76 protein-coding genes, 1 rRNA gene and 1 pseudogene (1 of these 78 cut by a window edge) are annotated in these 83,343 nt (G+C 55.0%); 19 read left to right on the plus strand and 59 right to left on the minus strand.

Features of this window, described 5'->3' with window-relative positions:
- Positions 1 to 177 carry the 3' portion of a YjcB family protein gene (locus tag JGF26_RS20030; RefSeq protein ID WP_028017927.1) on the plus strand. Its footprint begins 105 nt before the window's first position, so 177 of the gene's 282 nt are visible here — the last part of the coding sequence; its start codon lies off the left edge, out of view; the stop codon is at positions 175 to 177.
- A gap of 60 nt (positions 178 to 237) precedes the next feature.
- On the opposite strand, the gene ssb1 is transcribed toward JGF26_RS20030, so the two are convergent.
- A complete protein-coding gene (gene ssb1, locus JGF26_RS20035) occupies positions 238 to 762 on the minus strand; it encodes a single-stranded DNA-binding protein SSB1 (protein ID WP_008503384.1) in 525 nt (174 codons plus the stop codon).
- Positions 763 to 1,013: 251 nt separating this feature from the next.
- Between ssb1 and uvrA the strand changes: the two genes are divergently transcribed.
- Positions 1,014 to 3,836 (plus strand): excinuclease ABC subunit UvrA, encoded by a 2,823-nt coding sequence (gene uvrA, locus JGF26_RS20040; RefSeq protein ID WP_028017928.1) that lies wholly within the window; start codon positions 1,014 to 1,016, stop codon positions 3,834 to 3,836.
- A gap of 3 nt (positions 3,837 to 3,839) precedes the next feature.
- Here uvrA and JGF26_RS20045 read toward each other — a convergent pair whose 3' ends face one another.
- From JGF26_RS20045 to dnaB, 5 genes are all read right to left on the minus strand, one after another.
- The gene (locus tag JGF26_RS20045) at positions 3,840 to 4,193 is read right to left on the minus strand and encodes an MmcQ/YjbR family DNA-binding protein (RefSeq protein WP_028017929.1); all 354 of its coding nucleotides are present in this window, start codon (positions 4,191 to 4,193) and stop codon (positions 3,840 to 3,842) included.
- Between the two features lie 116 nt (positions 4,194 to 4,309).
- Positions 4,310 to 5,023, minus strand: coding sequence for an acid phosphatase AphA (gene aphA, locus JGF26_RS20050; RefSeq protein WP_028017930.1), 714 nt, complete (start codon positions 5,021 to 5,023; stop codon positions 4,310 to 4,312).
- Positions 5,024 to 5,197: 174 nt separating this feature from the next.
- Positions 5,198 to 6,391, minus strand: coding sequence for an aromatic amino acid transaminase (gene tyrB, locus JGF26_RS20055; protein ID WP_028017931.1), 1,194 nt, complete (start codon positions 6,389 to 6,391; stop codon positions 5,198 to 5,200).
- Between the two features lie 119 nt (positions 6,392 to 6,510).
- Positions 6,511 to 7,590, minus strand: coding sequence for an alanine racemase (alr, locus tag JGF26_RS20060; RefSeq protein WP_028017932.1), 1,080 nt, complete (start codon positions 7,588 to 7,590; stop codon positions 6,511 to 6,513).
- Between the two features lie 16 nt (positions 7,591 to 7,606).
- Positions 7,607 to 9,019 carry a replicative DNA helicase gene (gene dnaB, locus JGF26_RS20065; protein WP_025757838.1) on the minus strand — a complete coding sequence of 471 codons (1,413 nt, stop codon included), beginning with the start codon at positions 9,017 to 9,019 and terminating at the stop codon, positions 7,607 to 7,609.
- 66 nt (positions 9,020 to 9,085) lie between these two features.
- Here dnaB and JGF26_RS20070 point away from each other — a divergent pair, with 66 nt between their 5' ends.
- The gene (locus JGF26_RS20070) at positions 9,086 to 10,069 is read left to right on the plus strand and encodes a quinone oxidoreductase (protein WP_108089407.1); all 984 of its coding nucleotides are present in this window, start codon (positions 9,086 to 9,088) and stop codon (positions 10,067 to 10,069) included.
- A 184-nt stretch (positions 10,070 to 10,253) separates the two neighbouring features.
- Here JGF26_RS20070 and pspG read toward each other — a convergent pair whose 3' ends face one another.
- From pspG to JGF26_RS20090, 4 genes are all read right to left on the minus strand, one after another.
- A complete protein-coding gene (pspG, locus tag JGF26_RS20075; RefSeq protein ID WP_028017934.1) occupies positions 10,254 to 10,496 on the minus strand; it encodes an envelope stress response protein PspG in 243 nt (80 codons plus the stop codon).
- A 136-nt stretch (positions 10,497 to 10,632) separates the two neighbouring features.
- Positions 10,633 to 11,628, minus strand: a complete 996-nt coding sequence (gene dusA, locus JGF26_RS20080; protein WP_028017935.1) for a tRNA dihydrouridine(20/20a) synthase DusA — start codon at positions 11,626 to 11,628, stop codon at positions 10,633 to 10,635.
- A gap of 81 nt (positions 11,629 to 11,709) precedes the next feature.
- Positions 11,710 to 12,957, minus strand: coding sequence for a conjugal transfer protein TraF (locus JGF26_RS20085; protein WP_049007734.1), 1,248 nt, complete (start codon positions 12,955 to 12,957; stop codon positions 11,710 to 11,712).
- Between the two features lie 170 nt (positions 12,958 to 13,127).
- Complete coding sequence (locus JGF26_RS20090) at positions 13,128 to 13,616, minus strand: cupin domain-containing protein (RefSeq protein ID WP_049007735.1); 489 nt, start codon at positions 13,614 to 13,616, stop codon at positions 13,128 to 13,130.
- Positions 13,617 to 13,731: 115 nt separating this feature from the next.
- On the opposite strand from JGF26_RS20090, the gene zur reads away from it, so the two are divergent.
- Positions 13,732 to 14,244 (plus strand): zinc uptake transcriptional repressor Zur, encoded by a 513-nt coding sequence (gene zur, locus JGF26_RS20095; RefSeq protein ID WP_028017938.1) that lies wholly within the window; start codon positions 13,732 to 13,734, stop codon positions 14,242 to 14,244.
- 66 nt (positions 14,245 to 14,310) lie between these two features.
- Here the strand turns inward: zur and JGF26_RS20100 are convergent, their stop codons facing one another.
- The 5 genes and pseudogenes from JGF26_RS20100 to JGF26_RS20115 form a co-directional block, all read right to left on the minus strand.
- On the minus strand, positions 14,311 to 14,520 hold the full coding sequence (locus JGF26_RS20100) for a CsbD family protein (RefSeq protein WP_028017939.1): 210 nt from the start codon (positions 14,518 to 14,520) through the stop codon (positions 14,311 to 14,313).
- 48 nt (positions 14,521 to 14,568) lie between these two features.
- Positions 14,569 to 14,643 (minus strand): annotated as a pseudogene (locus tag JGF26_RS22590) (hypothetical protein); the annotation flags it as partial.
- Positions 14,640 to 15,977, minus strand: a complete 1,338-nt coding sequence (gene dinF, locus JGF26_RS20105) for an MATE family efflux transporter DinF (protein ID WP_108089403.1) — start codon at positions 15,975 to 15,977, stop codon at positions 14,640 to 14,642. The gene dinF and the pseudogene JGF26_RS22590, both read right to left, overlap by 4 nt.
- A gap of 63 nt (positions 15,978 to 16,040) precedes the next feature.
- Positions 16,041 to 16,649, minus strand: coding sequence for a transcriptional repressor LexA (lexA, locus tag JGF26_RS20110; protein ID WP_025757830.1), 609 nt, complete (start codon positions 16,647 to 16,649; stop codon positions 16,041 to 16,043).
- A gap of 108 nt (positions 16,650 to 16,757) precedes the next feature.
- Positions 16,758 to 17,126 carry a diacylglycerol kinase gene (locus tag JGF26_RS20115; RefSeq protein WP_028017941.1) on the minus strand — a complete coding sequence of 123 codons (369 nt, stop codon included), beginning with the start codon at positions 17,124 to 17,126 and terminating at the stop codon, positions 16,758 to 16,760.
- Between the two features lie 154 nt (positions 17,127 to 17,280).
- On the opposite strand from JGF26_RS20115, the gene plsB reads away from it, so the two are divergent.
- Positions 17,281 to 19,701: a glycerol-3-phosphate 1-O-acyltransferase PlsB gene (gene plsB / locus JGF26_RS20120; protein ID WP_108089402.1), complete on the plus strand. Its 2,421-nt coding sequence runs from the start codon at positions 17,281 to 17,283 to the stop codon at positions 19,699 to 19,701.
- A 117-nt stretch (positions 19,702 to 19,818) separates the two neighbouring features.
- Here plsB and gntU read toward each other — a convergent pair whose 3' ends face one another.
- The 5 genes from gntU to JGF26_RS20145 all read right to left on the minus strand — a co-directional run bounded on the left by gntU (position 19,819) and on the right by JGF26_RS20145 (position 24,770).
- A complete protein-coding gene (gene gntU / locus JGF26_RS20125; RefSeq protein ID WP_134708608.1) occupies positions 19,819 to 21,159 on the minus strand; it encodes a gluconate transporter in 1,341 nt (446 codons plus the stop codon).
- A gap of 3 nt (positions 21,160 to 21,162) precedes the next feature.
- Complete coding sequence (gntK, locus tag JGF26_RS20130; RefSeq protein ID WP_008503362.1) at positions 21,163 to 21,690, minus strand: gluconokinase; 528 nt, start codon at positions 21,688 to 21,690, stop codon at positions 21,163 to 21,165.
- A gap of 126 nt (positions 21,691 to 21,816) precedes the next feature.
- A complete protein-coding gene (gene gntR / locus JGF26_RS20135) occupies positions 21,817 to 22,812 on the minus strand; it encodes a gluconate operon transcriptional repressor GntR (protein ID WP_028017944.1) in 996 nt (331 codons plus the stop codon).
- A gap of 101 nt (positions 22,813 to 22,913) precedes the next feature.
- The gene (locus tag JGF26_RS20140) at positions 22,914 to 23,609 is read right to left on the minus strand and encodes a pirin family protein (protein ID WP_028017945.1); all 696 of its coding nucleotides are present in this window, start codon (positions 23,607 to 23,609) and stop codon (positions 22,914 to 22,916) included.
- A 123-nt stretch (positions 23,610 to 23,732) separates the two neighbouring features.
- Positions 23,733 to 24,770, minus strand: coding sequence for an oxidoreductase (locus JGF26_RS20145; RefSeq protein ID WP_134708607.1), 1,038 nt, complete (start codon positions 24,768 to 24,770; stop codon positions 23,733 to 23,735).
- Positions 24,771 to 25,024: 254 nt separating this feature from the next.
- Between JGF26_RS20145 and yhhY the strand changes: the two genes are divergently transcribed.
- The gene (gene yhhY / locus JGF26_RS20150; RefSeq protein ID WP_128348327.1) at positions 25,025 to 25,513 is read left to right on the plus strand and encodes an N-acetyltransferase; all 489 of its coding nucleotides are present in this window, start codon (positions 25,025 to 25,027) and stop codon (positions 25,511 to 25,513) included.
- Between the two features lie 60 nt (positions 25,514 to 25,573).
- Here the strand turns inward: yhhY and ggt are convergent, their stop codons facing one another.
- Positions 25,574 to 27,316 (minus strand): gamma-glutamyltransferase, encoded by a 1,743-nt coding sequence (gene ggt / locus JGF26_RS20155; protein ID WP_134708637.1) that lies wholly within the window; start codon positions 27,314 to 27,316, stop codon positions 25,574 to 25,576.
- A gap of 126 nt (positions 27,317 to 27,442) precedes the next feature.
- On the opposite strand from ggt, the gene JGF26_RS20160 reads away from it, so the two are divergent.
- Positions 27,443 to 27,820: a DUF2756 family protein gene (locus JGF26_RS20160; protein ID WP_108089399.1), complete on the plus strand. Its 378-nt coding sequence runs from the start codon at positions 27,443 to 27,445 to the stop codon at positions 27,818 to 27,820.
- Here JGF26_RS20160 and ugpQ read toward each other — a convergent pair.
- From ugpQ to livK, 10 genes are all read right to left on the minus strand, one after another.
- Positions 27,804 to 28,550, minus strand: coding sequence for a glycerophosphodiester phosphodiesterase (gene ugpQ, locus JGF26_RS20165; RefSeq protein ID WP_128348328.1), 747 nt, complete (start codon positions 28,548 to 28,550; stop codon positions 27,804 to 27,806). The genes JGF26_RS20160 and ugpQ overlap by 17 nt on opposite strands.
- Positions 28,547 to 29,617: a sn-glycerol-3-phosphate import ATP-binding protein UgpC gene (locus JGF26_RS20170; RefSeq protein WP_028017951.1), complete on the minus strand. Its 1,071-nt coding sequence runs from the start codon at positions 29,615 to 29,617 to the stop codon at positions 28,547 to 28,549. The genes ugpQ and JGF26_RS20170 overlap by 4 nt, the downstream gene beginning before the upstream one ends.
- 1 nt (position 29,618) lies before the next feature.
- Positions 29,619 to 30,464 (minus strand): sn-glycerol-3-phosphate ABC transporter permease UgpE, encoded by an 846-nt coding sequence (gene ugpE / locus JGF26_RS20175; protein WP_028017952.1) that lies wholly within the window; start codon positions 30,462 to 30,464, stop codon positions 29,619 to 29,621.
- Positions 30,461 to 31,348 (minus strand): sn-glycerol-3-phosphate ABC transporter permease UgpA, encoded by an 888-nt coding sequence (gene ugpA / locus JGF26_RS20180; protein WP_023618241.1) that lies wholly within the window; start codon positions 31,346 to 31,348, stop codon positions 30,461 to 30,463. The genes ugpE and ugpA overlap by 4 nt, the downstream gene beginning before the upstream one ends.
- A gap of 102 nt (positions 31,349 to 31,450) precedes the next feature.
- A complete protein-coding gene (gene ugpB, locus JGF26_RS20185; protein ID WP_134708606.1) occupies positions 31,451 to 32,767 on the minus strand; it encodes a sn-glycerol-3-phosphate ABC transporter substrate-binding protein UgpB in 1,317 nt (438 codons plus the stop codon).
- Between the two features lie 248 nt (positions 32,768 to 33,015).
- Positions 33,016 to 33,729 (minus strand): high-affinity branched-chain amino acid ABC transporter ATP-binding protein LivF, encoded by a 714-nt coding sequence (gene livF, locus JGF26_RS20190; RefSeq protein ID WP_022651964.1) that lies wholly within the window; start codon positions 33,727 to 33,729, stop codon positions 33,016 to 33,018.
- A 17-nt stretch (positions 33,730 to 33,746) separates the two neighbouring features.
- A complete protein-coding gene (gene livG / locus JGF26_RS20195) occupies positions 33,747 to 34,514 on the minus strand; it encodes a high-affinity branched-chain amino acid ABC transporter ATP-binding protein LivG (protein WP_134708605.1) in 768 nt (255 codons plus the stop codon).
- The gene (gene livM / locus JGF26_RS20200) at positions 34,511 to 35,788 is read right to left on the minus strand and encodes a branched chain amino acid ABC transporter permease LivM (RefSeq protein WP_013099130.1); all 1,278 of its coding nucleotides are present in this window, start codon (positions 35,786 to 35,788) and stop codon (positions 34,511 to 34,513) included. The genes livG and livM overlap by 4 nt, the downstream gene beginning before the upstream one ends.
- Positions 35,785 to 36,711, minus strand: coding sequence for a high-affinity branched-chain amino acid ABC transporter permease LivH (livH, locus tag JGF26_RS20205; RefSeq protein WP_028017954.1), 927 nt, complete (start codon positions 36,709 to 36,711; stop codon positions 35,785 to 35,787). Before livH ends, livM begins: the two co-directional genes overlap by 4 nt.
- A gap of 46 nt (positions 36,712 to 36,757) precedes the next feature.
- Positions 36,758 to 37,867 carry a high-affinity branched-chain amino acid ABC transporter substrate-binding protein LivK gene (gene livK / locus JGF26_RS20210; protein WP_028017955.1) on the minus strand — a complete coding sequence of 370 codons (1,110 nt, stop codon included), beginning with the start codon at positions 37,865 to 37,867 and terminating at the stop codon, positions 36,758 to 36,760.
- A gap of 424 nt (positions 37,868 to 38,291) precedes the next feature.
- On the opposite strand from livK, the gene panM reads away from it, so the two are divergent.
- Positions 38,292 to 38,681 carry an aspartate 1-decarboxylase autocleavage activator PanM gene (panM, locus tag JGF26_RS20215; protein WP_134708604.1) on the plus strand — a complete coding sequence of 130 codons (390 nt, stop codon included), beginning with the start codon at positions 38,292 to 38,294 and terminating at the stop codon, positions 38,679 to 38,681.
- A 217-nt stretch (positions 38,682 to 38,898) separates the two neighbouring features.
- Here the strand turns inward: panM and livJ are convergent, their stop codons facing one another.
- From livJ to ftsY, 6 genes are all read right to left on the minus strand, one after another.
- On the minus strand, positions 38,899 to 39,999 hold the full coding sequence (livJ, locus tag JGF26_RS20220) for a branched chain amino acid ABC transporter substrate-binding protein LivJ (protein ID WP_152546598.1): 1,101 nt from the start codon (positions 39,997 to 39,999) through the stop codon (positions 38,899 to 38,901).
- Between the two features lie 197 nt (positions 40,000 to 40,196).
- Positions 40,197 to 41,462 (minus strand): 4-aminobutyrate--2-oxoglutarate transaminase, encoded by a 1,266-nt coding sequence (locus tag JGF26_RS20225; RefSeq protein ID WP_028017958.1) that lies wholly within the window; start codon positions 41,460 to 41,462, stop codon positions 40,197 to 40,199.
- 136 nt (positions 41,463 to 41,598) lie between these two features.
- Positions 41,599 to 42,456 carry an RNA polymerase sigma factor RpoH gene (gene rpoH / locus JGF26_RS20230; RefSeq protein WP_028017959.1) on the minus strand — a complete coding sequence of 286 codons (858 nt, stop codon included), beginning with the start codon at positions 42,454 to 42,456 and terminating at the stop codon, positions 41,599 to 41,601.
- A gap of 251 nt (positions 42,457 to 42,707) precedes the next feature.
- Complete coding sequence (gene ftsX, locus JGF26_RS20235) at positions 42,708 to 43,763, minus strand: permease-like cell division protein FtsX (protein WP_134708636.1); 1,056 nt, start codon at positions 43,761 to 43,763, stop codon at positions 42,708 to 42,710.
- Positions 43,756 to 44,421 carry a cell division ATP-binding protein FtsE gene (ftsE, locus tag JGF26_RS20240; protein WP_025758973.1) on the minus strand — a complete coding sequence of 222 codons (666 nt, stop codon included), beginning with the start codon at positions 44,419 to 44,421 and terminating at the stop codon, positions 43,756 to 43,758. Before ftsE ends, ftsX begins: the two co-directional genes overlap by 8 nt.
- Positions 44,422 to 44,423: 2 nt before the next feature.
- Complete coding sequence (ftsY, locus tag JGF26_RS20245) at positions 44,424 to 45,884, minus strand: signal recognition particle-docking protein FtsY (protein WP_128348331.1); 1,461 nt, start codon at positions 45,882 to 45,884, stop codon at positions 44,424 to 44,426.
- Positions 45,885 to 46,011: 127 nt separating this feature from the next.
- Between ftsY and rsmD the strand changes: the two genes are divergently transcribed.
- Together rsmD and JGF26_RS20255 are read left to right on the plus strand one after the other, a co-directional pair.
- Entirely contained in the window at positions 46,012 to 46,614 is a 603-nt protein-coding gene (rsmD, locus tag JGF26_RS20250) for a 16S rRNA (guanine(966)-N(2))-methyltransferase (RefSeq protein ID WP_129324858.1), read from the plus strand.
- A complete protein-coding gene (locus JGF26_RS20255; RefSeq protein ID WP_049007747.1) occupies positions 46,598 to 46,879 on the plus strand; it encodes a DUF1145 family protein in 282 nt (93 codons plus the stop codon). The genes rsmD and JGF26_RS20255 overlap by 17 nt, the downstream gene beginning before the upstream one ends.
- 54 nt (positions 46,880 to 46,933) lie before the next feature.
- On the opposite strand, the gene JGF26_RS20260 is transcribed toward JGF26_RS20255, so the two are convergent.
- Positions 46,934 to 47,290: a DUF2500 domain-containing protein gene (locus tag JGF26_RS20260; protein WP_049007748.1), complete on the minus strand. Its 357-nt coding sequence runs from the start codon at positions 47,288 to 47,290 to the stop codon at positions 46,934 to 46,936.
- A gap of 129 nt (positions 47,291 to 47,419) precedes the next feature.
- Here JGF26_RS20260 and JGF26_RS20265 point away from each other — a divergent pair, with 129 nt between their 5' ends.
- Complete coding sequence (locus JGF26_RS20265) at positions 47,420 to 48,046, plus strand: lysoplasmalogenase (RefSeq protein WP_114979566.1); 627 nt, start codon at positions 47,420 to 47,422, stop codon at positions 48,044 to 48,046.
- Positions 48,047 to 48,122: 76 nt separating this feature from the next.
- Positions 48,123 to 50,294, plus strand: a complete 2,172-nt coding sequence (gene zntA / locus JGF26_RS20270; protein ID WP_134708603.1) for a Zn(II)/Cd(II)/Pb(II) translocating P-type ATPase ZntA — start codon at positions 48,123 to 48,125, stop codon at positions 50,292 to 50,294.
- Between the two features lie 87 nt (positions 50,295 to 50,381).
- Here zntA and ubiA read toward each other — a convergent pair whose 3' ends face one another.
- The 5 genes from ubiA to malK all read right to left on the minus strand — a co-directional run bounded on the left by ubiA (position 50,382) and on the right by malK (position 55,506).
- Positions 50,382 to 51,251, minus strand: coding sequence for a 4-hydroxybenzoate octaprenyltransferase (gene ubiA, locus JGF26_RS20275; protein ID WP_134708602.1), 870 nt, complete (start codon positions 51,249 to 51,251; stop codon positions 50,382 to 50,384).
- Between the two features lie 12 nt (positions 51,252 to 51,263).
- Positions 51,264 to 51,761, minus strand: coding sequence for a chorismate lyase (gene ubiC, locus JGF26_RS20280; RefSeq protein ID WP_028017968.1), 498 nt, complete (start codon positions 51,759 to 51,761; stop codon positions 51,264 to 51,266).
- Between the two features lie 180 nt (positions 51,762 to 51,941).
- Positions 51,942 to 52,898 (minus strand): maltose operon protein MalM, encoded by a 957-nt coding sequence (gene malM, locus JGF26_RS20285; RefSeq protein ID WP_134708601.1) that lies wholly within the window; start codon positions 52,896 to 52,898, stop codon positions 51,942 to 51,944.
- A 113-nt stretch (positions 52,899 to 53,011) separates the two neighbouring features.
- Positions 53,012 to 54,325 (minus strand): maltoporin, encoded by a 1,314-nt coding sequence (locus JGF26_RS20290; RefSeq protein WP_128348333.1) that lies wholly within the window; start codon positions 54,323 to 54,325, stop codon positions 53,012 to 53,014.
- Positions 54,326 to 54,396: 71 nt separating this feature from the next.
- Positions 54,397 to 55,506, minus strand: a complete 1,110-nt coding sequence (gene malK, locus JGF26_RS20295) for a maltose/maltodextrin ABC transporter ATP-binding protein MalK (RefSeq protein ID WP_028017971.1) — start codon at positions 55,504 to 55,506, stop codon at positions 54,397 to 54,399.
- 372 nt (positions 55,507 to 55,878) lie between these two features.
- Between malK and malE the strand changes: the two genes are divergently transcribed.
- The 3 genes from malE to malG all read left to right on the plus strand — a co-directional run bounded on the left by malE (position 55,879) and on the right by malG (position 59,640).
- The gene (gene malE, locus JGF26_RS20300) at positions 55,879 to 57,069 is read left to right on the plus strand and encodes a maltose/maltodextrin ABC transporter substrate-binding protein MalE (protein WP_032666867.1); all 1,191 of its coding nucleotides are present in this window, start codon (positions 55,879 to 55,881) and stop codon (positions 57,067 to 57,069) included.
- Between the two features lie 121 nt (positions 57,070 to 57,190).
- Entirely contained in the window at positions 57,191 to 58,735 is a 1,545-nt protein-coding gene (gene malF / locus JGF26_RS20305) for a maltose ABC transporter permease MalF (RefSeq protein ID WP_028017973.1), read from the plus strand.
- A gap of 14 nt (positions 58,736 to 58,749) precedes the next feature.
- Positions 58,750 to 59,640 (plus strand): maltose ABC transporter permease MalG, encoded by an 891-nt coding sequence (malG, locus tag JGF26_RS20310; RefSeq protein ID WP_014830272.1) that lies wholly within the window; start codon positions 58,750 to 58,752, stop codon positions 59,638 to 59,640.
- Positions 59,641 to 59,737: 97 nt separating this feature from the next.
- Here the strand turns inward: malG and psiE are convergent, their stop codons facing one another.
- From psiE to pgi, 6 genes are all read right to left on the minus strand, one after another.
- The gene (gene psiE / locus JGF26_RS20315) at positions 59,738 to 60,148 is read right to left on the minus strand and encodes a phosphate-starvation-inducible protein PsiE (RefSeq protein WP_000202963.1); all 411 of its coding nucleotides are present in this window, start codon (positions 60,146 to 60,148) and stop codon (positions 59,738 to 59,740) included.
- Between the two features lie 122 nt (positions 60,149 to 60,270).
- Positions 60,271 to 62,367: a YjbH domain-containing protein gene (locus tag JGF26_RS20320; protein WP_049007752.1), complete on the minus strand. Its 2,097-nt coding sequence runs from the start codon at positions 62,365 to 62,367 to the stop codon at positions 60,271 to 60,273.
- A complete protein-coding gene (locus tag JGF26_RS20325) occupies positions 62,367 to 63,104 on the minus strand; it encodes a capsule biosynthesis GfcC D2 domain-containing protein (protein ID WP_129324851.1) in 738 nt (245 codons plus the stop codon). The genes JGF26_RS20320 and JGF26_RS20325 overlap by 1 nt, the downstream gene beginning before the upstream one ends.
- Positions 63,101 to 63,739, minus strand: coding sequence for a YjbF family lipoprotein (locus tag JGF26_RS20330; protein WP_134708600.1), 639 nt, complete (start codon positions 63,737 to 63,739; stop codon positions 63,101 to 63,103). The genes JGF26_RS20325 and JGF26_RS20330 overlap by 4 nt, the downstream gene beginning before the upstream one ends.
- A gap of 62 nt (positions 63,740 to 63,801) precedes the next feature.
- A complete protein-coding gene (gene yjbE, locus JGF26_RS20335; RefSeq protein ID WP_028017977.1) occupies positions 63,802 to 64,044 on the minus strand; it encodes an exopolysaccharide production protein YjbE in 243 nt (80 codons plus the stop codon).
- A 366-nt stretch (positions 64,045 to 64,410) separates the two neighbouring features.
- On the minus strand, positions 64,411 to 66,060 hold the full coding sequence (pgi, locus tag JGF26_RS20340) for a glucose-6-phosphate isomerase (RefSeq protein ID WP_134708599.1): 1,650 nt from the start codon (positions 66,058 to 66,060) through the stop codon (positions 64,411 to 64,413).
- A gap of 375 nt (positions 66,061 to 66,435) precedes the next feature.
- On the opposite strand from pgi, the gene lysC reads away from it, so the two are divergent.
- From lysC to JGF26_RS20355, 3 genes are all read left to right on the plus strand, one after another.
- Positions 66,436 to 67,785: a lysine-sensitive aspartokinase 3 gene (gene lysC / locus JGF26_RS20345; protein ID WP_134708598.1), complete on the plus strand. Its 1,350-nt coding sequence runs from the start codon at positions 66,436 to 66,438 to the stop codon at positions 67,783 to 67,785.
- A 90-nt stretch (positions 67,786 to 67,875) separates the two neighbouring features.
- A complete protein-coding gene (gene panS, locus JGF26_RS20350) occupies positions 67,876 to 68,820 on the plus strand; it encodes a ketopantoate/pantoate/pantothenate transporter PanS (protein WP_028017980.1) in 945 nt (314 codons plus the stop codon).
- A 50-nt stretch (positions 68,821 to 68,870) separates the two neighbouring features.
- Positions 68,871 to 69,143 carry a DUF3811 domain-containing protein gene (locus tag JGF26_RS20355; protein ID WP_028017981.1) on the plus strand — a complete coding sequence of 91 codons (273 nt, stop codon included), beginning with the start codon at positions 68,871 to 68,873 and terminating at the stop codon, positions 69,141 to 69,143.
- Here JGF26_RS20355 and rluF read toward each other — a convergent pair whose 3' ends face one another.
- The 5 genes from rluF to metH form a co-directional block, all read right to left on the minus strand.
- Entirely contained in the window at positions 69,144 to 70,016 is an 873-nt protein-coding gene (rluF, locus tag JGF26_RS20360) for a 23S rRNA pseudouridine(2604) synthase RluF (RefSeq protein ID WP_049007759.1), read from the minus strand. It lies immediately after the preceding gene.
- 54 nt (positions 70,017 to 70,070) lie between these two features.
- A complete protein-coding gene (locus tag JGF26_RS20365) occupies positions 70,071 to 70,319 on the minus strand; it encodes a CcdB family protein (protein ID WP_240739595.1) in 249 nt (82 codons plus the stop codon).
- Positions 70,297 to 70,590, minus strand: coding sequence for a type II toxin-antitoxin system CcdA family antitoxin (locus JGF26_RS20370; RefSeq protein ID WP_134708597.1), 294 nt, complete (start codon positions 70,588 to 70,590; stop codon positions 70,297 to 70,299). The genes JGF26_RS20365 and JGF26_RS20370 overlap by 23 nt, the downstream gene beginning before the upstream one ends.
- 95 nt (positions 70,591 to 70,685) lie before the next feature.
- Positions 70,686 to 72,317 carry a Na/Pi cotransporter family protein gene (locus JGF26_RS20375; protein ID WP_129325463.1) on the minus strand — a complete coding sequence of 544 codons (1,632 nt, stop codon included), beginning with the start codon at positions 72,315 to 72,317 and terminating at the stop codon, positions 70,686 to 70,688.
- A 116-nt stretch (positions 72,318 to 72,433) separates the two neighbouring features.
- Positions 72,434 to 76,117, minus strand: a complete 3,684-nt coding sequence (metH, locus tag JGF26_RS20380) for a methionine synthase (RefSeq protein WP_028017985.1) — start codon at positions 76,115 to 76,117, stop codon at positions 72,434 to 72,436.
- A gap of 193 nt (positions 76,118 to 76,310) precedes the next feature.
- On the opposite strand from metH, the gene iclR reads away from it, so the two are divergent.
- A complete protein-coding gene (gene iclR / locus JGF26_RS20385) occupies positions 76,311 to 77,138 on the plus strand; it encodes a glyoxylate bypass operon transcriptional repressor IclR (RefSeq protein ID WP_075204663.1) in 828 nt (275 codons plus the stop codon).
- Here iclR and aceK read toward each other — a convergent pair.
- The 5 genes from aceK to rrf all read right to left on the minus strand — a co-directional run bounded on the left by aceK (position 77,092) and on the right by rrf (position 83,339).
- A complete protein-coding gene (aceK, locus tag JGF26_RS20390) occupies positions 77,092 to 78,855 on the minus strand; it encodes a bifunctional isocitrate dehydrogenase kinase/phosphatase (RefSeq protein ID WP_134708596.1) in 1,764 nt (587 codons plus the stop codon). The two genes, iclR and aceK, sit on opposite strands and share 47 nt — an antisense overlap.
- Positions 78,856 to 78,906: 51 nt before the next feature.
- A complete protein-coding gene (gene aceA, locus JGF26_RS20395; RefSeq protein WP_028017988.1) occupies positions 78,907 to 80,211 on the minus strand; it encodes an isocitrate lyase in 1,305 nt (434 codons plus the stop codon).
- Positions 80,212 to 80,242: 31 nt separating this feature from the next.
- Positions 80,243 to 81,844: a malate synthase A gene (gene aceB / locus JGF26_RS20400; protein ID WP_134708595.1), complete on the minus strand. Its 1,602-nt coding sequence runs from the start codon at positions 81,842 to 81,844 to the stop codon at positions 80,243 to 80,245.
- Positions 81,845 to 82,114: 270 nt separating this feature from the next.
- Entirely contained in the window at positions 82,115 to 83,044 is a 930-nt protein-coding gene (gene metA, locus JGF26_RS20405) for a homoserine O-succinyltransferase (RefSeq protein ID WP_028017990.1), read from the minus strand.
- A gap of 179 nt (positions 83,045 to 83,223) precedes the next feature.
- Positions 83,224 to 83,339, minus strand: a 5S ribosomal RNA gene (gene rrf, locus JGF26_RS20410).
- Positions 83,340 to 83,343: the final 4 nt, after the last annotated feature.

An 83,343-nucleotide genomic window follows, 5' to 3' on the forward strand; every position in this document is an offset into this window, starting at 1 on the left:
TACGCTGGCCTTGCTATCATCAGCACCCTGCTTGGGCTGGGTGCTGCCTGCTGGTTTGCAACGGGCCTGCTTGGCATCACCCTGCTGGATATCGCTGCCGTCTGGGAAAATATTAAAGTGGTGATGGTTGAAGCGATGAGCCACACGCCACCAGACTGGCCGATGGTGATTACCTGATCCCTTACGGAATAAAAAACCCAGACTATTGTCTGGGTTTTTTGTTGGGATATCAGAGGATCAGAACGGAATATCGTCGTCGAAATCCATTGGTGGCTCGTTAGACGGCGCAGGAGCAGACTGCTGCTGCGGGCGAGACTGTGCGCCACCGCTAAACTGGTTGCCACCCTGCGGCTGCTGAGGCTGACCCCAACCGCCCTGCTGCTGGCCGCCACCTGCTGGTGCGCCACCGCCCTGACGGCCACCCAGCATCTGCATGGTGCCGCCAACGTTTACCACCACTTCAGTAGTGTATTTCTCAGCGCCGGACTGATCGGTCCATTTGCGGGTACGCAGCTGGCCTTCGATATAAACCTGAGAACCTTTACGCAGATACTCACCGGCCACTTCTGCCAGTTTGCCAAACAGCACAACACGGTGCCATTCAGTCTGCTCTTTCATCTCACCGGTCGCTTTATCACGCCAGGATTCGGAAGTAGCCAGCGTAATGTTGGCAACTGCGCCACCACTCGGCATGTAGCGTACTTCCGGGTCCTGGCCCAGATTACCGACGAGAATCACCTTGTTTACGCCTCTGCTGGCCATGTTCGTGTCTCCTGAATACGTTTCTTAATAGTGTAAACGCGCGAGTGTACCATTTCCAGACGCCACTTTGATAGTTGCGTAGCATCTTCCAGAGTTCGCACGCGAACTGAGTATTGTTACACAGCGAACCAGAAAATGCATTCCAATACTGTATATTCAAACAGGTTAAATTGTGTCATAATTAGCCGTTTCTGACAGCCGTTTGTCCTTCAAACAAACCAGGCAATCCGTGTTCCAACCGGGAAAGGTGAATGGATAAGATCGAAGTTCGGGGCGCCCGCACCCACAATCTCAAGAATATCAACCTCATAATCCCTCGCGACAAGCTGATTGTCGTGACCGGGCTTTCGGGGTCTGGCAAATCCTCACTGGCTTTCGACACTTTATATGCCGAAGGACAGCGTCGTTACGTTGAATCACTCTCTGCGTACGCGCGTCAGTTCCTGTCGTTGATGGAAAAACCGGATGTCGACCACATTGAAGGGTTGTCTCCTGCTATCTCTATTGAGCAGAAGTCCACCTCGCACAACCCGCGTTCAACGGTCGGTACCATTACCGAAATTCACGATTACCTGCGTCTGCTGTATGCCCGTGTGGGTGAGCCGCGCTGCCCGGACCACGACGTCCCGCTGGCGGCCCAGACCGTGAGCCAGATGGTGGATAACGTGCTGTCGCAGCCGGAAGGCAAACGCCTGATGCTGCTGGCACCCATCATTAAAGAGCGTAAAGGCGAACACACCAAAACGCTGGAAAACCTCGCAAGCCAGGGTTATATCCGCGCCCGTATCGACGGCGAAGTGTGTGACCTGTCAGATCCACCCAAGCTGGAGCTGCAGAAAAAGCACACCATCGAAGTGGTGATTGACCGCTTCAAAGTGCGTGACGATCTCGCGACACGTCTGGCGGAATCCTTTGAAACGGCGCTGGAACTCTCCGGCGGCACGGCCGTGGTCTCCGACATGGACGATCCGAAAGCAGAAGAGCTGCTCTTCTCCGCCAACTTTGCCTGCCCGATTTGCGGCTACAGCATGCGCGAGCTGGAACCGCGCCTGTTCTCCTTCAACAACCCGGCGGGCGCGTGCCCGACGTGTGACGGCCTGGGCGTTCAGCAGTATTTCGACCCGGATCGTGTGATCCAGAACCCGGAACTCTCCCTGGCAGGCGGGGCCATTCGCGGCTGGGACAAGCGTAACTTCTACTACTTCCAGATGCTGAAATCGCTGGCAGAGCACTATAAGTTCGATGTTGAAGCCCCGTGGGCCAGCCTGAGCCCGAGTGTGCACAAAGTGATCCTGTTCGGTTCCGGCAAAGAGAACATCGAGTTCAAGTACATGAACGATCGCGGTGATACCTCTGTGCGTCGCCACCCGTTTGAAGGTGTGCTGCACAACATGGAGCGCCGCTACAAAGAGACCGAATCCAGCGCGGTACGCGAAGAACTGGCGAAATTCATCAGCAACCGCTCGTGCGCCACCTGTGACGGCACGCGTCTGCGTCGCGAAGCGCGCCACGTCTTTGTCGAAAATACGGCGCTGCCGACCATCTCAGACATGAGCATCGGCCACGCGATGGACTTCTTCAACAACCTGAAGCTCTCCGGCCAGCGCGCGAAAATCGCCGAGAAAGTGCTGAAAGAGATCGGCGATCGTTTGAAATTCCTGGTGAACGTCGGCCTGAACTACCTGACGCTTTCACGCTCCGCTGAAACGCTCTCCGGCGGTGAAGCCCAGCGTATCCGTCTTGCCAGCCAGATCGGCGCAGGTTTAGTCGGCGTGATGTACGTCCTGGATGAGCCGTCTATCGGCCTGCACCAGCGTGATAACGAACGTCTGCTCGGCACGCTGATCCACCTGCGTAACCTCGGTAACACGGTAATTGTGGTTGAGCACGACGAAGACGCGATCCGCGCCGCTGACCACGTTATCGACATTGGCCCGGGCGCAGGCGTGCATGGCGGCCAGGTGGTCGCGGAAGGGACGCTGAAAGATATCATGGCGGTACCTGAATCGTTGACCGGCCAGTACATGAGCGGCAAGCGCAAGATCGACGTGCCGAAACAGCGCGTGGCAGCAAACCCGGAAAAAGTCCTGAAGCTGACCGGTGCACGCGGCAACAACCTGAAAGACGTCACCCTGACGCTGCCTGTCGGGCTGTTTACCTGTATTACTGGCGTGTCCGGTTCCGGCAAATCAACGCTTATCAACGATACGCTATTCCCGATTGCACAGACGGCACTGAACGGCGCAACGCTTGCCGAGCCAGCACCGTACCGCGATATTCAGGGCCTGGAGCATTTCGACAAGGTTATCGACATCGACCAGAGCCCGATTGGCCGTACCCCACGTTCTAACCCGGCGACCTATACTGGCGTCTTTACGCCTGTACGTGAACTCTTTGCTGGCGTACCAGAATCTCGTTCACGCGGCTATACACCAGGACGTTTCAGCTTCAACGTGCGTGGTGGGCGCTGTGAAGCGTGCCAGGGCGACGGAGTGATCAAAGTTGAGATGCACTTCCTGCCGGATATCTACGTGCCGTGCGACCAGTGCAAAGGCAAACGCTATAACCGCGAAACGCTGGAAATTAAGTACAAAGGCAAGACTATCCATGAAGTGCTGGATATGACCATTGAAGAAGCACGCGAGTTCTTCGATGCCGTCCCGGCGCTGGCGCGTAAGCTGCAAACGTTAATGGATGTGGGGCTGACCTATATCCGTCTCGGACAGTCAGCAACGACGCTCTCGGGTGGTGAAGCGCAGCGCGTGAAGCTGGCGCGTGAGCTGTCGAAACGCGGCACCGGTCAGACGCTCTACATTCTGGATGAGCCAACCACCGGCCTGCACTTTGCCGATATCCAGCAGTTGCTGGACGTTCTGCATCAGCTCAGAGACCAGGGCAACACCATTGTGGTCATTGAACACAACCTGGACGTGATTAAAACCGCGGACTGGATTGTCGATCTTGGCCCGGAAGGCGGTAGCGGTGGCGGTGAAATCCTCGTCTCCGGTACGCCAGAGACCGTTGCAGAGTGCGAAGCCTCGCACACCGCACGCTTCCTTAAACCGTTGCTGTAATTGTCACACGGAAAGCTGCTGTCGGGTCGTTTCCGGCAGCAGTTCAACCGCCTGCTTGTACGATGCATCCACCAGATAGTAAATTTGCGAGCCCGGCAGAGAACCGTCGAGGTAGACAGTGCTCCAGTGAGCCTTGTTGAGATGCTGGCTCGGTCGGACGTCATGGTGCTGCTGGCGTAATAAATCAGCCAGTTCCGGGCTGGTTTTCAGTGCAGCCGCCGGACGGCCTTCAACCTCTTTCACCATCGCAAACAGCACGTCACCCACTTTGATCTGCGTGGCTTTCCAGTCGCTGTGGACGCTTTGTTCCGCGCCGGGCTTACTCATGCAGTACTGGAGTATCTCCGAAATTGTCATCTTAGCTCCCCTCTAAATGGGTTGGACACGGCCTGAGTTCCTGCCTCTTTAAGTGTGCAGCAAGACGACAAAAGGTAAACCCGGCAGGCGTGATTTGTACAAAAAACCAGCATACCTCAGTATTCAGAATTAACAATCACCTCTTCACCAAATTTCCCGGCCATCGGCAGTGGTCGATAGGTCGAATTAGAGGCGCGTAACACCCTGATCCCTCTTGCCCCTACATCATGCGCAGCGGTGATATCGTTATCAGAATCGCCATAAAACACTTTGATATTTTTCTGCTCCAGCCACTGCGTTTTGCTGTTCTGACCGGGTTTATCTCCCGCAAAAATGACCGGATTCATGTTAGCGGCAGGGATCAGAAAATCATCCTGCAAGGTTTTAGATACTGTTTCGGTTTTGGTCTGGCTGCGTCCGGTAACAAAGTAAATGCTGTCGCCGCGCTTAACATGCATGGCAATAAGCGATCGGGCGACCTCTTTCGGGATACTGAACTCATCCCAGCCGTTGTTCATTTTTTCCCAGAACTCCGGGTTTTTCAGATAGTCTTCGCTGTCCGGTGAATATGTTTTCTTACCGCGCCAGAAACCAGGGCTTGAGAACAGGACGGTATCGTCAATATCGAAGCCCACGGCCATTGGCGGACGCCCCATCAGACTATTTTCGATTTGTGCCACAGAGACCCAGTGAACAGGCGCCTGCTCGGCAAGGATGGCGGCGGTGGTTCCGGTGTAAAGCGGCGTCGGTGCGGAAGCTCGCGCAACGACTGCGCTATTAAGCGAGAACAATAAGCAGGCGGCGCTGAGCGCCAGTGTGATCTTGCGCATGTTTTCCCCTGAATATTCAGTTTGTTATCGTTTTATTTTGAGCGAATGGTCAAAAAACTATCCGACCATAACCCCAGCGGGAAGCGAAGGAAAGGAGTTTTTGCTTATGGATCAGCGAAAAAGAAGAAAGATCACATTCTCTCTTCTGAAAGAACAGAGAATGTGATCACTTACTTACATTACAGCGGCAAAGGCCTGCGCCACGCGCTGAACATTGCTGGCATTCAGCCCCGCCACGCACATACGGCCGCTGGCAATCAGATAGACGCCGAACTCTTCGCGCAGACGATCGACCTGAGCGGCACTCAGGCCGGTATAGCTGAACATCCCGCGCTGCTTGAGCAGATAGTCGAAGTTATGGCCCGGCACGGCCTCTTTCAGGACGTTAACCAGCTCCTGACGCATCGCCAGAATGCGCGTACGCATTGATTCCACTTCAGCAAGCCAGGATGCTTTCAGTTGCGCATCACCAAGAACCGTGGCGACGACCTGCGCACCAAAGTTTGGCGGGCTGGAGTAAATGCGGCGCACCGTCGCCTTCAGCTGACCCAGCACGCGGCTGGCGGCTTCGGCATCTTCACACACCACGGACAGACCGCCGACGCGTTCGCCGTACAGAGAGAAGATTTTAGAGAAAGAGTTACTCACCAGCGCCGGCAGACCTGCGCTGGCAACGGCGCGAATGGCGTAAGCATCTTCTTCCATGCCTGCGCCAAAGCCCTGATAGGCAATGTCGAGGAACGGGATCAGATTACGCGCTTTCAGTACCTCAATTACTGCATCCCACTGGTCATTAGTGAGGTCCGCGCCGGTCGGGTTATGGCAACATGGATGCAGCAGCACAATACTGCGCTCCGGCAAGGTGTGCAGTTTTTCCAGTAATGCCTCTACACGCACACCGTTGGTTTCGCTGTCGAACCATGGATAAGTCGCGACCTTAAAACCTGCGCCTTCAAAGATAGCCACGTGGTTTTCCCACGTAGGATCACTGACCCACACCCCGGAATCCGGGAAGTATTTTTTCAGGAAGTCTGCGCCGACTTTTAGCGCACCCGATCCGCCAAGCGTCTGGATGGTGGCGACACGTTTTTGCGCGAGCACCGGATGATTGGCACCAAACAGCAGCGGCGCGATAGTGTTACGGTAAGTATTTAACCCTTCCATCGGCAGATAAAGCGATGCGCCATGTGGTACAGCGTTAAGGCGTGCTTCAGCTTCGGCAACGGCTTTTAATTGAGGAATAATGCCATCCTCGTTGTAATACAGACCGATGCTGAGGTTCACTTTGTCGCTGCGAGGATCTTCTTTGAAACGCTCCATTAAGGAGAGAATGGGGTCGCCGGCATAGGCGTCAACTTTCTGAAACACGCGATGATTCTCCGGAATTCGATGAGGCAGGGATTTCAACAATAAACCGGATATGGCAGAAGATCGAGGGGATGTTAATAAACGTGGAGTGAGAGTAACACTCTCACTCCAGCTATAAGTTAATCTATGTACTTCATCGCCACCCGCGACGTCAGGCGTGTAATAAGTTCGTAAGCACTCACTTTCGTGATTTCAGCAATGCGTTCAACGGGCAAGCCTTCACCCCACATCACCACTGCGTCACCCGCTTTCTCCTGCGCTTCCGGCCCCAGATCGACGCAAATCATGTCCATCGCCACGCGACCAACAATCTTCACTTCACGGCCATTGACCAACACTGGCGTACCCGACGGTGCGGCACGTGGATAGCCGTCACCATAACCCATCGCCACAACGCCCAACCGGGTATCACGCTCGCTGATCCAGGTTCCACCGTAGCCTACGGGTTCACCCGCTTTGTGCTCACGCACGGCAATCAGGTTAGACACCAATGACATCACCGGCTGGAAGCCAAAATCCGGTCCCCAGGGTTTGTTCTCCAGCGGCGATACGCCGTAAAGAATAATGCCCGGACGCGCCCAGTCGAAGTGGGATTGTGGCCACAGCAAAATACCGCCAGACGCGGCAATAGAGCGCATTCCCGGCTTACCTTCGCAGAAGGTATTAAAGATATCGAGCTGTTGTTCGGTCGCACCACATTCAGGCTCGTCGGCACGAGCAAAGTGACTGACGATGTTCACTGGCTGGCGCACATTTTTGCACTGGCATAAACGCTGATAAAACGCTTGTGCGTTTTCCGGACGGACGCCCAGTCGGTGCATGCCCGTATCGAGCTTCATCCACACGGTTACCGGCTCGCTTAACTCGGCGGTTTCCAGCGCAGCCAGCTGTTCTTCGTTGTGAACGGCGGTGTGCAGGTGCTGATCGGCAATAGTAGGCAAATCAGTGGCTTCGAAAAAGCCTTCCAGCAGCAAAATGGGTTGTGTGATCCCACCCGCACGCAGTCGGATGGCTTCTTCAAGACGGGCGACGCCAAAGGCGTCGGCATCGGGGAGCGTTCGCGCGGTCTCAAGAAGACCGTGTCCGTAAGCGTTCGCTTTCACGACTGCAACGAGCTTACTGGCGGGAGCCAGTTCACGCAGACGTTGCAGGTTGTGTCGCAGAGCGCGGCGGTTAATGACTACTGTTGCCGCTTGCATTTGAATTCCTTAGAAATTACTCATCATCATATTGAGGACCGGCATAGTTGTCGAAACGCGACCACTGTCCGTTAAAGGTCAAACGTACCGTACCGATTGGGCCGTTACGTTGCTTACCTATAATAATTTCGGCGATCCCTTTCAGGTCGCTGTTCTCGTGATAAACCTCATCACGGTAAATAAACATGATTAAGTCAGCATCCTGCTCGATGGAGCCAGACTCACGCAGGTCGGAGTTGACCGGGCGTTTGTCGGCGCGTTGTTCCAGGGAGCGGTTAAGCTGTGAGAGTGCCACCACGGGCACGTGCAGCTCTTTGGCTAACGCCTTGAGTGAGCGGGAAATCTCTGCAATTTCCAGCGTACGGTTGTCGGAGAGCGACGGGACGCGCATCAGCTGAAGGTAGTCGATCATGATAAGGCCGATACCGCCGTGTTCACGGGCGATACGACGCGCACGGGAGCGGACTTCCGTCGGCGTCAGGCCGGAGGAGTCATCAATATAGATATTCCGTTTTTCCAGCAGAATGCCCATGGTGCCGGAGATCCGCGCCCAGTCTTCGTCGTCCAACTGACCGGTACGAATGCGGGTCTGATCCACGCGCGAGAGTGACGCCAGGGAACGCATCATAATCTGCTCGGAGGGCATCTCAAGACTGAAAATCAGCACCGGCTTATCCTGCAACATCGCCGCATTTTCGACGAGGTTCATCGCAAATGTCGTTTTACCCATCGACGGACGCGCCGCGACGATAATCAGATCCGACGGCTGCAGGCCAGCAGTTTTCTTATTGAGATCGTCATAACCGGTGTTCACACCGGTCACACCGTCATGTGGCTGCTGGAACAGTTGTTCGATACGGGCGACGGTGGCGTCGAGCACATCAGCAATGTTTTTCGGGCCTTCATCTTTATTTGCGCGGCTTTCCGCGATTTTAAAGACCCGGGATTCGGCGAGATCGAGCAGATCTTCACTGGTGCGACCCTGCGGATCAAAACCGGCCTCGGCGATCTCATTCGCCACCGAGATCATCTCACGAACTACAGCACGTTCACGCACGATATCCGCGTAAGCACTGATATTCGCCGCACTTGGCGTGTTTTTCGATAATTCAGCCAGGTAGGCAAACCCACCGACGCTGTCCAGTTGTCCCTGTCGCTCCAGCGATTCCGCAAGTGTGATCAGGTCAATCGGGCTACCCGACTCCTGCAGACGCGCCATTTCGGTAAAGATATGACGATGCGGTCGGGTGTAGAAATCCTCAGACACCACGCGCTCAGCGACGTCGTCCCAGCGTTCGTTATCCAGCATTAAACCGCCCAACACCGACTGTTCCGCTTCAATCGAGTGCGGCGGGACTTTTAAGCCTGCGACCTGGTAATCACGCTCGCGAGGTTCAGTCTGTTTGTTGAAGGGTTTGTTTCCTGCCATAGTGAATGGAGTTACCGAGATAAAGAGTGGGTCGAAAGATTACCATATTTTTCTTACGGAGGGAGCATGGCAACGCGCATTGAATTCCAGAAACACGGTGGGCCAGAAGTGCTGAAAGCGGTGGAATTTACCCCAGTAGCACCAGGCGAAAACGAAGTTCAGGTTGAAAACAAGGCCATAGGTATCAACTACATTGATACCTATATTCGCGGAGGCCTCTACCCGCCTCCATCACTGCCGAGTGGCCTGGGTACCGAAGCGGCAGGAGTGGTTATCAAAACTGGCCGCGCCGTTAAGCACCTTAAAGAGGGCGATCGCGTGGTGTACGCCCAATCTGCTCTGGGGGCATACAGTTCCGTCCACAACGTCCCGGCGGATAAAGCCGCCCTGCTGCCCAACGCCATCTCCTTTGAGCAAGCTGCAGCCTCATTTCTGAAAGGGCTTACGGTCTATTACCTGCTGCGTAAAACCTACGAAATTAAACCTGACGAGCAGTTCCTGTTCCATGCTGCTGCGGGTGGTGTGGGGCTGATCGCGTGTCAGTGGGCAAAAGCGCTGGGGGCGAAACTGATCGGTACCGTGGGCAACGCGCAAAAAGCGCAGCGCGCATTGCAGGCGGGAGCCTGGCAGGTAATTAACTATCGTGAAGAGAACATCGTCGAGCGGCTGAAAGAAATCACCAACGGCAAAAAAGTGCGGGTGGTGTATGACTCGGTGGGGAAAGACACCTGGGAAGCGTCTCTCGATTGCCTGCAGCGCCGCGGGCTAATGGTGAGTTTCGGGAATGCGTCAGGCGCTGTGACCGGGGTTAACCTTGGTATTCTGAACCAGAAAGGCTCACTGTATGTGACTCGCCCTTCGCTGCAAGGTTACATCACTAACCGGGAAGAGCTTGAGGAAGCCAGTAACGAGCTGTTCTCGCTGATCGCCAGTGGGGTGATTAAAGTGGATGTGACAGATGCACAGAAATATCCGCTTGCCGATGCACAGCGCGCGCATGAGGTACTTGAGAGCAGGGTGACGGAGGGTTCAAGTCTGTTAATTCCCTGAATCCAGAAAAGAAATTGGGCTTCCCTGAGGAAGCCCTTTCTTTTTTTAGTTCGGCTGTATGTAGGGTACAGCTCGATGAATTCTTTAGCGGCAGTCATAGTGACAGATTCGATAAGTAAATCCTATTCTGTTCTAAGCAATGCCACCAGAAAAGTTACAAGTATGTGACGAACCCCTCAATACCTTAGTAACGAAAGCGGTTATTGCGCTGATAAGTGGACACTTTTGGCGTTTTAATCGCCCGTATCACCCACACCACCACAATAGCCAGCAGTAGCCACGGCAACAGCTTGATCGTCAGGGCAAATAATCCGCCGATAAACATCACCACCGTGGCGACAACGATAGCGGCCAGAATGCCGAGCAGCGAAACGCCTGTGGCTAATAGCATGACGAAAAAGCCAATCACAAAAAGTAGTTCCAGCATGTTTTTCTCCCACACGCTCCTGAGTAATGCAGTAACCATTACAAAAAGCATGCCAAAACTAACTCATTGTTCTTAAAGCAAAACGCCCCGCAAAGATTTGCAGGGCGTGGTGAATTTGACCATCTTTTAGCGAAATTTATCGCTTATCAGCCACCAGTCTCAGCGCATGTTCCAGCACCTCGATGTCGGCACCGGCTTTATGCGCGTTCTCGCTCAGGTAACGTCGCCACTGACGCGCTCCCGGAATACCCTGGAAAAGGCCAAGCATGTGGCGGGTGATATGGCCAAGATATGTGCCGTTGCTCAGCTCGCGTTCGATGTACGGATACATGGCACGAACCACCGCAACCGGATCGGTATCTGCGCCTTCTACACCGTAGATTTCGCGATCGACCGTCGCCAGAATGCCCGGGTTCTGATACGCCTCGCGCCCGACCATCACGCCATCCATATGTTCCAGATGCGCTTTGGCCTCTTCCAGCGACTTGATGCCACCGTTGATTGACATCGTCAGGTGCGGGAAGTCACGCTTCAGCTGATACACGCGCGGGTAGTCCAGCGGCGGGATCTCACGGTTCTCTTTCGGGCTGAGGCCAGAGAGCCAGGCTTTTCGCGCGTGGATGATAAACATCTCGCACTCACCCTTCCCGGATACCGTATTGATAAAGTCGCACAGGAATTCGTAGCTGTCCTGGTCGTCAATGCCGATACGGGTTTTGACCGTGACCGGAATGGAGACGACATCGCGCATCGCCTTAATGCAGTCCGCCACCAGCTGTGCGTTCCCCATCAGGCACGCGCCAAACATACCGTTTTGCACGCGGTCAGACGGGCAGCCAACGTTGAGGTTGATCTCGTCGTAGCCACGCGCTTCTGCAAGCTTCGCACACTGCGCCAGCGCGGCCGGATCGCTACCACCAAGCTGCAGGGCAACCGGGTGCTCCTCTTCGCTGTAAGCCAGATAGTCTCCTTTACCGTGAATAATCGCACCGGTGGTCACCATTTCGGTGTACAGCAGCGTATGGCGGGAGAGCTGACGCAGGAAGTAGCGGCAGTGTCTGTCCGTCCAGTCGAGCATTGGCGCAATGGAGAAACGGTGTGCAGGGAAAGCAGTCTGTAATTCTGACGACATGGCGAAGTTTTAAGCATCTGGTGAAAAGGGGCGCTACTATAGCACAAAGAAAAGCCGGAGGCGCAGCGCCTCCGGTGGACTTTAGAACGTCATGCTCAGTTGCGCCCCCGCGCCCCAGGTTTCGTCTTCACCATACAGACCCATCAGGTCGATATGAACCGTGTTAAGCGGTGCAAACCCCACACCTGCGGTAAAGACATTGCTGTCATTGTCTTTCACATCAGCACGATAACCTGCACGAACCGCCAGCCAGCTCAATGGCGTCACTTCCGCACCCACGCCAACATATTGGGAGTTCTCTTCGCTTTTAAAACCTTTGGTTTCGGTCAGGTCACCATCCGCCGTCAGCGTCAGGAGATCGGTATGCCAGGCCGCACCCGCCGTAACGACAGGGCTGATTTGGTAAGTATCGCGCACGCCATCCACCTCTTTGGTGTCGATATCACGCGAGAACAGGTTTTTACCGGTCAAACCCACCGTCCAGTTTTCACCGAAATCAGCAGCAAGGCCGGCATCAACGTTAAACCCAGTATCGTCGTTGCGATAGCGACTGCTGTTGATATCGCCACTGTCAAAGTTGTAGATCGAGACCGTATAGTTGTAGAGCCAGGTCTGTTGCAGCTTAGGAGTGATACCCACGGAAACAGGCACGCCGCTGATATCAAACTGACGCGCCACTGCAACGCCATAGTCTGAAACGATTGCCGCACGACCAAAACCCTTTGATTTCAAATCATTCGGGTCAACCCCAAATACGGCCGCCGGAACAGCTTCCACCGCGCGCAATTTGTCGATATCGCCCTGATCGATGTAAGAACTCACGCGAGCACGCGCATTGGCTTTGGCCACGAAAGCCACTGAGAGCACGTCATTAGGAATACTTACAGCGATCCCACCTCCCGCTTTACCGCTGGCGGTTTTCCCTTTCAGTGAATCCAGTTGATCGGCAAGGTCGCCTGCGGCGGCAGAGACCTGCCGCGATGCAGCACTGGAAGGATTAAGGAGATCGATAAGATTGATATTATCCAGGGTACTGCGATAGGCGCTGACATCATCACTGATGTCATCAATCTTATCGCGCAGGTTGTCTTTATCTGAAATTTGCGCACCGATAGAGGGCAGGATCACCGTGATACCATCGTCAGGTTTCGCCTTTGCAAGCAACGCCGGGTTGATTAACACCCCGCTGCCATAGCTCCCAGCCGCGACCCCAGTTCCTCCCATCGCATCGCTACGTGCTTCTGTCCAGGTATTGGCTGCTCCGGCCTGATTTGCCATAAACATGGAGACGGCGATGCTAACCACCGAAAATTTAAAATGTTTTTTCACAGTATGCTCGTCTTATAGTCTGTTATGAAATAACCCCTGTCTGTTATCACCCAAACAGGTACGAACTATTGCTGTGAATAAGTACAAAAAGACCCGCTATTTCCCTAAGTTAAATTCTAACCAGACCTGTTGTAATTTGTGACGGTCCTCAATATTTATAGAAGAGGAAATTATTTTTTCCCAGGTTTTCCATCATGTGGCCCAAAAAACTGGGGCGGGTGATCGACCCAGCGATCTTCTCGCGTGGCGGCATACACTGGGTTGAGCGGATAGTAGATGCGGTTGTGCTTCTTGTTGGCTTCGCCAACTACCAGGAGTCGAACCTCTTCGTCCGTGTTGTTGATAAAGGTGTGGCAGACGCCGGTTCCGGCGGGAAACCCTACGCTATCGCCGGGTTCAAGTTTCCACAAATAGCCATTAATCCAGGCTTCAGGATACCCTTCAAGCACGTAAATGAACTCTTCTTCGTCGCTTTCCGCATGAGGATAGGATGTCCGACGTCCGGGGGGTAAACGCTCATGATGGATACCAATACGCCCTAGCCCGAGCTTGCGAGCCAGCGGCGCACCGATGGAAAAACGCTCGTCGCTGTCGGGATAGGTTGAGTTATCAGCGCCTTCCACGTCGCGCCAGTGTCGAATACAGTCAGGTCTTTTCATTGTTCGTTTCCCGGTTTGCAATGCGTCAGGTATAGCACAGACAGGCGGATCTCGGTGTTTTTACCAGAACATGATAAAGTGAGGGTTTTCCGTCCTATAACATCCGGGGTGCTAAATGGATAAGTCCACAAAAGAGCTGTTAGCGCAGGCCGAAAAGCTCTGCGCGCAACGCAATGTGCGCCTGACTCCGCAGCGCCTTGAGGTATTACGCCTGATGAGCCTGCAACAGGGAGCCATCAGCGCGTACGATCTGCTCGACCTGCTCCGCGAAAGCGAGCCGCAGGCCAAACCGCCTACGGTGTATCGCGCGCTCGATTTTCTGCTGGAACAAGGGTTCGTGCATAAGGTTGAATCCACAAACAGCTATGTGCTGTGCCACCTGTTTGACCAGCCAACCCATACATCAGCCATGTTTATCTGCGACCGCTGCGGCGTGGTAAAAGAAGAAGGGGCTGAAGGTGTTGAAGACATTATGCATACGCTGGCGGCCAAAATGGGCTTTGCCTTGCGTCATAATGTTATTGAAGCACATGGGCTGTGCTCTGCCTGTGTCGAGGTGGAATCATGCAGCCATCACGATAAGTGCCAGCACGACCACACAATCGTTGTGAAGAAAAAACCTCGCTAGCAATGAAAAAGGCGGCTCATGGCCGCCCTAAAGGTGTACTTCCTTGTACTTTCGGGTATAACCCGGTTACCAGCGGTAGTCGTTGCGTTTTTCCCAGTCGCCAACTTCCTTTTCCGCCTGGTCTTTTGCGTAGCCGTAGCGTTCCTGGATTTTACCGACAAGCTGATCGCGTTTACCTTCAATGACGGTCATATCGTCATCTGTCAGCTTCCCCCACTGCTCTTTCGCTTTACCTTTGAACTGCTTCCAGTTGCCGCTGATTTCGTCTTTATTCATCATCGTGTCCTCTTGTTAAGCGTCGGGTCGTAACGTCCGTTACGTTCTTTTCTGCTGGACGTGATAATAATTGTAGTTAAGGATTCTGCATCTATTTTGATATTCGGAATCTTTAACCGTCACGATATATCGTGATGGGAAGGAAACCAGGTATTATTTCGCCAGTGACGGCGCCAGATAAAGGCCAGAGACAGGCCCCGCAACGAGAGGAAAACGGCCAACGCCAGCCACAAACCGTGATTGCCAAGCCAGGGGAGCGTCAGCAGCGTCAGACCAAACCCTGCTGCTGCCACCGCCATACTGTTACGCATTTCGGCTCCGCGCGTAGCCCCAATGAACATGCCGTCCAGCAGATAACACCAGACACCGACCACCGGTAAGATCACCTGCCAGATGAGATAGTGGCTCGCCAGTTCACGCAGTGTGGGAAGTGAGGTGAGTAATGCAATGATCTGCTCGCCAAAAACGGCATAAACCAGCGCAAATGCCAGTGCCACCAGCCCTGACTGACGACAGGCTGCCCGCCAGACATCCTGAAGCTGCCCGCTTTCGCGCGCGCCGTACGCCTGCCCGGAATGTGCTTCCACAGCATAGGCAAAACCGTCCAGCGCGTAGGCGGTAAAGGTCAGCAGCGTCATCAATACGGCATTGACCGCGACGATGTCTGGCCCCAGCCGAGCCCCGAAAACCGTCAGCGCGCCAAAACAGAGCTGAAGGAGAAGTGAGCGCAGCATGATGTCACGGTTGAGTGCCAGCAGCTTACGGATATTGCCGCGCCATGCGGTTTTGAGTAGCGCAAGAGAGATCCCGCGCATCGCCAGCACGCGCCAGACCATCCACAGACCGATGATAAAAGTCCCGTATTCGGCAATTGCCGTCGCCAGTGCAGCCCCCTGCACGTTCATATGCAGACCCATTACCAGCCAGACATCAAGCACAATGTTGAGAAGGTTTCCCACCACCAGCAAAATGACGGGCGCGCGGGCATACTGCACGCCCAGTAACCATCCCAGCAGAACCAGGTTAGCCAGCGATGCCGGCGCACTGAGCCAGCGGATTTCAAGGAAACGTCTCGCCTGCTCCAGCACCGCCTCGTTACCGCCAACGATGTGAAGCGCGAGGTCAATCAGGGGCGAGCGCAATACAACGATTAATGCCCCCGCACCAAGCGCCAGAATGAGCGGCTGCACCAGCGCGCGGGCCAGACGCAGAGGATCTCTGGCACCATACGCCTGTGCCGTGAGCCCGGTAGTACTCATGCGCAAAAAGAGCAGCAGCATAAACAGGAAGCTGGTTGCCGTCGCGCCAATCGCCACGCCGCCAAGATAAACAGGTGAATCCAGATGACCAATAACAGCAGTATCGACCAGACCCAGCAAGGGCACGGTAATATTGGAGAAAATCATCGGCAGTGCAAGACGCCACAATGCCTTATCTGATGCCGTCAGCAGTGACATGAAAAATACCGGGAGAGGTAAAGGAAGCAGGCTACAGCAACGCCGTAGCCTGTCAGGAAGAGATTACAGCCATTCGCCGTTGCGAATCACCCCTACTGCCAGCCCTTCGATAGAGAAGTTCTGTTCGCGAAGATCCACCACAATCGGGGAGAATTCGCTGTTTTCAGGCAGCAGCTGTACGGTATTACCCTGTTTTTTCAGACGCTTAACGGTCACTTCGTCATCAATACGCGCGACCACAACCTGGCCGTTTCGCACATCCTGCGTTTTGTGAACCGCAAGCAGATCACCGTCAAGAATACCGATGTCTTTCATCGACATGCCGCTTACGCGCAGCAGGAAATCAGCGCTCGGTTTAAACATCCCCGGATCGACCTGGTAGTGGCCTTCAATATGCTGCTGTGCCAGTAAAGGCTCACCGGCAGCAACACGCCCCACCAGCGGAATGCCCGTCTCTTCTTCCACCAGCAGGCGGATACCGCGTGACGCGCCCGAAACAATCTCAATCACGCCCTTACGCGCCAGCGCTTTCAGGTGTTCTTCGGCAGCATTCGGAGAACGGAAGCCCAGACGCTGAGCGATTTCCGCACGCGTGGGTGGCATACCCGTCTGGCCGATATGATCCCGGATGAGATCAAACACCTCTTGCTGCCTGGTCGTTAACGCTTTCATTCCGCCCCCTGGGTGTATATACAGTTATGCTGTGAGTATATACAGTCAAAGGTGATTTTGGAACCAAAAACTGCACAAAAAACCAGGGACTTAATTATTCCTCGAGGCTCATCGGAAATGTGACCAAAGCAGCGTGACCCAGGTAATGACCGCAGTAATAATCGCCAGCAACACGGCAGCGGAACCCATGTCTTTTGCCCGGCCAGAGAGCTCGTGGAAATCTGAGCCAATCCGGTCAACAACAGCCTCAATAGCGCTATTGAGAATTTCCACTATCATCACCAACAGTACGGAGCCGATCAGAAGAACGCGTGTTATTGCATCAATATCAAGGAAGCAGGCGATAATCACCGCGATGATAGCGGCGACGCCCTCCTGGCGAAAGGCGGCTTCATTGATCCACGCGGCACGGAAACCTTTCCAGGAATAGCCGGCGGCTTTGATGATTCGGGTTAACCCAGTGGTATTATTGGCCATTAAAAGAACCTTTTATTGGAAATAGCGTCAGTAACTAGAGTGGCAGCGCGTTTCGCTGCCGCCTGAAGTATGACGGGTAACAACAGAAATTTTGCGCGCTTTCTGTTATCCTTGCGCCGCAATTGCATTATTAACCAGAGGCTTTACATCGTTTATGTCCGGCTGGCCACGAATTTACTACAAATTACTTAATTTACCATTAAGCATCCTGGTAAAAAGCAAGTCTATCCCAGCAGAACCCGCGCTGGAATTGGGGCTCGATACGTCGCGCCCCATTATGTACGTTTTGCCTTATAACTCGAAGGCAGACTTACTGACGCTTCGCGCCCAGTGCCTGGCGCATGACTTACCTGACCCGCTTGAACCGTTAGAAGTTGACGGTACTCTGCTGCCGCGCTACGTGTTCATTCACGGTGGACCGCGCGTGTTTACCTATTACACGCCAAAAGAAGAGTCCATCAAGCTGTTCCATGACTATCTCGACCTGCACCGCAGCAATCCTGATCTGGATGTGCAGATGGTGCCAGTATCGGTGATGTTTGGTCGTCGCCCGGGTCGTGAAAAAGGTGAAGAGAATCCACCGCTGCGCATGCTTAACGGCATCCAGAAGTTCTTCGCGGTCTCCTGGCTGGGACGCGACAGCTTTGTGCGTTTCTCCCCTTCCGTTTCGCTGCGTCGAATGGCGGACGAGCATGGCACCGATAAGATCATCGCGCAAAAACTGGCGCGCGTAGCGCGTATGCACTTCGCCCGTCAGCGCCTCGCTGCCGTTGGGCCGCGTCTACCGGCGCGTCAGGATCTGTTCAACAAGCTGTTGGCCTCCAAAGCGATTGCCCGTGCCGTCGAAGACGAAGCACGCAGCAAGAAGATTTCACATGAGAAAGCCCAGCAGAACGCCATTGCACTGATGGAAGAGATTGCAGCGAACTTCTCTTACGAGATGATTCGTCTGTCCGATCGTATTCTCAGCTTTACCTGGAACCGTCTCTATCAGGGCATCAACGTCCATAACGCTGAGCGTGTACGCCAACTGGCGCATGATGGCCATGAAATTGTCTATGTCCCCTGCCACCGCAGCCACATGGACTACCTGCTTCTCTCCTATGTGCTTTATCACCAGGGGCTGGTACCGCCGCATATCGCGGCCGGTATTAACCTGAATTTCTGGCCAGCTGGCCCGATTTTCCGTCGACTGGGCGCCTTCTTTATTCGCCGTACCTTCAAGGGCAATAAGCTCTACTCCACGGTGTTCCGCGAGTATCTGGGTGAGTTGTTCAGCCGCGGATATTCCGTTGAGTACTTTGTGGAAGGTGGTCGCTCCCGTACCGGCCGTCTGCTCGATCCGAAGACCGGCACGCTGTCCATGACCATTCAGGCCATGCTGCGCGGAGGAACTCGTCCAATCACGCTGGTGCCAATCTACATCGGCTACGAGCACGTAATGGAGGTGGGGACTTACGCTAAAGAGCTGCGTGGCGCGACTAAAGAGAAAGAGAGCCTGCCGCAAATGCTGCGCGGTTTGAGCAAGCTACGTAATCTCGGACAGGGCTACGTGAACTTTGGCGAGCCGATGCCGCTGATGACGTATCTGAACCATCACGTTCCGGAGTGGCGCGAGTCTATCGACCCTATCGAAGCGGTTCGTCCGGCCTGGCTGACGCCAACGGTCAACGGCATCGCGTCTGAACTGATGGTGCGCATTAACAATGCTGGTGCGGCTAACGCTATGAACCTGTGTTGTACGGCGCTTCTGGCGTCTCGCCAGCGCTCACTGACTCGCGAACAGCTGACAGAGCAGCTCGATTGTTATCTCGATATGATGCGCAACGTCCCGTACTCGGTTGATTCGACGGTACCTTCTGCGAGCGCCAGTGAGCTTATCGATCACGCTTTGCAGATGAACAAGTTCGAAGTCGAAAAGGACACGATCGGCGACATCATCATTCTGCCGCGCGAGCAGGCCGTACTGATGACGTACTATCGCAACAATATCGCCCATATGCTGATGCTGCCGTCACTCATGGCAGCTATCATCACCCAGCATCGTCGCATTTCACGCCAGGAGCTATTGCGTCACGTTGACACGCTCTACCCGATGCTGAAAGCGGAGCTGTTCCTGCGCTGGAGCAAGGATGAACTGGCTGGCGAGCTGGATAAACTGACGGAAGAACTGCGTCGTCAGGGGCTGATCACTGTTGTGAACGACGAGCTGCATATCAATCCGTCACGTTCCCGTACCCTGCAACTGCTGGCGGCCGGTGCGCGTGAAACGCTGCAGCGTTATGCCATTACATTCTGGTTGCTCAGTGCGAACCCGTCTATCAACCGTGGAACGCTGGAGAAAGAGAGCCGGACGCTGGCACAGCGCCTGTCCGTTCTGCACGGTATTAACGCTCCTGAATTCTTCGACAAAGCGGTCTTCAGTTCACTGGTTCTGACGCTGCGTGATGAAGGCTTTATCAGTGATACGGGCGATGCCGAACCGGAAGAGACGCTGAAGGTCTACCAGATGCTGGCTGAACTGATTACGTCTGATGTGCGTCTGACGATTGAGAGTTCAACGCAGGGCGAGTGATAATAAAAAGCCGGGCGGAGTTTTCACTCTTCCCGGCCTGTCATTCGCAGAATGATGAAGGCCCGGTAAGCGCTAACGCTACCGGGCCTTATTTTTAGCCTTGCCAAATCACCGCATTTAACTCAGCAGCGTAAAGGCAATCATCCCGACAATTGCGCCTGTCGTACCGAGGATGGTTTCCATCAGCGTCCAGGTTTTCAGCGTCTGCGCCTCGGTGGCACCGGTAAATTTACCGAACAGCCAGAAGCCTGCGTCATTCACGTGAGAAACCACGATAGACCCACCTGCAATACAGATAGACAGCGCAGCCATTTGCGCGCCTGAGTAATGCAGCTGTTCAATCACTGGCATCACCAGACCCACGGTGGTTAAACACGCGACGGTCGCAGAACCCTGAATGATACGCACTGCAGCCGCCAGCACGAAGCAGGTCACGGCTATCGGCAAGCCCATTCCGGTCAGCGCTTCACCCAGAGCGGGACCCACGCCGGAATCCACCAGTACCTGCTTGAACACCCCACCCGCACCGATCACCAGCAGAATAATGCCCGCAGGTTGCAGCGCATGACCGCAGATTTCCATTACTTTGTCTTTCGGCATCCCCTGACGCATCGCCAGGCCATAAATCGCCACCAGACACGCCACCAGGATCGCCGTGAACGGATGGCCAATAAACTCAAACCATTCGTACGCGCTGGAACCTACCGGCACAAAGCGCGCGGCAATGGTTTTCAGCCCAACGAGCACCAGCGGGAGCAGGATCAGTGACAGACTGAAGCCGAAGGATGGCATTTTACCTTCGCCGAGGTGCGGCTCGGTGATGTCATCCGGAATGTGCAGTTCAACGTAACGGCTGATGAAGTTGCCCCACAGCGGACCGGCAATAATCATCCCCGGGATCGCCGCACACAGACCAATCAGGATCATCCAGCCGAAATCAGCGTGCATCTGAGATGCCAGCAGCATCGGCGCTGGCCCGGGCAGCAGGAACGCCGCTGCCGCTGCCACGCCCGCAAACAGTGGGATAACCAGCTTCACGAGGTTAGTCCCGGTGTGACGCGCCATAGAGAACGCCACGCTAATCAGCAACACAACCGCCACTTCAAAGAACAGCGGCAGGGCACAAATCAGACCGGCCAGGCCAATCGCATAATGCGCACGGTTATGTCCGAAGGATTTCAGCATCTTGACGGCTATCTGATCAACAGCGCCTGTCTCATGTAAAATCTTGCCAAACATCGCCCCAAGCGCGACGACAATCGCCAGGAAGCCCAGCGTACCGCCCATCCCTTTTTCCATGGTCGCTGCGATTTTGTCGAGCGGCATCCCGGAAAAGAGACCTGCACCAATAGAAACCACCATCAAAGCAACGAAAGCGTGCATACGCGCCTTCATCACTAAAAACAGCAGCAGCAACACGGAACCCACTGCTGTCAAAACAAGCGTTAATGTACTCAAAACTTACTGCCTTTTATTAATGACCTCGATGGTGCTGGCAACAACACCTTCCAGTGACTGATCGATATCAACCACTAAGACATCTTTCTCATCTTCACCCGGTTCCTGCAGCGCTTCGAACTGCGTCACCAGCATCTGAGTCTTGAAGAAGTGACCTTTGCGCGCCTTCAGACGGCTTTCAATCACCTCAAAATCCCCTTTCAGGTAGATGAAAGAGAGGTTCGGGTTGCCGTCACGCAGCAGGTCACGGTAGGTTTTCTTCAGCGCGGAGCAAACGATAAGGGAAACTTTGTTGGTGCGCTGCATCGCGAACGCGGCGTCATTCAGCGCCTGCAACCACGGTTTGCGGTCGTCGTCGTTCAGCGGCTCGCCGGAGGCCATTTTCATGATATTGCTGCGCGGATGGAGGAAGTCACCATCAAGAAACGCAGCCTGGAGTTGATGCGCCACTTCGCTGGCCACGGCTGATTTCCCGCTACCGGAAACGCCCATCAGGACGTAGACGTGGTGATCATGATTAGTCGTGCTCAAAGGGTGTCCCTCAGTCAATTGTTACGGGTAACAGTTATCGGTAACATTGTCCTGCCAGGGCAAAAGAGAAGCAATATCCAAACGTGCGAGAAGTGAATAAGTGTGAGCTAGCTCAAATTTGTCAGCTCAAATAGATCCACCCGGTGACAAGGTGAAACCTAAATCTAACATTTTAGGGGTAACCGTCTCGCCACGAATGCGCGCCAGCAGGCGTTCTGCGCCAATACGCCCCATACGTTCACGCGGTGTCAGAACGCTCGCCAGACGAGGCTCCATGACCTGGCCGATATCGTGGCCGTGGAAACCGGCAATCGCCATATCACGCGGGATGGAAAGTCCCAGACGCTGACATTCGAACGCTGCACCGACAGCAAGGTCATCGTTGGTACAGAAAATACCGTCCAGTTGCGGATACTCACGCCGCGCCTGACGCATCAGCTCAATACCCGACGTATAGGAAGAGGACTGCTCCACCATCACGCTGTACGGGATTAAGTTCGCGTCGAGCATCGCCTGCTCGTATCCCTTCTGTTTGATGATAGTACGTTCATCAAGACGCGCTCCCAGATAGGCGATGTGACGATGACCGCGCGCGATAATCGCCGCCGTCATCTGACGTGCCGCTTCGAAGTTATCAAAACCCACGGCGATATCGAGGCATGGGGACTGGCTGTCCATCAGCTCCACCACCGGAATGCCCGCCACTTCGATCATCTTCAGCGTGCGCGGCGTGTGGGTACGTTCCGTTAAGATCAGGCCGTCGATGTTCCAGGAAAGCATGGACTCAAGACGTTCCTCTTCCAGCTCCGGCTTGTACCCGTAGTGCGCAAGCATGGTCTGATAACCAAACGCATCGGTCACACTTTCAATTCCGCGCAGCACTTCGGCGAAAACCTGGTTGGTTAAAGAGGGAAGCAGGACGCCCACCGCACGACTGGTCGCATTGGAGAGAATATCGGGTGCGCGGTTAGGGATATAACCCAGTTCATCAAGAGCCGCGGCAATCTTGCCACGCAGCGCCACGGAAACCTGCTCCGGGTTACGTAAAAAGCGGCTGACCGTCATTTTGGTCACACCAACGCGGTCGGCGACATCCTGAAGTACGGGGCGTTTCTTTTTCATCGTCCTGAGAAATCTTGAAGTGAGAGATTTGCTCAGTTTATCACGGACAAAGCCCAACCTTCCCCTGTCAGAGGGAAGGTTGGGCATTTATTTATGATTTATTACACCGGAGGCAGGTCAAACAGCAGAATTTCACTCTCGCTGTCAGCGTGTACGGAGATCGCCTGCTCGTCCCAGATGGCCAGGCCATCAGCCGTTGTTGCTTTAGTACCGTTGATGGTGACTTCACCTTTCACCACCTGGATCCAGATGCGGCGGTTAGCCGCAATCTGATGAACAGACTGTTCGTCTTTCGCCAGCGCCCAGCGATACAGTTCCATATCCTGATGCACTTTCAGGGAGCCTTCTCGCGCATCCGGGGACAGCACCAGCTGTTTACCCTGTTTCGCGTCGAAGCGGCGCTGCTCATAGCGTGGCGTGATGCCGGTTTCTTCTGGAATAATCCAGATTTGATACAGGTGCAGTTTTTCCGTTTTGCTCGGGTTGTACTCAGAGTGACGCACCCCGGTACCCGCGCTCATAATCTGGAATTCGCCCGCAGGAACCTGCTCTTTGTTGCCCATGCTGTCCTGGTGTTCAACCGCGCCTTCCAGTACATAGGTCAGAATTTCCATGTCTTTGTGCGGGTGAGTGCCGAAGCCCTGTCCTGCATCAATCACGTCGTCGTTAATCACGCGCAGTGCGGAGAAGCCCATGAAGTTCGGGTCGTAGTAGTCGGCAAACGAGAATGAATGCCATGAGTCCAGCCAGCCATGATTCGCGTGACCACGTTCGTTTGCTTTGCGTAAGTAGATCATTGTTTTCACCCTCAGTTCGTTTCGATGGAGTAAGTGTGGACGCAAATAGCCTGGGATCATAGAGGGTGAAAATTGACTCCTCTGTTCAAAAATTACGAACAAGTGCAGAGGAGCCATTTTTGCTTATTTCGCGAGGGTTACCGTGGCAGGAGAAGCCTGTTCAAAGCCCCGTTCAAGGATTTCAAGGTTAGTCAGAACGTCAGATTCCTTGACGTAATTCGCCGCGCCGCTATTGATAGTCGCAAACAGTGCATCGTACACGCGGCCATAATCACCCACCTCGGGCTTCAGCTCTTCTCTGGCTGTCGTGCCATCCGCCTTCACATATTCCAGCACGCCAACCGAATCATCCGCCGCAAAGCCCGGTTCACCTGGCATGATATTGGCCTTCAGGCTGGTCTCCTGCTGGTCAATACCGTATTTGATAAACGAGCCTTTCGTACCGTGAACGATAAATTTCGGATAGTCGATTTTCACCAGATGGCTGGTTTTGACAATGGCTTTCAGGTCGCCGTAGAACAGCTGCGCTTCAAACGTGTCGTCCGGGTTGGCTTTGTTACGCAAGCTGCGGATGTCATATGCCACGTGGTCCGGACGGCCAAACAGGGAGATGACCTGATCCAAGGTGTGTACGCCCAGCCCATAGAACGCGCCATCCTGAGGCAGACCAGGTTGGGTTTCTGCCACCGGGCGATAGTAGTCAAAATGACTTTCAATCTCGACGATGTCACCGAGCTTACCGCTCTCAATCGCTTTTTTCGCCGTCAGGAAACAGCTGTCAAAGCGACGGTTTTGATATGGCGTAACGGTCAGCCCTTTGCTTTTCGCCAGTGCGAACAACGCCTTCGCTTCGGCGATGGTCGGCGTAAACGGTTTTTCCACCAGCACGTTTTTGCCTGCTTCCAGGGCGCGTTTCGCGTAGTCAAAATGGCTGTCAGCATGAGTACAGACAACGACCAGTTTCACCTGCGGATCGTTAAGGATTTCGTCCAGATCGCTGGTGAAATGGATGTGGGAATACTGCGGAGACTGCTCCTCTGGCTTCGCGCGGCGGCGGTAGATATGGGCCACATGCCAGGAATCTTTACGGTGAAGGACATACGGAAGGTGATAGCGGGTCGTACTTTTACCAAATCCAATAAATGCGCAATGTAGTGTCATGGCTCAGTCCTTTTGGAAGGTTACTGAGATCTACCATAACAAAAAAAAGCCAGCTAAAAGCTGGCTAAAGTAATACTGGAAGCAATGTGAGCAATGTCGTGCTTTCAGGTTCCCGTAGCGGTCTTCCTGAACGCAGGACAATAATAATCATTCTCATTCGCAGTTGTCCAATACTTTTTGCAAAAAATAGCGGTTGACTCAAATTTTAAAGTCACTGATGTTAAAGAGGACATTAACCCACAGAGGACGAAGGAATGAGTGAGATAGTGATACGCCACGCTGAACCGAAAGATTATGACGCCATTCGTCAGATTCACGCCCAGCCGGAGGTGTACCACAACACGCTACAAGTCCCTCATCCTTCTATGGAAATGTGGCAGATGCGGCTAAGCGATCAGCCCGGGATTAAGCAGTTAGTTGCCTGCATTGATGATATTGTCGTCGGGCATCTCACGATTGATGTCGCACAGCGGCCGCGCCGCAGCCACGTCGCTGATTTCGGTATTTGTGTAGGGGCGCAGTGGCACAACCGCGGCGTTGCCAGCGCGCTGCTTCGCACCATGATTGATATGTGCGACAACTGGCTGCGGGTTGATCGTATTGAGCTGACGGTGTTTGTCGACAACGAACCGGCCATTGCGGTCTACAAGAAGCACGGGTTCGAAATTGAAGGCACCGGCAAACGTTACGGGCTGCGCAACGGTGAGTATGTCGATGCATATTATATGGCGAGAATGAAGTAGTTTGTTGCCCTCACCCCGGCCCTCTCCCCTATGAGTAGAGGGTTAGGGTGAGGGGAACAATCAATACCCCGCCGTTAAATCATCCACCGAACGCGGGTCCGATGCCCCAAACAGTGCGCCATCCGGCCCGACCATAATGCTCTGGGTGCTCCCCATCGCCTCTTTCACCGCCACCTTCTGTCCGCGCTGCTCCAGCAGTTTGATCGTATCCGGGCTAAAGCCCTTCTCGACACGCAGCTCATCCGGCAGCCACTGATGGTGGAAACGCGGGGCATTGGTCGCTTCGGCAACGTTCATCCCAAAGTCGATACTGTTCACGACCATTTGCAGCACAGTAGTGATAATACGGCTACCACCAGGACTACCGGTCACCAGCCAGGTTTTACCGTCTTTCACCACGATGGTAGGCGACATCGACGACAATGGACGCTTCTTCGGCCCCACCGCATTCGCATCACCACCGACCAGCCCGTAGACGTTCGGCACGCCCGGTTTGGCAGAGAAATCATCCATCTCGTTATTCAGCAGAATGCCGCTATTGCCCGCCACAATCCCGGTGCCGAAGGTGGTATTCAGCGTATAGGTCACCGCCACCGCGTTACCGTCTTTATCCACCACCGAGAAATGGGTGGTCTGGTTGCTTTCGTACGGTGCCAGCTTGCCGGGGCGGATCTCACTCGACGGCTTAGCCTTGTTGATGTCGATCTGTTCTGCAATCGATTTGGCATAAGCCTTATTGGTCAGCGCCTGCCACGGCACCTTCACGAAGTCCGGATCGCCGAGATATTCCGAACGGTCAGCGTAGGCATGCTTTTCCGCCTCGGCCATCACCTGCATGGCATCGGCACTGCCGAAGCCGAATTTGTGCATATCGAAGTTTTCAAGAATGTTGAGGATCTGCACGATGTGAATGCCACCAGAGGACGGTGGTGGCATGGAGAAGACTTCGTAGCCGCGATAGGTTCCACTGATCGGCGCACGCTCCACCGCCTTGTATTCTGCCAGATCCGCTTTGGTGATGAGCCCGCCGTTCTTTTGCATCTCTTCAGCAATCTGGTCTGCAATCGCGCCTTTGTAGAAGGCGTCCGGGCCGTGCTCCGCAATCAGCTCCAGGCTTTTGGCAAGGTTCTTCTGCACCAGCTTATCGCCCTTCTTCAGCGGCTCACCGTCTTTCCAGAAGATCGCCTTGCTGTTTTCATGGTTCGGAATGACTTCACTACCGTAGGTTTTGAGATCGTCGGCCAGGGCGTCATTCACAATAAAGCCATCCCGCGCCAGCTTGATGGCAGGCTGCACGACTTTGTTCAGCGGCAGAGTGCCGTATTTTTCCAGCGCCAGAGAGAAGCCCGCCACAGTGCCCGGCGTGCCGGACGCGAGATGCGAGGTCAGCGATTTTTTGCTGTCCGGATTGCCCTGATCGTCAAGGAACATATCACGGGAAGCCTTGCCGGGAGCCATTTCACGGAAGTCGATAGCCGTGGTTTTCCCGTCTTTGGTGCGCAGCATCATAAAGCCCCCGCCCCCCAGGTTACCCGCCTGCGGATGAGTCACCGCCAGCGCGTACCCGACGGCAACAGCCGCATCCACCGCGTTACCGCCCTGCTTGAGAATATCGACGCCCACTTTTGTTGCCAGCGCATCCACCGAAGCCACCATGCCATGTGTCGCCCGCACGGGATGGAAAACATCTTCCTCTACGCCGTAAGAGACTGGCGGTGCCGCTGGCGAGTTGGCCGCCACGCTAAATGTGCCGCCTGCCATCAGCGCGGCGATCGCTACCCAGCGTAAAAATGTTGGTTTCATCATTATTGTTCTCCAGGTGAAGGGATCCATATTCCCCGCTTAAGCCTGGTTCACAACTCCTAAAAAATCATCGTCATGGTGAAATCAGGGTAAACTTAAGAGAGGCCTCAAAAGGAGGAAATGACAATGAAACGCTTACTGATTCTTACCGCGCTGTTACCGTTTACCGCGCTCGCACAGCCACTGAATACCATGAACAATCCGAACCAGCAGGGTTATGTCATTCCGAGCCAGCAGCGTATGCAGACGGAGATGATGAGCCAACAGCAGCAGCAAAAAGGGATGCTTAACCAGCAGTTGAAAACGCAGACCCAGATGCAACAGCAGAGCCTGCAAAATCAGATGAACGCCAACACTCAGCGCGTGCAGCAGGGCCAGGTGCGGGAACAGCCGCTGCCCAACCATAACGGTGGCATGTTAGGCAACGGAACAATGCAGAGCAGCGGACAGCAGCATATGCTGCCGCAACAGTCGAACGGCAGTATGCTTAATCCGCAGAACTAAAGTCCGGGCCGATCAGGTCAATCGCATCGGTACAGACACTGTCCACACCCCAGCGCAGCAGCTCGGCCGCGCGCTGGGGCTTGTTGACCGTATAAACCAGAATATGCAGACCCGCCGCTTTCAACATCTTCACCCGCGCCTCATCCAGCAGCCTGTGGTTGAGATGAATAGAGACACACGCTAAACGGGTAGTCAGCTCGCGCCAGTCTTCGCGCCACTCGTCCAGCAATAGCCCGCGCGGCAGTTCCGGCACGGCCGCCTGCGCCGCCTCCAGGGCGTCAATTTCAAACGAGGAGAGCAACGGCGCGGTCATTCCTTCCCACAACTCACGCGCTGCCAGCGCGATGACCTTGCCCGTTAGCGGCCCGGTGCCGGTTGTCGGTTTGATTTCAATATTGGCCATCATCCCGTGCTGACGGCAGCGGTCCGCCACTTCCGCCAGCAGCGGCAGCGGCTCGCCTTTGAATTCACCGCTGTACCAGCTTCCGGCATCCACTTTCAGCAGATCGCGCCACGGCAATTCACCCGCCACACCCCAGCCGTTGCTGGTGCGTTCGAGGTTATCGTCATGCAGCAGGAAAATTTCGCCGTCTTTCGACAGCTTGGCGTCGAACTCGATCATCGTGTGGCCGTAACGCGCGCCAACATCAATTGCCGCCAGGGTGTTTTCCGGCGCCAGTTTACCGCCGCCACGGTGGGCGACAATATGGGGATAAGGCCAGTTGCTCATACTCGTTGTCCTGTTTCACCGTCAAATAAGTGCAGGTGATTTTCCGGCAGATGCAGCCATAGCGTGCTGCCTGCTTTAGGGCGTTCCTGATGCGCCAGACGCACCACCATTTTTTGCTCGCCCCAACGTCCGTGCGCCAGGTTATCAGCGCCCAGCATCTCCAGCGTATCCATCACCAGCGGTACGCCGCCTTCCGCCTGAGAGGTTAAACCAATATGCTCCGGGCGGATACCGAGCGTCATTTTACGCCCGGCGTAGCCACGATAGTACCAGTTGATCGGCAATGCCATCCCGCTTTCCAGCTCAAAATGAGTTCCCGCGCTGCTGATACGCCCTTCCAGAAGGTTCATTGCCGGGCTGCCGATAAAGCTCGCCACAAAGCGAGTGGCCGGTTTTTCATACACTTCAACCGGGGTGCCGATCTGCTCAGCTATCCCCTTGTTCATCACCATCACGCGCTGGGCGAGCGTCATCGCTTCGACCTGATCGTGGGTCACGTACAAAGAGGTGGTTTTCAGGCGGCGATGCAGCTGCTGTAGCTCCAGGCGCATCTGCACACGCAGCTTGGCGTCGAGGTTGGAGAGCGGTTCATCAAACAGGAACACCGCTGGGTCACGCACAATCGCGCGCCCCATCGCCACACGCTGACGCTGACCGCCGGAAAGCTCACGCGGTCGGCGCTTCAGCAGGCCATCCAGCTCCAGAATGCGGGCCGCTTCTCTCACGCGCTCCTCAATATGCCCTTTGCCCATTCCGCGGATTTTCAGCCCCCAGGCCATGTTCTCTTCCACACTCATGTGCGGATAGAGCGCGTAGTTCTGGAACACCATCGCGATGCCTCTGTCTTTCGGCTCCATTTCGGTGACGCGCTGACGGTCAATCCAGATATCCCCGGAGGTCACGCGCTCAAGCCCCGCCACCATGCGCAACAAGGTTGATTTACCGCAGCCGGACGGCCCGACCATCACGATAAATTCGCCGTCCGCCACGTCGAGCGTTAACGGCTGAATAACCTGGGTTTTGCCATCCCAGCTTTTAGTCACTGCCTGAAGTTTTAAACCTGCCATCTTATTTCTCACTGTCCACTAAACCACGCACAAACGCACGCTGCATGGCTAAAACGATAACGACCGGGGGGATAAGGGTGAGCAGCATCGCCGCCATCACCTGGTTCCAGAGGGTGGTGCCTTCACCAGTGGCGATCATGCCTTTGATGCCCGCCACGGCAGTGCCGAGGTTGACATCCTGAATAATCAGCAGCGGCCACAGGTACTGGTTCCAGCCGTAAATAAAGGTGATCACAAACAGCGCCGCGAGGTTGGTTTTCGACAGCGGCAGCACGATGTCGCGGAAGAAGCGCATCGGTGAAGCGCCGTCGATACGCGCGGCTTCAATCAGCTCGTCCGGCAGGGTCATAAAGAACTGGCGGAACAGGAAAGTGGCGGTCGCCGAGGCCATCAACGGCAGGGTTAAGCCCGCATAGCTGTCGAGCATCCCAAGATTGGCGATGACCTCCACCGTCGGGAAGATACGCACCTCCACCGGCAACATCAGGGTGATGAAGATCATCCAGAAGAACAGGTTGCGCAGCGGAAAGCGGAACCAGACGATGGCAAAGGCCGAGAGCATCGACACCGTAATTTTGCCCACCGTGATACCGAACGCCATGATGAAGCTGTTGAGCATCATCAACCAGAACGGCGCGCTGTTAACGCCCACGCCCTGCGTCCAGATGGTCGACATATTCTCGAAAAGATGACCGCCCGGGATCAGCGTCATCGGCGTATCAAACACCGCTTTGGTGTCCAGCGTGGCGGCGACAAAGGCCACGTACAGCGGGAACAGGATGACAATAATCCCTAAAATCAGCATGGTATGGCTGAAAATCGTCAGCCCGCGACGGTTCTCAATCATTGGTAGCGCACCTTACTTTCAACATAACGGAACTGCACCACCGTGAGGATGATGACAAGGAACATCAGCACGACGGATTGCGCTGCGGAGGCAGAGAGATCCAGGCCAGCAAAACCTTCGCGGTAGATCTTATAGATAAGCGTCGTTGTCGCCTGCACCGGGCCGCCTGCGGTCGCTGCGTCGATCACCGGGAAGGTATCGAAGAAGGCGTACACGAGGTTAACCACCAGCAGGAAGAAACTCACCGGGGCGATCAGCGGCAGCGACAGCCTGAAGAAACGACGAATAGGCCCTGCGCCGTCAATTGCCGCAGCTTCCACCAGCGAGCGCGGAATGGACTGCAGCGCGGCAAAGAAGAACAGGAAGTTGTAGCTGATCTGCTTCCACACCGAGGCGAATACCACCAGGAACATCGCCTGGCCGCTGTTCTGCGCGTGGTTCCAGTCGTAGCCGAACTCTGCCAGGAAGTGGGTAATCAGCCCGCGCCCAGGGTTAAACAGGAAGATCCACAGCACGGCAGCGACGGCGGGCGCAACGGCGTAAGGCAGCAGCATCAGGGTCTGATACAGACGGCTGCCGCGCACCACGTAATCCACCAGCGCGGCGAAAAACAGCGAGGCAACAAGGCCGCTGACGGTGACCAGCGCGCTGAACTTCATCGTCGTCCAGAAGGAGTCCAGGTAGTAGCTGTCATGGAACAGCGCGGTGAAGTTGTCCAGGCCAACAAACTGGCTGGAAAGCCCGAACGGATCGACGCTTTGCACCGAATACCACAGCGCTTCGCCCGCAGGCCAGATAAAGAAGATAACGGTGATGACCAGCTGTGGCGCGACCAGCAGATAGGGCAGCCAGCGGGACCGGAACACCGGACGGGATGATGACATTGAGATTTGGTTCCTGAACAATGCCGGGTGGCGGCTACGCCTTACCCGGCCTACATGGGGCACGTCGTAGGCCCGGTAAGCGCAGCGCCACCGGGCATTTTTTTACGATTTGGTCGACTGCTCAAAGCGGCGCAGCAGCTGATTTCCGCGCTCTACCGCTGAATCCAGCGCCTGTTGTGGCGTTTTCTTCCCGGTCCACACGCTTTCCAGCTCTTCATCGACGATGGTGCGGATCTGCGGCATATTGCCCAGACGCAGGCCTTTGGTGAACGGCAACGGCGGCTTGTTCAGCATCTGGCGCGTCGCGATGTCCGCGCCCGGGTTCTTGCTGTAGAAGCCCTGCTCGCGGGTCAGGTCATAGGCGGCTTTGGTGATTGGCAGGTAACCGGTTTTCTGGTGCCATTCGGCGGCATTTTCTGGTTTTGCCAGGAAGTCGAGGAACTCGGCTACGCCTTTGTAGGTCCCTTTGTCTTTGCCCTGCATCACCCACAGGCTTGCCCCGCCGATGATGGCGTTCTGCGGTGCGCCTTTCACGTCAGCGTCGTAAGGCATCATGCCCACGCCGTAGTTGAATTTGGCGTAATGACGGATGTCTGCCAGCGAGCCGGAAGAAGCGGTAGTAATAGCGCAATCGCCGTTGTAGAACTTCTCGGTGGATTCGTCTTTACGGCCGTAGTAGCTGAAATCGCCCTTCTTGTTGAGTTCTTCCAGCAGCGCAATGTGTTTCACCTGCTCTGGCTTATTGAACTCCAGGACCGCGTCAGTGCCGTCGAAACCGTTGTTTTTGGTCGCCACCGGCAGGCCATGCCAGGCGCTGAAGTTTTCAATCTGGATCCAGCCCTGCCAGCCGCTCGCATAACCGCACTTCATCCCTGCCGCTTTCAGCTTCGCGGTGTACTCCGCCAGATCCTGCCAGGTTTTTGGCGGCTGCTCTGGATCTAAACCGGCTTTTTTGAAGGCGTCTTTGTTGTAGTACAGCACAGGGGTGGAGCTGTTAAACGGCTGTGACAGCAGGTGGCCAGTTTTAGAATCGGTGTAGTAACCGGAAACGGTCGGTACGAACTGGGATTCGTCGAAGTTAATACCCGCGTCTTTAAAGACCTCGTACACCGGTTTGATGGCTTTAGAGGCCATCATGGTGGCGGTACCCACTTCATAAACCTGTAACAGCGCAGGCGCGTTACCGGTACGGAAAGCAGCAATACCTGCGCTCAGGCTCTGCTCGTAGTTACCTTTATACACCGGCACAATTTTGTAATCCGGATGGGTGTCGTTGAAACGCTGCGCCAGGGAGTCAACTTCTTTACCCAACTCCCCTTCCATGGAATGCCAGAACGGAATGGTGGTGACAGCCATTGCGTTCGTCGCAAAAGCCAGACCAATTGCCAGACCCAAAGCTGTGTGTCGTAACGATGTCATTGTCATCTCTCTTATTGTGCCGGATGCGCGATATCACGCGTTTTATGCTCGCGAGGTAACATGACATGCTCGAATGACAGAAAAATAACTGTTTGTTTACAGATAAGTGACAGCCAGGCGTCAGGGGGATGATGGTTGTGTGAAGGGGGTTGGGGGTGAAAAAAAGCCGGGTGGCGGCTACGCCTTACCCGGCCTACTCGATCCTGTAGGCCCGGTAAGCGTAAGCGCCACCGGGCGATGAAGACGGCTCAGCCGCCTAAATAAGCGCTCCGCACCGCCTCGTTCGCGAGCAGCGCGTCTCCGGTATCAGAAAGCACCACGCGGCCGTTCTCCAGCACGTAGCCACGGTCTGCAAGCTTCAGCGCCTGGTTAGCATTCTGCTCGACGAGGAAGATGGTCATCCCCTCTTTACGCAACTGTTCGATGGTGTCGAAAATCTGCTGGATGATGATTGGCGCAAGCCCCAGCGACGGTTCATCGAGTAGCAACAATCGCGGCTGGCTCATCAGCGCACGGCCAATCGCCAGCATCTGCTGTTCACCACCGGACATAGTACCCGCACGCTGAATACGGCGTTCCCACAGGCGCGGGAAGAGTTCATACACCCACTTGATACGGGTCTGGTATTCATCGCGGTGGGCGAAAAACCCGCCCATCGCCAGGTTCTCTTCCACCGTCATGCGGGAAAACACGCGGCGCCCTTCCGGCACAATCGCCACGGCTTCACGCATGATTCTGGCGGTCTGCCAGTCGGTAATGTCTTTACCATCGAACACAATTCGCCCGCTGGTCGCGCGCGGGTCACCGCACAGGGTGCCGAGCAGTGTGGTTTTGCCCGCGCCGTTGGCCCCAATCAGGGTGACGATTTCACCCTGATTGATATGAAGGCTGACATCGTGCAGCGCCTGAATCTTGCCGTAGTGCGCATTGACCTTGTCGAACGTTAACATCGCTTTTTCCATCTTATGGCTCGCCCCCATTATGCTTCGCCTAAATAGGCGCGGATCACGTCCGGATTGTTGCGGATCTCTTCCGGCGTGCCGTTTGCCAGCAGCGTGCCCTGGTTTACCACGTAGATACGGTCAGAAATGCCCATCACCAGCTTCATATCGTGCTCAATCAGCAGGATGGTGGTGTCGTGATGATCGCGCAGCTCGGCAATCAGCTCGTCCAGCTCTTTGGTCTCTTTCGGGTTGAGGCCAGCAGCAGGTTCGTCGAGCATCAGGATTTCCGGCTGCGTCACCATGCAACGCACAATCTCCAGACGGCGTTGGTCGCCGTAAGCCAGGTTGCTAGCCTGACGGTTAGCGTGCTGCAACAGACCGATGCGGTCGAGCCAGGTGGCAGCGCGATCCAGCGCTTCATCCTGCGCGCGACGGAAGGCCGGGGTTTTCAGCAGGCCAGAGAAAAGCCCGGTTTTCAGCTGCTGATGTTGCGCCACCAGCAGGTTCTCAATGACCGTCATCTCGCGGAACAGACGTACGTGCTGGAAAGTACGCACCACGCCCATACGGGCGATCTGTTGCCCGGGCAGGCCTTCAAGGTGCTGGTCGCGCAGCATAATGGTGCCGCCCGTCGGCTTGTAGAAACCGGTCAAACAGTTGAAGACCGTCGTTTTCCCCGCGCCGTTCGGGCCAATCAGGGAGACAATCTCTTTCTTATGCAGATCCAGATTCACGTTGTTGACCGCCAGCAGGCCGCCAAAACGCATCATCAGACCGTTAACGGATAATAATGGCTGACTCATGCCTGCTCTCCTTTCGCTTGCCCGTTCTTCAGCTTCAGCTGTGGACGGGTCATCGGCAGCAAGCCCTGCGGACGCCAGATCATCATCAGCACCATTAAACCACCCAGCATCAGCATGCTGTATTCGTTAAAGTCGCGCATCAGCTCACGTGAGACCACCAGCAGGATGGCCGCCAGGATAACGGCGAACTGCGAACCCATCCCGCCGAGCACCACAATCGCCAGCACAAAGGCAGATTCGGCAAAAGTGAAGGATTCCGGGCTGACAAAGCCCTGGCGCGCGGCAAACAGCGTTCCGGCAAAACCGGCAAACGCGGCACTGATGGTGAACGCGGTCAGCTTGATGCGGGTCGGGTTCAGGCCCAGGGAGCGGCAGGCGATCTCATCTTCACGCAGTGCTTCCCACGCGCGGCCCAGCGGCATGCGCAGCAGACGGTTGATCACGAACAGGGTAATCACCACCAGCAGCAGCGCCACCAGGTAGAGCCAGATGACACGGTCAGACGGGTCGTATTTCACGCCAAAGAAGTTGCTGAAGGTATCCCAGCCGCCTTCACGAGCGGTACGGCTGAATTCCAGACCAAAGAAGGTCGGTTTCGGGATCTGGCTGATACCGTTCGGGCCACCGGTCACTTCGGTGTTGTTGAGCAGCAGGATACGGACGATTTCACCAAAGCCTAAGGTCACGATCGCCAGGTAGTCACCGCGCAGGCGCAGCACCGGGAAGCCCAGCAGGAAGCCCGCAGCCGCAGAAACCAACCCCGCCAGCGGCAGACACGTCCAGAAGCCGAGGCCGTAATAGTGGTTCAACAGCGCAAAAGTGTAGGCGCCGATGGCGTAGAAGCCGCCGTAGCCCAGCACCAGCAGGCCTGACAAACCCACGACCACGTTCAGACCGAGACCGAGGATCACGTAGATCATGGTCAGAGTGGCAATGTCTACCGTCCCGCGCGACACCACGAACGGCCACGCCACCGCCGCCACCAGCAGGGCGACGAGGAACAGCTTCTGTTTAACAGTTGAACCATCAATCGCAGGCAGCACGAATTTCGGGCCAGAAACGCCTTTCAGCGTCTTCTGGAACAGCGGACGCAGCAGCTGGAACAGGAACACCACGGCCGTGCCGATAAACACCCACTGCCAGCGGATATCTGCTGCGGTGTCCACCACCAGCTTAGTACCGTTCAGCTCTAACTGAACGCCCATAAAGACGCCCGCCAGCACGAAGAACATGGCGGCAGAGAGCAGCGCCATTGCAAAATGCATCGGTTTCATACTTTCTCTACCTCCGGACGACCCAGAATACCGGTAGGCATTACCAGCAGAACCAGAATCAGCAGGGCAAACGACACCACATCTTTATATTCCGTACTCAGATACGCCGAGGAGAGCGCTTCGGCCACGCCGAGGATAAGACCGCCAATCATCGCGCCCGGAATGCTGCCGATACCACCCAGCACCGCTGCGGTGAAGGCTTTCATCCCGGCCATAAAGCCGATGTACGGGTTAATCACACCGTAGAACTGACCAAGCAGCACACCTGCGACGGCAGCCATTGCCGCACCAATCACGAAGGTAAGTGCAATCACACGGTCCGTGTTAATGCCAAGCAGGCTCGCCATCTTCAGGTCTTCCGCGCAGGCACGACAGGCGCGCCCCATGCGGGAATAACGAATGAACAAGGTCAGCGCCAGCATCGCAATGAAGGTCACGATCCAGATAACCAACTGCATGGTGGTAATAGACGCAGAGAAGTTATCACTCGCCCCGACAACCCACTGGCCATTAAACAAGCTTGGCAACGCCACGTCGCGCGAGCCTTCGGTCAGGCTGACGTAGTTTTGCAGGAAGATTGACATACCGATGGCGGAGATCAGGGCAATCAGGCGCTTGGAGCTGCGCACCGGCCTGTAGGCCACGCGTTCGATGCTCCAGCCGTAGGCACTGGCAATCACGATCGCGCCGACAAACCCGGCAGCGACCAGCAGCCAGCTGCTGTCAATACCCATCATCATCAGCGCGGCGATGATCATAAAGGAGACATAACTACCGATCATGTACACCTCGCCGTGGGCGAAGTTAATCATGCCGATAATACCGTAAACCATCGTATAGCCGATGGCGATCAGCGCGTAGGTGCTTCCCAGCGTGACGCCGTTAAACATCTGCTGCAGGAAATAGAGAAACTGCTCGGACATATGCAAACCTTTTTATACCCGCCCGTCAGTCCGGGCGGTGGGATAATTATTTGGCGGCCGAGGATGAACCGTCGGCGTGCCACTTAAAGACACCAAACTCAAATCCCTTCAGATCGCCTTTCTCATCCCAGTTCAGCGGCCCAATCACGGTGTTCGCCCCGTGTGCTTTTAAATCTTTCACCAGATCCAGCGGTTCTTTGCTGCCGGAGCGATCCAGTGCGGTTGCCAGAGACTGCACAGCCGCGTAGGTAATCCAGACGTACGGACCACTCGGATCCTTCTTCTGCGCCTTGAGCGCATCAACGATAGCCTTGTTGGCCGGATCCTGGTCATAGCGTTTTGGCATCGTTACCAGCATGCCTTCGGCAGCATCACCCGCGATGTTTGACAGGGAGGCGTTACCCACGCCTTCCGGCCCCATAAACTGGGTTTTCAGCCCTACCGAACGCGCCTGGCGCAGCATCTGGCCCATTTCCGGGTAGTAGCCGCCGTAATAAACGAAATCAATATTCTCTTTTTGCAGACGGGCAATCAGCGCGGAGAAGTCTTTCTCACCGGCGGTAATTCCATCGAAGAAGACGACATTCGCGCCGCCTTTTTTCAGGCCGTCCTGAACGGAACGCGCCAGGCCTTCACCGTACTGCTGTTTGTCATGAATAATGGCAATGCGCTGTGGCTTAACGGTGTCGAGGATGTATTTGGCGGCGGTTGGGCCCTGAGAGGAGTCCAGACCCGCGGTACGCATAATGTGCTGATAGCCGCGTTGGGTCAGCTCCGGGTTGGTCGCACCCGGGGTGATCATCAGAATGCCTTCGTCTTCGTAGATATCAGACGCAGGCTGGGTAGAGGATGAGCACAGGTGGCCGATCACATACTGAATACCGTCGTTGACGATTTTGTTGGCGACCGCAACGGCCTGTTTAGGATCGCAAGCATCGTCGTATTCCACACCGACCAGTTTGTCGCCTTTGATACCGCCTTTGGCGTTGATGTCTTTGATGGCCTGGCGCGCACCGTTGAACTCCATATCCCCCCACTGGGCAACAGGACCGGACATCGCACCGACTACAGCAACTTTAATCTCTTCCGCCATGGCCGCATGCGAAATCGACAATGCAACCATCCCCGCGAGTAACGTTTTCGCGTTCCTTCTCATCTCTGAATCCCCATTCGTGATGTCGTGTTTATATTTTGTTTTATTCTGGTTAAAAAGCATTCTGTACTTTTAATGCACAACGCTATTTTTACCAGTGCCTTTAATGGTTTAGCGCAGGTTTTTGTCAAAAACCAGACTAAAATCTCTATTTTTCAGGCTATTAAGCAAAGATAATATTCTGAAATCAGGCAGAGATAAACAAATAAAAGTGCAGTTTGCAGCATAAAATAACGGTACAAAGCGCCGAATAAATCACTACCATTCAGGTTAAAATTCTGCTTATTTTTCGATCCATGTGTTTTCAAACTGCCCATCGCGCTGCCAAAAAACTAATCACCTGGTTAATGAGAATAAAAAGAGGAAGCCGCTGAGTGAATAAATTGAGTACACTGCCCCTACTCAATTTGATTTGGACAACAAGCTAATGAAACTGACAATCGTTCGTCTGGTGACCTTTAGCGACCAGGATCATATCGACCTGGGCAAGATCTGGCCGGAATATTCCCCTTCGTCACTGCGCGTTGACGAGACCCACCGCATTTATGCCGCGCGATTTAATGAGCGCCTGCTGGCAGCGGTTCGCGTGACTCTGAGCGGCACCGAAGGGGCGCTGGACTCACTGCGCGTGCGTGACGTCACCCGTCGTCGTGGTGTAGGGCAGTATTTGATTGAAGAAGTGATCCGCGAAAACCCGAGCGTGACCTCCTGGTGGATGGCCGACGTGGGCGTGGAAGACCGCGGCGTGATGGCGGCATTTATGCAGGCGTTAGGGTTTACGGCGCAGGAGAATGGGTGGGAGAAGCGCCAGGGATGATCTGTGCGGCCTGATGCCCTCACCCCGGCCCTCTCCCACAGGGAGAGGGAGAAAACATTAAAAAAGGCAACTTACGTTGCCTTTTTGCGGTTTTTCCCAAGAATTTCGTGTTGCAGGAAGGCGGCAAGTTATGAAATCCCCGGGAGCTTACATAAGTAAGTGACCGGGGTTGAATAACGCAGCCAACGCACCTGCGGCGCGAAAGGCGACGGGAAAATTATTTGGCGTCTGTCGCCGTGCCGTTAGCATGCCAGTCAAACACGCCGAACTCGAAGCCCTTCAGGTCGCCCTTCTCATCCCAGGAAAGTGGCCCCATCACGGTCTCAACAGTATTCGCTTTCAGCCAGGTGGCAATCTCTGCCGGATCGGCTGACTGGTTCAGGCCCGCCTGCAGCGACTGCAGCGCAGCGTAGGTGGTCCACACGAACGCACCGCTTGGATCCTGTTTCTTCGCCTTGATGGCATCTACGATGGGTTTGTTCGCCGGAACCTGGTCGTAGTTCTTCGGTTTGGTCACCAGCAGGCCTTCAGCGGATTCGCCCGCGATGTTAGACAGGGAAACGTTCGCCACGCCTTCCGGACCCATGAACTGGGTTTTCAGGCCTGCAGCACGCGCCTGGCGCAGGATCTGGCCCATTTCCGGGTGGTAACCACCGTAGTACACAAAATCAATATTCTCTTTCTTCAGACGCGCCACCAGGGTAGAGAAGTCTTTCTCACCGGCAGTAATACCGTCGAAGAACACTACGTCGGCATTCGCTTTCTTGAGGTTGTCCTGCACGGAACGCGCCAGACCTTCACCGTACTGCTGCTTGTCATGAACGATGGCAATGCGCTTCGGCTTCACTTTTTCAACGATGTATTTCGCTGCAGTTGGGCCCTGGTCAGAGTCCAGGCCGGTGGTGCGCAGGGTCAGCTTGTAGCCGCGCGAGGTCAGTTCCGGTGCGGTTGCAGCCGGGGTGATCATCAGAATGCCTTCGTCTTCGTAGATGTCAGACGCTGGCTGAGTTGAGGAAGAGCACAGGTGACCGATAACGTATTTGATCCCGTCGTTCACCACTTTGTTCGCGACCGCGACCGCTTGTTTCGGGTCACAGGCATCATCATATTTTACGATCTGCAGTTTTTCGCCCTTAATACCGCCCTTGGCATTAATGTCTGCAACCGCCTGTTCTGCGCCAGTAAATTCCTGGTCACCATACTGTGCTACCGGACCGGACATCGCTCCTACGACAGCCACTTTAATATCTGCCTGTGCCATCGTGCTAAATGCCAACGCGATACATCCTGCCAGTAACGCTTTACCCTTCATGTTCATCCTGAGATTCCCCATTATTATGGTTATTACGATTATTGTGATGTCGTTGTGTAGCGCTTTATTTCAGTTATAGGTATGCCACTCGCGCTTTTTCAGCATACTCTGCTAAAACATACCCCATTTTTATGATTTTGGAATAGCTAATTTGAAATGAATATATGATAAGCCCGGCAGAGATTTCCGCCGGGCATATGGCTTTAACGTGTCAGCGACGCGGAGATAATGTCCAGCGCTTTACGGAACTGCACTTCAGGGATAGTCAGCGGGTACAGGAAACGAATAACGTTGCCGTAGACGCCGCAGCTCAGAAGAAGTAGCCCTTCCTGCAACGCGCGTTCTTGTACCTGACGGGTGAATTCCGGCGACGGGAGCCCTGATTGCGGGTCGTTAAACTCCACCGCCACCATCGAGCCTTGCGCACGAATGTCAGCGATATACGGGCAATGTTCCTTCGCTTTGCTCAGCACTTCCACCAGGTGATGACCAAGGTGCGCCGAGCGCGTGCAGAGATCCTCTTCATCAATCACGTCCAGCACGGCATGCGCCGCCGCAATCGCCAGCGGGTTACCGGCGTAGGTTCCGCCCAACCCACCAGGTGCAGGTGCGTCCATCACCTCCGCACGGCCAGAAACCGCCGAGAGCGGCATCCCGCCCGCCAGGCTTTTCGCCATAGTGATCAGATCGGGCTTCACGCAGTGGTGTTCCATCGAAAACAGCTTGCCGGTACGGGCGAAGCCGCTTTGCACCTCGTCGGCAATCAGCAAAATGCCGTGGGTATCGCACAGGGCGCGCAGGGCCTGCATAAAATCAGCAGGCGCAATGTTGAAACCACCTTCCCCCTGAACCGGCTCGAGAATAATAGCCGCGACCTGGTCGGGTGCGATATCCGCTTTAAAGATGCGTTCCAGGCTTTTTAACGCTTCCGCCGTGCTGACGCCGTGCAGTTCATTTGGATATTGCGCGTGGTAAACCGAGCCGGGGAACGGGCCAAAACCCAGTTTGTAGGGTGCCACTTTCCCCGTTAAAGCCATCGTCATAAAGGTGCGGCCGTGGAATGCACCACCGAAGGTGATAAGGCCAGGACGCCTGGTATACGCGCGGGCAATTTTTACGGCGTTTTCGACAGCCTCAGCCCCCGTGGAGAAGAACGCCGTTTTAGCCGGGCCCTCAACGGGCACGCGTTCGTTGAGACGTTCGGCAAGCGCCACGTAGCCTTCGTACGGCACAATCTGGTAGGCCGTGTGGGTAAAGGCATGGAGTTGCTTTTCGATGGCGGCAATGACTTTTGGATGGCGATGGCCGGTATTCAGTACCGCGATCCCCGCAGCGAAGTCGATGTACTCATTACCCTCCACGTCCCACACCGTGGCGTTTTCAGCTTTATCGGCATAAAAATTACACATCACGCCGATGCCGCGCGGCGTCGCCTGTAAACGCCGGTCGTTCAGTTCGTTATTTTTCACCCTGTCCCCCTGAGAAAGTCGCCTGCTTAGCGCATCAGTAAGTGTTTGCCAGGGGGAAGGAATTCGCCAGAGCGGGCGCTAAAAAAACAAAACCCCCGAATTTGCATTCGAGGGTTCTCGGTGTACTTCGCTTATCTTACGCTTCGATAGCGGCGCGAAGTTTTTTCATGGCGTTCTTCTCAAGCTGACGAACACGTTCAGCGGAAACGCCGTAGCGGTCAGCCAGTTCCTGCAGTGTGGACTTGTTGTCTTCGTCCAGCCAGCGGGCGCGGATAATATCCTGGCTACGTTCGTCGAGGCCTTCCATCGCATGGGTCAGCTTGTTCGCGGCCTGATCTTCCCAGTTATCCTCTTCAATGCCGTCAGCAAAGTTAGAGGTTTTATCCTGCAGATACAGTACCGGTGCCATCGGCTGGCTGTCGGATGCGTCGTCGTCGGAGGACATATCAAAGGTCATGTCCTGCGCGGCCATACGGGATTCCATCTCACGCACATCTTTGCTGGATACGCCCAGCTCACGCGCCACCATTTCAACTTCATCCTGATTGAACCAGCCCAGACGCTGCTTGGTTTTACGCAGGTTAAAGAACAGTTTGCGTTGCGCTTTTGTCGTGGCGACTTTCACAATACGCCAGTTACGCAGAACGTATTCGTGAATCTCTGCTTTGATCCAGTGCACGGCGAAGGAGACCAGTCGCACACCCACTTCCGGGTTGAAGCGACGCACAGCCTTCATCAGACCGATGTTACCTTCCTGAATCAAGTCCGCCTGCGGCAGGCCGTAGCCCGCATAATTACGAGCAACGTGAACAACAAAGCGCAGGTGAGACAGGATCAGCGTCTTAGCTGCTTCCAGATCGCCCTGGTAATGCAGCTTTTCAGCAAGCTCCTTTTCTTCCTCGGCCGTTAACATCGGCCAGGTGTTCGCAGCCCGGATGTAAGACTCCAGGTTACCAACAGGGGCTAAAGCTAAAGTTTGCATTTCTTTGGTCATTCATTCCTCTCAATGTTTCTTCTGGTCCAGGTTATCCCCATCAGGCAACAACCATGCCAAAGCGTTTGAGCAACGAGATTAGCATTCACTCTTGTATCAGACAGTGATTTTATCCACAAGTTCCAGGTGCAACGGTGAATAAATTACGCACAAAATGTGACATGAAGATGATAACAGGGGAAGAGACAACAGGGACACTTTCCCTGCAGAGCGAACATCTCGGTGCAGGGAAAGATTATATCACGCTTTTATTAATCGGGAGTAAAGTGACGTAAATGTTGAACGGTTGCCAGCCAGGCTGCCACCCACCCAATCATCGAACACACCAGCAGCAGCAACAGGCACTCATCGAACCCTAAGCCGCTGATATCAAACTTCGTTCCGAAAACCTGCGCCACTTCTGTGACTGCCGACGATAGACGCATCACCAAAATTTCTGACAATATCAGTGAAAGAAATGCGCCGGAAAAACCGAGCAGTGCGCCGCCATAGAGGAACGGACGCAGGATGAAACCATCCGTCGCACCAATCAGTTTCTGCACGTTGATGGTATCGCGACGGGCGAAGATGCTCAGGCGCACGCTGTTACCGATGACGAGGAAGACCGCCGCCACCATCAGCACGCCAATCATCGCCGCCACGCGGCCTACCAGCCCGGTCAGGGCAGAGAGACGCGCAAACCAGCTGTCATCCATGCGCACTTCATCAATGCCCTTAATGCGCGTGATGCGATCGCGCAGGGTGTTAAGCGAATCGGTCCCCTGGAAATCCAGCTTCGGGATCACCACCGCCACGGCAGGCAGCGGGTTCTCTTCAAGCATGTCCAGCGCGCCGCCAAAGCCTGACCAGTTGCGGAACTCGCCCAGCGCTTCTTCACGCGAGAGATAGTTAACCTTCTCCACACCCTGCTCGGCCTGAATTTGCCCGACCACCTGCGCTGCGGCGTTATCGTCGAGCGCTTTATCCAGATAGACCGTGATCTGCGGGGACGGATAGTATTGTGAGGCCGCCTGGTTGACGTTTTTATAGACCATATAGCAGACGCTTGGCAGCGTCAGGGAAATGGCAATCACCATCACCGTCAGGAACGTCGCCAGCGGTTTGCTTTTCAGGTCCTGCAGTGCGCCGTGGAAGGCATAACGCACCTGCTCGTTAAACACGTTGGTTTTGCGGGAGGCAGGCTTTGGCGCGGCTTTCTGGCGCTTTGGCGCATTACGATTGCCATCACCACCGCCCTGCGACTTACGGAAACGATCAAACCGGTTCCCGAACTGTCGAATCTGGTTTATTGCATCACGCTTATTCACCATGGCCTCCGTGCAAATGACCGTCGCTCAGGGTCAGCATGCGGTACGAACGACGGGAAATAAGCCCGATATCGTGCGTCGCCATCAAAACCGTCACCCCTACGCGGTTGAACTCCTCAAACAGACGCAAAATCCCTTCTGACAGGGCGTCGTCCAGGTTACCGGTCGGCTCATCCGCCAGCAGCACCGCAGGTTTGTTCACCACCGCACGGGCAATGCCCACGCGCTGCTGTTCACCGCCGGAGAGCTGGATCGGGAAATTCTTCGCTTTGTCCAGCAGCCCGACCTTATCCAGCGCCGCAGAGACGCGACGGCGGATATCATCATAGCTGGCACCGGCAATAATCAGCGGAATAGCCACGTTATCGAAAACGGTGCGATCCATCAGCAGGTGGTGGTCCTGGAAAATCATGCCGATCTGCCGACGCAGAAACGGCACTTCGCGATTTTTCAGACGGCTTATCTCATGACCGCCGAAAAAGATTTTCCCGGCACTTGGCCGTTCGATCCCACAGATAAGCTTGAGCAGGGTACTTTTCCCCGCGCCGGAATGGCCGGTCAGGAATGCCATCTCGCCCGGTTGCAGGTGGAATGTCACCCCCTGCAACGCTTGTCTCCCACCGAGATAGGCCTTGCTGACGTGTTCAAAGCGAATCATTGTTAGTCCTCTCGGGCAAATAGTGCCTCAATAAAGTCGTCCGACTTAAACGGACGTAAATCTTCAATACGCTCGCCCACACCGATGTAACGGATAGGAATGCCGAACTGATCGGCCACGGAGAAGATCACCCCGCCTTTGGCGGTGCCGTCCAGTTTGGTCAGCGTGATCCCCGTCAGTCCTACCGCTTCATGGAACAGTTTTGCCTGACTAATGGCATTCTGTCCGGTGCTGGCATCAATGGTCAGCATAATTTCATGCGGTGCTTCTTCGTCCAATTTTTTCATCACACGGACGATTTTCTTCAACTCTTCCATCAGGTGCGATTTGTTCTGCAAACGCCCTGCGGTATCGGCAATCAGTACATCCACGTTGCGCGCCTTCGCCGCCTGGATGGCGTCAAAGATAACGGATGCGGAATCCGCGCCGGTATGCTGGGCAATCACCGGGATGTTATTGCGCTGGCCCCACACCTGCAGCTGCTCAACCGCTGCTGCACGGAAGGTATCACCTGCCGCCAGCATCACCGATTTGCCCTGCTGTTCGAACTGGCGCGCCAGCTTGCCGATGGTGGTGGTTTTACCCACACCGTTCACGCCAACCATCAGAATAACAAATGGCGTTTTGCCTTCAATATTAAGCGGTTCGTCAACTTTTGCGAGAATTTCACCCATCTCGTCTTTCAGCAGACCGTACAGCGCTTCGGCGTCACGCAGCTGTTTGCGGCTCGCCCCTTCGGTCAGGTTGGTGATGATCTTACGGGTGGTTTCCACACCGACGTCGGCGATCAGCAGTTGCTCTTCCAGCTCTTCAAACAGATCGTCGTCGATCTTCTTGCCGCGGAAAAGACTGATAAATCCGGAACCTAAGTTTTCTTTGGTTTTAAGCAGGCTGCGTTTCAGGCGGGCGAAGAAACCTTCTTTGGTCGGTTTTTCCTGTTCCTGAACGATCTCCTCTTCGGCCTGCTCTTCCACTGGCACCACGATAACCGCTTCTTCAGCCGCTTCTGCTGCCAGCGCCTGCGCTTCCAGCTCTTCGTCGGTTAGTTCAGGTTCGTTTTCGGCTTCTTCTTCCACCGCCTCAACAATTTCAACGGTTTCCGCTTCGGCCTGCCACTCTTCGGCAGAAACGGCTTCGATTTTCACCTCTTCCGGCAGCGGCAGTTCTTCGTGTTCGATGACGGCCTGTGGCGCTTCGGGAATCTCTTCGGCGACAACCGGTTCTGGCTTCTCGCTTTCCTGAACCTGTTCAGTGACCTCAACCACCTCTTCAGCGAAAGATTCAATCTCTTCTTTGCTGTGTGCCGTCTCTTCCGCTTCGACAACCGCGGCGGTTTCTACAGGCGTTTCAGGCTGCGACTGCTCTTCAACGGCATGTTGCTCTTCGGTTTTCTGTTCTGTTTCTTGCTCTTTTTCACCGAAGCCCAGCCAGGAAAAGAAGCCACGTTTTTTTTGTTTTGCCATCTGCGACTACACTCCTCGCGGCGCTATATACATGGAAGCTAAAAAAATGATGAAATAGTCTAACACTTTACTTAATTGACATCACCGCCCGCAATCGCAGGCCAATTGTTAACAGAGCTTTCCTGAGATGAAGAAACCCAACCGCGCCCCGGCCGGTCAAATTCGTATTATCGGCGGTCAGTGGCGAGGCCGGAAACTACCGGTGCCGGACAGCCCCGGTTTACGCCCTACTACCGACCGCGTACGCGAGACGCTGTTTAACTGGCTGGCCCCGTCAATGGTAGACGCCCACTGTCTCGACTGTTTCGCCGGAAGCGGCGCACTCGGACTGGAAGCGCTGTCACGCTATGCCGCCAGCGCCACGCTGCTGGAGATGGAACGCGGCGTGTCGCAGACGCTACAGCAAAATCTGGCGACGCTAAAGGCAACCAACGCTAAAGTCGTGAACACCAACACGTTGAGTTTCCTCGCGCAGAAAGGTACGCCACATAACGTGGTGTTTGTCGACCCACCGTTCCGTAAGGGGCTGCTGGAAGAGACGTTATCCCTGCTGGAGCAAAATGGCTGGCTGGCAGATGACGCATTAATTTACGTGGAAAGTGAAGTGGAAAACGGTTTACCGCCAGTTCCCGCTCACTGGGATCTGCACCGTGAAAAAGTGGCAGGTCAGGTCGCTTATCGTCTGTATCACCGTCAGGCTCAAGGAGAATCCGATGCCGGTACTGATTAATCTGGGACGTTTGTTGATGCTGGGCGTCTGGGCGTTTTTAATTCTCAACCTGGTGCACCCGTTCCCGCGACCGATGAATATTTTTGTTAACGTCGCGCTGGTTTTCACATCGTTTATGCACGCCCTGCAGATGGTAATGCTGAAAAATGGTCTGCCAAAAGATGGCCCGCAGATGACCGGCTGGCAGCAGCTGCGCGTCTTTATTTTCGGCGTGTTTGAACTGCTGGTGTGGATGAAGAAATTTAAGGCGCAGGTGAAGAAGTAAGGTGCGGCCTGATGCTCTCACCCTCTCCCACAGGGAGAGGGAACCGATCGAGCATTATTCAGGCGTAAAACCTTCGAATCGGGACCCTTTATAACTCAGCGTCCCTTTCTCCCCCACCGTCAACTGATGGTACTGCTGCGCCTCCAGGCGGAAGGTCATCTCGAGCCCGCCGGTTTCCGGCTTAAAGCTCGCTTCATAGCGCATTGTCGTGCCTGCTGGCGTCACCTGCTGCTGGCGTGAACGGCGGTCGTTAAGCGGTTTTTCGCGTTTGTTCGTCACTACCACGCGCTTTTGCAGTAGCGGTGCAGCATCGTTATCCGCCTTTTCGCGGCGCTGCTGTACGAAACGGAACGAGGCGGCAATGACGATAATCGCCACCACGATAATGAAAAACAGCGGCATCTTGCTCATTCTAAAATCCCATCAGATTATGCGGAATTCAGGATACCCTGCCTTCCCTGCCATTGCCAAACGCCCGTCCGCATCACTACACTGGATCAGAAACTGATTATTCAGCCTTAACAGATACAGGGAGTTAATATGCTTTGGTCATTTATCGCTGTCTGTTTTTCCGCATGGCTTTATGTCGATGCGTCGTACCGCGGTCCCACCTGGCAGCGCTGGTTGTTTAAACCGGTCACGCTGTTGCTCCTGCTGCTGCTGGCCTGGCAAGCGCCGATGTTTAACGCCATAAGCTATCTGGTCCTCGCCGGGCTGTGTGCTTCCCTGATTGGCGATGCCTTAACCCTGCTGCCACGTCAGCGCCTGCTGTACGCCGTTGGGGCGTTCTTCCTCTCCCATCTGCTGTATACCATCTACTTTGCCAGCCAGATGACGCTTTCATTCTTCTGGCCGCTGCCGCTGGTACTGCTGGTGATTGGCGCACTGCTTATCGCGGTGATCTGGTCGCGTCTGGAAGAGATGCGTTTGCCGGTCTGCACCTTTATCGCCATGACGCTGGTGATGGTATGGCTGGCAGGCGAACTCTGGTTCTTCCGTCCAACGGCGCCGGCGATGTCGGCGTTCTTCGGTGCAGCACTGTTGTTACTCGGGAATATCGTGTGGCTGGGCAGCCACTATCGCCGTCGTTTCCGGGCGGATAACGCGATTGCCGCCGCCTGCTACTTTGCCGGACACTTCCTGATCGTACGCTCGCTGTATATTTAAATAAGCCTTGACTCTGGAGTCGACTCCAGAGTGTATGCTGCGGTTAATGAGAAAATTATCATTGCCGGAGACTGCCATGTCGACTCCAGAAACACCAAAAAAAGTCCCACAATTCTCAGCACTTAAGCTCAGTCCGGTTCCGCCGAAGGACGACTGCTGCTGCGAAGGTGTGTGCGAAACACAAACCGAAATACTCCCTGAAAACGGCAACCGCTACAGTTGGGTCGTCAACGGTATGGACTGCGCCGCCTGCGCCCGTAAAGTTGAAAACGCGGTAAAACAGGTGCCGGGAGTGAGTCATGTCCAGGTTCTGTTTGCCACTGAAAAGCTGCTGGTCAGCGCGGATAACGACGTTATCCAACAGGTTGAAGCTGCCGTAAGTCAGGCGGGTTACAGTCTGCGTAGCGAAAATGCGCCTGCAGAAAAAACCTCTTCCCTGCGAGAAAATCTACCGCTTATTACCCTCATCATCATGATGGCCCTGAGCTGGGGACTGGAACAGATTAACCATCCGTTCGGCAATCTGGCATTCATCGCCACCACGCTGGTTGGGCTGTTCCCAATTGCCCGTCAGGCATTGCGGCTGATGAAAAGCGGAAGCTGGTTTGCCATCGAAACGCTGATGAGCGTGGCCGCTATTGGCGCGCTGTTTATTGGTGCGACAGCAGAAGCGGCAATGGTGCTGCTGCTGTTCTTAATCGGTGAACGTCTTGAGGGCTGGGCCGCCAGCCGCGCGCGTAAAGGAGTCAGCGCGCTAATGGCCCTGAAACCTGAAACCGCCACACGCGTGATCAACGACAACCGGGAAACCGTCGCCATCAACACGCTGCGCCCGGGCGATGTGATTGAAGTCGCCGCAGGCGGGCGTCTGCCTGCAGACGGTGAGTTGCTCACCGCAACAGCAAGCTTCGACGAAAGTGCCCTCACCGGAGAATCGATTCCGGTTGAACGTACAACCGGTGAAAAAGTGCCTGCGGGTGCCACCAGTGTTGATCGTCTGGTGCAACTGACGGTGCTTTCCGAACCCGGTGACAGCGCCATCGACCGTATTCTGAAGCTGATTGAGGAAGCCGAAGAGCGTCGCGCGCCAGTTGAGCGGTTTATCGATCGCTTCAGCAGGATTTACACCCCCGCCATCATGCTGGTTGCCCTGCTGGTCACTGTCGTTCCACCCCTGTTTTTCGGCGCACCGTGGGAAGGCTGGATTTATAAAGGTCTGACGCTGTTGTTGATTGGCTGTCCGTGTGCGCTGGTGATCTCCACCCCGGCGGCCATCACATCCGGGCTTGCGGCGGCGGCACGTCGCGGAGCGCTGATCAAAGGCGGAGCCGCCCTGGAACAGCTAAGCCAGGTTCAGCACATTGCCTTCGATAAAACCGGTACGCTGACCGTAGGTAAGCCGCAGGTGACCGGTGTTTATCCGCAGGAAATCAGTGAAAACGAACTGCTGACATTGGCAGCTGCCGTAGAGCAAGGTTCAACCCACCCGCTGGCGCAGGCGATTGTGCGTGAAGCGAAGGCGCGTGAACTCACCATCCCTGCGGCAACTTCCCAGCGGGCACTGATGGGCTCAGGCATTGAGGCCGTCGTCGACGGTAAAAAGGTGCTGATTGTCGCGGCTGGCAAGTCTTCTACTCCAGAGGTTGAGGCGTTAGAACAGGCCGGGCAAACGGTCGTAGTCGTCATGCAGGACGGCGTGGCGAGGGGAATGCTGGCATTGCGCGATACCCTGCGTGATGATGCAAAAGAAGCCGTGGCGGCGCTACATCAACTGGGCGTACAGGGCGTTATTCTTACAGGCGATAACCCTCGTGCGGCAGCCGCAATTGCCGATGAACTGGGGCTGGAATTTAAAGCCGGATTGTTGCCTGCAGATAAGGTCAGCGCAGTCACAGAGTTGAACGCTCATGCCCCGCTGGCGATGGTTGGTGACGGGATTAACGATGCCCCGGCGATGAAAGCGTCCACCATTGGTATTGCGATGGGCAGCGGTACCGACGTGGCGCTGGAAACGGCCGACGCGGCGCTGACCCACAACCGCCTGACCGGGCTGGCGCAGATGATCGATCTTGCGCGAGCGACGCGTGCCAATATCCGTCAGAACATCGGTATTGCGCTCGGGCTGAAAGGGATATTCCTGGTGACCACCCTGCTCGGCATGACCGGGCTGTGGCTGGCGGTGCTGGCGGATACCGGGGCAACGGTGCTGGTGACGGCGAACGCGCTTCGGCTGCTACGTCGCCGGTAAAAAAAGCCCGGTGGCGCTAACGCTTACCGGGCCTACATGTTCTGCTAACTCGTAGGTCGGGTAAGGCGAAGTCGCCACCCGACTTTTTTATAAGAAATAGCTCATCGCCAGGCCTAAAAATAGCACCAGACCGACGTAGTTATTATTCATAAACGCCTTAAAACAGGCTTCACGCTCGCGCTTCGCAATCAGCTTTTGCTGGTACGCAAACAGCAAGCCCGCCACCAGCACGGACCAGTAAAACTCCCAGTTCAGCCCGTTCAGGCGACCAATCGCGACCATCAGTGCCAGTACCGCGACCTGCAGGATACCGATAATCAGCTTGTCCTGACGACCAAAGAGGATAGCGGTTGATTTGATGCCAATTTTCAGGTCATCGTCGCGGTCTACCATCGCGTATTGCGTGTCATATGCCACGGCCCAGAGAATATTCGCCAGGAACATCAGCCAGCAGCTGAGTGGTAAGGACTCACTAACAGCCGCAAATGCCATCGGAATCGACCAGCCAAATGCCGCCCCCAGCACCACCTGAGGCAGATGGGTATAGCGTTTCATAAACGGATAAACCCAGGCCAGGGCCAGCGCCGCAACGGAAAGCAGAATGGTCATGGTGTTAAGGGTTAACACCAGCAGGAAAGAGAGCAGCACCAGAACAATGAACAGCACGCGGGCTTCTTTCCCGGTGACTTGCCCGCTGGGTAACGGACGACCGGCAGTACGTTTTACGTGCCCGTCGAATTTACGATCGGCATAGTCATTGACCACACAGCCTGCCGCGCGCATCAGCCAGACGCCGGCAACGAATACGCCCAGGATCCACAGCGGCGGCACGCCCGGCGTCGCGACCCACAGCGCCCATAAGGTCGGCCACAGCAACAGTAACGCGCCAATCGGTTTATCGGTACGCATTAAGCGGTGATAGGCCAACAGCTTATTCTGCGTCAGGCTCCACTCCATTTTTTCTTCCTCTTAGTACAACGGCGATGCCGGTAAAAAAAGCTCCGTCAGTATTAACGGTTTACCGCTCAGGCGAAGGCGGGAACGACGCCCCCACAGTTCGGCATCACGACCAATCTCAATAAAATCTCGGGTAAGCTCAGACGAGGTGAAAAGATAACGCCCCAGAGGCGTTTTCCCCAGCCGTTGCAGCGCCAGCTCGGGCCCGGAAAGGGTGGATTCGGGCACCACCGTCCGCCCGGCAAGCCATGGCTCGCCATCAGCGCAGAGTAAAATTTCACGCAGCCAGTAACGTGGCTCTTGCGGCAATAGCGGCAGCTCGGCAGCAATCTCATCGCCAGAGACAAACCCTTCCTGAATCAGGGTCACCGTGACCGTTTTACCCTGCTGCTCAAAACGTTTCGTCATGGAATCTTCCAGCAGCAACCAGTCCAGTTGCTGCGGATCAAGCGCAGGTATTTGGTCGAAATAGCGCAGCGCACGCAGTTGCGTTAGCGCAGGGTGTGACATGCCAGACTCTCCGATACATAACGTGATGGCATTGTATCGCAGAAAAGCAGATTGAGGGCGGCCAAACGTTATTTAACGATCACTATCGCAACAAGAGCGCAACAGCCCGGAGAATACCAAAAAAAGTGCGCCCACTCAGGCGCACCAAACTACTAACAAATCAGCACTGTGGGGAAACGGTTACCCCTTGCCTTTTACACTGCTGATAAAGGTGGAACGGGCAGTGGTTGAACCTAAACGTTCGGCTTCATCAAGCAGTTTCAGCGCTTTATCGACATCGCCGCGCTTCACCGCCTGCTTAATGGCGTTGTTGAAGTACTCTTCGGTGTCGTTCAGAACCGGTTCAGCTTTCTTCGATGGGGCGGGTGCAGCGGCGGCTACCGGTGCGGCAGCGGCTGCGGCGGCTGGAGCGGCATACACAGGCGCGGCTGTATTGCCTACTGTGACAGGGCCAGTACCGGAAGAGCCAAACAGTGGGCCAACCAGCACGCTGGATGCATTGTTTGTTGAGACTTTCAGCTTAAGCAAACCGTCGGTGACGTGACGCGCTAATGGATCCGGAATATCCGGAACCGAGTTGCCGGTGCCTTTCGCATAGGCTTTTGCCGGATCGATAAGCTTAGTGGTCTGCTGCAGATCTTTTTCGGTCGTGAAAACCAGAACATAAATCTTCTGCTGACCCAGGGCAGGCGTCAGGCGCATTTTACCTTCCAGACGGTCAGCGCTCATCACGCCTGGTTCCTGGTAACTAAAATATTCGCTTGGGAAGAAAGCAGATGGCGTCAGGTTCTGATCCAGAATCAGTACGTTAGGTGCGAAGACGCTGGTTTGCTTGTTCACTTCGCTGGTCAGCGTCAGGGTTAGCTCACCAATGTTGGCCGGCACGCTGTAGGCGGCAACCGGCCCGGTGATCCCTGGCACGTTCAGTTGCTGGCCGCCCGTAGAAAGCTGTGTCGACTGCGTTTTGGATTGATCAACTGGCGTCCAGGTCAGTTGCTGGAGCGCCGCCGCCGGGATAGCCGGCGCAGCACTGGTATTTTGTGGTACGAAATTCACGTCTGCAAAGGAGACCGCCGGAACACAGGCCATCAGCCCCGCAGAGAGGCACAGCGCGACGAGACTTTTCTTCATTTTCATTGTTATTACCTCTGATAGCGTGAGCACTGCGGTGGCCAGGCAATAGCGCGCAGCACCCTAAGGATAGAGGGGCTTGCGCCCCTCTTTTAGGTCATTACGTCAGGTCTAACGAATTACCACCAGATTTCCATCTGGGCACCGAAGGTCCACTCATCAGAGTCGCCGCGGCTGAAGGTTTTTGCGGACGTGTCGCTGTACGCAATACCAGAGTCGTAGCCTGCACCGGAGTCGCCGTTCGCGTAGCCCCATTTTTCATCCCACTTCGCGTAAGTTGCGAAGACACGGATAGCTGGACGGGACCAGATGCTGTCGCCTGCCTGCCATTGTTGTGCCAGGGTGATTTTGTACTGACTGTTGGTGTCGTCGGTTTTCTGAGACTTAACGTTGTCGTAGCCCACTTCTAACAGGGTGCTCATGATTGGCGTCCATTTGTACATAGGACGCACACCGACGGTCCACCATTTGGTGCCGTTGTTGTTATCCAGGTTGATGTCCTGGTACATACCTACGTACATCAGATCCCAGGAGTCGCCCAGAGAGATCGCACCGTGGTCCAGAACACGCCACATGTCGCCGTTGTTGTTGATGCTACCACCTTCCGGACGGCCCTTGCCGTTGGAGGTCATAGAGTCAGTTGCGTACTGCAGCACAAACTTGTTGAAGCCCTTCAGCATGCTCTGGGTATGTTCAGCAGTGAACATCCAACCGTCTTTAGATGCGCCAGGCTGCAGGTAGTAGTCATCTGGAATATTGGTGTGACCATAATCAACACCGAACTCCAGCGTACCGCCTTCATTGACCTGCATCTGTGCTAAACGGACGTCGAAGACATCGTTCGGTACCAGGTTGTCATAAATACGGTTACCCAGCGCGTCACGATCGGCAAAGGTCGCTGAGCCGCCCGCTTCAGAAGAACGAGTTGCAGCCAGAGAGAGCTTACCGAAGCCCAGGTCGATGTTTTCGATACCCGCACCAGGACCAGAAATATCCCAGTAGTAGAAGTCGATCATGTGAACGTCATGACGCTGATAGAAGCGCTTACCGGCCCAGATGGTGGAACCTGGCAGTGCGTCAATCAGGTTTTTACCCTGCACGTTAGCTTCACGGAAGGCCGGGCTGGTAGATTCCCAGTCGTTCTGCTGAGAGACGGAATACGCAACGTTGGTGTCGAAATAGAAGCTCTTATCGCCTTCTTTCCACACTTCCTGGCCCAGTTTCAATTCCGCATAGGTTTCACATTCGTTACCGAGACGGTATTTACTTTGTGCACCGGTTGCCTGGAAACACTGTTGCTCACCGCCACTCCCTGTCCAGCCAATGCCGGAACGAGCATAACCTTTAAAGTCCACAGCACCCGCCTGGGCAGACAGGATGCCTGCCGCAATGGCGATTGCCAGAGGGACTTGTTTGCGCAGAGTAATCATCATTCTATCTCCTGAGATCATTGCTTTTCTTTGAACACTTCACCTGTCGGTTTCGTGTCTTCTATTGGGATTGCTTAAACGCCTGGCTCTTTGTGCAACCGACGACATGCAGTGCCATCCTCACGGAACAGATGGCAACGCTCTGGCGGCAAGCCGATAGCGAATGTGGCACCCTCTTCTACCAACACCACGTCATTCTGGCGGTAGACCAGGTTCTGACGGATGGCGGGGATCTGGATATGAATCTGTGTTTCGTGACCAAGCTGTTCGACAACCTGAACTTCACCTTCCAGCGTCACATCGGCGATGTGGCTCGGCAGCAGGTGCTCAGGACGAATACCGAGGGACATGTTTGCCCCTACCTGTACGTTGGCGCTGTCGACCGGCAGCCAGACCTGCTGGCGGTTTGGCAGCTCCACCTGTACCTGTTCGATCGCAGTTGCCGTCACTTTGACGGGCAGGAAGTTCATCTTTGGTGAGCCAATGAAGCCCGCAACAAAGCGGTCTGCCGGGTAGTGATAAAGCTCCAGCGGTTTGCCCACCTGCGCCACGCGACCGGCGTCCAGCACCACAATTTTGTCGGCCAGCGTCATCGCTTCGACCTGATCGTGGGTGACGTAAATCATCGTGCGGCCAAGACGTTTGTGCAGACGGGAGATTTCAATACGCATCTGGACACGCAGAGCGGCATCCAGGTTAGAAAGGGGTTCATCGAGCAGGAACACGCGCGGTTCCGCCACCAGCGTACGGCCAATCGCCACACGCTGACGCTGACCACCGGAAAGCGCTTTCGGTTTACGCTCAAGCAGGTGCGCCAGCTGTAACACTTCCGCCACCTGCGTGACGCGCTGGTTAATCACGTCTTTCTTCGCACCCGCCAGCTTCAGGCCAAAGGACATGTTTTCGGCAACGGACAGATGGGGATAAAGCGCATAAGACTGGAACACCATGCCTACGCCACGTTCGGCAGGCGGGATGTCGTTCATACGGGTGTCACCAATAAACAAATCGCCACTGGTGATAGTTTCAAGACCGGCAATCATACGCAGCAGAGTAGATTTACCGCAGCCTGATGGGCCGACAAATACCACGAACTCACCTTCGTGGATGTCCAGATTGATGTCTTTCGACACCACAACGTCACCCCAGGCTTTCGTTACATTACGCAGCTGTACGCTCGCCATGCCCTTCTCCCTTCGTTACAACCTGTCGCCGACAGAAACATTCAAGATAAGTTCACTATGGGGTATCCATTACTTTCCCGAATCCTCCACCCCCCGGCTTTTTTATGGGGGAGGAGGCGGGAGGATGAGGGAGCAGGCTCTGCGACCGCGGCTGGAGGGATGAGGCAAAATTCGTGAAGCCACCTGCAAAATTCAGTGTGTTTTTATGTGCGCCAGCACTCATAACTTAAATTTATGCAACGAAGATCACACAAACCGGGGGTGGGGCGTAGGGGTTGGGAGGATGGAAAGAGGATGTCAAATAAGGAGACTGAGTCACGTTGAACCACCTCATTGTATCCACGAGCACATCACCAAAAAAGGATGGCAGATATGAAGATCAAGACTGGCGCACGTGTTTTCGCATTGTCCGCCCTTGCAGCAATGATGATTTCCGCACCGGCTCTCGCCAAAATTGAAGAAGGTAAGCTGGTAATCTGGATTAACGGCGATAAAGGCTATAACGGCCTGGCCGAAGTGGGTAAAAAATTCGAGAAAGACACCGGGATCAAAGTGACCGTAGAACACCCGGATAAACTGGAAGAGAAATTCCCACAGGTTGCAGCAACTGGTGACGGCCCGGACATCATCTTCTGGGCGCATGACCGTTTCGGTGGTTACGCGCAGTCGGGTCTGCTGGCAGAAGTCACGCCGGACAAAGCCTTCCAGGACAAACTGTTCCCGTTCACCTGGGACGCCGTTCGCTATAACGGCAAGCTGATTGCTTACCCAATCGCGGTTGAAGCCCTTTCTCTGATTTACAACAAAGACCTGGTACCTAACCCACCGAAAACCTGGGAAGAGATCCCGAAACTGGATAAAGAGCTGAAAGCGAAAGGTAAGAGCGCGCTGATGTTCAACCTGCAAGAACCGTACTTCACCTGGCCGCTGATTGCTGCGGACGGTGGTTACGCGTTCAAGTTTGAAAACGGCAAGTATGATGTGAAAGACGTGGGCGTGGATAACGCTGGCGCGAAAGCGGGTCTGACCTTCCTGGTTGACCTCATCAAGAACAAACATATGAACGCGGATACCGATTACTCCATCGCGGAAGCGGCGTTCAACAAAGGCGAAACCGCGATGACCATCAACGGTCCGTGGGCCTGGACCAACATCGACAAGAGCAAAATCAACTACGGCGTGACGCTGCTGCCAACTTTCAAAGGCAAGCCGTCTAAACCGTTCGTTGGTGTGCTGAGCGCGGGTATCAACGCGGCAAGCCCGAACAAAGAGCTGGCGAAAGAGTTCCTGGAAAACTACCTGCTGACCGATCAGGGTCTGGATGAAGTGAACAAGGACAAACCGCTGGGTGCCGTTGCGCTGAAATCCTTCCAGGATCATCTGGCAAAAGACCCACGTATTGCGGCCACCATGGATAACGCTCAGAAAGGCGAAATTATGCCGAACATCCCGCAAATGGCAGCGTTCTGGTACGCCACCCGTACTGCGGTCATCAATGCGGCAAGCGGTCGTCAGACTGTTGATGCCGCGCTGAAAGATGCGCAGGGTCGTATTACTAAGTAAGTCTGAAAAACGGCGGGTGGCGCATGCGCTTACCCGCCCTACGACTACGGCACGATCCGTAGGTCAGGTAAGCGCAGCGCCACCTGACGATAAGTTTCCACCGTTGTAGAGGAAGAACCCCATGGATGTCATTAAAAAGAAACGCTGGTGGCAAAGCGACGCGCTGAAATGGTCAGTGATGGGTCTGCTGTGTCTGCTGGTGGGTTACCTTGTTGTTTTAATGTACGTACAAGGGGAATATCTGTTTGCCATCATGACGCTGATTTTAAGCTCTGCTGGCCTGTATATTTTCGCCAACCGTAAAGCCTATGCCTGGCGTTATGTTTATCCAGGCGTCGCCGGGATGGGGCTGTTTGTTCTCTTCCCGCTGATTTGTACTATTGCCATTGCGTTCACCAACTACAGCAGCACCAACCAGCTGGCGCAAGAACGCGCAACGCAGGTGCTTCTGGATCGCTCCTATCAGGCAGGCAAGACCTTTAATTTCGGCCTGTATCCTGCGGGGAACGAGTGGAAGTTAGCGCTTACTGACGAAGCAAGCAGCAAATACTATGTCTCCGACGCGTTCAAATTTGGCGGCGAGCAGAAGCTGGCCTTAAAAGAGGCCGCAGCGCTGCCGGAAGGTGAACGTGCCAACCTGCGCGTCATTACCCAGAACCGTCAGGCGCTGACCCAGCTCACCGCCGTACTGCCAGACGAAAGCAAAGTGACCATGAGCTCACTGCGCCAGTTCTCCGGCACGCAGCCACTCTACACGCTGGCGGATGACGGCACGCTGACCAACAACCAGAGCGGCGTGAAATATCGTCCGAACAACGACATTGGTTTCTATCAGTCCATTACTGCCGATGGCAAATGGGGTGATGACAAGCTCAGCCCGGGCTATACCGTCACCATCGGCTGGGACAACTTTACCCGCGTGTTTACCGACGAAGGTATTCAGAAACCGTTCTTCGCCATCTTCGTCTGGACGGTGGTCTTCTCGGTTCTGACCGTGATCCTGACCGTGGCTGTGGGCATGGTTCTGGCCTGTCTCGTGCAGTGGGAAGCCCTGAAAGGCAAAGCGATTTATCGCGTACTGCTGATTCTGCCGTATGCCGTACCGTCGTTTATTTCGATTCTGATTTTCAAAGGGCTGTTTAACCAGAGCTTCGGTGAAATCAACATGATGCTGAGCGCGCTGTTTGGTATCAAACCGGCCTGGTTCAGCGACCCGACGACTGCCCGTTCGATGATTATCATCGTCAATACCTGGCTGGGTTATCCGTACATGATGATCCTGTGCATGGGGCTGCTGAAAGCGATCCCGGACGATCTGTACGAAGCCTCGGCGATGGACGGCGCGGGTCCGTTCCAGAACTTCTTTAAGATTACGCTGCCGCTGCTCATTAAGCCGCTGACGCCGCTGATGATTGCCAGCTTCGCCTTCAACTTTAACAACTTCGTGCTGATTCAACTGTTGACCAACGGCGGCCCTGACCGTCTTGGCACTACCACGCCGGCAGGCTATACCGACCTGCTCGTGAGCTACACCTACCGTATTGCTTTCGAAGGCGGCGGTGGTCAGGACTTCGGTCTGGCGGCGGCGATTGCCACCCTGATCTTCCTGCTGGTTGGCGCTCTGGCGATTGTGAACCTGAAAGCCACACGAATGAAATTTGACTAAGGAGGGCATCGATCATGGCTATGGTACAACCCAAATCTCAGAAACTGCGCCTCCTGGCGACGCATTTAGGCCTGCTGATTTTCATCGCGGCGATCATGTTCCCGCTACTGATGGTCATCGCCATCTCCCTGCGTTCGGGTAACTTCGCCACCGGGAGCCTGATCCCGGATGAAATCTCCTGGGAGCACTGGAAGCTCGCGCTGGGCTTCAGCGTAGAGCACGCGGATGGTCGCGTCACACCGCCGCCGTTCCCGGTGCTGTTATGGCTATGGAACTCGGTGAAAATCGCCGGGATCACCGCGATAGGTATCGTGACGCTCTCCACCACGTGTGCGTACGCTTTCGCCCGTATGAAGTTCCCGGGCAAGGCCTCACTGCTGAAAGGGATGCTGATTTTCCAGATGTTCCCGGCGGTACTGTCGCTGGTCGCGTTGTATGCCTTGTTTGACCGTCTGGGCCAGTACGTGCCGTTTATCGGCCTGAACACCCACGGTGGCGTAATCTTCGCCTATCTTGGCGGTATCGCACTGCATGTGTGGACCATCAAAGGCTATTTCGAAACCATCGACGGCTCGCTGGAAGAAGCTGCGGCACTGGATGGTGCAACCCCGTGGCAGGCGTTCCGTCTGGTGCTGCTGCCGCTGTCGGTGCCTATCCTGGCGGTGGTGTTTATCCTGTCGTTTATCGCCGCCATCACCGAAGTGCCCGTCGCTTCTCTGTTACTGCGTGATGTGAATAGCTACACCCTGGCCGTCGGTATGCAGCAATACCTCAACCCGCAAAACTACCTGTGGGGCGACTTTGCCGCGGCGGCCGTGCTCTCCGCCATCCCGATTACCGTGGTATTCCTGCTGGCGCAGCGCTGGCTGGTGAATGGCCTGACGGCGGGCGGTGTGAAAGGTTAAGTTTCATTTTGTTATGCCACTGCAACCCTCAACTTTAGACGTATTGTATTGACCCAACTTGTGACTGTTATTAGGCGGCCTCCGGGCCGCCATTTTTTTATTCGCGTTTCAGCCGCTTCGAGTTACACAGCCAGAGGGTGATTACCAGCAGCAGGATCGCCGCCGAGTAGATCAGCACGTCGAGCGGGGATTTATGATCGACGATGATCAGCCGCACTATCGCGGTGATCCCAATGTAGACGAAATAACGCAGCGGGAAGTGAAAGCCGGACTGAAAGTACTTCACAATCAGGGCGATAAATTCAAAGTAGAGAAAGTAGACCACCAGTCCTTCCACCAGCGCATATTTGCTGGTTTGTTCAGGGGCAAACAGCACATCCGCCAGATGCACCGTCTCTTTTCCCAAAAAGACGACCAGTATCAGTCCAAGGCTCAACAGACCGAGGTTCAGCACGGTCTGGAGGATAGTTGAGATAAACTCAACGCGCGGGCGAGTCAGGGATGTCATACAGCACCTCATTCTCCGGGGCGAGGTTCCTGTATAACGCAAAAATGTGACGGAGATCTATATTTTTTGTTTATATTTCGCGCGATCGCCCGGTGGTGAAGTACCACCGGGCTGGTCAGGCATCAGCGGAAGTTAATGTTTTTATCGCTGGTCATATCATACAGCTGGAACTTACGACCCAACTGCTGACCCCCGTCGCGCGTCAGCGGCGTCCAGCCAATCGCCGCACGGCTGCGGGTTGGGCCTGACGAGAACAGATCCAGCGGAATCGACACGTAAACCCCTTTGGTAAAGTCCCCTTCCCCGTACTCGTCCGGCGAGACGTTGGTGATGGTCGCATAGCCGCCCACCACGACGCCGCTGTCGAAGTGTTTGGAGATATCCAGCGTGCCGCCCTTATCGCCCGCCAGGTACTGGCCGACGCTGGCTTTCACCAGCACGTCAGGGGCAAACGACGGCGTCCAGTAGGCGGTCAGGTGGCCGGTTTTGACGCTGTAGTCAGTGAACTTCATCATGTCCTGGGCGCTGCGCCAGTCACGCTGTTTGACGTAGTTGGCATCAATCCCGAACGCCCAGTTGCTGTCGACAGGACGATAAAGCACTTCTGCCCCAGCGCCGCCGAACATGGTTTCCAGATATCCGCCGTACACCTGGCCGTAGAAGCCGTTGCCGAAGTACTGGAAGTAGTTGGCCTGCAGGTTGTTCACATAGACATTATTCTGCACGTACTCACGCACGCGGGTGCGCACGCGCGGCAGCGTCGAGTCATTTGGCGGATTGGTGTAGTTGAACTTGTCGTAGTTGTTAGCAATGTTGCCAAACAGGCTACCGGTGGTCAGCAGGTGGTCGGTGAGCCACAGATCCGCTGTCGCCATCGCGCCCAGCTGATACATGTAGAAGTTCTCTGGCCCGCCGACGGACTGATTCAGCACCGGATCGATATGGAAATCGAAGCGCGACTTGTCGATATACCAGCCCTGCTCGGTGGTATCTGGCACGATCGGCTCTACGCGTTTTTGCACCAGCTCGGTTTCATGCCCGAGCGGTTCACCTTCCAGATGGCGCTTGAGGCTGGCGACGTCCGTTTCCGTCGTCACCTGCGGCAGGTTGAGACGGTTCTCCGTCACGCGGATCGTGCGGATCCCATCCGGGAGATCGTTCATGACGATCCGGTTGGCGCGCTCGATCCCTTCACGTGAGTCGCGGTATTTCACCTGCTCGCCGGTAACGTACAGCGTATCGCCTTTTACCTGAATTTTCGGATCCGCCAGACCCGCATTATATTTCAGCAACGTCAGCTGGTTTGCCACCACCGAGTGCTGCAGGATGGCGTCCTGCGGCTCCGGCTGGTATGCAGGCCGTGCGTTATCGTTGTAGTGCGGGCGCATGTCGTTGAAGTTAGTGCGCAGCGTGAAGCCAAACATGAAGGTATTGCCACGCTCGTAGCTGAGGTTAACGTCGGCCCAATCGGTGACGCGATAAATGGCGCCGACGTTAAACTTGCTCTTCTGTTCAATCTTGCCAGCGAAATCCTGCGAGTAGTCATTCCCTTCATACTCCAGCTTCAGGCGCAGCGGCTGCCAGGGTGTCTGGTATTCGACGCCACCAAACAGCGACGCCGGTCCGTGGAACATCTGGTCGCCGTTGATCGAACCCGCTTTCTGGTAACTATTATCGCGGTAGCAATATTTATCGCTGTAGGAGCAAAACGGGTTTTTGACGTTGCCGCTGGTACCGAGATAACCCCAGCCCAGACCGAGTGAGAAATCAAATGGTCCCCAGGCTTTACTGGCAACGATGTATTCCGCATCAAACAGACCGGTACCGCCGATATCTTTTGCGCCGACGGAGACCTGCGGCATCCAGTAACTCTCTTCCCACAGACGTACTTTGAGGTCGAAGGCTTTATCTTTGTAGGTCTGATCGCCGGAGAACGCCTCTACGCTGCTGTACTGTTTCGTACGCACGTCGGTATAGCGCAGCGTGGTTTCAAGCCACGGAAACAGTTGCACCGACGCGGAGTAGTAGCGGTATTGATCGTTATCGCGATAGTTAAGGCTCAACTCACCCTCACGCGCCATACGTGCGGTGGGCGTTTGCAGTAAACCGACGCCACCGAAGTCTGACTGGGACGGGCCAATAGGTGCCGGATACGTTTCTGCATGGCAGGCGGCACTCACACAAAGTGCCAGCATGCTGTAGAGATAGGTTCTTTTCATTATTCCGGAATCCGCTGTATCAGGGAGCGAAGGATATCGGCGTTAAGTCCGTCATACGCCTTCGTCCAGAAATGGTCGGCAAAACCGACAAAAATGATGCTGCCAGGCATAGGTTCGATATGGCGTTTGTTCCAGTAGGCCACTGGCGCTTTTTGTGTGTGCCCGTCAGGGTAAACCACCCAGGCATAGCTGTTATCCGCACCGCTTAACAGGCTCTGCTCGTCGAGATAGCTCACCACGTCACGACCGGGCGTAAAGGGCTTTTTCCCGGGGTGGCTGATAAGACCAAAAACGGTGATGGTTGAGGGTTGTGCAGGCAGCCAGAGCGTATATTCCCCTTCCAGAGCCGGGTTACCGTTCTCCGACACGCGCACGTCATCCGGATCGAGGTTCACTGGTAGCCGACCGGTGATTTTCAGGGCCTGAACCTGCTGGCGAACGCTGTTAATCGCCGCCGCATCGTCACCCTCTTCCTGCTCCGCTAACCCCGTCAGCCTGGCGAGGAGCGCCTTGTACTGTTGTTCCGCTTCAGCGGTTTTCTGGCGTTCAGCGATCACCGCGCCAGGCCACCAGCTGTTCGCCAGTCTGGGCTGGCCGACGAGATCGATCAGATGCCCGGCGTTGGTCAGTGTTTTGGGCTGCGTGCTGTCCGGGATATAGACCTTCACCGTTCCGGCAGACCAGGCAAGCGGCGCGGCAAAACTGGCGATCAGCGCCACGCGAATAAGTGTTTTCATGATTTCGCGGCCTTGATAAGCGTAGTTTTGACCGGGAAGAATCCCGCACCGAGATACTGCAGGGACTGACGGATTTGTCCGTCATCGTCGACCCAGAAACGGTTATGCCACGTGGCCTGGTCGGTGATCACTTCTTCATCGAGCACGCGAACCTGGGTTGTGTCACTTGCCACGCTGACACTGTCCGTCCCCTCCCAACGGAAGGTAGAGCGTGCGGTGGCGTAACGCACCTGTTTATGCTCGGTCCAGCCCATCGTGCGCGTCCAGCTTGCGCCGTCGGTGATCTGGTTGGGTTTGATAAGCGGGTCAGCAGCGATATTGTTCACCTCAAGCAGGTTGTCTCCGCCCAACAGGGTTTTCACGAGACGTCCATGCTGCGTCACGATGGTGGCCTGATCCTGCGTCACCCATTTCTGCTGCCCGTTTTCATCGAAAGCGAGCACCACAAACAGTTGCGGGCCATCGTTTAACTGCATGTACTGGCTGGCATACGGCATGTTCTGAAGTTCATCATCGGTCAGATGTACACCCGGTGTGCCGAACACGCTGTCCCACAGTGAGTTCCCCAGCCCTTTGGTGGTGGCTGAGCACGCCTGCAAGAGCAGGCAAATCATGATGATTGCAGGTCGCTTCACGACTCTTCTCCGAAGGGCGAAATAACCACACCGAAGTGTGGTTATGATTAAAACACCCGGAATTATCGGGTGCTGGTCGTTGTGGTGGTCGTGGTTCCGGTATTGGAGCCATCACCGCCACCGGTTGCCGCCAGCGCGACACCCACGGCTGAACTTACGGTGCTGGCGCTGGCTGCGGTAGAACTTCCCGCAGACGCAGACGTCGCAGCCGACCCTGCCGCTTCCCCGACCTGAACCGGAGCTGCATAGACAGATGTCGCCGCAAGCGCAGATATGGCAAAAATGCCATACAGTACTTTCTTCATAACAATTTCCCTTCAATGAATGAATGGAGATTTGCCCGATAAGAATTTCAGGCGGAATCGAGTATACACAACTACTGCCGTGGGATTGCCGTAAGGGGAAATAGGGGTAGGGTTTTCGGAATAATGGTTAAAATGGAAATAGAATAAAAATAAAATAAATATATAATCAATGAAAATCAATAATTTATAATATATACATATTAACAGCTTAGTGCGTATTTTCTTAAAATAAACCGCAGCAATTAACGGGTTAAGCGTCTTTTTCGGATTAAACTCAGATCCAGAATTTGAGTTAACTAACAGACATCAGGAATTATCCGATAAAAAAATGCCGGCATATCGCCGGCATTTTTCATGACATTTTAATTACGCACGCCATGCTTTATAACGGTTGATCAAACCATTTGTCGAGCTGTCATGGCTGGCAATCGATTTATCGTCACCCAGCTCTGGCAGGATACGGTTTGCCAGCTGTTTGCCCAGCTCAACGCCCCACTGGTCAAAGGTGAAGATGTTCAGGATCGCGCCCTGCGTGAAGATTTTGTGCTCGTACAGGGCAATCAGCGCCCCCAGGCTGAACGGCGTGATTTCGCGCAGCAGGATGGAGTTGGTTGGACGGTTGCCTTCGAACACTTTGAACGGCACAACGTGATCCAGGGTTGCCGGATCTTTACCCTGGTCACGGTATTCCTGCTCTACCACCTCGCGGGATTTACCAAATGCCAGCGCTTCAGTCTGGGCGAAGAAGTTAGACAGCAACTTCGGATGGTGGTCGGACAGTGGGTTATGGGTGATAGCCGGGGCGATGAAATCGCACGGTACCATTTTGGTGCCCTGGTGAATCAGCTGGTAGAACGCGTGCTGACCGTTCGTGCCCGGCTCACCCCAGATGATTGGACCGGTCTGGTAATCCACGGCGTTTCCGTTACGGTCAACGTATTTACCGTTAGATTCCATGTTACCCTGCTGGAAGTAGGCCGCGAAACGGTGCATGTACTGATCGTATGGCAGGATCGCTTCGGTTTCAGCGCCGAAGAAGTTGTTGTACCAGATACCAATCAGCGCCAGCAGCACAGGCAGGTTTTTCTCTGGTGCGGTGCTGGAGAAGTGTTTATCCATCGCGTGCGCGCCTGAGAGCAGCTCAACGAAGTTGTCGAAGCCGACAGACAGGATGATGGACAGACCGATTGCAGACCACAGAGAGTAACGGCCGCCCACCCAGTCCCAGAACTCAAACATGTTCGCGGTATCAATCCCGAACTCGCCAACTGCCTTGCCGTTGGTGGACAGCGCCGCGAAGTGTTTCGCCACGTGCTTGTTGTCGCCTGCAGTCTTCAGGAACCAGTCGCGCGCGCTGTGGGCGTTGGTCATGGTTTCCTGAGTGGTGAAGGTTTTAGATGCGACCAGGAACAGAGTGGTTTCCGGGTTCACGTTCTTTAGCACTTCGGCGATGTGGGTACCATCGACGTTAGAGACAAAGTGCATGTTGAGGTGGTTTTTATATGGACGCAGCGCTTCGGTCACCATGAATGGACCGAGATCAGAACCGCCGATACCGATGTTAACCACGTCGGTGATGGCTTTGCCGGTGTAGCCTTTCCAGCTACCAGAGATGATCGCTTCGGAGAAGGCTTTCATCTTTTCCAGCACCGCGTTCACTTCCGGCATTACATCTTTGCCGTCAACGATGATTGGCGTATTGCTACGGTTACGCAGCGCCACGTGCAGCACGGCACGGTCTTCGGTGCGGTTGATCTTCTCACCGGAGAACATGGATTTGATGGCGTCAGCAAGCTGCGTCTCTTTTGCCAGATCCTGCAGTTTCGCCAGCGTCTCTTCGGTAACGCGGTTTTTGGAGAAATCCACCAGCATCAGGTCATCAAAGGTCGCGGAGAATTTGTTGAAACGATCGGCATCTTTCGCGAACAGCTCCGCGATAGTGACGTCTTTCATTTCATCAAAATGTTTTTGTAGTGCCTGCCAGGCAGCGGTCTGCGTTGGGTTGATGTTTTTCATTAGCAATACTCTTCTGATTTGAGAATTGTGACTGCGGTCGATTGTAGCGCCTGCAAATAAAAATTGTGATGGTTTTTATGCCATTGCCCTGGCCTGCATCAAACGCAGGTGAAAAGACCCGAAAAGTATAGCTGCTGGAGAGCGCTCCTGCGGCGGCGAAATGTCGGTCAAAACCGGGTAAAATGAAGCATAAAATATGGCCCTGTTATAAGTCCTGTTTCTCAGGGGTACCCCCCCATGAAAAATCCGCATAATCCCGGCATTGACAGGACCTCCCCCGCATTTTATTTATAGGGCCGTATTTTGCGCCTGCACCTGTTTTCGTTTCATTCTTGTGCCAAGGTCGCTTTATTCATTCCCTGACACGAGGTTGTTATGACGAGTTTTGTGGTCGCCAAATTTGGCGGCACCAGTGTGGCCGATTACGATGCCATGAACCGCAGCGCCGATGTGGTGCTAGCCGATCCGAATACCCGCCTGGTGGTGCTTTCTGCCTCTGCTGGCGTGACGAACCTGCTGGTTTCTCTGTCTGAAGGACTGGAAGCGACCGAGCGTTTCGTTAAGCTGGATGCACTGCGCAAAATTCAGTTCGACATCCTTGAACGTCTGCAGAACCCGAATGTCATCCGCGAAGAAGTGGAACGCCTGCTGGAAAATATCACCACGCTGGCAGAAGCGGCTTCTCTGGCCACCTCCACCGCCCTGACCGACGAGCTGGTCAGCCACGGCGAGCTGATGTCCACCCTGCTGTTTGTGGAAATCATGCGCGAGCGTAACATTCAGGCGCAGTGGTTTGACGTGCGCAAAGTGATGCGTACCAGCGATCGCTTTGGCCGCGCCGAGCCGGACGTTGAAGCGCTGGCGGAGCTGACCAACCAGCAGCTGGCTCCCCGTCTGGCAGATGGTATTGTGATCACCCAGGGCTTTATCGGCAGCGAATCTAAAGGCCGTACCACCACGCTTGGCCGTGGCGGCAGCGACTACACCGCCGCACTGTTGGGCGAAGCCCTGCATGCAACGCGCGTGGATATCTGGACTGACGTTCCGGGCATTTACACCACCGACCCGCGCGTTGTTTCTGCGGCGAAACGTATTGATGTGATCGCCTTTGAAGAAGCGGCTGAAATGGCCACCTTCGGTGCGAAAGTGCTGCATCCGGCAACCCTTTTGCCAGCCGTACGTAGCGATATTCCGGTCTTCGTCGGCTCCAGTAAAGATCCGAAAGCGGGCGGGACGCTGGTCTGCAAGAAAACGGAAAATCCACCACTGTTCCGCGCGTTAGCCCTGCGCCGTCGCCAGACGCTGGTCACCCTGCACAGCCACAATATGCTGCACTCCCGTGGCTTCCTGGCGGAAGTGTTTGGCATTCTGGCGCGCCATAACATCTCTGTAGACTTGATCACCACCTCCGAAGTGAGCATCGCGCTGACGCTGGACACCACCGGTTCCACCTCCACTGGTGACACCCTGCTGACGCAGTCACTGCTGATTGAGCTTTCTGAACTGTGCCGCGTGGAAGTAGAAGAAAATCTGGCGCTGGTTGCCATCATTGGCAACAAGCTGTCGCGTGCCTGCGGCGTAGGGAAAGAGGTCTTCGGCGTACTCGACCCGTTCAACATCCGTATGATTTGTTACGGTGCATCCAGCTATAACCTCTGCTTCCTGGTCCCTGCCGATCAGGCGGAGCAGGTGGTGCAGAAACTTCATCAGAATTTGTTTGAATAAAATTCGTTAGCACGATAAACAATACCTATAAGCCGGGCACAGACCCGGCTTTTTCATAACTAAACACAACACAATCGCAAGGAAATACCTATGTTATCCGCCATCACACGGCTGTTCCCGTTATGGGCGCTGCTGCTCTCCGTAGTCGCGTATTACACGCCCACCTCGTTCACCGGTATTGGTCCATGGGTCACCACCCTGCTGATGCTGATCATGCTCGGTATGGGCGTGCATCTGAAAATCGACGATTTTAAACGCGTGCTGTCGCGCCCGGCCCCCGTCGCTGCAGGCATATTCCTGCACTACCTGGTGATGCCGCTCGCCGCGTGGCTTCTGGCGATGGCCTTTAAGATGCCGCCCGATCTCTCCGCCGGGATGGTGCTGGTGGGCAGCGTGGCCAGCGGTACAGCATCCAACGTGATGATCTACCTTGCGAAAGGCGATGTGGCACTCTCCGTCACTATCTCTTCCGTTTCCACGCTGGTTGGCGTGATTGCTACCCCACTTTTAACGCGCTTATATGTGGACGCACATATTCAGGTGGACGTCATGGGCATGTTGCTCAGCATCCTGCAAATCGTGGTGATCCCGATTGCGCTGGGACTGGTCATTCACCATCTTTTCCCGCGCGTGGTGAAAACGGTTGAACCGTATCTGCCGGCGTTCTCGATGGTCTGCATTCTGGCGATCATCAGCGCCGTGGTCGCGGGTTCCGCCTCACACATTGCTTCTGTAGGCTTTGTGGTGATCGTCGCGGTAGTGCTGCATAACACCATTGGATTACTCGGTGGTTACTGGGGCGGGAAGCTGTTTGGCTTTGACGAGTCCACCTGCCGCACGCTGGCAATCGAGGTGGGAATGCAGAACTCCGGTCTGGCGGCAGCACTCGGTAAGATTTACTTCTCACCACTGGCGGCCCTACCTGGCGCGCTGTTCTCCGTCTGGCATAACCTCTCCGGTTCGCTGCTGGCGGGTTACTGGTCAGGTAAGCCGATTGATGAACAACCCAAAAAAGATGCGGTGAAGCAGAGTTAATTTACGCGGCTTGCTTTACACTGAAGCCTCCCCATCAGGAGGCTTCAGCAATGGCTACACCACGACTGACCCAGAAAGACATGACGGAAGCCGAGCAGCGCGAACTGAAAACGCTTCTCGACCGCGCCCGTATCGCCCATGGCCGCACGCTGACGAACGCCGAAACGAACCAGGTTAAAAAAGAGTACATCGACAAATTGATGACACAGCGTGAGGCTGAGGCGAAAAAAGCCCGCAAACTGAAAAAGCAGCAGGCTTATAAACCCGATGCGGAGGCGACCTTCTCGTGGTCTGCCAACACATCGACTCGTGGAAGGCGCTGATTAGCGCCCTTTCTTTTTACGGCCAGGCTGGGTAAAGCGTTTCCCGTTGGCCGGTTTGCCGCGTCCTTTCTCTTCCGCCTGCGGCGCCTTCACCACCGGGCGCTTAATCGCCTGGGTTTTAGGTTTGGCTTTGGCCTTCGGCTTTGCTTCGGATGAAGAATTCTCAATAAGCTTGAACAGCTCGATCAGCTCGTCATCCGTTAAATCACGCCATTCACCCAGCGGGATCCCGGACAAACTGACGTTCATGATGCGCGTGCGTTCCAGCTTCGTCACTTCATAACCGAAGTGCTCACACATACGGCGGATCTGGCGGTTTAAACCCTGGACCAGCGTAATACGAAACGCGAACGGTGCTTCTTTCTTCACCTTACACTTCTTCGTAACGGTGCCCAGAATTGGCACGCCCGCCCCCATCCCACGGATAAACTCATCCGTCACAGGCTTATTCACCGTGACGATGTACTCTTTCTCATGGTCGTTTCCGGCGCGCAGAATTTTGTTCACCAGATCGCCGTGGTTGGTGAGAAAAATCAGCCCCTGGGAGTCTTTATCCAGTCGACCAATCGGGAAGACACGGCTGCTGTGATTAACGAAATCAACGATGTTGTCTCGCTCGCCATCTTCCGTGGTACTGACGATACCAACCGGTTTATTCAACGCGATAAACACCAGGTCTTCGGCATCGCGGGGTTCGATGACCTGACCATTCACTTTAACCACATCGCCAGGGACGACCTGGTCGCCAATGGTGGCGCGTTTGCCGTTCAGGAACACGTTACCCTGTTCAATGTAACGGTCAGCCTCGCGACGTGAGCAGATCCCGCTCTCGCTAATGTATTTGTTTAATCGGGTTGATTGAGTTGGCAGCATAGTTTCTCCTGTGAAGGGCGAAATATACCTTACCTTGCGGCTGACAAAAAAGTGTTAGTAACCGTTGATCAAAAAATCGAGTGCATCCCGCAATGAAGCCCGGTTTTGCGTAAGATCGGCGACACGCTCGCCTAACTCTTTTGGCGATATGCCTGCCATCATGTGCATCATGACCACGCAGGGCTTACCCGCTATCTCAACGACAGGGCACACTTTCGCAGGCGGTTGAATGCCTCCCAGGTGGCTAAGCTCAACTGCGGGGGCGACCAGGACTGCTTCATCAGAACGACCTCTGAAAGTCACTAAAAGAGCCGTTTTCATCAACCCACTGGTTAATGACCTCAATAGAAGCTTTATTTTCTGCTAACCACTCGGCGCGCTGATGCGCACGAAACTGCTCCTGCAGCGCAGCCGTGAGTACAGCGGATAGATTAAGTTTAAGCCGTCGCGCCTCTTCAAGAATTTCTGGTGCTAACGACACATTAACTGATTTTTTAATGCCTTGAGTAGTGCGCATGAGAACCCCCATCGGAATGCGCATGAATTGGCGAAGAGTAGCGTAATAAACGAGCATTTTCTATTCCCTTAAAAATGTAAGGTCTGAAGAGTAAATGGCGCTTTATAAGGTGTCACGCCTCGCAAAACGGTTTTGCGAGGCGCTTTCAGAGATTAATATTCATCCCGCTCGTCGTCTTCATCCGGCTGTTCCATCACGCTGTACGCCACCGCGCAGAACAACGAGTTGAGACGTTTCATATCCCCCAGCAGCCCCAGGTGCAGCGAACTCGTTTCGATACTCTGCACGTTCTGCTGATGCAGACGCTCAACGTGGGCGTGCGAGTAGCGGCGGTTCAGAATACGGAAACGATGCTTGTTGCGGCGCAGGCGGCGCGCACTCGGCACGTCGCTGGAGAAGAACACCGACATCGCCAGCTTGAGGTTGCTGACCAGCTGTTCGTGCAGCGCCTCCAGCTCCTTCAGGCCTTCACCTGAAAATGCGCGACGCGCGGCAAGGGATTTGTCGGCAATCTCGCTGCCCATGCGCTCAACGATATCCGAGGCCTGCTCCAGGTTAAGCGACATCTCGATAATTTCCGCCCAGCGGCGGGACTCTTCCTCCGCCAGTTCATCCTGCGGAATACGCGCAAGATAGAGCTTGATGGCGGTATAGAGCACGTTGATGTCGTCCGCCAGTCTGCGCAGCTCTTTCTCTTCACGCGGCTCGCCGTGCATCACCTTTTGCAGCCCTTCGAGCATGGTTTCCATCGCATCGCCTATGCGCAGCGTCTCACGGGCAGCATTCGCCAGCGCCAGTGCAGGGGTGTCCAGCGCAGACGTATCCAGATGCTTAGGTTTCAGACGCGCATCCAGCTCCGGTTCATCCTGAATAAGTCGTTCACAGAAACGGGCCATCGGCTCAGCAAAAGGTACCATCGCCAGGCAGCGCACCAGGTTATAGAAAACGTGAAAATAGATCACCAGCTCCGCTTTTGGCAGCGGGAGGTTATCCATCAGGTTCGCCAGCGGATGGATAAAGGGCAGGATAATCAGGCTCCCCACCAGCTTAAACAGCAGGCTGCCAAGCGCCACTCGACGGGCGGCAGCATTGGCGGCGCTGTTGTTGAGCATCGCCAGCAGGCCAGAGCCGAGGTTAGCCCCGATCACCAGACATAACGCGACCGGGAAGGAGATTACCCCTGCAGCGGTGAGTGTTGCCGTCAGCAATACTGCGGCCAGGCTCGAGTAACTGACGATGGCAAACACTGCACCGATCAGCGCGTCCAGCATGATGTCGCCGGTCAGCGAAGCGAAGATGACCTGAACACCATTAGCCTCGGTAATGGGAGTAACCGCCTGCACAATCAGTTCCAGCGCCAGCAGGATAAGCCCCAGGCCAATCCCCACGCGGCCAAGCTGTCCGGCCCGCGTTTGTTTGCGGCCAAGGAAGAAGATGACGCCAATGAAAATCAGCAACGGCGACAGCCAGGAGAGATCAAAGGTCAGGATACGCGCCATCAACGCGGTACCCACATCAGCACCCAGTACAATTACCAGCGCCGGGGCCAGCGCCACCAGATCCTGCGCCACAAACGAGGTGACAAGCAGAGTCGTGGCGTTGCTGCTCTGAACCAGTGCCGTTACGCCAATACCCGCGCAGAAGGCGAGCGGTTTCTTCTCAACGCTGCTGCTGAGAACGGTGCGTAAACGAGCACCAAATACGCGCATCACGCCGGTCCGGACAATATGGGTGCCCCATACCAGCAGTGCGACTGCGGAGAGCAGATGTAACAGAGTCAGCACGGAAGATGTACCTCCTTATCGTTATTCGTTTTCCCTTGGTTCAGTATAAGGGTTTAAACGTAATAAAGAGACAGGGCGCCCAATGAGCGCCCTGTTTGTTGTAAGGAAAAGTGACGTCAGTCCGCGTCGTAGCCTAAATTCGGCGCTAGCCAACGCTCCACTTCAGAGACACTCATACCTTTGCGCAGGGCGTAATCTTCGATTTGATCGCGTTGCAGCTGTGCCACGGCGAAGTACTTGCTGTCAGGGTGGCTGAAATACCAGCCGGAAACGGACGCCCCTGGCCACATGGCGAACGACTCGGTGAGTTTCATCCCTGTATGTGCTTCTACATCCAGCAGCTTCCAGATAGTGCCCTTTTCGGTGTGTTCCGGACAGGCCGGGTAGCCCGGCGCCGGACGAATACCCTGATAGTTTTCGCGGATCAGCTCCTCGTTGCTGAGGTTCTCATTGGCCGCGTAGCCCCAGAGTACCTTACGTACGCGCTCGTGCAGGTACTCGGCGAAGGCTTCCGCCAGGCGGTCGGCAATCGCTTTGACCATGATTTTGTTGTAATCATCGTGCTGCGCTTCGAACGCATCCGCCAGGGCATCTTCTTCCAGACCACCGGTTACGGCAAATGCGCCGATGTAATCGGCTTTACCAGAAAGCTTCGGCGCAACGAAATCGGCCAGACAGTAGTTCGCGAAACCCACTTTCTCGGTTTGCTGACGCAGATGGTGACTCACCGCCAGCACGTGAGTGCGGGTTTCATCGCGATAGATTTCAACATCGTCGCCCACGCGGTTCGCCGGAAACAGCCCCACCACGCCACGCGGGTTGAGGGTTTTCTCCACACTCAGTTTGTCGAGCATCTCGTTCGCATCTTTAAACAGGCGCTGTGCTTCTTCACCGACTACTTCATCTTCAAGGATGCGCGGATATTTGCCCGCCAGCGACCAGGTCATAAAGAACGGCGTCCAGTCGATGTAGTTGCGCAGCGTCTCGATGCTGGCAGTCACATCCTGCACGCCCAGACGATGCGCGACCGGCGGCGTATAGCTCGACCAGTCAAACGCCAGATCGTTATCGCGTGCCGCCTGCAACGTAACAGGCGGTGTGCGCGGTTTCTTGCGACCGTGCTGAATACGGACGGTTTCGTACTCTTTGCGGGTGCGCGTAACAAACTCGTCGCGCTGGGTGTCAGAGAGCAGCGCGGACACCACGCCTACCGTTCGCGAGGCATTTTGCACGTAGACCGTCGGGCCACTGTAGTTCTGCTCGATTTTCACCGCCGTGTGCGCTTTTGAGGTGGTCGCCCCGCCAATCAGCAGCGGAATGGTAAAGCCCTGACGCTCCATCTCTTTCGCCACGTTGACCATCTCATCAAGCGACGGGGTGATCAGCCCGGAGAGGCCAATCAGGTCGGCATTCACTTCACGTGCGGTTTTGAGGATTTTGTCCGCGGGTACCATCACGCCAAGATCGATAATCTCGTAGTTATTACACTGCAGCACCACGCCGACGATATTCTTGCCGATGTCGTGAACATCGCCCTTCACGGTGGCGATCACCATTTTCCCGTTGCTGGAGCCTTTCTCTTTGCTGGCTTCGATAAACGGTTCAAGGTAGGCCACCGCCTGCTTCATCACGCGGGCGGATTTCACTACCTGCGGCAGGAACATTTTGCCCTCACCGAACAGATCGCCAACCACGTTCATGCCGTCCATCAGTGGCCCTTCGATCACTTCAATCGGACGTGCGGACTGAAGACGCGCTTCTTCGGTATCCAGTTCGATAAACTCGGTAATACCTTTCACCAGCGAATATTCCAGACGCTTTTTCACATCCCAGGAGCGCCACTCGGCCTGCTGAACGTTGGCTGCTTCATCCGATTTACTGCCACGGTATTTCTCCGCCAGATCCAGCATCCGCTCGGTGGCATCGTCACGACGGTTCAGGATCACGTCTTCTACCGCGTCGCGCAGTTCTGCCGGCAGGTCGTCGTAAATCGCGAGCTGTCCGGCGTTAACGATCCCCATATCCATCCCGTTACGGATGGCGTAGTAGAGGAACACGGCGTGAATAGCTTCACGCACCGGATCGTTACCGCGGAACGAGAACGATACGTTCGACACGCCGCCGGAGATCAGCGCATGCGGCAGCTCGCGCTTAATGTCTTCACACGCGCCGATAAAGTCCTGGGCGTAGTTGTTGTGCTCTTCAATCCCGGTCGCCACAGCGAAAATGTTCGGGTCAAAGATGATGTCTTCCGGCGGGAAGCCTACCTCTTCGGTCAAAATTTTGTACGCGCGGCGGCAAATCTCAATCTTGCGCTCGCGGGTGTCTGCCTGGCCCACTTCATCAAAGGCCATAACCACCACGGCCGCACCGTAACGGCGTACCAGCTTCGCGTGATGGATAAAGATATCAACGCCTTCTTTCATCGAGATGGAGTTAACGATGCCTTTACCCTGAATGCATTTCAGCCCTTTCTCGATGACTTCCCACTTAGAGGAGTCAATCATGATCGGCACGCGGGCGATGTCCGGTTCACCGGCAATCAGGTTGAGGAAACGCACCATCGCCGCTTCGGCATCGAGCATCCCCTCATCCATGTTGATATCAATAATCTGAGCGCCGCTTTCCACCTGCTGGCGGGCGACGTCCAGCGCTTCGCTGTACTTCTCTTCTTTAATCAGACGTTTGAACTTTGCTGAACCGGTGACGTTAGTACGCTCACCCACGTTCACAAACAGGCTGTCGTCGCCGATGGTCAACGGCTCAAGGCCGGAGAGACGACAGGCAACAGGCAGCTCAGGTAATTTTCGTGGCGGCAACCCGGCCACCGCATTGCTCATGGCAGCGATATGCTCAGGCGTCGTGCCGCAGCAGCCACCGACGATGTTCAGGAAGCCAGACTCGGCCCACTCGCGGATTTGCGCCGCCATGGTGTTGGCATCGAGATCGTATTCACCAAACGCGTTCGGCAGACCGGCGTTCGGGTGCGCGGTGACGTAACATTCCGCAATGCGCGACAGTTCCTGTACGTACTGGCGGAGTTCATCTGGCCCCAGTGCGCAGTTCAGGCCGAAGGAGAGCGCTTCAGCGTGGCGCAGAGAGTTATAAAAGGCTTCGGTTGTCTGGCCGGATAAGGTACGGCCGGAGGCGTCAGTAATGGTGCCGGAAATCATGATCGGCAGGTCAACGCCCAGCGCCTCGAACTCCTCTTTCACCGCGTAAATCGCGGCTTTGGCGTTGAGGGTATCGAATACGGTTTCGATCAGGATCAGATCGGAACCCCCTTCCACCAGCGCTTTGGTCGATTCGCGGTAGGCGGCAACCAGCTGGTCAAAGGTGATATTACGAAACGCCGGGTCGTTCACGTCCGGTGAAATCGACGCGGTGCGGTTGGTAGGGCCAAGCACCCCGGCAACGTAGCGCGGCTTGTCCGGCGTGCGGGCCGTCCACTCGTCGGCGCAGGCGCGCGCCAGCTTCGCGGCTTCAAAGTTGATTTCCGCCGACAGGGATTCCATCTGGTAATCCGCCATGGCGATGGTTGTCGAGTTAAAGGTGTTGGTTTCAATGATATCCGCACCCGCTTCAAAGTAGGCGTTGTGGATATCTTTAATAACCGACGGCTTGCTGAGCACCAGCAGGTCGTTATTACCCTTCAGGTCACATGGCCAGTCGGCAAAACGCTCGCCGCGGAAATCGTCTTCACTCAGACGATAGCCCTGGATCATGGTGCCCATGCCGCCGTCCAGCACCAGAATTCGTTCATTTAACTGCGCACGCAGTTGCTCTACTTTGCTGCTCACACTTGCTCCCGACAACGCTCAACAAGGCCAAAAGGCTGCATTCCATACTGGCATAATCTCGCAGGGTGGAAAAGTCACACAGGAGTAACATGAGACATGTTCACTATCACTCCTCCGATCAGTCAGGATAACGGTTGCAAATTCACCAAATAAAACGAAAATGATTTCCACGATACAGAAAAAGGAGATCGTCATGGTCGCGACCGTTCCCGCTAAACGCGGCAGAAAACCTGCTGCTACCACCGCCGCACAACAGGGCGGACAGGTTCAATCGCTCACGCGCGGTTTGAAGCTGCTGGAGTGGATAGCCGAGTCGCACAATAGCGTGGCCCTGACGGAGCTGGCCCAGCAGGCTGGCCTGCCGAACTCCACAACGCATCGACTGCTGACCACCATGCAGCAGCTGGGCTTTGTCCGTCAGGTCGGTGAGCTGGGACACTGGGCTGTAGGCGCGCATGCGTTTATCGTCGGCAGCAGCTTCCTGCAAAGCCGTAATCTGCTGGCGATTGTGCACCCGATCCTGCGCAAGCTGATGGAAGATTCCGGCGAGACGGTAAACCTGGCGGTACTCGACCAGAGCGACCATCAGGCGATCATCATCGACCAGGTACAGTGTACGCAGCTGATGCGTATGTCGGCCCCCATTGGCGGCAAGCTCCCTATGCACGCCTCCGGGGCGGGGAAAGCGTTTCTGTCGCAACTGAGCGAAGAGCAGGTGACGGGGTTATTGCACCGTAAAGGGTTGCACGCCTACACCCACGCAACGCTGGTTTCGCCGGTGCATCTTAAAGAGGATCTGGCCCTGACCCGCAAACGCGGCTATTCGTTTGATGACGAGGAACATGCTCTGGGCCTGCGTTGCATTGCAGCCTGTATCTTTGACGAACACCGCGAGCCGTTTGCCGCCATCTCCATCTCCGGGCCGATTTCACGCATGACGGATGATCGCGTGACTGAGCTGGGCGCGCTGGTGATTAAGGCAGCGAAAGAGGTGACGCTGGCGTATGGTGGGATTCGTTAAACCGCACGCAAAACCGCTGCTTACGTCGATAGGCATACACATCTCCCACATGCCCATTCTTAATTCGCGTTTGCAATCCACGCCAGTAGCTGGCGTGGAACAGATCGTCGTGCATCTCTGCGAATAATGGCCCAATTCGCGGGTCAGCGCACAGCCAGTGGCGGAACTCCTCAGGAAATACATCACCCGGCGAGACGCTGTACCATGGCTCACCGGAGAGTTCATCTTCCGGATAGCGGGGCTGCGGGATGTCGCGGAAATTCACCTCAGTCATGTAACAAATTTCATCGTAATCGTAGAACACGACGCGCCCGTGGCGGGTGACGCCGAAGTTTTTAAACAGCATATCCCCCGGGAAGATATTGGCGGCAGCAAGCTGGCGAATCGCATTGCCATACTCTTCAATGGCATCGCGAAGCGCCTGACCTTCGGACTGCTCCAGCCAGATGTTCAGGGGCACCATACGGCGTTCAATGTAGAGATGGCTAATCACGATTTTGTCACCAATATCGGTGATTTTGCCGGGTACTTCCTGCATTAAAAGCGCCATGAGTGCTGGATCGATCTGCTGCTTATCCAGCACAAAGTTTTCGAATTCCTGGGTATCGGCCATGCGTCCAACACGGTCGTGCTCTTTAACCAGCTGGTAGCAGGCGCGGACATGTGCAGCCGTCATCTCTTTCTGCGGTGCGAATTTATCTTTAATCACCTTAAAGACGCGGTCAAAACCCGGCAGGGTGAAGACCAGCATCACCATACCGCGAATGCCCGGTGCTTCGATAAACTGTTCATCCGCCGTGGTGACATAGCGCAAATACTCCCGATAGCTTTCCGTTTTGGCGTGTTTCTGACAGCCAATCGCCATATACAGCTCGGCGGTGGTTTTGCCCGGCAGGATCTCGCGCAACCATTCCACGAGCGCGGCAGGTAACGGCGCGTAGACCATAAAGTAGGAACGGGCGAAGCCAAACACAATGCTGGCTTCGGCGCTGGTGGTCAGACAGGTATCGACAAACAGTTCGCCGTCGTCGGTGCGGTGGATCGGTAACAGAAACGGCACGATGGCTGCCGGCGTAACCAGTTTGCCTACCAACCAGGCGGCTTTATTGCGATAGAACAGTTCATTGGCGACCTGCAAATGGCTGTGCCCAAGAACGTCCTCGCCGAAGGTTTCAGTGAGATGCGCGTGGATATAGCCGATATCCCGGGTTTTATTCTCCCAGGGTAAACGCAGCGGCAAGTCTGTTAACACGCGGTGCAGGAGCTTTTCCCACCCGCGATCGGGAAAGAAATCTTTCGCCAGCGGACGAGGAATAGTACGAAAACGCCGCTCGGGCTGGGAGCTGAAAATAAATAACCGCTCAGGAGATAATGAGCGGTGGTCAAATAACCGACAATAGACGGAGTTAAAGAAGCTCTCCGCAATCTCGAAGCGCGGGTAATCGGGTAACAAACGGGTGTAGTGCTCTTTCACGCGCAGTAAAAATTCCGCGTCTGGACTTTTACCGTCGGTGATACAGCGTAGCTGCTCCACCACCAGACCCACATGGTGGTCGTAGAGATGGATACGCTGCTTCATGGCCTGCTGAACCGCATGCCAGTCTGCATGTTCGAAGCGCTGCTGCGCGCCGGAGGTCACTTCCAGAAAACGGCCATACTGGGCATCGAAGCCCTGCAGAATAGTTTGGGCAATCAGTAATTCCAGACCACGCGACATATATCCCCCTCACCCCCAACCCTCTCCCCGAGGGGGGAGAGGGGGAAAAGATTAGAACTGTGCTTCTTCGGTTGAGCCCGTTAAGGCGGTGACGGAGGAGGTGCCGCCCTGAATAATCGTGGTCACATTATCAAAGTAGCCAGTTCCCACCTCCTGCTGGTGAGACACGAAGGTGTAGCCATCTTTACCCGCGGCAAATTCCGGCTGCTGCACCTTCTCAACGTAGTGCTTCATGCCCTCACCCTGCGCATAGGCGTGCGCCAGGTCGAACATGTTGAACCACATGCTGTGGATGCCTGCCAAAGTAATGAACTGGTATTTGTAGCCCATGTCGGACAGCTGCTGCTGGAAGCTGGCGATTGTCTTGTCGTCCAGTTTTTTCTGCCAGTTGAAGGACGGTGAGCAGTTGTAGGCCAGCAGTTTGCCCGGGTACTTCGCATGAATGGCATCGGCAAAGCGTTTTGCCAGAGCCAGATCCGGCGTGGAGGTTTCGCACCAGACCAGGTCCGCATACGGGGCATACGCCAGGCCACGGCTTATCGCCTGCTCAATACCCGCATGGGTACGATAGAACCCTTCGCTGGTACGTTCACCGGTAATGAACTCGCTGTCGTACGGGTCGCAATCTGAAGTAATCAGGTCAGCTGCATCCGCATCCGTACGGGCAATGACCAATGTCGGCACGCCGAGCACGTCAGCAGCCAGACGCGCCGCAACCAGTTTCTGAATCGCCTCCTGGGTCGGGACCAGCACTTTGCCGCCCATATGTCCGCATTTCTTCACTGACGCCAGCTGGTCTTCGAAGTGAACGGCCGCTGCACCGGCCTCAATCATCGATTTCATCAGCTCGAAGGCGTTCAGCACGCCACCGAAACCCGCTTCCGCATCCGCAACTATCGGCAGGAAGTAATCAATAAAGCGCGGATCGTTTGGCTCAATGCCTGCCGCCCACTGGATCTGATCCGCACGGCGGAAGGTGTTGTTGATCCGATCCACGACCGACGGTACGGAGTTAGCCGGATAGAGCGACTGATCCGGGTACATGCTGGAGGCCAGGTTAGCGTCCGCCGCGACCTGCCAGCCGGACAGGTAAATGGCTTCTATCCCCGCCTTTGCCTGCTGCAGTGCCTGACCGCCCGTCAGCGCGCCAAGGCTGTTGATGTAACCTTTTTTGGAACCACCGTGCAGCAGCTTCCACATTTTCGCCGCGCCATTTTGCGCCAGCGTGCATTCCGGATTGACCGAGCCGCGTAATTTCACCACTTCCTCCGCGCTGTACGGACGGCGGATGCCTTCCCAGCGAGGTTGTGTCCACTCTTTCTTTAATTCTTCGATTTGTTGGGTACGGGTTTTCATGTGCAGATGCTCCATATTGTTATGTGGTGAGTTACGCCAGGAAGCGGTAGCCCGGCAGGGTCAGGAAGTCGATTAAGTCATCTGATGTGGTGATTTGCTCCATCAGGCGCGCAGCGTCGTCAAAACGTCCGCTGCTGAAGCGGTGTTCGCCCAGCTCGTCCTGGATCACCCGCATCTCTTCGGCCAGCATCTGGCGGAACAGGGATTTGGTTACCGGCTTACCGTTGCTGAGCGTTTTTTGATGGTGGATCCACTGCCAGATGGAGGTCCGTGAGATCTCTGCCGTCGCGGCATCTTCCATCAGGCCGTAGATCGGCACACAGCCGTTGCCGGAGATCCACGCTTCGATGTATTGCACGGCGACGCGAATATTGGCACGCATGCCCTCTTCGGTGCGTTCACCCGCACACGGTGCCAGCAGTTGCTCTTCGGCTGTTGGCGCATCCTCTTCGCGGGTGACAAACAGCTGGTTTTTATTGTCGCCAAGCACGCGGTTGAATACCTCCATCGCGGTATCGGCCAGGCCCGGGTGTGCAATCCACGTCCCGTCATGACCATTACGTGCTTCAAGTTCTTTATCGGCTTTCACCTTGTTGAGTACCTGGCTATTACGCTCCGCATCTTTGCTTGGAATAAACGCGGCCATGCCGCCCATCGCAAAGGCACCACGCTTGTGGCAGGTTTTGATCAGCAGACGCGAGTAGGCGCTCAGGAACGGTTTATCCATGGTGACAACCTGACGATCCGGCAGTACGCGATCGGGATAATTCTTCAGGGTCTTGATGTAGCTGAAAATGTAGTCCCAGCGCCCGCAGTTCAGGCCGACAATGTGATCGCGCAGGGCATGCAGAATTTCATTCATCTGGAACACGGCAGGCAGCGTTTCAATCAGCAGCGTGGCTTTGATGGTGCCGCGCGGCAGGTTGAATCGATCTTCCGCATAACTAAACACCTCACTCCACCAGGCCGCTTCCTGCCAGGATTGGGTTTTCGGCAGATAGAAGTAAGGGCCGCTACCTTTTGCCAGCAGGTTTTTGTGGTTGTGGAAGAAATAGAGCGCGAAATCAAACAGGCTGCCCGGAATGGCTTCCCCACGGCAGGTGACGTGTTTTTCAGGCAGGTGCAGCCCGCGTACACGACAGATCAGAACCGCCGGGTTCGGTTTGAGCTGGTAAATTTTGCCGGCTTCGTTGGTATAGCTGATGGTGCCGTTCACGGCGTCGCGCAGATTGATCTGCCCGTCGATAACTTTGTTCCAGTCTGGCGCCAGTGAGTCCTCAAAATCAGCCATAAAGACTTTAACGTTCGCGTTCATGGCGTTGATCACCATTTTGCGCTCTACCGGCCCCGTGATCTCAACCCGGCGATCCTGCAAATCTTCAGGGATGCCGCGGATTTTCCACTCGCCACGGCGAATGGAAGCGGTTTCCGAAATAAAACCAGGCAACTTGCCATCGTCAATTTCCTGCTGCTGATGAATGCGCGCTGCCAGCAGCTTATTACGCTGTGGCGTAAAGCGTGTTACCAGTTCAGTCAGGAATTCTACCGCTTCCGCCGTCAAAACTTGCTGTTCTTGCTCGCCATACGGCTGGGTAAAGGCCAGTTCATCGACCGTCGTTGCCTGTTGAGTCATCACTCTGCTCCTCATCAAAGATCCAAATTCACATCCCCAATGCGAACGAAAGATCGTTGTGTAGTTTTCGCTCAGCAGAATTAAGACTATCTATATTTTTTCCAAAATCAAAAACAATTTCCATTTTAATTTAATTTAATATTCAATTTATTGATTTAATTGAAATTAAAGTTTTATTGAGTGGTGAGTGGCATTTCGGAAATAAAAAAGGCACCCGAAGGTGCCTGATCTGAATAGCTGAAACGCTTTAGGATCGTTTAGTGCAGAAGATTACTCCAGCGTCGGATTCATGTGACGCAGATCGTATGGTGTGATTTGGTAGACGTAATAGTTGAGCCAGTTCGTAAACAGCAAATTCCCGTGGCTGCGCCAGGTTGCTCTCGGTTTGTTTTGCGGATCGTTTTTCGGGAAATAGTTGTACGGAACATCCGGATTCAGACCCGCTTCGACGTCACGGAAAAACTCAGCCGCGAGGGTGTTTGGGTCATACTCGGGATGCCCGGTGACAAAAGCAATACGCTTATCTTTGCTGGCAAACAGGTAGGCATCACCGTCTTCCGTTTCAGCCAGGATCTCCAGATCGGTGTAATCGCGGATCAGTTGTGCCGGGAAATCGGCATAGCGAGAGTGTGGGGCAAGGAAAGTGTCATCAAATCCGCGCGTCAGTAATGCGTGTGGATGCAGAATATGGTGTTCATATACGCCAGAGAGCTTTTCAGTGCGGGTTTGCTTTGGAATGCCATACAGGATATTCAGTGCCGCCTGTACCGCCCAACAGACAAAGAGCGTGGAGGTGACGTGATCTTTTGCCCACTCCAGCACCTGTTTTATCTGCGGCCAGTAGGCAACATCATTGAATTCAACCAGGCCCAGTGGTGCTCCCGTTACAATCAGTCCATCGAAGTTTTCATCGCGGATGTCATCGAAGTTACAGTAGAAATTGTTCAGATGCTCAGAAGGTGTATTTCGCGACTCACGGGCATCAATTCGTAGCAGCTGGATATCAACCTGAAGCGGGGAGTTCGAAAGCAGACGAAGAAACTGGTTTTCTGTTTCGATCTTTTTTGGCATCAGATTGAGAATAAGCACCTTCAGCGGGCGAATTTCCTGACCTGTAGCGCGTGAAGCCGTCATGACAAAGACATTTTCTTCACGTAAGAAATTGACGGCTGGTAGCTCGTCCTGCACCCGAATCGGCATAACCTTATATCCTCACAGCATACGTATAAACGTTTAGACATCCAGACAGCTAACGATAACCAGAAATGATCTGAATGTCGAGTCTGCAAGTGAAAGGTGAGAAAGTTTCAAGGAGGGAATGTGTAAGATCCAAAGCAAAAAACCCCGTACCTTACGGTACGGGGTTTTTCTCGATTGATGCCTGGCAGTTCCCTACTCTCACATGGGGAGACCCCACACTACCATCGGCGCTACGGCGTTTCACTTCTGAGTTCGGCATGGGGTCAGGTGGGACCACCGCGCTAAAGCCGCCAGGCAAA

The organism is Enterobacter sp. E1, assembly GCF_016809815.1.
Classification (GTDB): domain Bacteria; phylum Pseudomonadota; class Gammaproteobacteria; order Enterobacterales; family Enterobacteriaceae; genus Enterobacter; species Enterobacter adelaidei.

Excerpts from the sequence above, each read along its gene's own strand:
- malK (WP_028017971.1), bottom strand. The coding sequence starts at position 55,506 with ATGGCGAGCGTACAGCTGCGTAATGTAACGAAAGCCTGGGGTGACGTT.
- JGF26_RS20100 (WP_028017939.1), bottom strand. The coding sequence starts at position 14,520 with ATGAATAAAGACGAAATCAGCGGCAACTGGAAGCAGTTCAAAGGTAAA.
- lysC (WP_134708598.1), top strand. The coding sequence starts at position 66,436 with ATGACGAGTTTTGTGGTCGCCAAATTTGGCGGCACCAGTGTGGCCGAT.
- livH (WP_028017954.1), bottom strand. The coding sequence starts at position 36,711 with ATGTCCGAGCAGTTTCTCTATTTCCTGCAGCAGATGTTTAACGGCGTC.
- panS (WP_028017980.1), top strand. The coding sequence starts at position 67,876 with ATGTTATCCGCCATCACACGGCTGTTCCCGTTATGGGCGCTGCTGCTC.
- livJ (WP_152546598.1), bottom strand. The coding sequence starts at position 39,999 with ATGAACATGAAGGGTAAAGCGTTACTGGCAGGATGTATCGCGTTGGCA.
- JGF26_RS20140 (WP_028017945.1), bottom strand. The coding sequence starts at position 23,609 with ATGATCTACTTACGCAAAGCAAACGAACGTGGTCACGCGAATCATGGC.
- malF (WP_028017973.1), top strand. The coding sequence starts at position 57,191 with ATGGATGTCATTAAAAAGAAACGCTGGTGGCAAAGCGACGCGCTGAAA.
- malG (WP_014830272.1), top strand. The coding sequence starts at position 58,750 with ATGGCTATGGTACAACCCAAATCTCAGAAACTGCGCCTCCTGGCGACG.
- JGF26_RS20090 (WP_049007735.1), bottom strand. The coding sequence starts at position 13,616 with ATGAAAAGACCTGACTGTATTCGACACTGGCGCGACGTGGAAGGCGCT.
- aceA (WP_028017988.1), bottom strand. The coding sequence starts at position 80,211 with ATGAAAACCCGTACCCAACAAATCGAAGAATTAAAGAAAGAGTGGACA.
- livG (WP_134708605.1), bottom strand. The coding sequence starts at position 34,514 with ATGAGTCAGCCATTATTATCCGTTAACGGTCTGATGATGCGTTTTGGC.
- pgi (WP_134708599.1), bottom strand. The coding sequence starts at position 66,060 with ATGAAAAACATCAACCCAACGCAGACCGCTGCCTGGCAGGCACTACAA.
- JGF26_RS20070 (WP_108089407.1), top strand. The coding sequence starts at position 9,086 with ATGGCAACGCGCATTGAATTCCAGAAACACGGTGGGCCAGAAGTGCTG.
- aphA (WP_028017930.1), bottom strand. The coding sequence starts at position 5,023 with ATGCGCAAGATCACACTGGCGCTCAGCGCCGCCTGCTTATTGTTCTCG.
- gntR (WP_028017944.1), bottom strand. The coding sequence starts at position 22,812 with ATGAAAAAGAAACGCCCCGTACTTCAGGATGTCGCCGACCGCGTTGGT.
- yhhY (WP_128348327.1), top strand. The coding sequence starts at position 25,025 with ATGAGTGAGATAGTGATACGCCACGCTGAACCGAAAGATTATGACGCC.
- aceB (WP_134708595.1), bottom strand. The coding sequence starts at position 81,844 with ATGACTCAACAGGCAACGACGGTCGATGAACTGGCCTTTACCCAGCCG.
- rpoH (WP_028017959.1), bottom strand. The coding sequence starts at position 42,456 with ATGACCAAAGAAATGCAAACTTTAGCTTTAGCCCCTGTTGGTAACCTG.
- JGF26_RS20170 (WP_028017951.1), bottom strand. The coding sequence starts at position 29,617 with ATGGCAGGTTTAAAACTTCAGGCAGTGACTAAAAGCTGGGATGGCAAA.
- JGF26_RS20370 (WP_134708597.1), bottom strand. The coding sequence starts at position 70,590 with ATGCTCGTTTATTACGCTACTCTTCGCCAATTCATGCGCATTCCGATG.
- JGF26_RS20320 (WP_049007752.1), bottom strand. The coding sequence starts at position 62,367 with ATGAAAAGAACCTATCTCTACAGCATGCTGGCACTTTGTGTGAGTGCC.
- ggt (WP_134708637.1), bottom strand. The coding sequence starts at position 27,316 with ATGAAACCAACATTTTTACGCTGGGTAGCGATCGCCGCGCTGATGGCA.
- JGF26_RS20325 (WP_129324851.1), bottom strand. The coding sequence starts at position 63,104 with ATGAAAACACTTATTCGCGTGGCGCTGATCGCCAGTTTTGCCGCGCCG.
- JGF26_RS20045 (WP_028017929.1), bottom strand. The coding sequence starts at position 4,193 with ATGACAATTTCGGAGATACTCCAGTACTGCATGAGTAAGCCCGGCGCG.
- ugpB (WP_134708606.1), bottom strand. The coding sequence starts at position 32,767 with ATGACATCGTTACGACACACAGCTTTGGGTCTGGCAATTGGTCTGGCT.
- malE (WP_032666867.1), top strand. The coding sequence starts at position 55,879 with ATGAAGATCAAGACTGGCGCACGTGTTTTCGCATTGTCCGCCCTTGCA.
- metA (WP_028017990.1), bottom strand. The coding sequence starts at position 83,044 with ATGCCGATTCGGGTGCAGGACGAGCTACCAGCCGTCAATTTCTTACGT.
- pspG (WP_028017934.1), bottom strand. The coding sequence starts at position 10,496 with ATGCTGGAACTACTTTTTGTGATTGGCTTTTTCGTCATGCTATTAGCC.
- zntA (WP_134708603.1), top strand. The coding sequence starts at position 48,123 with ATGTCGACTCCAGAAACACCAAAAAAAGTCCCACAATTCTCAGCACTT.
- JGF26_RS20355 (WP_028017981.1), top strand. The coding sequence starts at position 68,871 with ATGGCTACACCACGACTGACCCAGAAAGACATGACGGAAGCCGAGCAG.
- yjbE (WP_028017977.1), bottom strand. The coding sequence starts at position 64,044 with ATGAAGAAAGTACTGTATGGCATTTTTGCCATATCTGCGCTTGCGGCG.
- ubiC (WP_028017968.1), bottom strand. The coding sequence starts at position 51,761 with ATGTCACACCCTGCGCTAACGCAACTGCGTGCGCTGCGCTATTTCGAC.
- uvrA (WP_028017928.1), top strand. The coding sequence starts at position 1,014 with ATGGATAAGATCGAAGTTCGGGGCGCCCGCACCCACAATCTCAAGAAT.
- ubiA (WP_134708602.1), bottom strand. The coding sequence starts at position 51,251 with ATGGAGTGGAGCCTGACGCAGAATAAGCTGTTGGCCTATCACCGCTTA.
- rluF (WP_049007759.1), bottom strand. The coding sequence starts at position 70,016 with ATGCTGCCAACTCAATCAACCCGATTAAACAAATACATTAGCGAGAGC.
- psiE (WP_000202963.1), bottom strand. The coding sequence starts at position 60,148 with ATGACATCCCTGACTCGCCCGCGCGTTGAGTTTATCTCAACTATCCTC.
- rsmD (WP_129324858.1), top strand. The coding sequence starts at position 46,012 with ATGAAGAAACCCAACCGCGCCCCGGCCGGTCAAATTCGTATTATCGGC.
- livK (WP_028017955.1), bottom strand. The coding sequence starts at position 37,867 with ATGAGAAGGAACGCGAAAACGTTACTCGCGGGGATGGTTGCATTGTCG.
- ugpE (WP_028017952.1), bottom strand. The coding sequence starts at position 30,464 with ATGATTGAGAACCGTCGCGGGCTGACGATTTTCAGCCATACCATGCTG.
- dinF (WP_108089403.1), bottom strand. The coding sequence starts at position 15,977 with ATGTCACTGCTGACGGCATCAGATAAGGCATTGTGGCGTCTTGCACTG.
- zur (WP_028017938.1), top strand. The coding sequence starts at position 13,732 with ATGGATAAGTCCACAAAAGAGCTGTTAGCGCAGGCCGAAAAGCTCTGC.
- panM (WP_134708604.1), top strand. The coding sequence starts at position 38,292 with ATGAAACTGACAATCGTTCGTCTGGTGACCTTTAGCGACCAGGATCAT.
- JGF26_RS20115 (WP_028017941.1), bottom strand. The coding sequence starts at position 17,126 with ATGGCCAATAATACCACTGGGTTAACCCGAATCATCAAAGCCGCCGGC.
- alr (WP_028017932.1), bottom strand. The coding sequence starts at position 7,590 with ATGCAAGCGGCAACAGTAGTCATTAACCGCCGCGCTCTGCGACACAAC.
- plsB (WP_108089402.1), top strand. The coding sequence starts at position 17,281 with ATGTCCGGCTGGCCACGAATTTACTACAAATTACTTAATTTACCATTA.
- JGF26_RS20260 (WP_049007748.1), bottom strand. The coding sequence starts at position 47,290 with ATGAGCAAGATGCCGCTGTTTTTCATTATCGTGGTGGCGATTATCGTC.
- ftsY (WP_128348331.1), bottom strand. The coding sequence starts at position 45,884 with ATGGCAAAACAAAAAAAACGTGGCTTCTTTTCCTGGCTGGGCTTCGGT.
- aceK (WP_134708596.1), bottom strand. The coding sequence starts at position 78,855 with ATGTCGCGTGGTCTGGAATTACTGATTGCCCAAACTATTCTGCAGGGC.
- JGF26_RS20290 (WP_128348333.1), bottom strand. The coding sequence starts at position 54,325 with ATGATGATTACTCTGCGCAAACAAGTCCCTCTGGCAATCGCCATTGCG.
- iclR (WP_075204663.1), top strand. The coding sequence starts at position 76,311 with ATGGTCGCGACCGTTCCCGCTAAACGCGGCAGAAAACCTGCTGCTACC.
- ftsE (WP_025758973.1), bottom strand. The coding sequence starts at position 44,421 with ATGATTCGCTTTGAACACGTCAGCAAGGCCTATCTCGGTGGGAGACAA.
- malM (WP_134708601.1), bottom strand. The coding sequence starts at position 52,898 with ATGAAAATGAAGAAAAGTCTCGTCGCGCTGTGCCTCTCTGCGGGGCTG.
- livF (WP_022651964.1), bottom strand. The coding sequence starts at position 33,729 with ATGGAAAAAGCGATGTTAACGTTCGACAAGGTCAATGCGCACTACGGC.
- ugpA (WP_023618241.1), bottom strand. The coding sequence starts at position 31,348 with ATGTCATCATCCCGTCCGGTGTTCCGGTCCCGCTGGCTGCCCTATCTG.
- JGF26_RS20265 (WP_114979566.1), top strand. The coding sequence starts at position 47,420 with ATGCTTTGGTCATTTATCGCTGTCTGTTTTTCCGCATGGCTTTATGTC.
- JGF26_RS20160 (WP_108089399.1), top strand. The coding sequence starts at position 27,443 with ATGAAACGCTTACTGATTCTTACCGCGCTGTTACCGTTTACCGCGCTC.
- dusA (WP_028017935.1), bottom strand. The coding sequence starts at position 11,628 with ATGTCGTCAGAATTACAGACTGCTTTCCCTGCACACCGTTTCTCCATT.
- ugpQ (WP_128348328.1), bottom strand. The coding sequence starts at position 28,550 with ATGAGCAACTGGCCTTATCCCCATATTGTCGCCCACCGTGGCGGCGGT.
- livM (WP_013099130.1), bottom strand. The coding sequence starts at position 35,788 with ATGAAACCGATGCATTTTGCAATGGCGCTGCTCTCTGCCGCCATGTTC.
- JGF26_RS20145 (WP_134708607.1), bottom strand. The coding sequence starts at position 24,770 with ATGACACTACATTGCGCATTTATTGGATTTGGTAAAAGTACGACCCGC.
- JGF26_RS20255 (WP_049007747.1), top strand. The coding sequence starts at position 46,598 with ATGCCGGTACTGATTAATCTGGGACGTTTGTTGATGCTGGGCGTCTGG.
- dnaB (WP_025757838.1), bottom strand. The coding sequence starts at position 9,019 with ATGGCAGGAAACAAACCCTTCAACAAACAGACTGAACCTCGCGAGCGT.
- lexA (WP_025757830.1), bottom strand. The coding sequence starts at position 16,649 with ATGAAAGCGTTAACGACCAGGCAGCAAGAGGTGTTTGATCTCATCCGG.
- ssb1 (WP_008503384.1), bottom strand. The coding sequence starts at position 762 with ATGGCCAGCAGAGGCGTAAACAAGGTGATTCTCGTCGGTAATCTGGGC.